The 114,218-nt window shown below is 47.3% G+C and carries 125 protein-coding genes, 3 tRNA genes and 1 pseudogene (1 of these 129 running past the window's edge); 62 read left to right on the top strand and 67 right to left on the bottom strand.

From position 1 onward, the window contains the following. Window positions 1-2,752 carry the 3' portion of a DNA polymerase II large subunit gene (locus M1125_04430; GenBank protein MCL5405050.1) on the top strand. Its footprint begins 695 nt before the window's first position, so only the last 2,752 of its 3,447 coding nucleotides appear in the window; its start codon lies beyond the left edge, outside the window; its stop codon occupies window positions 2,750-2,752. Here M1125_04430 and polX read toward each other — a convergent pair. Next, the gene (polX, locus tag M1125_04425; protein ID MCL5405049.1) at window positions 2,747-4,483 is read right to left on the bottom strand and encodes a DNA polymerase/3'-5' exonuclease PolX; all 1,737 of its coding nucleotides are present in this window, start codon (window positions 4,481-4,483) and stop codon (window positions 2,747-2,749) included. The two genes, M1125_04430 and polX, sit on opposite strands and share 6 nt — an antisense overlap. A gap of 101 nt (window positions 4,484-4,584) precedes the next feature. Between polX and M1125_04420 the strand changes: the two genes are divergently transcribed. The 5 genes from M1125_04420 (at window position 4,585) to M1125_04400 (ending at window position 7,639) form a co-directional block, all read left to right on the top strand. Next, entirely contained in the window at window positions 4,585-5,244 is a 660-nt protein-coding gene (locus M1125_04420; protein ID MCL5405048.1) for an endonuclease III, read from the top strand. Beyond that, window positions 5,241-5,939, top strand: coding sequence for a TIGR00289 family protein (locus M1125_04415; protein MCL5405047.1), 699 nt, complete (start codon window positions 5,241-5,243; stop codon window positions 5,937-5,939). Before M1125_04420 ends, M1125_04415 begins: the two co-directional genes overlap by 4 nt. 54 nt (window positions 5,940-5,993) lie before the next feature. Next, window positions 5,994-7,223, top strand: coding sequence for an aminotransferase class I/II-fold pyridoxal phosphate-dependent enzyme (locus M1125_04410; GenBank protein ID MCL5405046.1), 1,230 nt, complete (start codon window positions 5,994-5,996; stop codon window positions 7,221-7,223). A 4-nt stretch (window positions 7,224-7,227) separates the two neighbouring features. Then, a tRNA-Val gene (locus M1125_04405) sits at window positions 7,228-7,299 on the top strand. Window positions 7,300-7,468: 169 nt separating this feature from the next. Further along, window positions 7,469-7,639, top strand: coding sequence for a hypothetical protein (locus tag M1125_04400; GenBank protein ID MCL5405045.1), 171 nt, complete (start codon window positions 7,469-7,471; stop codon window positions 7,637-7,639). A gap of 151 nt (window positions 7,640-7,790) precedes the next feature. On the opposite strand, the gene M1125_04395 is transcribed toward M1125_04400, so the two are convergent. Continuing rightward, the gene (locus M1125_04395) at window positions 7,791-8,177 is read right to left on the bottom strand and encodes a hypothetical protein (GenBank protein ID MCL5405044.1); all 387 of its coding nucleotides are present in this window, start codon (window positions 8,175-8,177) and stop codon (window positions 7,791-7,793) included. 381 nt (window positions 8,178-8,558) lie between these two features. On the opposite strand from M1125_04395, the gene M1125_04390 reads away from it, so the two are divergent. Next, on the top strand, window positions 8,559-9,086 hold the full coding sequence (locus M1125_04390) for a hypothetical protein (protein MCL5405043.1): 528 nt from the start codon (window positions 8,559-8,561) through the stop codon (window positions 9,084-9,086). Between the two features lie 92 nt (window positions 9,087-9,178). Then, window positions 9,179-10,069, top strand: a complete 891-nt coding sequence (locus M1125_04385) for a hypothetical protein (protein MCL5405042.1) — start codon at window positions 9,179-9,181, stop codon at window positions 10,067-10,069. Between the two features lie 219 nt (window positions 10,070-10,288). On the opposite strand, the gene M1125_04380 is transcribed toward M1125_04385, so the two are convergent. The 5 genes from M1125_04380 to M1125_04360 all read right to left on the bottom strand — a co-directional run bounded on the left by M1125_04380 (window position 10,289) and on the right by M1125_04360 (window position 13,673). Further along, window positions 10,289-10,360, bottom strand: a tRNA-Asn gene (locus M1125_04380). A gap of 8 nt (window positions 10,361-10,368) precedes the next feature. Next, window positions 10,369-11,040 (bottom strand): hypothetical protein, encoded by a 672-nt coding sequence (locus tag M1125_04375; GenBank protein ID MCL5405041.1) that lies wholly within the window; start codon window positions 11,038-11,040, stop codon window positions 10,369-10,371. A 13-nt stretch (window positions 11,041-11,053) separates the two neighbouring features. Next, the gene (locus tag M1125_04370) at window positions 11,054-11,881 is read right to left on the bottom strand and encodes a hypothetical protein (protein ID MCL5405040.1); all 828 of its coding nucleotides are present in this window, start codon (window positions 11,879-11,881) and stop codon (window positions 11,054-11,056) included. 33 nt (window positions 11,882-11,914) lie between these two features. Continuing rightward, window positions 11,915-12,490, bottom strand: a complete 576-nt coding sequence (locus M1125_04365; GenBank protein ID MCL5405039.1) for a hypothetical protein — start codon at window positions 12,488-12,490, stop codon at window positions 11,915-11,917. Further along, complete coding sequence (locus M1125_04360) at window positions 12,465-13,673, bottom strand: response regulator (GenBank protein ID MCL5405038.1); 1,209 nt, start codon at window positions 13,671-13,673, stop codon at window positions 12,465-12,467. The genes M1125_04365 and M1125_04360 overlap by 26 nt, the downstream gene beginning before the upstream one ends. A gap of 105 nt (window positions 13,674-13,778) precedes the next feature. Between M1125_04360 and M1125_04355 the strand changes: the two genes are divergently transcribed. After that, entirely contained in the window at window positions 13,779-14,783 is a 1,005-nt protein-coding gene (locus M1125_04355) for a hypothetical protein (protein MCL5405037.1), read from the top strand. Window positions 14,784-14,787: 4 nt separating this feature from the next. Here the strand turns inward: M1125_04355 and M1125_04350 are convergent, their stop codons facing one another. Next, complete coding sequence (locus tag M1125_04350; GenBank protein MCL5405036.1) at window positions 14,788-17,001, bottom strand: ATP-binding protein; 2,214 nt, start codon at window positions 16,999-17,001, stop codon at window positions 14,788-14,790. An 84-nt stretch (window positions 17,002-17,085) separates the two neighbouring features. On the opposite strand from M1125_04350, the gene M1125_04345 reads away from it, so the two are divergent. From M1125_04345 to M1125_04335, 3 genes are all read left to right on the top strand, one after another. Next, window positions 17,086-17,409 carry a hypothetical protein gene (locus tag M1125_04345; protein MCL5405035.1) on the top strand — a complete coding sequence of 108 codons (324 nt, stop codon included), beginning with the start codon at window positions 17,086-17,088 and terminating at the stop codon, window positions 17,407-17,409. A gap of 174 nt (window positions 17,410-17,583) precedes the next feature. After that, window positions 17,584-18,246, top strand: a complete 663-nt coding sequence (locus M1125_04340; GenBank protein ID MCL5405034.1) for a fibrillarin-like rRNA/tRNA 2'-O-methyltransferase — start codon at window positions 17,584-17,586, stop codon at window positions 18,244-18,246. Window positions 18,247-18,393: 147 nt separating this feature from the next. Beyond that, window positions 18,394-19,209, top strand: coding sequence for a hypothetical protein (locus M1125_04335; protein MCL5405033.1), 816 nt, complete (start codon window positions 18,394-18,396; stop codon window positions 19,207-19,209). A 20-nt stretch (window positions 19,210-19,229) separates the two neighbouring features. On the opposite strand, the gene gltX is transcribed toward M1125_04335, so the two are convergent. Beyond that, complete coding sequence (gene gltX / locus M1125_04330) at window positions 19,230-20,942, bottom strand: glutamate--tRNA ligase (protein ID MCL5405032.1); 1,713 nt, start codon at window positions 20,940-20,942, stop codon at window positions 19,230-19,232. Next, entirely contained in the window at window positions 20,943-21,542 is a 600-nt protein-coding gene (locus M1125_04325) for a hypothetical protein (GenBank protein MCL5405031.1), read from the bottom strand. 122 nt (window positions 21,543-21,664) lie between these two features. Between M1125_04325 and M1125_04320 the strand changes: the two genes are divergently transcribed. Then, window positions 21,665-22,366 carry an FKBP-type peptidyl-prolyl cis-trans isomerase gene (locus M1125_04320; GenBank protein ID MCL5405030.1) on the top strand — a complete coding sequence of 234 codons (702 nt, stop codon included), beginning with the start codon at window positions 21,665-21,667 and terminating at the stop codon, window positions 22,364-22,366. Window positions 22,367-22,400: 34 nt separating this feature from the next. Here M1125_04320 and M1125_04315 read toward each other — a convergent pair whose 3' ends face one another. The 3 genes from M1125_04315 to M1125_04305 are packed head-to-tail and all read right to left on the bottom strand — an operon-like array spanning window position 22,401 to window position 23,520. Further along, on the bottom strand, window positions 22,401-22,592 hold the full coding sequence (locus tag M1125_04315) for a DNA-directed RNA polymerase subunit E'' (GenBank protein ID MCL5405029.1): 192 nt from the start codon (window positions 22,590-22,592) through the stop codon (window positions 22,401-22,403). 2 nt (window positions 22,593-22,594) lie between these two features. After that, complete coding sequence (locus tag M1125_04310) at window positions 22,595-23,179, bottom strand: DNA-directed RNA polymerase (GenBank protein MCL5405028.1); 585 nt, start codon at window positions 23,177-23,179, stop codon at window positions 22,595-22,597. 11 nt (window positions 23,180-23,190) lie between these two features. Next, window positions 23,191-23,520: a hypothetical protein gene (locus tag M1125_04305; protein MCL5405027.1), complete on the bottom strand. Its 330-nt coding sequence runs from the start codon at window positions 23,518-23,520 to the stop codon at window positions 23,191-23,193. 143 nt (window positions 23,521-23,663) lie between these two features. On the opposite strand from M1125_04305, the gene M1125_04300 reads away from it, so the two are divergent. After that, the gene (locus tag M1125_04300; GenBank protein MCL5405026.1) at window positions 23,664-24,872 is read left to right on the top strand and encodes an MFS transporter; all 1,209 of its coding nucleotides are present in this window, start codon (window positions 23,664-23,666) and stop codon (window positions 24,870-24,872) included. A gap of 107 nt (window positions 24,873-24,979) precedes the next feature. Here the strand turns inward: M1125_04300 and M1125_04295 are convergent, their stop codons facing one another. Next, window positions 24,980-26,296: an FAD-dependent oxidoreductase gene (locus M1125_04295; GenBank protein ID MCL5405025.1), complete on the bottom strand. Its 1,317-nt coding sequence runs from the start codon at window positions 26,294-26,296 to the stop codon at window positions 24,980-24,982. 94 nt (window positions 26,297-26,390) lie between these two features. Here M1125_04295 and M1125_04290 point away from each other — a divergent pair, with 94 nt between their 5' ends. Further along, window positions 26,391-26,804: a CoA-binding protein gene (locus tag M1125_04290; protein ID MCL5405024.1), complete on the top strand. Its 414-nt coding sequence runs from the start codon at window positions 26,391-26,393 to the stop codon at window positions 26,802-26,804. An 11-nt stretch (window positions 26,805-26,815) separates the two neighbouring features. Here the strand turns inward: M1125_04290 and M1125_04285 are convergent, their stop codons facing one another. Further along, the gene (locus M1125_04285; GenBank protein MCL5405023.1) at window positions 26,816-27,199 is read right to left on the bottom strand and encodes a DUF488 family protein; all 384 of its coding nucleotides are present in this window, start codon (window positions 27,197-27,199) and stop codon (window positions 26,816-26,818) included. 180 nt (window positions 27,200-27,379) lie between these two features. Between M1125_04285 and sepF the strand changes: the two genes are divergently transcribed. Then, the gene (gene sepF / locus M1125_04280; GenBank protein MCL5405022.1) at window positions 27,380-27,757 is read left to right on the top strand and encodes a cell division protein SepF; all 378 of its coding nucleotides are present in this window, start codon (window positions 27,380-27,382) and stop codon (window positions 27,755-27,757) included. Window positions 27,758-27,781: 24 nt separating this feature from the next. Here the strand turns inward: sepF and M1125_04275 are convergent, their stop codons facing one another. From M1125_04275 to metG, 13 genes are all read right to left on the bottom strand, one after another. Further along, window positions 27,782-28,471, bottom strand: coding sequence for an RNA methyltransferase (locus M1125_04275; protein MCL5405021.1), 690 nt, complete (start codon window positions 28,469-28,471; stop codon window positions 27,782-27,784). A gap of 10 nt (window positions 28,472-28,481) precedes the next feature. Then, window positions 28,482-29,231: a CPBP family intramembrane metalloprotease gene (locus M1125_04270; protein ID MCL5405020.1), complete on the bottom strand. Its 750-nt coding sequence runs from the start codon at window positions 29,229-29,231 to the stop codon at window positions 28,482-28,484. 3 nt (window positions 29,232-29,234) lie between these two features. Beyond that, window positions 29,235-29,411: a 30S ribosomal protein S27ae gene (locus M1125_04265; protein MCL5405019.1), complete on the bottom strand. Its 177-nt coding sequence runs from the start codon at window positions 29,409-29,411 to the stop codon at window positions 29,235-29,237. A gap of 26 nt (window positions 29,412-29,437) precedes the next feature. Further along, window positions 29,438-29,758, bottom strand: a complete 321-nt coding sequence (locus M1125_04260) for a 30S ribosomal protein S24e (protein MCL5405018.1) — start codon at window positions 29,756-29,758, stop codon at window positions 29,438-29,440. Window positions 29,759-29,762: 4 nt separating this feature from the next. Then, window positions 29,763-30,173 carry a translation initiation factor IF-5A gene (locus M1125_04255; protein MCL5405017.1) on the bottom strand — a complete coding sequence of 137 codons (411 nt, stop codon included), beginning with the start codon at window positions 30,171-30,173 and terminating at the stop codon, window positions 29,763-29,765. Window positions 30,174-30,268: 95 nt separating this feature from the next. After that, the gene (ftsZ, locus tag M1125_04250) at window positions 30,269-31,294 is read right to left on the bottom strand and encodes a cell division protein FtsZ (GenBank protein ID MCL5405016.1); all 1,026 of its coding nucleotides are present in this window, start codon (window positions 31,292-31,294) and stop codon (window positions 30,269-30,271) included. 34 nt (window positions 31,295-31,328) lie between these two features. After that, window positions 31,329-32,390, bottom strand: coding sequence for a cell division protein FtsZ (gene ftsZ / locus M1125_04245; protein MCL5405015.1), 1,062 nt, complete (start codon window positions 32,388-32,390; stop codon window positions 31,329-31,331). A 178-nt stretch (window positions 32,391-32,568) separates the two neighbouring features. Next, window positions 32,569-33,255, bottom strand: a complete 687-nt coding sequence (locus tag M1125_04240; GenBank protein MCL5405014.1) for a hypothetical protein — start codon at window positions 33,253-33,255, stop codon at window positions 32,569-32,571. Window positions 33,256-33,278: 23 nt separating this feature from the next. Beyond that, on the bottom strand, window positions 33,279-34,157 hold the full coding sequence (argF, locus tag M1125_04235) for an ornithine carbamoyltransferase (GenBank protein ID MCL5405013.1): 879 nt from the start codon (window positions 34,155-34,157) through the stop codon (window positions 33,279-33,281). Window positions 34,158-34,208: 51 nt separating this feature from the next. Beyond that, the gene (locus M1125_04230; protein MCL5405012.1) at window positions 34,209-34,673 is read right to left on the bottom strand and encodes a hypothetical protein; all 465 of its coding nucleotides are present in this window, start codon (window positions 34,671-34,673) and stop codon (window positions 34,209-34,211) included. A gap of 4 nt (window positions 34,674-34,677) precedes the next feature. Next, window positions 34,678-35,073, bottom strand: coding sequence for a 30S ribosomal protein S8e (locus M1125_04225; GenBank protein MCL5405011.1), 396 nt, complete (start codon window positions 35,071-35,073; stop codon window positions 34,678-34,680). 177 nt (window positions 35,074-35,250) lie between these two features. After that, entirely contained in the window at window positions 35,251-35,886 is a 636-nt protein-coding gene (locus tag M1125_04220; GenBank protein MCL5405010.1) for a hypothetical protein, read from the bottom strand. Between the two features lie 45 nt (window positions 35,887-35,931). Further along, a complete protein-coding gene (metG, locus tag M1125_04215; protein MCL5405009.1) occupies window positions 35,932-37,596 on the bottom strand; it encodes a methionine--tRNA ligase in 1,665 nt (554 codons plus the stop codon). 114 nt (window positions 37,597-37,710) lie between these two features. On the opposite strand from metG, the gene M1125_04210 reads away from it, so the two are divergent. Both M1125_04210 and M1125_04205 read left to right on the top strand, forming a co-directional pair. Continuing rightward, a complete protein-coding gene (locus M1125_04210; protein MCL5405008.1) occupies window positions 37,711-39,777 on the top strand; it encodes a minichromosome maintenance protein MCM in 2,067 nt (688 codons plus the stop codon). An 8-nt stretch (window positions 39,778-39,785) separates the two neighbouring features. Beyond that, complete coding sequence (locus M1125_04205; protein MCL5405007.1) at window positions 39,786-40,754, top strand: presenilin family intramembrane aspartyl protease; 969 nt, start codon at window positions 39,786-39,788, stop codon at window positions 40,752-40,754. An 11-nt stretch (window positions 40,755-40,765) separates the two neighbouring features. On the opposite strand, the gene M1125_04200 is transcribed toward M1125_04205, so the two are convergent. Next, complete coding sequence (locus M1125_04200) at window positions 40,766-42,619, bottom strand: ATP-dependent DNA helicase (GenBank protein ID MCL5405006.1); 1,854 nt, start codon at window positions 42,617-42,619, stop codon at window positions 40,766-40,768. A 133-nt stretch (window positions 42,620-42,752) separates the two neighbouring features. Here M1125_04200 and M1125_04195 point away from each other — a divergent pair, with 133 nt between their 5' ends. From M1125_04195 to M1125_04165, 7 genes are all read left to right on the top strand, one after another. Continuing rightward, a complete protein-coding gene (locus M1125_04195; GenBank protein MCL5405005.1) occupies window positions 42,753-43,709 on the top strand; it encodes a hypothetical protein in 957 nt (318 codons plus the stop codon). A gap of 78 nt (window positions 43,710-43,787) precedes the next feature. Continuing rightward, window positions 43,788-45,647 (top strand): hypothetical protein, encoded by a 1,860-nt coding sequence (locus M1125_04190; protein MCL5405004.1) that lies wholly within the window; start codon window positions 43,788-43,790, stop codon window positions 45,645-45,647. A gap of 16 nt (window positions 45,648-45,663) precedes the next feature. After that, on the top strand, window positions 45,664-45,822 hold the full coding sequence (locus M1125_04185; protein ID MCL5405003.1) for a zinc finger domain-containing protein: 159 nt from the start codon (window positions 45,664-45,666) through the stop codon (window positions 45,820-45,822). Further along, window positions 45,822-46,070 carry a hypothetical protein gene (locus M1125_04180; GenBank protein MCL5405002.1) on the top strand — a complete coding sequence of 83 codons (249 nt, stop codon included), beginning with the start codon at window positions 45,822-45,824 and terminating at the stop codon, window positions 46,068-46,070. Before M1125_04185 ends, M1125_04180 begins: the two co-directional genes overlap by 1 nt. 98 nt (window positions 46,071-46,168) lie before the next feature. Then, window positions 46,169-46,546: a hypothetical protein gene (locus tag M1125_04175; protein ID MCL5405001.1), complete on the top strand. Its 378-nt coding sequence runs from the start codon at window positions 46,169-46,171 to the stop codon at window positions 46,544-46,546. Between the two features lie 111 nt (window positions 46,547-46,657). Beyond that, window positions 46,658-48,961: an SMC family ATPase gene (locus M1125_04170; GenBank protein MCL5405000.1), complete on the top strand. Its 2,304-nt coding sequence runs from the start codon at window positions 46,658-46,660 to the stop codon at window positions 48,959-48,961. 4 nt (window positions 48,962-48,965) lie between these two features. Then, window positions 48,966-50,198 carry an NADP-dependent isocitrate dehydrogenase gene (locus M1125_04165; protein MCL5404999.1) on the top strand — a complete coding sequence of 411 codons (1,233 nt, stop codon included), beginning with the start codon at window positions 48,966-48,968 and terminating at the stop codon, window positions 50,196-50,198. 4 nt (window positions 50,199-50,202) lie between these two features. Here the strand turns inward: M1125_04165 and M1125_04160 are convergent, their stop codons facing one another. Together M1125_04160 and ftsZ (M1125_04155) are read right to left on the bottom strand one after the other, a co-directional pair. Further along, window positions 50,203-50,850 carry a thioredoxin family protein gene (locus tag M1125_04160; protein ID MCL5404998.1) on the bottom strand — a complete coding sequence of 216 codons (648 nt, stop codon included), beginning with the start codon at window positions 50,848-50,850 and terminating at the stop codon, window positions 50,203-50,205. 85 nt (window positions 50,851-50,935) lie between these two features. Then, window positions 50,936-51,970, bottom strand: coding sequence for a cell division protein FtsZ (gene ftsZ / locus M1125_04155; GenBank protein MCL5404997.1), 1,035 nt, complete (start codon window positions 51,968-51,970; stop codon window positions 50,936-50,938). 145 nt (window positions 51,971-52,115) lie between these two features. Here ftsZ (M1125_04155) and M1125_04150 point away from each other — a divergent pair, with 145 nt between their 5' ends. Together M1125_04150 and dph2 are read left to right on the top strand one after the other, a co-directional pair. Then, entirely contained in the window at window positions 52,116-52,679 is a 564-nt protein-coding gene (locus M1125_04150; protein ID MCL5404996.1) for a 50S ribosomal protein L16, read from the top strand. A gap of 57 nt (window positions 52,680-52,736) precedes the next feature. After that, window positions 52,737-53,669, top strand: coding sequence for a diphthamide biosynthesis enzyme Dph2 (gene dph2, locus M1125_04145; protein ID MCL5404995.1), 933 nt, complete (start codon window positions 52,737-52,739; stop codon window positions 53,667-53,669). A gap of 103 nt (window positions 53,670-53,772) precedes the next feature. Here dph2 and M1125_04140 read toward each other — a convergent pair whose 3' ends face one another. Continuing rightward, the gene (locus tag M1125_04140; protein ID MCL5404994.1) at window positions 53,773-54,291 is read right to left on the bottom strand and encodes a hypothetical protein; all 519 of its coding nucleotides are present in this window, start codon (window positions 54,289-54,291) and stop codon (window positions 53,773-53,775) included. A 299-nt stretch (window positions 54,292-54,590) separates the two neighbouring features. Here M1125_04140 and M1125_04135 point away from each other — a divergent pair, with 299 nt between their 5' ends. The 7 genes from M1125_04135 (at window position 54,591) to M1125_04105 (ending at window position 59,902) form a co-directional block, all read left to right on the top strand. Next, a complete protein-coding gene (locus tag M1125_04135; protein ID MCL5404993.1) occupies window positions 54,591-55,856 on the top strand; it encodes a Glu/Leu/Phe/Val dehydrogenase in 1,266 nt (421 codons plus the stop codon). 12 nt (window positions 55,857-55,868) lie between these two features. Next, a complete protein-coding gene (locus M1125_04130; GenBank protein MCL5404992.1) occupies window positions 55,869-56,687 on the top strand; it encodes an S-methyl-5'-thioadenosine phosphorylase in 819 nt (272 codons plus the stop codon). Window positions 56,688-56,769: 82 nt separating this feature from the next. After that, entirely contained in the window at window positions 56,770-56,979 is a 210-nt protein-coding gene (gene rpmC, locus M1125_04125; protein ID MCL5404991.1) for a 50S ribosomal protein L29, read from the top strand. After that, on the top strand, window positions 56,976-57,281 hold the full coding sequence (gene yciH / locus M1125_04120) for a stress response translation initiation inhibitor YciH (protein MCL5404990.1): 306 nt from the start codon (window positions 56,976-56,978) through the stop codon (window positions 57,279-57,281). Before rpmC ends, yciH begins: the two co-directional genes overlap by 4 nt. Window positions 57,282-57,351: 70 nt before the next feature. After that, window positions 57,352-58,332 carry a tRNA (adenosine(37)-N6)-threonylcarbamoyltransferase complex transferase subunit TsaD gene (gene tsaD / locus M1125_04115; GenBank protein ID MCL5404989.1) on the top strand — a complete coding sequence of 327 codons (981 nt, stop codon included), beginning with the start codon at window positions 57,352-57,354 and terminating at the stop codon, window positions 58,330-58,332. After that, the gene (locus tag M1125_04110; protein ID MCL5404988.1) at window positions 58,323-58,922 is read left to right on the top strand and encodes a Kae1-associated serine/threonine protein kinase; all 600 of its coding nucleotides are present in this window, start codon (window positions 58,323-58,325) and stop codon (window positions 58,920-58,922) included. The genes tsaD and M1125_04110 overlap by 10 nt, the downstream gene beginning before the upstream one ends. 50 nt (window positions 58,923-58,972) lie before the next feature. Then, entirely contained in the window at window positions 58,973-59,902 is a 930-nt protein-coding gene (locus tag M1125_04105) for an ImmA/IrrE family metallo-endopeptidase (GenBank protein MCL5404987.1), read from the top strand. Here M1125_04105 and M1125_04100 read toward each other — a convergent pair. Next, a complete protein-coding gene (locus M1125_04100) occupies window positions 59,899-61,101 on the bottom strand; it encodes a hypothetical protein (protein ID MCL5404986.1) in 1,203 nt (400 codons plus the stop codon). The two genes, M1125_04105 and M1125_04100, sit on opposite strands and share 4 nt — an antisense overlap. Before the next feature lie 5 nt (window positions 61,102-61,106). Next, window positions 61,107-61,334, bottom strand: coding sequence for a hypothetical protein (locus tag M1125_04095; protein MCL5404985.1), 228 nt, complete (start codon window positions 61,332-61,334; stop codon window positions 61,107-61,109). A 118-nt stretch (window positions 61,335-61,452) separates the two neighbouring features. Between M1125_04095 and M1125_04090 the strand changes: the two genes are divergently transcribed. Then, complete coding sequence (locus M1125_04090) at window positions 61,453-62,001, top strand: hypothetical protein (GenBank protein ID MCL5404984.1); 549 nt, start codon at window positions 61,453-61,455, stop codon at window positions 61,999-62,001. A 4-nt stretch (window positions 62,002-62,005) separates the two neighbouring features. Then, a complete protein-coding gene (locus tag M1125_04085; GenBank protein ID MCL5404983.1) occupies window positions 62,006-62,341 on the top strand; it encodes a hypothetical protein in 336 nt (111 codons plus the stop codon). Here M1125_04085 and M1125_04080 read toward each other — a convergent pair. Together M1125_04080 and M1125_04075 are read right to left on the bottom strand one after the other, a co-directional pair. Next, window positions 62,327-62,725 (bottom strand): hypothetical protein, encoded by a 399-nt coding sequence (locus tag M1125_04080; protein ID MCL5404982.1) that lies wholly within the window; start codon window positions 62,723-62,725, stop codon window positions 62,327-62,329. The genes M1125_04085 and M1125_04080 overlap by 15 nt on opposite strands. 57 nt (window positions 62,726-62,782) lie before the next feature. After that, window positions 62,783-63,352 (bottom strand): hypothetical protein, encoded by a 570-nt coding sequence (locus M1125_04075; GenBank protein MCL5404981.1) that lies wholly within the window; start codon window positions 63,350-63,352, stop codon window positions 62,783-62,785. 124 nt (window positions 63,353-63,476) lie between these two features. On the opposite strand from M1125_04075, the gene M1125_04070 reads away from it, so the two are divergent. After that, window positions 63,477-64,328 (top strand): hypothetical protein, encoded by an 852-nt coding sequence (locus M1125_04070; GenBank protein ID MCL5404980.1) that lies wholly within the window; start codon window positions 63,477-63,479, stop codon window positions 64,326-64,328. Then, on the top strand, window positions 64,321-64,995 hold the full coding sequence (locus tag M1125_04065; protein ID MCL5404979.1) for a glycosyltransferase family 2 protein: 675 nt from the start codon (window positions 64,321-64,323) through the stop codon (window positions 64,993-64,995). Before M1125_04070 ends, M1125_04065 begins: the two co-directional genes overlap by 8 nt. A 3-nt stretch (window positions 64,996-64,998) precedes the next feature. On the opposite strand, the gene M1125_04060 is transcribed toward M1125_04065, so the two are convergent. From M1125_04060 to M1125_04050, 3 genes are read right to left on the bottom strand one after another with little or no spacing between them, the layout of a single operon-like run. Further along, window positions 64,999-65,460: a hypothetical protein gene (locus M1125_04060; protein ID MCL5404978.1), complete on the bottom strand. Its 462-nt coding sequence runs from the start codon at window positions 65,458-65,460 to the stop codon at window positions 64,999-65,001. Continuing rightward, on the bottom strand, window positions 65,441-66,748 hold the full coding sequence (locus M1125_04055; protein ID MCL5404977.1) for a glycosyltransferase family 39 protein: 1,308 nt from the start codon (window positions 66,746-66,748) through the stop codon (window positions 65,441-65,443). Before M1125_04055 ends, M1125_04060 begins: the two co-directional genes overlap by 20 nt. A 4-nt stretch (window positions 66,749-66,752) precedes the next feature. After that, on the bottom strand, window positions 66,753-68,459 hold the full coding sequence (locus M1125_04050; GenBank protein MCL5404976.1) for a hypothetical protein: 1,707 nt from the start codon (window positions 68,457-68,459) through the stop codon (window positions 66,753-66,755). A gap of 229 nt (window positions 68,460-68,688) precedes the next feature. Here M1125_04050 and M1125_04045 point away from each other — a divergent pair, with 229 nt between their 5' ends. From M1125_04045 to M1125_03970, 16 genes are all read left to right on the top strand, one after another. Then, window positions 68,689-69,078, top strand: a complete 390-nt coding sequence (locus tag M1125_04045) for a hypothetical protein (protein MCL5404975.1) — start codon at window positions 68,689-68,691, stop codon at window positions 69,076-69,078. 187 nt (window positions 69,079-69,265) lie between these two features. Continuing rightward, complete coding sequence (locus tag M1125_04040; protein ID MCL5404974.1) at window positions 69,266-69,655, top strand: hypothetical protein; 390 nt, start codon at window positions 69,266-69,268, stop codon at window positions 69,653-69,655. 130 nt (window positions 69,656-69,785) lie between these two features. Next, complete coding sequence (locus tag M1125_04035) at window positions 69,786-70,517, top strand: hypothetical protein (GenBank protein MCL5404973.1); 732 nt, start codon at window positions 69,786-69,788, stop codon at window positions 70,515-70,517. 92 nt (window positions 70,518-70,609) lie between these two features. Beyond that, window positions 70,610-71,878 carry a hypothetical protein gene (locus tag M1125_04030; GenBank protein ID MCL5404972.1) on the top strand — a complete coding sequence of 423 codons (1,269 nt, stop codon included), beginning with the start codon at window positions 70,610-70,612 and terminating at the stop codon, window positions 71,876-71,878. Between the two features lie 8 nt (window positions 71,879-71,886). Next, window positions 71,887-73,641 (top strand): hypothetical protein, encoded by a 1,755-nt coding sequence (locus M1125_04025; protein MCL5404971.1) that lies wholly within the window; start codon window positions 71,887-71,889, stop codon window positions 73,639-73,641. Then, window positions 73,638-75,107, top strand: coding sequence for a hypothetical protein (locus tag M1125_04020; GenBank protein ID MCL5404970.1), 1,470 nt, complete (start codon window positions 73,638-73,640; stop codon window positions 75,105-75,107). The genes M1125_04025 and M1125_04020 overlap by 4 nt, the downstream gene beginning before the upstream one ends. Next, window positions 75,107-76,195, top strand: coding sequence for a hypothetical protein (locus M1125_04015; protein ID MCL5404969.1), 1,089 nt, complete (start codon window positions 75,107-75,109; stop codon window positions 76,193-76,195). The genes M1125_04020 and M1125_04015 overlap by 1 nt, the downstream gene beginning before the upstream one ends. Beyond that, on the top strand, window positions 76,192-77,238 hold the full coding sequence (locus M1125_04010; protein ID MCL5404968.1) for a hypothetical protein: 1,047 nt from the start codon (window positions 76,192-76,194) through the stop codon (window positions 77,236-77,238). The genes M1125_04015 and M1125_04010 overlap by 4 nt, the downstream gene beginning before the upstream one ends. A 10-nt stretch (window positions 77,239-77,248) precedes the next feature. After that, window positions 77,249-78,901 carry a hypothetical protein gene (locus M1125_04005; GenBank protein MCL5404967.1) on the top strand — a complete coding sequence of 551 codons (1,653 nt, stop codon included), beginning with the start codon at window positions 77,249-77,251 and terminating at the stop codon, window positions 78,899-78,901. Window positions 78,902-78,951: 50 nt separating this feature from the next. Further along, the gene (locus M1125_04000; GenBank protein MCL5404966.1) at window positions 78,952-79,785 is read left to right on the top strand and encodes a hypothetical protein; all 834 of its coding nucleotides are present in this window, start codon (window positions 78,952-78,954) and stop codon (window positions 79,783-79,785) included. Continuing rightward, complete coding sequence (locus M1125_03995) at window positions 79,785-80,615, top strand: hypothetical protein (protein MCL5404965.1); 831 nt, start codon at window positions 79,785-79,787, stop codon at window positions 80,613-80,615. Before M1125_04000 ends, M1125_03995 begins: the two co-directional genes overlap by 1 nt. Before the next feature lie 5 nt (window positions 80,616-80,620). After that, a complete protein-coding gene (locus M1125_03990; GenBank protein ID MCL5404964.1) occupies window positions 80,621-82,138 on the top strand; it encodes an ATP-binding protein in 1,518 nt (505 codons plus the stop codon). Further along, window positions 82,131-82,436: a hypothetical protein gene (locus M1125_03985; protein MCL5404963.1), complete on the top strand. Its 306-nt coding sequence runs from the start codon at window positions 82,131-82,133 to the stop codon at window positions 82,434-82,436. Before M1125_03990 ends, M1125_03985 begins: the two co-directional genes overlap by 8 nt. A 4-nt stretch (window positions 82,437-82,440) precedes the next feature. Beyond that, window positions 82,441-82,821, top strand: coding sequence for a hypothetical protein (locus M1125_03980; protein MCL5404962.1), 381 nt, complete (start codon window positions 82,441-82,443; stop codon window positions 82,819-82,821). Window positions 82,822-82,911: 90 nt separating this feature from the next. Next, window positions 82,912-83,643 (top strand): cell division protein ZapB, encoded by a 732-nt coding sequence (locus M1125_03975; protein ID MCL5404961.1) that lies wholly within the window; start codon window positions 82,912-82,914, stop codon window positions 83,641-83,643. A 151-nt stretch (window positions 83,644-83,794) separates the two neighbouring features. After that, window positions 83,795-86,146 carry a hypothetical protein gene (locus tag M1125_03970; GenBank protein MCL5404960.1) on the top strand — a complete coding sequence of 784 codons (2,352 nt, stop codon included), beginning with the start codon at window positions 83,795-83,797 and terminating at the stop codon, window positions 86,144-86,146. Between the two features lie 13 nt (window positions 86,147-86,159). Here M1125_03970 and top6B read toward each other — a convergent pair whose 3' ends face one another. The 6 genes from top6B to M1125_03940 all read right to left on the bottom strand — a co-directional run bounded on the left by top6B (window position 86,160) and on the right by M1125_03940 (window position 90,232). Beyond that, complete coding sequence (gene top6B, locus M1125_03965) at window positions 86,160-87,788, bottom strand: DNA topoisomerase VI subunit B (GenBank protein MCL5404959.1); 1,629 nt, start codon at window positions 87,786-87,788, stop codon at window positions 86,160-86,162. A gap of 20 nt (window positions 87,789-87,808) precedes the next feature. Then, window positions 87,809-88,324: a hypothetical protein gene (locus M1125_03960; GenBank protein ID MCL5404958.1), complete on the bottom strand. Its 516-nt coding sequence runs from the start codon at window positions 88,322-88,324 to the stop codon at window positions 87,809-87,811. A 249-nt stretch (window positions 88,325-88,573) separates the two neighbouring features. Beyond that, window positions 88,574-88,669: transfer RNA gene (locus M1125_03955), tRNA-Arg, on the bottom strand. 49 nt (window positions 88,670-88,718) lie between these two features. Beyond that, window positions 88,719-89,384, bottom strand: coding sequence for a ribonuclease HII (gene rnhB / locus M1125_03950; GenBank protein ID MCL5404957.1), 666 nt, complete (start codon window positions 89,382-89,384; stop codon window positions 88,719-88,721). Between the two features lie 62 nt (window positions 89,385-89,446). Then, a complete protein-coding gene (locus M1125_03945) occupies window positions 89,447-89,698 on the bottom strand; it encodes a PRC-barrel domain-containing protein (GenBank protein MCL5404956.1) in 252 nt (83 codons plus the stop codon). A gap of 51 nt (window positions 89,699-89,749) precedes the next feature. Further along, entirely contained in the window at window positions 89,750-90,232 is a 483-nt protein-coding gene (locus tag M1125_03940; GenBank protein ID MCL5404955.1) for a winged helix-turn-helix transcriptional regulator, read from the bottom strand. A gap of 133 nt (window positions 90,233-90,365) precedes the next feature. On the opposite strand from M1125_03940, the gene M1125_03935 reads away from it, so the two are divergent. Next, window positions 90,366-90,656 (top strand): hypothetical protein, encoded by a 291-nt coding sequence (locus M1125_03935; protein MCL5404954.1) that lies wholly within the window; start codon window positions 90,366-90,368, stop codon window positions 90,654-90,656. Here M1125_03935 and tadA read toward each other — a convergent pair. The 13 genes from tadA to M1125_03870 form a co-directional block, all read right to left on the bottom strand. Beyond that, window positions 90,635-91,951 carry a Flp pilus assembly complex ATPase component TadA gene (gene tadA, locus M1125_03930; GenBank protein ID MCL5404953.1) on the bottom strand — a complete coding sequence of 439 codons (1,317 nt, stop codon included), beginning with the start codon at window positions 91,949-91,951 and terminating at the stop codon, window positions 90,635-90,637. The genes M1125_03935 and tadA overlap by 22 nt on opposite strands. Window positions 91,952-92,012: 61 nt before the next feature. Beyond that, window positions 92,013-93,146 (bottom strand): signal recognition particle-docking protein FtsY, encoded by a 1,134-nt coding sequence (gene ftsY / locus M1125_03925; protein ID MCL5404952.1) that lies wholly within the window; start codon window positions 93,144-93,146, stop codon window positions 92,013-92,015. 2 nt (window positions 93,147-93,148) lie between these two features. Continuing rightward, window positions 93,149-93,571, bottom strand: a complete 423-nt coding sequence (pfdA, locus tag M1125_03920; GenBank protein MCL5404951.1) for a prefoldin subunit alpha — start codon at window positions 93,569-93,571, stop codon at window positions 93,149-93,151. Window positions 93,572-93,583: 12 nt separating this feature from the next. Further along, entirely contained in the window at window positions 93,584-93,760 is a 177-nt protein-coding gene (locus M1125_03915; GenBank protein ID MCL5404950.1) for a hypothetical protein, read from the bottom strand. 46 nt (window positions 93,761-93,806) lie between these two features. Further along, entirely contained in the window at window positions 93,807-94,478 is a 672-nt protein-coding gene (locus M1125_03910; GenBank protein MCL5404949.1) for a translation initiation factor IF-6, read from the bottom strand. Between the two features lie 52 nt (window positions 94,479-94,530). Further along, window positions 94,531-94,947, bottom strand: a complete 417-nt coding sequence (locus M1125_03905; GenBank protein ID MCL5404948.1) for a hypothetical protein — start codon at window positions 94,945-94,947, stop codon at window positions 94,531-94,533. Between the two features lie 4 nt (window positions 94,948-94,951). Further along, window positions 94,952-95,107 carry a 50S ribosomal protein L39e gene (locus tag M1125_03900; protein ID MCL5404947.1) on the bottom strand — a complete coding sequence of 52 codons (156 nt, stop codon included), beginning with the start codon at window positions 95,105-95,107 and terminating at the stop codon, window positions 94,952-94,954. Between the two features lie 18 nt (window positions 95,108-95,125). Further along, the gene (locus M1125_03895; protein ID MCL5404946.1) at window positions 95,126-95,437 is read right to left on the bottom strand and encodes a DNA-binding protein; all 312 of its coding nucleotides are present in this window, start codon (window positions 95,435-95,437) and stop codon (window positions 95,126-95,128) included. Window positions 95,438-95,451: 14 nt separating this feature from the next. Continuing rightward, window positions 95,452-95,871 carry a 30S ribosomal protein S19e gene (locus M1125_03890; protein MCL5404945.1) on the bottom strand — a complete coding sequence of 140 codons (420 nt, stop codon included), beginning with the start codon at window positions 95,869-95,871 and terminating at the stop codon, window positions 95,452-95,454. 122 nt (window positions 95,872-95,993) lie between these two features. Then, window positions 95,994-97,379 (bottom strand): aminotransferase class III-fold pyridoxal phosphate-dependent enzyme, encoded by a 1,386-nt coding sequence (locus M1125_03885; GenBank protein ID MCL5404944.1) that lies wholly within the window; start codon window positions 97,377-97,379, stop codon window positions 95,994-95,996. Next, window positions 97,333-98,772 carry an acetate--CoA ligase family protein gene (locus M1125_03880; GenBank protein ID MCL5404943.1) on the bottom strand — a complete coding sequence of 480 codons (1,440 nt, stop codon included), beginning with the start codon at window positions 98,770-98,772 and terminating at the stop codon, window positions 97,333-97,335. Before M1125_03880 ends, M1125_03885 begins: the two co-directional genes overlap by 47 nt. Before the next feature lie 12 nt (window positions 98,773-98,784). Continuing rightward, a complete protein-coding gene (locus M1125_03875) occupies window positions 98,785-99,408 on the bottom strand; it encodes an acetate--CoA ligase family protein (protein ID MCL5404942.1) in 624 nt (207 codons plus the stop codon). Window positions 99,409-99,449: 41 nt separating this feature from the next. After that, on the bottom strand, window positions 99,450-100,232 hold the full coding sequence (locus M1125_03870) for a winged helix-turn-helix domain-containing protein (GenBank protein MCL5404941.1): 783 nt from the start codon (window positions 100,230-100,232) through the stop codon (window positions 99,450-99,452). Window positions 100,233-100,347: 115 nt separating this feature from the next. Between M1125_03870 and M1125_03865 the strand changes: the two genes are divergently transcribed. Both M1125_03865 and M1125_03860 read left to right on the top strand, forming a co-directional pair. Further along, window positions 100,348-101,607 (top strand): MBL fold metallo-hydrolase, encoded by a 1,260-nt coding sequence (locus tag M1125_03865; protein ID MCL5404940.1) that lies wholly within the window; start codon window positions 100,348-100,350, stop codon window positions 101,605-101,607. A gap of 5 nt (window positions 101,608-101,612) precedes the next feature. After that, window positions 101,613-102,287 (top strand): hypothetical protein, encoded by a 675-nt coding sequence (locus tag M1125_03860; protein MCL5404939.1) that lies wholly within the window; start codon window positions 101,613-101,615, stop codon window positions 102,285-102,287. Between the two features lie 14 nt (window positions 102,288-102,301). Here the strand turns inward: M1125_03860 and M1125_03855 are convergent, their stop codons facing one another. Then, window positions 102,302-103,261, bottom strand: coding sequence for a deoxyhypusine synthase (locus M1125_03855; protein ID MCL5404938.1), 960 nt, complete (start codon window positions 103,259-103,261; stop codon window positions 102,302-102,304). Window positions 103,262-103,387: 126 nt separating this feature from the next. Here M1125_03855 and ftsZ (M1125_03850) point away from each other — a divergent pair, with 126 nt between their 5' ends. Next, entirely contained in the window at window positions 103,388-104,452 is a 1,065-nt protein-coding gene (gene ftsZ / locus M1125_03850) for a cell division protein FtsZ (protein ID MCL5404937.1), read from the top strand. 54 nt (window positions 104,453-104,506) lie between these two features. Here ftsZ (M1125_03850) and M1125_03845 read toward each other — a convergent pair whose 3' ends face one another. The 7 genes and pseudogenes from M1125_03845 to M1125_03815 form a co-directional block, all read right to left on the bottom strand. Next, complete coding sequence (locus tag M1125_03845; GenBank protein ID MCL5404936.1) at window positions 104,507-104,659, bottom strand: 50S ribosomal protein L24e; 153 nt, start codon at window positions 104,657-104,659, stop codon at window positions 104,507-104,509. Between the two features lie 12 nt (window positions 104,660-104,671). After that, window positions 104,672-104,905 (bottom strand): 30S ribosomal protein S28e, encoded by a 234-nt coding sequence (rps28e, locus tag M1125_03840; GenBank protein MCL5404935.1) that lies wholly within the window; start codon window positions 104,903-104,905, stop codon window positions 104,672-104,674. A gap of 182 nt (window positions 104,906-105,087) precedes the next feature. After that, window positions 105,088-105,426, bottom strand: a pseudogene (gene rpl7ae / locus M1125_03835) (50S ribosomal protein L7Ae). A gap of 201 nt (window positions 105,427-105,627) precedes the next feature. Continuing rightward, window positions 105,628-107,820 carry an elongation factor EF-2 gene (locus M1125_03830; protein ID MCL5404934.1) on the bottom strand — a complete coding sequence of 731 codons (2,193 nt, stop codon included), beginning with the start codon at window positions 107,818-107,820 and terminating at the stop codon, window positions 105,628-105,630. A 13-nt stretch (window positions 107,821-107,833) separates the two neighbouring features. After that, entirely contained in the window at window positions 107,834-108,559 is a 726-nt protein-coding gene (locus M1125_03825) for a 30S ribosomal protein S7 (GenBank protein ID MCL5404933.1), read from the bottom strand. A gap of 7 nt (window positions 108,560-108,566) precedes the next feature. Continuing rightward, complete coding sequence (locus tag M1125_03820) at window positions 108,567-109,010, bottom strand: 30S ribosomal protein S12 (GenBank protein MCL5404932.1); 444 nt, start codon at window positions 109,008-109,010, stop codon at window positions 108,567-108,569. 3 nt (window positions 109,011-109,013) lie between these two features. Then, complete coding sequence (locus tag M1125_03815; protein ID MCL5404931.1) at window positions 109,014-109,322, bottom strand: 50S ribosomal protein L30e; 309 nt, start codon at window positions 109,320-109,322, stop codon at window positions 109,014-109,016. 352 nt (window positions 109,323-109,674) lie between these two features. Here M1125_03815 and M1125_03810 point away from each other — a divergent pair, with 352 nt between their 5' ends. Then, on the top strand, window positions 109,675-111,120 hold the full coding sequence (locus M1125_03810; protein MCL5404930.1) for an FAD-dependent oxidoreductase: 1,446 nt from the start codon (window positions 109,675-109,677) through the stop codon (window positions 111,118-111,120). Between the two features lie 11 nt (window positions 111,121-111,131). Further along, on the top strand, window positions 111,132-111,311 hold the full coding sequence (locus M1125_03805) for a DNA-directed RNA polymerase subunit K (protein MCL5404929.1): 180 nt from the start codon (window positions 111,132-111,134) through the stop codon (window positions 111,309-111,311). Here M1125_03805 and M1125_03800 read toward each other — a convergent pair. Further along, window positions 111,308-112,087, bottom strand: coding sequence for a metallophosphoesterase (locus M1125_03800; protein ID MCL5404928.1), 780 nt, complete (start codon window positions 112,085-112,087; stop codon window positions 111,308-111,310). The two genes, M1125_03805 and M1125_03800, sit on opposite strands and share 4 nt — an antisense overlap. 218 nt (window positions 112,088-112,305) lie before the next feature. Here M1125_03800 and M1125_03795 point away from each other — a divergent pair, with 218 nt between their 5' ends. After that, complete coding sequence (locus M1125_03795) at window positions 112,306-113,403, top strand: M50 family metallopeptidase (protein ID MCL5404927.1); 1,098 nt, start codon at window positions 112,306-112,308, stop codon at window positions 113,401-113,403. Between the two features lie 16 nt (window positions 113,404-113,419). After that, window positions 113,420-114,218 (top strand): AAA family ATPase (locus M1125_03790; protein MCL5404926.1); only part of this gene is annotated, 799 nt, incomplete at its 3' end.

Below are 114,218 nucleotides of genomic sequence, written 5' to 3'. Positions count from 1 at the left end.
AGGCGGCAAGCAGCAGTACATATCCAACAAGATAAGGAGCGGCGTCTGCCTGGTCAGCTGCGAGGGCATAGCCCAGAAAGCAAAGAACGTGCTGAAGTATACCAAAAACGTAGGCCTGGACTGGTCATGGCTTAACCAGATCATAAAGGTGGAAAAGGCGCAGGGCACGCAGCAGAAAACAGAAAAGAAGGATGCAGTATTTTTGCAGGAGCTTGTGGCTGGTAGGCCGATATTCGCTTATCCTGAACATGCTGGCGCGTTCAGGCTCAGATACGGAAGGTCGAGATTTAGCGGCATCGCTGCGAAAGGCTTCAGCCCTGCGACGATGCAGCTTCTTGACAAGTTCATAGCCATAGGCACACAGCTTAAAGTCGAAAAGCCAGGCAAGGGCTGCGTAGCTGTGCCTGTCGACTCGATAGAGGGACCCTTTGTCAAGCTTGCTGATGGCAGGGCATTCAGGATAAACGACGCAAGAGAAGCGGTTGAGCTGGAGCCGATGGTAAAGAAGATACTTTCTGTGGGAGACATACTGATAACATATGGAGATTTCAAGAAGACGAATACGCCGCTGCTTCCGACCAGCTACGTAGAGGAGTACTGGTTCGAGCAGCTCAAGGCAGCAGGCTACACAAAAGAGGAGCCAAAGGAGCTTAGCTTCAAAGATGCTTACGGCCTGTCTGAAAAATTCAATGTGCCTATGCATCCAAAGTTCATTTATGATTATGCAGATCTAAGCGCTCAGGACTTGGTGCATTTGATGGATGCAGTAGTGAATGCAAAGATAGACCATGCAGATGCATCTCTGTTCTCTGTGAAGCGCATAACAATCGACGGCGGCGCTGTACAGAAGTCGCGAGAGCTGCTTGAAAGGGCGTGCATACCCCATTTTGACCACATGGAAAGCATAGACATAGAGGGCGAGACTGCGCAAAGCCTGCTTGCCGCTTTTGGCATGGAGAGGAATGGTTTGCTTAGGGATGCGAGCGCTGTTCGCATGCCTGAAGAGAATGCAGAAATGCAGCCTATTGAGATAATAAACAGCGTATCCAGCTTTAAGGTCATGAAAAGGTCCACTAAAATCGGGAGCAGGATGGGAAGGCCGGAAAAGGCCAAGGAGCGCCTCATGAAGCCTGCGCCAAACATACTCTACCCAATAGGAGAGTACGGCGGCAAGGAGAGAAGCATCTCAAAGGCCTACGCAATACAGAGCAAAAAATTCGGCAACCCTACAATAAAAGTAGAGATGGCAAGGCACCGGTGCTCAAAGGGCGGGGAATACATAAATTCCTTTTATTGCGAGGAGCACAAGGCAAGGGCTGAGGTCGTAAGGAAATGCAAGATTTGCGGCGCTTTCGGCCCATGGACAAAATGCGAAAAGTGCGGCGGAGACATGTCCGGCAGCGAGCTCAAGGACATAGACATCGTAGCTGAGGTCAACAAGGCTGTTGCCAGGCTTGGAATCGCAACACTGCCAAAACTGGTCAAGGGCGTCAAGGGCCTGTCGAATTTCGATAAGCTTTCCGAGCCGCTTGAAAAAGGGATACTCAGGAGCATCAACGGCGTCTACATATTCAAGGACGGCACGTCTAGATTCGATGCAACCGATGTGCCCATAACCCACTTTTACCCAGAAGAGATAGGCACTGACGTCGAAACGCTTCGCTCACTGGGCTATACAGAGGATTATTCTGGCATGAAGCTTGAAGACAAATCGCAGCTCGTAGAGCTCATGCACCAGGACGTGATTCTGAACAGGCGGGGCGGCGAGTATTTCCTGAAGGTGGCGAATTTCATAGACCAGCTGCTGGAAAAATTCTATGGACTTGAACCGTTTTACAATGCCAAGAATATGGGCGACCTGGTTGGGCAGTATGTAATAACTCTTTCACCGCACACTTCGGCAGGGGTGCTGGCAAGGATCATAGGCTTTACAGACGCAAGCGTTGGCTTTGCGCATCCTTACCTGGTATCTGCAAGGAGGCGCAACTGCGACGGGGACGAAGACACCACAATGCTGCTTGTAGATGCGCTGATAAATTTCTCGAAGCGCTATATGCCAACTACTGTGGGAGGAACGATGGATGCGCCGCTCATACTCACTGTCAACGTCAAGCCTGAGGAGGTGGACGACGAAGTGCATTCGATGGAGGTCGTGGAAAGGTACGGCCTTGATTTCTATGACAAGACGTTTTCTTACCCTGCTCCAGGAGAAGTCAAGGTGGAGGTTGTGGCTGACAGGCTGGGAAAAGATTCCGCTTACAAAGGCATAAATTTCACGCACCTTGCAAGCGCAGAGGCGCTGGTGGATGCACCGAAGCGCAGCAGCTATACTACCCTTAAGAGCATGGTTGAAAAGATCGATGTGCAGTTCAGCCTTATGGACAAGCTTTACAGCATAGACAAGAGGGACACCGCCAGAAGGCTCATATTAAGCCATTTTATACCTGACCTTATGGGCAACCTGCATTCATACTCAAGGCAAGGCTTCAGATGCGTTTCCTGCAATGCGAAGTACAGGAGGGTCCCAATCAAGGGCAAGTGCACAAAATGCGGGGGCAAGCTCCTGCTTACCATATCAAAAGGGAGCATAGAGAAATACCTGAGCACTGCAATGGACCTGGCTGACAGGTATGAGCTGGAGCCCTATATCAAGCAAAGAATAATACTGCTCAAGGAAGAAATAGAATCTGTGTTTGGGAATATAGGCGCGGTCCGCGACCAGAAGCAGTTCAACCTCACGCAGTACCTATGACACTGCTTCCAAAGCCTTCTCTATCGCTTTGAGGCTCATGGTGTTGAGAATGTCGCTTTTTCCTAGCCAGCCGCGGCGTGCCATGCCTACGCCATAGCGCAGGTAATCGAAATGCGATATGTTGTGCGCATCGGAGTCTATTGCAAACTTGAGCTTGTATCCTTTTATGGCAAATATGCTGCTGTCGTTCAAATCCAGCCTGCTTGGAAACGAGTTTATCTCTAGGGCAACATTGTTGCGCTCTGCGCTTTCTGCCACGGCGCGAAGATCGACATCGTAAGGCTCGCGCTCGTTTATTATCCTGCCTGTAGGATGCGCCAGTATGTGGACCATGCCGCTGTCAAGGGCCTTTACAATCCTTCCTGTCATCTCCTTCTGGCTCATGTTGAAGTTAGAGTGCACTGCCGCTACCACGCAGTCCATCTTTTTGAGAGTTTCTGGTTTAAGGTCCAGGGCGCCGCTCTTCAATATGTCGACTTCTGCACCCTTGAATATGCGTATCTTCCCGTCAAGGCTGCTGTTCAGGTCATCGATCCGCTTGAAGAGCTGCTCGAAGCCCTTGTCATCAAGCCCGTGCGCAACCCTTAGGCTTTTGGTATGGTTGCTTATATTCACGTATTCGAAACCCTTTGCAATTGCTGCATTGACCATTTCCTCCAGTGTGTTGGTTCCGTCAGTCTCTTTAGTGTGCGCATGCAGGTCCCCATGCAAGTCTGCAAGCGCCACAAGCTTCGGAAGCCTGTGCTCCTTTGCAAGCTCTATTTCGCCACGGTTCTCGCGCATTTCAGGCTCCATCCAGTCCATCCCGAGCCTTGCGTAGATATCGCGCTCGTCTATTGCAGAGATCACGCCGCCCTTTGCGTCATACAGCCCGTACTCGTTAAGCTTGAACCCCTTTGATATCGCTATCTTCCTTACTTCGACGTTGTGCTCCTTGCTGCCGGTAAAGTACTGCACTGCAGCGCCAAAGCTCTCAGGCGCTATTACGCGCAGGTCGCATGTCGTGCCTATGTCAAGCCAGACAGTCGTCTTGGTAGGGCCTTTGACTACTACGCTTTCCACTTCTTTCATTGACGTGAACATGTCCATTACTTGCTGCGGCTTGTCTGATATTGCAAGTACGTCTATGTCGCCTACGGTCTCCTTCATGCGCCTGGTTGATCCGCAAATGACTGCTTTTCCTACAAGCCCAGAGCCCAGAAGCGCGCTTACTATTGCTTCTGCTGCAGGCAGAGCCTCGCCCAAGAGAAGCCTGCCCTTTGATTTTTCAAGCATTTCTATGCCGTTCTTAAGCATCTCTTCGCTCTTCTCGCCGAAGCCTTCGAGCTCAGCCACCTTGTGCGAATTTATGGCTTTCTTAAGGTCATCGATGTTCTTGACGCCAAGCTTCCGGTACAGCGTTATAATGCGTTTTGCTCCAAGGCCCTCGATCTTCGTAAGCCCGGCGAAGTCTATTGGAAACCTTTTTTTAAGTGTTTCATACTTCGACATGCGGCCGGTCTTTATATATTCCTCTATGCTGGATGCGATGCCCTTGCCTATGCCCCTTATGTCCATAAGCCCTTTCAGCCCAGCCCTTTTGTACAGGTCACCGAGGTCCTCCTCAAGCGAACCTATTACCATTGATGCATTTTGGTATGCCCGCACTTCGAACCTTGTTGTAGGCTTTTCCTCTATGCTAAGCATGTCGGCTATTTCAGCAAGCATCGATGCAATTTTCTTGTTTATCATTCACCGCACCAGCGCAGTCTATTTATCCTTCAAAAGCAATAGCTAAAAATCTTAGGCGATTATCAAACTATATGAATGCATTAGATTTTAGGCGTACGCGAATGAAAGAATACAAGGATAAGAAGGAATTCCTGAGAGAGGCGCTGCGCAGGCTGAAGCTCAGGTACAAGGGGGAAATGCACAGTACGCTCTCGTTTGCAAATAGCTGGGAGCTGCTTATAGCCACAATGCTGTCAGCACAATCGCAGGACAAGCAGGTGAATGTGGTGACCTCCAAGCTGTTCAAAGCGTACAAGACGCCTTACGCGTTTGCAAAGCTCAGGCCTGCAGAGCTTTACAGATACACGCGCTCGCTTGGATTGTACAGGAACAAGTCTAAAAACATAATAAAGACTGCGAGGATCATAGCTGAAAGGTTCGGCGGCAGCGTGCCATCAAGCATTGACGGCCTGACATCCTTGCCCGGCGTTGGCAGGAAAACGGCGAACGTTGTGCTGTACAACGGCTTTGGTAAGAATTCTGGAATTGCAATAGACACGCATTGCATTACTGTTGCAAACAGGCTTGGGCTGGTCAATACTAAAAGCGCAGTTAAGATAGAGGATGAGCTTATGCAAATCGCGAAGAGGGACGATTGGGGCGATATCACGCACCTATTCATTGCGCTTGGCAGGGATGTCTGCAGGGCAAGGGACAAGAGATGCGCCGAATGCGTTTTGAATGACATATGCCCGTCAAGCACATTGAAGGCGATGGAATGATTGCAGCATTGTTTAGCGGCGGTAAGGATTCAACGCTCGCACTGCATAAGGCAAGCCGTGAAGGCAGTAAACCAGATTTGCTCATAACAATGCATAGCGGCAACCCAGACAGTTACATGTTCCACAAGCCCAATATAGCATTCACCTCAATGCAAGCAGAAGCCCTCGGAATAAAGCACATTGTATGGTTTACTGAGGGCAAAAAGGAGAAGGAGCTCGAAGACCTTGAAAGAGCACTCGAAGAGAACGGAGTAAAAACACTTGTAACTGGGGCGATAGCGAGCACTTACCAGAAGGCAAGGGTGGATGCACTGTGCAAAAAGCTTGGCATAATACACATAGCGCCTCTCTGGGGCGCAGATCCGGTGGAGGAAATCACCGAGGTAGCGTCAACAATGACTGCAATAATAACCAAGGTAGCGGCCGAAGGGTTCGATCAGTCCTTTCTCGGAAAGGTTATAGATGCAAGGATCATAGACAGGCTGCTGCAGCTAAACAAGAAGTATCGGATAAATGTGGCATTCGAGGGAGGCGAAGCCGAGTCGTTCGTGCTTGACGCACCAATGTTTGCAAAGAGCATTGAGATAACAAAAGCCCACGCAGTCTGGAATGGTATGACAGGCGAGTATGTAATAGAAGACGCGAAACTAGTCGAAAAGAAGGGGCATGAAGCGCACCATGCACACATGCAATAATGAATGCAATATTAGATTTTGCTTTGTATATAATATTTACAGATGGGTGTAAAAATGGACAATATACTGTCGAAAAGGAGTTCATGGGCGCAGAACTCGATACTTGAAGAAGCACCTATTGCTGAAAAGATAGAGGCCGAAGGCCACAAGGTGATAGAGATCAACAGGGGCGATCCTCCAGTATATTTTCCAACGCCTAAATACATGATAGACGCTTATATAAGGGCGCTGAAGGAATCGAAGACAATGTACAGCAGGGCCCAGGGCATAAGGCCGCTTATAGAAGCGATAGTGCGCAGGTATAAGACAAAGTACAATGTAGATTTAAAGGAGAATGATATCATAGTTACGGCCGGCGTGACTGAAGCACTGGCTTTCGTGAATACCGCATTGATAAATCCAGGGGAGAGTGCATTCATATTCAGACCTTATTACAACCAATATGTTACACAGCTAAGGCTGAATGGAGGAATCCCTGTCTTCGATTATTATGACGAGAATAACGGATGGGACCTGAATCTTGACACTGTGAAGGCTGCACTGGATGGGCTGAAAAGAAGGGGAAGGATAGGCAGGCTGAAATACATGCTTATAACAAACCCCAACAACCCTACCGGAACTGTGCTTTCAAAAAAGGTCCTTGAAGGGATCGTAGATATTGCAAACGACTATGGTATATTCCTGATAAGCGATGAGATATACGATGAGATATATTACAATAATGCAAAATTTACCAGCATCTCGCAGCTTGCAAGGGGAGTACCGCACATGATACTTAACGGCGCGTCAAAAGATTTCGACGCCACAGGGTTCAGGCTTGGTTACGCAGTTATTCCAGAAGACGACAAAAAGTCATCCGCCATAAAAGGCAAGATGGCAGATCTTGCAAGCGTAAGGCTTTGCGTGAACACGCCTGCGCAGTACGCATTTGCAGCTGCAATGAACAATTCAAAAATGCACAATCGTGAAATAAAGGCCATGGTAAAAGAAATAGAAAAGCGCGTAAATTCAGCGGTTGACATACTTGAGGAAAACGACTTTGTGCATGTTGTGAGGCCCAAAGGTGCATTCTACATACTGCCAAGGATCGATTTCAAATCATTGAAGATAAAGGACGATAGGGAATTCGTAGGGAAGCTGCTGGAAGAGGAGCATGTAATGCTAAGCAGGGGATCCGGTTTTGGCGCCGACTCGCATGTTCGCGTTGTGGCGCTTCCTCCAAAAAATATATTAGACTATGCAATGAATAAGATAAATCGCTTTTGCAAAAGGTACAGCAAATGACTACGGGCCCGTAGTCCAGCGGTTAAGATGCGAGCCTTACACGCTTGAGACCGGAGTTCGACTCTCCGCGGGCCCAATTTAGGTTTTCGAGGAAGCTTGATAGCATTAACAAAACTGCAGTAACCGACTGGCTTATGGGGCTCAGCCGTGGTTTCATCATCGTTGTAATCTGCCAATGCTGGTTTAACGCTTTAGCATAGGCGTTAGCCTTTTATTTTATTGCTGAAAAGTATGTGCGTGGTAGCATGACCTATCTGGAGAGAATAGATGCATTAATAGAACATCACAGAAAGCTGGCTGAAAAGCTCGACGCAGGAAAGCACAAAGAACTTGCTAAAGACGTAGAAGACAAGTTTGAAACGGCCCAGATGCTGATTAGGGACTACGAGTTCAGACTTGTCAAAAAAGATAGGTAAGCAATTTGGTAGTAGCATACGGAGAAGCAATTAAAGATAAAAGAGATTTCCAGTACCAACCTAACTTATTTCTAACCTGCCATAGGGCAGTTATGCAATAATTCAATGCAGCTGCTGTTGCGCTGTGTAATAAACCAGGGACGTGCCCCAATCAGAGTATGTCTCCCAGTATAGAATTGACACCGCCTTTTAATGAAAAGGCGTCTGTACCGCACTTGCTCTTAATGAATTTTAACACAAATTTTGAGGTGCTGTCGTGGTATCCTGCAAAAACATGATCCTTTAGGCTCTTTAGTTTGTCCTCATCGTAATAAATAAGCTCTTCAGGCGTTATGGCAAGTACCTTGTTTTCGGGTATCTCTATTGCCTTGCTTATTACGTCTACAGGCTCGACGCCAAGCCAAACGAATTTTGTATTCTTGCGCTCTATAACCTCCAAGGCCTCTTTCAGGCTGAGCTCCTTTATGTCTTCGTTTGACAAAGGCTTTGCAATATTTGCTTTAACATGCGCTTTAGTCATATTCTTTTGGGCACCCATAAACACACCTTTTCTGGTCAAGTTCTTTACGACGTTCAGATTTTTAAGCCTATGCCAAAAGCAATATAATATGGCTAGCGTTAAGCATGTAGTAAAGTATAAATTTGGCTTTTTTGAAAGGGCAGGCAGAGGAATTACAAAAGGATTGCGTATTTTGGAACACGTTGCCTGATTGCAACAGCAAACAATAAATTGTTGCACTTCCAAATCAGTCTAAGCTCACGCTATGGCATTGTGCATCTGCTTCAAATTGCAATTGGCAGTAAAGCATTGTGCACCATAACTTCAAGCAATTTTAACTCTGCGAGCGGGAAGTCCCAAACTAATGGGCGTGGCAGAAGCCCCGTCCGTAAGGGCAGGTAGTTCACTGACGGTCTATGCATGACAAGCGAATATGAGTACGTTTATGTAATAATCATAATACTGCTGTTCGTTGTGCTGCGCACGCGCAGCCAGATACATGGCAGGAAAGCCGACACTAGAAGAATATTCACTAGGCCAGTGCTATATGCAGCACTGACGCTGCTTTTGCTTGCCATAACTCCAAACGCATATGTTCTGCTCATTGCATTGCTTTTCGGAATAATTGGTTATTTTGTCGGCACATTTTTCGGTTCTAAATCAAAGGTGTTCGAAAAGGACGGCATTATACGCTCCAAAGGTTCCAATGAGGTGTTCTTCATATGGATTGGCGCCTTCATATTGCGCTTGCTTATAGAGATAGCATTTCCTCTGCCTGCTGCAAATGCCGTTGTAGATTTTTCCATATATGCAAATCCAGCCAGCACATATTTCTGGTACATGATTGTAGACTTTCTTCTAGCATTCAGTGCAGGGATGCTGCTCGGAGAGGCAAGGCACATATACAAGATGTACAGAAGCCTGCAGGCAAAGGCGATTAATAGCTAGGTTCTGATGGAAGCATGTCTACCAAGGCATTGCACTGATGTGTCATCGTTTTTAAATTACTAATATGTTTATGTAACTGTAAGTGTAATTGCATGAAAGCAGCAAGGAACTTGAAGCCTGTAGCGAATGCAAGAGCATCAACCATCATTCTGCTTACAGGCATTGCGGCAATATTAGTCATGCTGCTTGTTGGGGGCAGGCTTGCAGTGGACCACGATTTGCCAAGGTTTGACACGCAGCAGGGCTTGACCCTAGCCGGAAATCTTAGTGCATTGGAATACAATGTTACACCGCTGAACCAGAGCAACATTTATGGAATAGGGCAGGGATATCTTTTGAATGGACTTTCCAATACTGGGTATTGGTACCAGTTTGGCATCAGCTACAATTGGCCCTTGCACGCCAATTCTCACGGCAATGGCTTTAAGATCATGTCAGAAGTATTTTATCCCAATGCAAGCTCGATGAATCCAAACGGAGTAGTACTGAACAGCATAAACATTTCAAGCGGCAATATAGTATTGCTTAAGATGTATTTTTCAGGCGGCAACGTAGTGATGTCGGTGTATGACTGGAATACAAGTTTCGAAAAGAGCATAAGCTACCCAGCTTATAACGCAACCTATTTTGTAGGCGGGCCGTACAGAAACGGCATTAATAACGGAACGTCTGACAAGTCCGGCGAATTCACAGGCCTCATGACAGAGCAGTATTACGATTCCGGCGTTGTGGAAAAGAGCAAACAGGTCTCGTACACTGCTTATAATGGCATTGTTTATAATGCTGCGATTTGGTACCATGCAGGATGGACGGCAGCCGCAAGGCCACCTGCATTCTTTGCAGTTTTTGGATGCACGTTCAATAGCAGATGTAGCTATGACTTCTCAAAATCTGGCAGTTTTGTAGATCCTGCGAATAGGACATACGCGCTGATATTTGGAAACGTCTCCGAATCGCTCTACGGCTCCAGATTTAATACATAAGCGTTTTAACTTTCGTGCTCATGAAGCGAGAATCATTGGATGGCGTTCGGCATTACGCCGGCAAATAAGCCGTATCGACACAGCCCTGAAATATCTCACTACATATTTTTCCAATAGCTGTTATGCTACAGACGCCCGTGGTCACTGCTGCTCCACATCGGTTCTCTTATTTGTTTTTACTTGCCATCAGGGCAATTTAGCAAATTCGTTGAATAAAATCGCCCGAGGCGGGAATCGGACCTGCAACCTACTGGTTAACAGCCAGTCGCTCTACCATTGAGCTACTCGGGCATTTTTATCTATTTGAAAAGTGGGAACCCTTCGGCAAGGTTAATTATGCGCACATATATATAAGAATTCTCCGAAAACGCGTCAGTGGCATTTATGCTTCCGTTCGAGTAATCGTAGCTGAAGAACGCATGCCCGGGCTCTATGTCTGCATATGCGTAAACGAAGACCTTTTTGTCGTCGGCTATTATCTCTAACGAGCCGATGATTACCTTGTCGCCCTTCACGAAAGAATAGACCATTCCTAGCGATTCGGAATTCAGGCTGTTGCTCACCACTATGCGGATTATGTCCCTGTAGTCCTCAGCACGGACGTAGTATATATCGCCAGGTTTCAGTTCTTTTTCAATGAATGCATTATAATCTATCTGCATTATGGGAAACCTGCAAACGCTAGGATGCGCCTGCTCGCTTATGAGCCCTGAAATCCTAAATGACTCTGTGCCTGAGCTTGTGGAATATACTGCGTAGCTGTCCAGCCTTTCTGTTTCGACATAATATGCCAGCCTTGTTTCGGCGATATTCTCCCCTGCTATGAAAAGTATTTTTGCGCCGTTTTTCACAGCTGCGAACATGTATTTTTGCTCTTGGGAAAAGCTGCATCCCAGCCTGCCCAAGTCAAGCTCCGACCTGAGCTTTACAAGCCTTATCCTTATCTTTTTTGGTTTTTTTTCTTTTGCCAAAAAATCGACCTGGTTATATCTTGGACAACAAGCTTATTAGGTACATAAGCACGTATGCCGGCTCATAGAGAACAGGGAATATTGGAGATCCCTGCCCAAGCGCATAATAGTCATTAAGCAGCGATGGCCTGACGGTGTATCGTAAGGTCTTTGAGGATTTTACCAATGCGCTTTCAAGCGAATGCACGCTTACCACTGGTGAGTATATGCCTGGAGTATCCTCTGAAATGCTGTACTTGAATGTGCCAACTGTGTGGTGCAGCGCTATGACTGTTTCCGGGCTGAGCTTCTCTGCAGGCAGCCCGCTGACGTTTATTATGAACGGGCTGTCGGATACGCCGGTATTGTTTATTGTTACGCTTATCTCGGTGGGCTCCCCAGGGCTGCCGGAGATGCTTGACGGCGTGACATTCATTTTGAAAACGCTTGGCGTCACGTTTATGTATCCGATGAAGTTTATGGCGCCAATTTTAGAATAATTGCCGTTGTTTATAGCGCTAAAATGCAGTTCGTATGTACCGTTGCTTGCATTAGGCGCTGCGGACACCTCGACAGACAGGTATGCAGTATAAAGGCCTGAGTTCTGCACAAGCCAGCCCTGCGGATACCCTGTGACCTTCAGTTGGTTCCAACCCCGGGTCAGCACAGCCCCGGAATAGTTTTGCGTTAATGCGGATATTGTCACTACAAAGGTCTGGCCCGGGCCGACCTTGCCAAGGTAAAGGCTGCCGTTCTGCAGTATGGTCGTGTTATAAGGCTCTGTTATGTTGACGTATGGCACGCTGCCAGCGAATACGAGGCCTGAAAGCAACGCAAACAGCATTATGAAGGCAAATTTCATTTTATGCACGTTTTTAATTGGAAAACAAAATTATTATGTATATTTGGTAGTGATAGATGCAAGCTTTATGATTGTATGCTGGCCCGGGAGGCCTATTGTTGAGTAATTTATGAATATATACCCAGTAAAGCCTGATCCCAGCGAACCAGTATCTATGGTGCCTTTCGGGCCGTAGCAATAGGCTTCTATTACCGCATAGCCGTCGCTGTAAATCAGGGTGCCGGAAGGGTTTATGCCGTTTGCCGGGTAACTTGCAGGAAAACCTGAATATCCAAGGACCTTTATGTTGCCGGTGGCAGGCTTGTTCTCGTTTGTGGTGTTGAGCTGCGTGGAGCATGCCAAACCTGTAACGTTTATCTCTCCTCCTGTAGCCTGCGATAGCTTTATGAACAATACGCCGGTTGTGTTTATGCCGTACGAATCGCATACGAAAGATGGCGCTGGAACGCAGTTGTCAGGCAGTATTGCTGGGTTGAATATCCCGCTTGTAAACACTATGTAAAGGGCCGTTGCTATTATGATCAGCGCAACCCCGTAAGAGACCAGAAAGTCAAGCGACATCTGGGCGCGGCCCTGATGCAACCTACTGGATTTTGCTGCCATCCGCATTCTTTCCCACCTGAAGCTTGACCCCGTTAGAATCCCTGGTTATTATAATGTCGAGGTCCTCCCTTCCGAAAAGCTTTTGCAGCTCCTCATACGTGTACGAGCCTATTTCAGAAACTCCTGATGCAGCCTTGTTCTCGAGTATTTCGTTCCTGCGCTCTTTCAGCTTCTCCTTTTCTATTGGAGTGTAAACTAGCGAGAGCTTCGGGACCTCCTTGGATTCAAAAAGGCTTTCCAGGTCAAGGTCTGGTTTCCTGTAGCCTTCGTCTTGGACTATGAAAGGCAAAACCGCATTGAATTCTTGCTGGATGTTCTTGACTGCAGCAGCGACGTCGCTTTCCATTCCTGCTATGACGAACTCGTCGCTGTTCAGGAAGCCTACGAATACGCTTTCTGCCTTCCCTTTTATTATGTCCTGGAGCAGCTGCGATATCAGCCTGAGTATTACCACGCCGGAGTTCCCTCCGAACCTCTTAGCATAAGTGCCGAGGCTATCTATCCTTATGGTGCCTATTACGTAATGCTCGCCCTCCTTTAGCGAATGCTCTATCTCCGCGGATATCCTGTCCTCGTCAGGCAAATCTATTAGCGGATCAAAGCGCTTGCCCTTTTTGCGCAGGAAAAGGGTTACAAGGCTCCTAAGCTCGATCGGGTCGAATGGCTTCTTTATGTAGTAGTCGGCACCATTCTTTATACCTGTGAACCTGTTGCTCGTTGGGTCCATTGCGCTTACCAGTATAACTACTGTATTGCTTACCGATGGGTCGCTCTTTATCGTCTGGCATATGTCCAGGCCGTCCTTGTTCGGGAGCATTATGTCCAATATCACAAGGTCGGGCCTGTTGCGCTTTACGAAGTCTATGGCCTCTCCGCCGTCGTATATCTGGTTTATCTCAAAGCCCTTGCCTATTGAAATTGCCATGAGCTTGTTTATGTTCTTGTCATCCTCAACTATCAGGACCTTACGCAAAGAGTTTGGCTCCTGCAATATGTAATATGTGAGTATGCCGCCTCGGCTTCTCGAAGCTATCGCCTTTGCATTTTCAAGCTGCTCTAATGAGCCCTTTAGGGTGTCGAGCGAAATCCCTCTGCTGAACGCCATGTCCTTGAGCTCGCTGTATGAGACCTGCTGCCTTTCGTTCAATATAACGTATAGCTCGTTAGCAAAACCAGTGAAATCAACCATATGGTCACCTAATTAGATATTCAACAAAAAGTATTATAAGTTGCTGTGCTCCATGAATGCCAGTACCGAGTAAGGCTTATAAGCTTTTTTGGTGAAGGATATATAATGGCGACTAAAGCACCCAAGCACAGGCACGGAACCGGCCACTTAAAAGTGCCGTGGCTTCTGATACTGGTGATAGCAGTTGTAGTTATAATTGCGGCAGCCGTTGCGCTTTCGCTTGCTAATTCAGTCCAGAACATAGGCAACGGGGGAAACCTGACATTAGGCGCATCAGGCACAGCCTTTGTAATGGGCGGCAATGAATATGTCGCGTATGCAGTTCCGAAATCTAACGATTCTGCATACGTTTACATAGCTATGAAACCTGTGCTTGCGAACCCGCTGCTCAACGTAGCAATAAGCAGCGGCGCGCTGACGCATGTGAACTACGACTCTGCGTACTCCAACGTAGGCATGCAGCTTGAAGGCGTGCACAACGGCTCTGCAGAGGTGCATTTTGTAAGCATAGACACAAGCCTGGCCATAGCACCAGATTCGTCATCCATAAGGTATGTTAATGCATTTTCCGGCAACCTGAGCACGCCAAAGGCAACGAACCTAACAAAGGTGCATATCAATACGACTTCCACCATACCTGTAAGCAGCAGCATTACGACCACCACAATAGTGCAGCAGAACAACTACGAAAAGGCGCTGGCTGCGCTGGAAAAGGACGCGTTTTACTCACTGATGGACAATTACTCAAAGCTGTACGCAAATTCGGTGAATTGCACGCCGAACCTTTACAACAGCACATATAGCAGGTATTACGGATATCCTCCGGCAGGTCAGTTTACGTATCAAAACATGAGCGTGCTTGTGCCTTACAACATGTCATTGAAGCTTGAGGACATAAGCGGCGCGCTTTATAGTGCAGTGTACACTACAAAGGGCAAAAGTGCAATAGCGACCGGCACCGCACTTACGGTATACATAAACAGCACTTCGGAATCCATAATAAACTCCACACTTTCAGGTGTTTTTAGCGGGCTGAACCAAAGCATGCTCTATTCAGGCTACATATCTGCGGAGCACGTTGGAGGGGCTTGCGGGATATACGTAGAATAAGCGTTCATTCACGTTTTTTCTGCCTCTGGCTTTGGTTTATTGGCAGGGTGAACCAGAATCTGCTGCCTTTGCCCAGCACGGAATCGAATCTTATTTTGCCCTTGTGCAAATCAACTATCTCTTTTGTTATGGCAAGGCCGAGCCCGGTCCCGCTGCCGTCCTGCTTCACCAGGCCCTTTTTCGAAGCCTGGTAAAATTTTTTGAATATCTTCCTTTTGTCATCGTCGCTTATGCCTATCCCGGTATCAATCACTTCGCACATTACGCTGCGCTTGCTTGATTTGGATATCTTGACAGTAATGCCGCCGTTTTCAGTAAACTTTATCGCGTTGCCTATAAGGTTCACAAATACCTGTATCAGCCTGTTCGGGTCTGCAGTTATCAGCGGCGTATCATATGCGACGTTCCATTCAAACGCAAGCCCCTTGTTCCTTGCAGATTCCTCGAGAGCCTTCACGCTAGGGTTGTTGTAAAGCTCTTTTAGGTCAACTTCCTTAAGGTCGAGCTTTACCTTATTGGCATCGAGTTTCGCAGCGTCAAGCACCTGCGTTATTATGAGCATAAGCCTTTCGCTTTCATCAAGTATCGTCTTCAGATATTCCTTCTGGTCGTCGTTCAGCTGGCCGAATTCCCCATCATACATCAGCTTCGCAAAGCCCTTTATGTTTGTCAGGGGCGTCTTAAGCTCGTGGGCTATGTTGTATATGAACTGGGATTTGAGATCGCTCACAGTCCTGAAGTTCTTGGCCAAGCCCTCCTGGGTCCTTGCAATGGATTCCAGGTCTTCTAGCGCGCGCTTCGTCTGGAGTTCCTTCATCAATATCGCGTAGTTGTACGAATAGCCGTCAGACATCAAGCGCAGCGAATATGAAACCGGCAGCAGGTCGCCGCCCTTTTTTATCAGGTTAACGTAGCTTCCGTCCACCCTGCCGCCACCTTTGACGTATGAGAGGTCCCTGTCGAGAATTTCGTATTCGGAGTAGAGTGTACGTATGGCCTTTCCAAAAAGCTCCTCCTTTTTGTATCCAAGGAACTGCTCTGCCGGAAGATTCGCATCGGTTATTATTCCTGCATCGTCTATGACAAGCATGATGTCTGATGTTGCATTTATGAAATCCTTGATATTTTCTGACAGCCTGCGCACTGATTCCTCAAGCGCTGCACTGGTTATTATGCATATGTAGCCGAGGCCATACTTCGCAATAGACAAATATACAGGGTTGTTTTGGCCATTGTAGGCCAATGTTGCAGGAAGCATTGCCCTGCCATGCGACTTAAGCTCTGAAATGAGCTTTTCTGATATGGCAGGCTGCAGCGCTTCGGCTATGCTCCTGCCTTTCAGCGAATCTATTATCTGGGCGTTTGAAGAGTCGGAGCCTACGCCGTCTACTACAACCATGTTATCGTCAAGGCTCATTGCAGCTACGCTCTTTGACAGGGCTATTGCTGCTCCGATGCCGCTGTTGCGCTCTGAGTCTGTTATTTCCTCAAATGCCAGGTGTATGGAATTCTGGCTTGCTTTTGAAGTGTAAATTTCGAATAGCTTTTGTGAGCCTCCTGCTATGATGCGCTTCCTCAGCGGCTTCGCATCAGGCGCTGCAGAAAGCTCTTCCATCTTCAGGCCGAGGGAGCTTATGTCAGGCTGCCTCGACTGGTTTATCGAAAACATCGCTATCGCGCTTTTGTTTGCTTTTATTATGGCTCCGCTGGAGTTGACAAGAAGCTTAGGCCCAGGGGAGCTGAACGCAGAGTCGAAGTATGATGCCAAACTTTTGCTCATGCGCGCTTCGGCCTTGGCATTCAATGCCAGCCCTATGAATGCCGCGCCTATGGCGATGGTACTGATCATTTCTTCGCTGAACCTGTTTTCCGTTTTGGACAAAAGCTCAAGCACGCCTATGCTTTTTCCCGGAGCCGATATGGGCAGGACTGCACAGCTAGAATAGCCTGCGTTTTTGTAGTCTATAAGCCTTGGAAACTCTGAATATTCGCTAAGCTGGTTGTCCACATAAGCCTTTTTTGTATTTAAGACGTATCCGTCAAGGCTGTCTACCCCCGTCAGCTTTTCTTCTGAACGCCTGATCCTGACTTCATCTATGCCGAATATTTCGGTTATGCTCTTTGAGAAAGCCTTTTCAGCTGCGGGCTCGTCAAGCTGCGACATGGCTATAGGTATAAGGTCGTAAAGAAGCTTGGTTATGACGATGTTTTCAACCATAAGTATCAGTTTTGGTATTCCCTTATTTAATTCGGTAACGAAATTATTTAAACCTGTTTTGAGTCCTATTCTAAGGTGGTGGCAATGGGAATAAAAAGCGTTTTGCGCGGAAGGGTAGGCAATGGTGCATTGCGCAGGCGGCTCGATAGGGCAGTGAGCTATTTCGAAAAGGCAAAAAAATGCTCTGAAATTGGCGATGAGGAAGAGGCAAACGAGCTGTTCGGCATGGCTACGGATGAGCTGAGCTACGTGCTTGCACATTCTGCTAAGCGAAGGGGCCTTTGGCTAAGGCGCATGAATTTGCAAGGCTTGCTGCAGAACCAGAAAAATGCAAGAAACGGGACCGAGGATGAAGAAGAGGAGGTAATACTGCTGATGGAAACCGTGTGGCGCCAGCTTGGGATCTGAAGGATGCTGCAAAACGCGTGCAAGTGGCAAAGGCCATCAGACCGTAATGGATTTTATACCTTTTATACAAACTTATCTGATTGTTCCGGTGCAGTGATGCACGAAGCTCTAACATGAATTGCTGGAATGGCATGCAGCCAACTCATTAAAGCATATGTCAATTGGCTTGATACTATGGAAGTAAAAAAACTGTTTGACGGGGTTTATTCGCTTGATGGCAAGCTTGCTACGATAAATCTTGTTAAGGGATTCAAGTCCTATAGCGAGGAGCTTTATAGCAAGGACGGCGTTGAGTACAGGCTTTGGAACCCGTACAGGAGCAAGCTTTCGGCTGCGCTTATGAATGGCATGAGCAATATGCGCATAAAGCTGGGCGCATCGGTGCTCTACCTTGGGGCTGCAACAGGCACTACGGCAAGCCACGTAAGCGATATCGTGTCTAATGAAGGAGAAGTCTACTGCGTGGAGCTTTCAGATCGCAATATGAGGAAGCTTGTCGCAGTTTGCGAAAAGAGGAAGAATATGCTGCCCATACTTGCAGACGCAAGATTCACAGATGCGTATGCGCGCTTCGTAAAGGACTGCGACGTAGTGTACCAGGACGTATCCTCAAAGGAGCAGGCTGAGATACTGCTTTCAAACTCCAGATTCCTGAAGAGCGGCGGCTTTGCCTATCTTGCTATAAAGTCCCAGAGCATAGACATTTCAAGAAGCCCTGAGCAAATATATCAGGAAGTGCTTGAAAAGCTTTCAGGCACTTTCAAGGTGGTAGAAAAAGTGAAGCTGGAGCCTTATGACCAGTTGCACCTTTTCGTAGTGCTAGAAAAATTGCAATAGCGCATTATGCTGCAGCAGCGGTTTCATGATAGGCATGGCGCAATATAAACAGATTTATAGTTATAGTCGCAATGCAATATGGAAAACAAATATCAGTGCAAAAGGCACGATTAGAAACGCATATGTATACTCACGCATGTGGATTTAATGAACGTATCTGATTACTTGAAGGCCGCCAGCACAGTCGCAGCGCAGGGCAAAATAGCAACATGCAATTACTGCAAGACAAAAACGTTGTATGCTGGCGATTATTGCATTTGCTCTGGATGCGAAGCAATAATATATCCTGCCAAAGGTATTACGGACCAGCAGGTCGATGCGCTTACTTCTGCGATACATGATGCTTACGCTGCACAGGACTACGACAAAGCGCTCCAGGCATGCGATGGCGCCTTCAGCACGACAAAGAGCTACTGGTTTGTTTACCTGAAAGGCATAATACTCATATCAAAATCAAATTATGAAACGGCCCTGATAAGATATGACAAGCCGGGCTTTATGGATGACAACGCTGAGCATAGGAGGCTTGCTTCTGCGATATACGCGGATGCCAGGCTTAACCTCTACAGGTCCATAGAGCTTGCTAAGGCTGCTTCGAAGGACTCTCCGGCCTTGAGCACTGATTATATGGTGGCAATTACAAGCATAAAGCTTGGGGATTATACCCAGGCGAAGCATTACATTGAAGCGCTTGAGGCGCACAAAAGCTCGCTTGCCATAAACTACCTGAAGATGGCGCTTTTCACCGGCCTTGGGCAGTATGACGACGCGCTGAAGAATGCAACAGCACTCATGAACACCGAGAATTTCTCAATCAATGCAATGGCTTATGCAGCGCATGCGCTATTCAAAAAGAAAAGGCTGAAGGAGGCAAGGCTCCTAATAGACAATACAGTGAAATACGTTTCAACCCCGTCTGTTCTTTCACTGCACGAAACCATATATGGCAGAAGCGCACACTGATCCGTAGCTTGCGGTTGTGCCTATTTGGTCAGGAATATGAATTCCGTCGGATCGATCCGGTCAAGCGTGCAAAAGCCGAACCTTTCGAACTGCACGGTTTCGTGCACTTCGAGGCTCCTGACATAGTCTTCTGCAAGTCCATAGGCATACTCCAAGCTATCTTTCCTGAATTCATCCCCATCCATTGGGTCATGCGGTATTAATATCTTGCATTTGACTGCATTGCTTCCAGGTATCCACTGTATTGTGTTGACGTATGCCGATTTCTCGCTTTCGGGCACTGCCCTGTAAGGGTCAGAGCCGCTTATGCGGAACACACCCAGGCCCTTTAGCCTTATGCTAGAACCTTTGTATTTTGATGCGTCTGCCTTTGATATGTATACTGTGCCTTTTACCTCGTAATCCCTGCTTCCGATTTTTGAAGTAGGATGCAGCGGTATGCTCGCCTTGGCCTGGAAAGCCTCTATTTGCAGCGCCACAGGGTCTGGGACAAAGAACAATCTCTTTGCAACCGGATCAATTGCACGCTTGCTTTCATCCAGGAGCATTGAAAGCTTGAATGTGCTGTCAACCTTGCTCATGCCTGTACGCAGGACAAAATTCTTTATGGCTTCTGGGACCACGCCACGCCTGCGCAATGCTGCTATTGTTACGAGCCTGGGATCGTCAAAGCCTGACAGCAGGCCCTCGCGCATGAACTTTACTATCTTTCTTTTCGAAGTCACGTTGCCCTCTATATTTAGCCGTGCTTCAAGGTGCACTCTAGGTAGCCTCAAATGCAGCGCATTTAATACCATGTAGTATAAGTCATTGGCAAGCTCATACTCCTTGCTCCTTATCGCGTCCGTAACGCCGTTTATAGAGTCGTTTATCGGCGTGTTGAATGAGTATGTAGGCCATAGCGAATATTTGTCGCCCTGCCTGTAATGCCTTGCTTTGACCACCCTGAAAATCGTAGGGTCCCGCAAAGTCGTATTGGCCGCTTTCATGTCCCCTTTGAACCTTATGGCGATTTTGTCTTCTTCATAAGATCCTGATACCAGCTTGTCAAATATATCAAGCGATTCCTCTGGAGGCCTGGACCTATGCTCACATTCTATGCCCTTAAAGCGCAGTTCCTTTATCTTGTCTTCGGAGCATGAGCACGCATATGCGCCAGAATCCTTTATGAGCTGCCTGCCAAAACCGTATATCTTCTCTATATTGTCGCTTGCGTAATACTCTTTGTCGAACTTTACGCCAAGCCAGTCAAGATCGAATTTTATCGCATCGACGTATTCTTGGCTTTCGTTCTTTGGGTTCGTGTCATCGAAATAAAGGAATAGTTTCCCTTTGTAAATGGTTCGGAAGGCGTCCTCCAGAAACAGCGGTTTTGCATGGCCTATGTGCAGGTACCCGTTTGGCTCTGGCGGGAACCTTGTGGCAAAATTGCCGATCTCTGCGCCGGGGAGCTCCATCTTAGGCTTGGAGCTTTTTTCATGCTTCTCCGCATCCCTTATGTCGAATTCCGCCTTGTATGCTGCATACTCTGATTCGATTTCGGAAGCGCCCATAGAGTTTATTTCAGCTACAGTGCTTTCTACATATGCCTTGAGCTCGCTTACAGGAATTCCGGCCTCTTTGGCCTGCACCATCACTTTGTTGAGGACGCTGGGAACTGAAGCCTTGCCATAGTCCATAGCATTTTTCAAAGCGTACTTCCTTATGGCAGCCTTCAAGCTGTCATTCATCATTCATTTCACCGCATATATTTGAGTGCTCGAAGGCATCACTGTGCCGTTTGCGGATACAAGGGTGTTTATCTTTACATAAACTGTAGAATTCAGTTTAGGCAGCGGGGTTATATGCAGGGCGTATGTACTGTTTCCCATTAGCGCTTCGTATGTGTAAGTGCCGACAGTGAGTTTTGCATATTTGGGCAGCTGCAGGTATACGCTTGTATTCAGCGTTATGTTGTTTTGGAACCTCGAATAAAGGTCGCTTTGAAGCGCATATGCGTAAGAGCTGGAATTCTGCTCCACCAGAAAGGCGTTGTTCTCAGGCACGTATTGCTCTATGGTACCATTTGCCTCGAGCGCCGAAAGATAATCTGACAGCGCAGGCATTATGCTGTTTGCCGCACTTGGCTTGACGGCTATCAGCACAGTTGGCGAATAATCCGTTACTATCGCATTTGCATAACCCGAAGCAAAATAGCCAGATGTGCTCTTTGGCTTTACTGTAGTGGTTATTGCGTTGTTGTTATTCGAAGAAGCAGCATATGATGTAATGAACATTATGGCAACTAGGAGCGAGCCTATGAAGAGTATGGCGTTTTTTGTCTTCTTTTCCATGATGGCACCAGCTAGATTTGTCAGATAAGCATTAACCCATGTTATATTATTTATTCTTATCTTTTGAAAGCTTTTTATAGTTATGGCGATAAAATAATTTGCTATTCTTTAGAGGTAATGCAATGGCTTTCAAAGATGGAGATTTTCTAGAAATAGAGTATACTGCTTGGGATGCCGTCAACGGCAACGTTCTTGCCACAACTGACGAGAAGGTCGCAAAAGATGCGGACATATACAGCAAGGATGCAAAATACGGCCCTGTGCTTGTAGTTATTGGCTCGAATGCAGTAGTCAAGGGGCTTGAATCCGAGCTCAGGACCATGAATACTGGGGAAAAGAAGGAGTTTACGCTTGAGCCAAAGGATGCGTTTGGCGAAAGGATCGAGGACCTTGTGAAGGTGATGCCAATCGCGCAGTTCAGGGCGCAGAAAATAGACCCGCGCCCAGGCATGAGGCTCAACATAGACAATGTTGCTGCCACAGTAGTGAGCGTCGGGTCTGGAAGGGTGGTAGTGGATGCTAACCACCCGGATGCCGGGAAAAGGATAAAGTACCAGGTCAAAGTGGTAAGCAAGCTGGGCACTGAAACGGAGATGATAGAGGCTCTCGGCAAAACCTACGACGTACTGCCAACGAAGATAGCCGTAAACGGCAATGAAGCTGAAATCTTTTATGACGGGTCGGTAAAGAAAGATGCTGATTACTTCGTGAACAGGGCAAGCCTGATCGCAGCGGTATTCACCTACGTAAAGCAGCTTGGCAAGGTATACGTAAGGGAGGAGTACAACAAAAGCGAAGGCAATGAAAAGCGGCAGGAAGAATAAGCAGCCTTATGCCTGGCAACGAATTGCTACGGGCTCAGTCCCTTATATTTAGCGCAAAGGTGCTGTTTATCTTTATGCCAAGCTCGTTTGCAACTTCTGACATGTCAGCGTTTAGCACTATCAGATAGCCGCTCCATTTCCTTGTAAGATCCGTAGAGCCGCAGATTGGGCATTTGCTGCCGTTGCTTATCAATAGCCTGCATTTCTTGCATACCAAACCTTCCATTGCTATCGCTTATTTTTGCCCCTTGGGGCTGACTTCTTTTTGTTCTTGCTTGAGAGCATTGCAATCCATTCCGGCTTGCCGAGGCCTTCGCTTTTCATCGTGAGGGCTATCTTTGAATCCTTTACCGAGTTCTTCATGCTAACTGTAGATATCCTTGCATATATGATATCGCCCTTCTTCAGCGTAAGCCCGCTCTTCTTCGCAACAAGCGCAGGTATCTTTTTGTCAAGCGATATGAATTCATCTGTTATTTGTGACACATGCACCAGACCTTCCAATGGGCCTATGCGCACGAAAGCGCCGAAATCTATAAGTTCGGTTACCTCGCCCACGACTACCTCATCGACCTTAGGCATGTAGGTAAGCACGTCGAACTCCACCTCATGGTGCGTTGTAGGGTCTCCAGGATATATGATGCCGTCGCTTATGTTCCTGACGTTTGTTATCGCTATTATCACGCCCATGTCCTTGTCTATTGCGCCTTCATACTTCCTTTGCAGCATGTCTTCTGCAACAGTCTCTATATCCTTGTCGAAATATTCTGGAGGCATTTTAAACGTGTCTTTTACTGAATACCTATAGTACATTTGTTCACCGCTTATTTGAGCATACCGCTCCTTGAAAGCTTGAATACCGCTATATGTTTATAACGCAGCCTATTAAAGAGTGCTGTATCGTTCGTGACAACGCAGTAGACGTCTTTCTGGCATGCCCTAGCTAGTATCCATTTGTCAACATTTCCGCTATTATTATCAACTTCAACATTTTTAAGTTTTAGTATTTCAAGGCATGCCCTTGCCCGTGCTGCCCTGGCACCATGGCCGCTGCCTATGCCTGAAAGCTCCCTAATGAGGCCTTTTGATATGAGTATGCGCTTGCCAGGATGCGCCAGCTCTACAGTGTCTATTGCGCTTTTCCTGGATTCCATTGCAAACAGCATTGAGCTCGTGTCTAAGATCACATACATGCCAGATGCCATATATTTGTTGCCTGACAAGCATTTTTAAACATATCCAACCAATTATAAACGTATACGCACGTGCATAAAATACATGTAAGAATGGTGTGGAAATGGGAAATTGGTCTAAACTGGCTCCATATTGGTTTCTATTGTTTACAATAGGATTCGGATGGTTTATACTTTCTCCGTTGGTTCCCGTATTGGGCAAAGTTTTTGGAGTAAACCTGACATCAATAATACTTCTAATATCGGCATATGGATATACTATGGTTGTCCTTGGTCTGCTTGCCGGATACGTATCGGCAAAATTCACAGTTAAAGCAGCACTGTATTCTGCAGCCATAATATCCGTAATAGGACTCATAGGAAGAGCAATATCTCCTAACTATGTCGCATTCCTAATAACTGGAATAATCGCTGCAATAGCATATCCGCTTGCAATGGCACCTGTTGGCACGGTTGCAGATTCTATATTCAAGGACAAGGCGCACACTGTGATAGGAATAAGCGTCGGAATGCTGTTTCTCGGAATGGCATTTGGTGCATTCCTAGGCCCTGGCATATTCGGGGCATTCGGATTGTCCGGTGCGCTGTGGACTACAGTAGTCCTGGCCATAATAGCTGCCATATGGATAGCAGTAGGAATAAAGGGATATCCCACATTCTACAAGGGCAAATCGCTTAAAGGCTCGTTCAAGCCTGGAATGATAAAGAACTGGTACGTAGGCCTCTCCATATCTGCTATATCTGTTATGTTCGGAGGCATAGCCTCTACGGTGCTGCTACTTCACAAGTTCAGCGTTGCAAGCGCACTGTCGTATGGCGGGCTCATGGGAGGTCTCGCATTCCTCGGCTCGGCTCTAGGCGCAATAATACTGCCGCCGCTGTTCGAGAAATACAGGCAGTTTAGGCTTGGCTTGGTATCTACCGGCGTGCTGATGTTCGTGGCAACATTGCTCATGGTGCTAGGGCTTTCGTACACAAGCGCCATAGCCGCAATAGCTGCAGGGTTCTTCCTGTTCGGCTTCTTCGGAAACGCCTATTGGTCAATGGCAATGACATCGACAACAAACTATGTATCAGATCCTGCACAGGCAGGGTTTGCTACATCGATGTACAGCGTCTTTACGAACCTCGGCGTGGCTTTCGTTCCGGTAATACTGGGCGGATACTTCGGCAGCTTTTCCACCATGGCAATTGGTGTGACTGCGGTGCTTGTGCTGGAGTTCATATCTATGATCTTGTCACCTATGCTGCTGGTCCGCAAGGCTGCAACAAAGGCAAGCTCTGCAGCACGAAGATTAAAGAAAAAAGGCTGAGGAGATACAGCTGAGCAAGGTGCGCTTGTCGCACCCTTTCTTTTTATTTTTTGTATATTTGACCTTGCCTCAAGGCCCTTAACGTGCCTATACAAATACATTAAAACTTAAAGTATGGCGCCGTTCTTTTTAAGCAGCTCCTGCAGCTCCTTTATCGGAACATCTTTGGCTTTGAGCTCCTTGTCTATAGCTATCTTCGCAGCAGATGCAGCTGCCTGTCCCATTGCCATTGCTGTGCCTGTGACTCTTGCGCTCGCCTGAGCATAGAATTCCGCGCTAAGGCATCTACCTATGGCAAAAAGATTGTCTATGCCCTTTACTACTATAGAACGATACGGAACATCATAAAAGGAGCCGTCGCCTCCTTTAAGGTGCGTATAGATTACGCCTTTGTTCGGATCATGCACTTCTATCGGGTGCCCACATCTGGCTATTGCGTCTTCAAATCTGGCGTTGTTCAGCACGTCGTCCATCTTAAGGACGTATTCTCCGACTGCCCTTCTGGTTTCCCTCAAACCTATAGATGGTGCAGAATCGATAAGGTAAGCGTCTTCGAATCCGCTGACCTCCTTCGTGAAGAACTCAATCGAAGAGATGATCTGCTCTCGTGCGTCTTCTATGGCTTTCGCCATCTGGTTGCCGTCAGTGAAATCATCTATGTTGACGTGGGTAGCGTTGCATACGAATTCGCCTTTTTTGCTCGTATTGAACATGAATTCGGCATTCGCATAAGGCAAGTAAAGCCAATATTTTTCCTTTGCTAGCTTTACGAAATCTGGAAGAACCCTGAAGCGTTCCAGCCTGCCTTTCTCGTTAACTTTAACAGATATAAAATTTTGATGTTCTATTGCGAACAGGATTATCCTCTCCTCATTTATATTGCCTATCCTAAACGGCAGCGTTGCCTGCTGGTGTATTCCAGAGTTTTCCATTCCAGACATGATTTTTGCCCCAGAATAAAATGCTATGTCTGCATCTCCAGTCGAATCTATAAAAAACTTCCCTTTGACTTCGGTATTGCTCTTTCCAGAAACATATACAGATGATATGCGATTTCCGTCCTTCTTTGTGCTCTTTACCAAGCTGCCATAATAAACGGTTATGCCCTTCTTCTTCGCAAGTGTGTCGAGCGTGAGCTTCATTTCATCAGGCCTGAACGGAACGAAGTTTCCTGCCTGCCCTTCCGTGCCACCATTTTTCTTAAGCTCTGCGACGACCTCGTCGGCAATCCCTCCGACTATCTTGTTTTCGCCGTCATATGTATACATGCCAAGAACGGAAAGGACATAACCGTTCGTCCAGTTGCCGCCGAGCATGAAATGCCTTTCTATTATCGCGGTTTTGAGCCCCATATTTGCAGCGCTAAAGGCAGCACCTATCCCTGCAGGTCCTCCCCCGCACACTACAACATCATAATCCTCCATAATTACACCTATTTATCTTTTGCATGAAAAAAGCTAAATTACAAAATAAAAGGCACCTTTATTTAAGTCCTATGGTGATTAATAACTGGATTAAATGGTATTGCAGGATGAAGCTGACAAGGTAGCTTATGAGATACTTTCGAAATACCATGTCATTGCTGTAGTGGGATGCTCGCGAAACGAGGGAAAGCCAAGCCATGACGTGCCTGCTTATCTCCAGAGCGTTGGTTATAGGATAATACCTGTCAATCCAAGCGCCGATGAGATATTGGGCGAGAAGGCATACAAAAGCCTTTTGGAGATAGGATTCCCTGTTGATGTGGTTGACGTGTTCAGGCCTTCGCCTGAAACTGTAGAAATAGCAAAGCAGGCGGTAGCGATAAAGGCTAAGGCCCTATGGCTCCAAGAGGGCATATTCAACGACGAAGCGAAAAAGATAGCTGAGGACAATGGCATGCTTTTCATAATGAACAGGTGCATGATGAAGGAGCATTATAAGCTATTCTGAAGCGCTTGATTTCAGGCCTTGCTAGTTGCAGATATCTTCTTTATCTTCTCAAGCCTTTGCTGCAGCACTTTGTACAGCACAACTGCATTGTTGTGGCTGCTGTCGCTAGAAGCGTAAAGCAGCGTTATCGGCTCTGTGCTCAGCGCTATGTCTATGAGCTTGTCAAGAGCTTTGTTCGTACGCAGCTCCTCCTTATAGCGCCTCTGGAATTCCGGCCATTTGTCCTTTTCGTGGGCGAACCATTTCCTAAGCTCGTCGCTTGGTGCAACGTCCTTCAGCCACAGGTCTATGTTCGAAGTGCTGCGCCTTACGCCCCTTGGCCACAGCCTATCTATTAGTATTCGTGTGCCGTCTTTTATGTCCACCTTGTCATATACGCGTTTTAAGTATATCATCAATGCTCACTTAACAATAGTATAGCATGTTTTTAAAGCTTTTTTCATTTTTGATATAAGAATCTTCTGCTTCGCATTGCATTTGAGCAAAATGCAATCGGTTTGTTCTGCTATTGTCAGTTATAGAAAGATTTAAAATAACTAATGTCATATAGTAATAGACGACGAAAAGGTGACTAAATGGGTATTTTTGACAGAATGGGCAAGGGCTTAGGCACATCAAAGGAGCTCAATGTTGAGGACTACATGAATTCCGAAGAGATGGAAAACGTTGACGTTTTAAACGAACCTGCTGACTTCTACATAAAGCCGGTTACGCTGAAAAGCGAAGATGACATAGCCTTGATAGAGGCAGAGCTGAGCAAGAAGAATATAATACTGCTTAACGTTTCCGAGATGTCAAGCAGGGTCAATACACTAAACGGCCTTGTCAGCACGCTCAAGGAGTACGTGGGCAAGATTGACGGGGACATAGCACAGATAGACAAGGAGAAAATCATACTTGCTCCATCAAGGGTAAAAATAATAAAGTCAAAGAAGCCTGCTTCGAAGTCTTGAACCTGGCGCTTTTACTTTTTCTTTTCAAGTTTTCTTTGTGAATGCAATAAGCAATGTAGCCACTTCGCGCTTTGTTGGCGCAGATCTTTGCAGCATGTGCTTGAACGCCTGCTTTACTGCCGCCTTTTTACGTATCTTTTTGTTGTGGTCCACGAATGAGGAAAACAGCTTATAAAGCATTTCAATGTCGCCGCTGTCCGCAGCTGAGGCTTTCGCAAACGTGCTGAACCCTGCATCCAGATTGCCAGAAAGCGTGTAAAGCATTATCGCAAGCGCGTGCGAAATGTTCAGCGTAGGATAACTGGGGCTTGCGCCTATGAACACGATCGCGTCGCATTCGGAAAGCTCAGCGCTTGTCAGCCCGGTAGTGTCCCTGCCTATGACTAGCGATACTCTCTTGTTCCCAAGGCCTTTCAGCTTTGCAATGTCTGAAAGCTCATATACCTTGCTTGAGCCAGAAGAGGCCTTGCGCCATATGGCTGTGGTCCCTATGCTCATAGTGCCTTTTGTAGCTTCTGCAAGAGACTTGCATATCCGCGCCCTGGCGATGAGGCCATAGGCGTGCTTTGAATATTTTATGGCAGTCTTGCCGTTATACCTGCATTTCGGATTGACTATCCATAGCCTTTCTATCCCAAAATTCTTTGCTACCCTGGCCATGTAGCCGATGTTCAGCTGGTAATGCGGCTCTACGACAACAAGCCTGATCCTCAATTGAAGCACCTTATAACAGCAGGGCAAGGACCCCCAGCACGTTGACAAGCATGTGTGGCAGGATTGTGGAGTACAATGATTTTGTCTTTCTGAATGCATACCCTGCGAGCAGACCGAAAACGAATGCAGCTACGAATTCTGATATGGATGCATAGCTCAGGAAGTGCAGGAACCCGAATATGAGTGCGCTCAGTATTATGCCTATGCGAGGCACAAGGAAGCCCCTGAATAGCACTTCTTCGTCGAAAGGTGCTACAACAACAGCGAATGCGAAAATGTATGCAGGCAGCCCGGCGAAAACCTGCGCGACATTCGTAGGCAGCTTTATGTTGGTTACTTGCTGGAATGCGCTTATGCCAAACTCCAGGAGCAGAATTGCGACGAAAACAAGCACCCCTATCATCAGTGCGTGCCTGTTTAATGCTTCCCTTGAAAGGCCGAGCTCTTTGACTATCTCTTTCAGGGTACGGCCTTTTGCCAGAAGATAGGAAAAGACTACAAGAGGGAAGAAAAGCGACAGCCCTATCGTGGCGTCAGCATTTGCTGCATTTATGCTTATTATCCCTGCAAGATATAGATAGGGGAATAAGAATATTGAGAGTATTGAGACGAACAGCGCAATATAGAATATGGGCTTGACATAGCTGCCTTCCCATGCATATCTGGGGCGTGCTTCACTTTTTAGGCGTTTTTGCCTTGCCGTGCTGCCTTTTTTCAACCCTTTCTGCCTGTTTTTAGCCTTTGCCGAAACACCTGCCAAGATCTATGCACCGTTTTTCTTCTGCGACTTGAATTCAGTGTAGCCGCATTTCCCGCATGCATACCTGTCCTGGTGCTCACCCATCCTAGAGCCGCATTTAGGGCACATCTTGCCTGGTTTGTAAGGTTTGTGTTTCTCCTTTGCGCTTTTTGCGCCTTTGTCGTTTTTGCCTTCAGCCATAAGAATCAACCGTTATTGCAGCCTGTTCAGGCGCTTGCCTGCTGGCCCTCCTGCGCCTGGGGCTTGGAAGCTGACTTTTCCCTCCTTGACAGTAAGTACTTCTTCTCATTTTGGGCAAGCTCAGCAGGCGTCTCGTAAGAAACTGCATCGCACTCGCATGTCATTGAACCAAAAACCTGCTTTATCTGGCGCACGGTCGTTGCGTCGGGATTCAGGTTCAGCTTTTTGCACAGATCCTTTTTCACTTCCGCTGCAGATGGCGTGCTGCCTTCCCCTACAACAACAAAATTTATTTCCCTTCTGTTGAAAATCTTGTTCTTCTTATCGCTGGTTATTTTTATTTCCATAAAATCACTCGTTGCTGCCAAGTATCCTTGAAATGGCACGCTTTCCCATTGCCTCGATGACCTCTGCGTTCATCCCTGATTCTATCTTGCCCTTAAGCTCTTCTGGCACAGGCAGGTCGAATACCTCATATGTTTCGGGGTCCATGAGCTGCGCCGATGAGTCTGTGACAGATACAACCTGCACCTTCTTCTTTTTTATTACAGGGACCTCTGCGTCGCCATCGCTTGGCTTCAGCAGTGTCTTCTTCTGCCCGTCAAATATGCCTATTGCCGTTATGCGCATCTTTGCAGAGCCGTGCTTGCCTGGCGAGCTGGTCTCTATGTCGACCACCTTGCACGGTATTCCGTCTATAACTATGAACCTTCCGACCTTTATCTCTTTCGCTGATGCGTGAAGTATCTCCTCTTCTGTCATTATAACTACCAAATAGATTTTACATAGGATTAGGTATCAAAAGTTATTTAAATATAAATAAAATGGGCAAGAAAAAAGAAATAGAAATAGCCAGGTCAGTATACCCTGTCTATCCCTGAAAGGAATTCCCCGTTGAATTCAGTGCTTGAAGCTTTGGTGGTCATTGTGCCGAACCTTGGCGTGACTCCTGTGATTATTGACATTACGCGTATCTGGTCGCCCATTTCAGGGGCAAGCCTTGCGCCGAAGATGACATTGGCTTTTGGGTCCAGGCCTTCGGTAACGCCCTCTCCTATCTTTGTCGCTTCGTCTATTGTCATAGAAACTCCGCCGCTTACGTGGATCAGTGCGCTCTTGCCATTGGTCACGTCCACATCCAGCAGAGGATGCGTGAGCGTTGATTTTATGGCTTTTTGCACCTTGTCCGTGCCATTGCCAAAGCCCAGGTTTATCACTGCTGTGCCGCCATCGCGCAGTACTGCGCGTATGTCCGCGTAGTCCAGGTTTATCAGGCTTGGAAGCGTGATTGTATCTGTTATGCCTTTTATCGCGTTGTATGCTATATTGTCTATCAGCTCAAACGACTTCTCAACAGGAAGGTTTGGCGCATAGCTCAGCAGCCTGTCGTTTTCAACAACTATTGTTGTGTCTGCGTTCTTCCTCAGCTGGTCCAGCGACCAGTCTGCCTTGGTTTTCCTGCTTCTTTCTAGCGAGAATGGATAGGTCACAAAGCCTATGACTAGCGAGCCCTGCTCCTTTGCCAGCTTGGCTATTACTGGAGCTGATCCGCCGCCTGTGCCGCCGCCCATGCCTGCGGATATGAACACCATGTCGTATCCCTGTATCGCTTCCGAGATTTCGCTTTGGCTCGATTCAGCGCATTTCATGCCGACTTCCGGAAAGCCGCCTGCGCCAAGGCCGTGCGTAATCTCCTTTCCGATAAGTATCTTCTTGTGGGCCTTGATCATGTTCAGGTGCTTGGCATCAGTATTTATGGCTAGCGTCTTTGCGCTTGACAGGCCGTTGTTTACGAGCCTGTTCACAAGGTTGCTGCCCTGCCCGCCTGCACCTACCACTAATATTTTTGCAGTGTAGTCCTCATCCATTCCTATGTTGCTCATTCTGGTCACCAAATATGAATGATGATAGGCATAATCAGCCTATCATCTCCAAATCCGAATACGAAGACTCGTGCTTCTTTTCCTCCAGCTTCCCTATTATACTAGAGCCTTTCACGCCTGTGACTATTGCCACTATCTCAATCTGGTCGTCATATCCGGGTATGAGCCTTGCTCCCCATTTTATGTTTGCCTTCGGGTCCATGCGGTCAGTTATTATCTCGCCGGCCTTTATTGCGTCGCCTATGGTGAGCGAAGCGCCTCCTGATATGTGTATCAGCGCGCCTTTTGCATTCTCAAAGTCCACGTCAAGAAGCTTGTTTTTTAGAACAGCTTCTGCAGCTATGTTGACCTTGTCAGTGCCCTTGCCACTGCCGACTGCTATGAAGCCGACCTGTCCGTTGCCCATTATGGAACGTACGTCTGCGAAGTCTATGTTTATCAGGCTTGGCTGGGTTATCGTCCAAACGAGCCCTCCGATCGCCTTTGCAAGTACTTCGTCTGCCAAGGCAAACGCATCGTTCATTGGAAGGTTCGGCACAAGCTTTACAAGCCTGTTGTTGTCCAGTATTATCACGCTGTCGCTGTATTTCCTGAGCTCTTGGATGCCCTCCTCCGCCTTGACCTTCCTTATCCTCTCCAGGTCGAACGGGTATGTAACCATTGATACTACAATCGCACCCTGCTCCTTTGCCACTTGCGCTGCCACCCTTATGGATCCAGTGCCTGTGCCGCCGCCCATGCCTGCGCATAGGAATACGAGCTGCGCACCTTCAAATGCTTTCTCTATGAGCGGCCTGTCAACCTCTGCCGCCTTCGCGCCGAGAAGCGGGTCGCCGCCAGCGCCCAAGCCCCTTGTAAGGGATTTCCCTATAAGTATCTTGTTTATCCTTTCGTCTATGATTTTAAAATGCTGGTAGTCCGTGTTGAAAGCAACGAACTCTGTGCCCTTCACGCCGGCCTTTACAAGCCTGTTTATTATGTTGTTTCCGCCGCCACCGAAGCCGGCAGTAACTATCTTTATCTGTGAGGAACCGAAGTCTTCTGTTTCGCTCGTCGAAGCGTTCCCACCCAACATTTCATTTACGAAGTCGCTCATCTGATCGCCTTTTGGTCGCAAAAATTTGTTTGCTAAGCTTTAAAAGGTTTTTGTTGCTGAGTAGATTTATTGTAGTTAAGCTTTTTATGCGGCTTTATGATATGTACAAAAATAAAATTTTTATTTAAAAAGCAAACTTTGTTTACTTGTGTATCCATATATTTATGCAAATACATGCTTATGCTGGATAGCCTGTGCTGTTTTGCGATGCGGTTGCTGAATCGTTTAGCTCAAGAGTGCTTATTATGGTGCCGTTCTGGCTCATCCCGACATACAGCGACTTTGCAGCCTTATTGCCAGTATAAGTAATTATCCATGTGTCGTTCCTGCCAGCAGCAATTGCATCGAGGCTCTTGTTTGATGGTGGCGCAGCATAGAAATGCGCATGCACAGTCGTGCTGTTGAATCCATACGTGCCTATGTAATTGCGCACGGTTTCATTGCCTGATGCATATGCCCTGGTTATTGCTATGTACGGCGACCCCACTATGTATGTCGGCGCATTTGCATAGCCATATACGTTGCATGCAGATGCATAAAGGTTGTATTCGCTCCCTACAAACTCAAAGCTCGGATAGTCATACCCTTCATTAAGCACCTCAGGGCACGGGGTTGTATAATTGTACACGACGTTTACTACCACATCCCAGCTGTCGTTTGTTATATTGGATTTCGATACAGACAGCACGCTGGCGAAAGAATCCGGATAGTTCTGTCGTATGTCATTGAGCACAGCATTAGCGGCCTGCGCCGAGCTGATGTACGGTTTTTGGGAATAGTGCAGCAGCTGCACGGCCAGGAATATGACTGCAGCTATTGCAACAAGTATCAATACTGCGAATGCTGATTTTGCTATAAGGTCCATAATAGACTATTTTAGGCTAAAAGCTATATAATTATCAGCGCTGCTCTATTGAAAGGAATAACAGCACTGCCTTTGCTATTAGCAGCTTGTTTTTTGCCTGCTCCCACACTATGCTCTTTGGCCCCTCCAGGACATCTGCAGTTATCTCTTCTTTCGCCGCGGTGCGCAGGCAGGCAGTGCATTATCAGCGCTTCAGGATCCGCATATTCAAGCATTTTTGAATTGACCTGGTAGTCCTTGAACAGCGCGCGCCTCGATTCTGCGTCGGCCTCCTGGCCCATGCTTACAAATGTGTCTGTGTATACGATATTTGCCCCTTCAAGCCCCTCTTCTACGCTGTTGTACACATAAACAATGCCGTGCTCCCTGGCCTTGTTGAAATAGGTGCTGTTGGGCATGTAGTCCTTAGGGCCTACAAGGGATATCTGCGCGCCCAGCTTTGTTGCTGCAAGCATTAGCGAATTCGCAGTGTTTGTCGCTATATCACCGACAAATGCAATTTTTGCGTTCTTGAGGTTCTTGATGTGCGCGCCTATGGTATACATGTCCACAAGCGCCTGGGTCGGATGCTCTATGTCAGTAAGCGCATTTATCACAGGAACGCTTGAATTGGCCGCCATCTCTAGAAGATCGTCATGCTTGTATAGCCTTGCAGCTATGAAGTCGCAATAGCTGCTGAGCATGCGGGCTATGTCGCCCATTGGCTCGCCGCGGCTGCGCTGCGTGGTAGCTGCATCTATGTATATGCCTTTGCCGCCCAGCTGCGATATTCCAGCCTCGAACGACGTCCTTGTCCTTGTTGACGGCTTTTCGAAAAATAGGGCCAGCACGGAATTTTCCTTTAGCGTTGTCTGCTCTTTGTTCTCCTTAAGGTTGTCCGCAATCTCGAATATGGCAAGCATGTCGTCCTTTGAAAGATCGTTTATGCTTAGTATGTTTATGCGATCACCAAACTAACCGAATATTGAGCCGAAGCCCTCATTCGCGCGCTGCTGCTCCTCGCTTATGAAGCTTATGACCTTCTGGGATGTTTCCGGGTCCGCCTTGGCGAAACTGGCAAACTCCTTTTTCAGCTTTTGCTCCGCCTTTGCAATAAAATCGTCGCTTGCCTTTATGTACAGGTAGCATTTGCTCTGGTCCATTCCAAGGGATGAGCCTTCGCGCAGGCTGTATTCCTGCCTGGCGAATATCGTGTTGAGCATTGGGTCGTTCTTTAGCCTTTCCTTGGCCTTGTTTATCCTTTCGGACAGCTCCTTTGCCTTCTCTTTTGCTTCCGGGTGCTGCTCCAGGTATTTTTTGTCGGAAAGCTCTTCTGGCATGTCAGGCAGGAGCTCCTTGTCCAAATAAGGGTCGTAGGAAAGCACCTTTCCGAGCTTGTCCATGTCTGACCTGTCAAAAACGTACACGACTTCAGACATTTAATCACTCGAGAAGCTTTGCAATTACTGTACCTTCACGGCCTGGCCTATTTATGACTGAAGCCTTGCCTATGTCTGTATTGATTATCGTGCCTTTTGTTATTATATTCTGCCTTGCAAAGTTCCTGTTGTCCTTTGATTCCAGGACTCCGCGTATGACTGCCTTTTTATAGCCGTCTTTTGTGAGAATGCTTGCAGTTGCCGCATGCTTCAGCCTTGCCGCGACTGTGCCGCCCCTCCTTCTTATCCTGTCTTTTAAATCCTTTTCCGCGAGCTTTGTAGAGCTAAAATAATTGCCAATGTAACTCCTCCTTTTGTCCTTTGCACTTATCTTCTTTTTCCCGTTTCCCGAACTCTTTGTCGAGGATGGGCCATGTATCTGTCTGCTAGATTGACTCATAAAACCACTTTGTGTATAAGCTTACCTTATTTTGCTTCGTAAAATAAAGCGGCTCTGCGATGCACATGCATAAATGCCAAATCCGCAAAGTTACTCTTATTATGCCAACAAAGATTTATATATATTAAGGGCATGCCTCGAATGCATTCGCTTCCAGAGCAATGCCATTATGCTGGCTCAGAAATCCGTGAGCTTTGCTATTACCTTTTTGTCCAAAATGTGCTCTATCTCCTTCTTGCCCATTGGCAGGTCTTTCAGTATTATATTGTTGGTTACGGCCCTGCCTGTGGCTTTTTCGATGAACGGTGCCTCGTACAGCAACGTTATCGTGCTTTCAGGATGGCTTTTGAAGTTAAGGTCAGTGCGAAGGGCAGATTTTATGTCGTATCTTGCATATGACTGCTGCTGCTTTTGCATGTTTGAGACCAGCCTTACCTGCTCGCCACGAGACTGGAGGTTTTCTGTTGAAGGCTCTTTATACAGGTACATTATGGCATCGGCATAGCCTGATCGCTCTATAGCAAGGCCCATCATCATGCTTAGTTTTACCGTAAGCTGATAGGCTTCGGTGTTGCATACGCCTATGATTTTTGCGGTCCCCTGGTGCAGCGTCATTGTTGGCGATTCCATTATTATGTTATAATGGCCGTAGCCGGTGTTTATTTTAGGTTTCTCCGTAAGCCTGAATTTCACAAGCCCTGAGGCGTACTTTTCGTTCAGGATAAAGTTGCTTAGGGACCATACGTTTCGCTCTACTGCCTCAACCTCGCTGCCGTTTATTTTGTAGACTGTTGCCCTTGTTACCGTTGCCATGATAGGATAGGCGCTTTCATAATATTTATTTTTTCCTATAGCCCTTTAATCCGATTCGAACTTTTCAAGCTCGCGCAGCTGCTCGTCAGTGACCTTATTGAAAACTGGGTTCAGGCCTTCAAGGCTGCCCAGTTTCACAGGATGCCAGATTGAGCTGAGCTTTGCCTGGCTCGCTGAGAAATACGACAATATGGTTGTGCTTGCTGCAGGGGCGAACGGCCACAGCATTATGCCGACAGCATGCACGATCCATGCAAGCGACCCTATTATTTCTGCGAACTCGCCTTTCGCTTTTGCACTGCCTGACGCGGCTTTGGCAAGGGCCCAAGGCTGCCTATTTGACATTATTTCGTTGCCGGCTTCGGCAAGCCTTATTACATCCTTCAGGGCCTCGCGTATCTTGAAGCTTTCAAAGTTGGCAATATAGCTTTCAACGATAGGCTGCACTGTAGCAATGTGCTCCTTGCTTATTTCCATGCTCTCGCCAAGCAAGGGCCTGTTGGACTTTGATATCGTGAGAACCCTGTGCACGAAGTTCCCTATCTTGTCGTTCATCACCTTATTTATTATCTCCACGAAGCCTGCGATTGTGAATTCGGTGTCTGCAGTTTCAGGCAACAGGTACGATAGGGCAAACCTCCAGTAGTCAGGCTCCAATATCCTTGGGGCATTTTCGATGTTCAGGCTGCCTATGCCTCTGCTTTTGGAAAACTTGAGGCCGTGGGAATTGAGGTACTCATACGCTATTATCGTGCTTGGAAGCACATAGCCGCTGTCGGAGCCAATGAGTATGGCAGGCCACATCATCGTATGGAACTCTATGTTGTCCTTTCCCATGAATTGCACAAGCCTCGTGTCTGGGTCCTTCCAATACCCTTTCCAGTCCTCTGACCATTCCCTGGTTATGCCTATATAGCCTATGACCGCATCGAACCACACGTAAAAAACCTTGTCTTCGAACCCTTTCAGGGGCACAGGGAAGCCCCATTTCATGTCCCTTGTTATCTCCCTGGGCTGAAGGCCCTGCTCCAAGTAGCTTAGCGTCTTGTTTACAGCGTTTTTGGACCAGTTGTTCTTTGCGCGGCTTTTTACAAATCCCTCAATATCTGGCTGCAGCTTTTTAAGGTCTATTGCGAGGTTTTTCGTTTTGCGGAATTCTATTTCTTTTCCATGGCACAGCGTGCAATGGGGCTCTATGAGCTCTTGAGGCGTCAGCAGCCTTCCGCAGTTGTCGCATTGATCGCCGCGGGCGCTTTCGAATCCGCAGTAAGGGCATGTGCCTTCTATGAGCCTGTCGGTAAGGAAGCGCTTGTCGATCCTGCAGAAGGGCATGACCGATTCCTGGGCAAGTATGTAGCCGTTGCGATTAAGCGCTTCGAAGAGCTCGTATACGGTCTCCTTGTTGCTCTCTGAATTGGTCTTGCCGTAGTATGTGAAGGTGCATTCAAATGCCTCCAATGCCATCTTTATGGCGTTGTGCACGCTGTCGGAAAGCTCTTCTGGGGATTTTCCGAGCTTTATTGCCCTGAGCTCTATTGGGGTGCCGTGCTGGTCCGAGCCGCAGATATATATAGAGTCATAGCCTGCTAATTTGGTGTATTTGTAGAATATATCAGCAGGCAGCATTGAGCCCACAAGGTTGCCAAGATGCGGCATTGCCTCTGAATAAGGCAATGCAGATGTCACTATTATCCTTTTTTTGTCCGTCAAAGCACCTTGGGCGCGATTGCAAAAAGATATTAATTATTGCGAAAGGAACATTATAAATAATTTTTATGCGCATATAGGATTGTTTTTCTGATTTATGCCTAAAAAGGTGAATCCTTGGAAGATGCAATTATCGAAGCAATAAAATCGCGCTTTGACGAATTCCTTGAGCGCTACTACAGGGAAGGCATAAATGAGATAATGCTGTATTTTCCGGAGAGGCGCAGCCTTAAGGTTGACATAGGGGACCTTGCAAAATTCGACCCTGACCTTGCAAGCGAGCTCGTAAACAATCCAGATGTTGTCACAAGGGCCGCTAACGAGTCCCTAAGGTATAAGCTAGGCGACCTGGACCTGGGCAACTATGAAGTCCACGTGCGCTTTTTCGGGCTGCAGATAAACAACCCGCTAGTGCAGGACGTCGGCTCCTCCTACATATCCAAGCTCGTTTCGCTTGACAGCCTTATAGTGAAAAGGTCTGAGATAAGCCCCAAGGTAAGGATAGGCGTGTACGAATGCACGTATTGTGGCACAAAGTACACGCTGCAGGTTGGGAAGGACCCTGTGCCTGACATATGCCCGCAGTGCAAAAGGCGGGGCATCAAGCCAGTGCCTGAGGAATCGCAATTCATTAACATGCAGAGGATTGCAGTGCAGGATCCGCTGGAAAAGCTGCGCGGCAATACCCCCACATGGCAGCTCGAGGTTTGGCTCCAGGACGATTTGGTCAACACCGTGATACCTGGAGACAGGATAGAGCTTGTCGGAGTGCTGCGCATACGCCCTAGGAAAAACGCCAAGGGCAAGGTCGAATCTGATTTGTATACCATGTTCCTTGAGGCAGTGTCGATAGTTCCAAAGCAGAAGGAGTTCGCCGACCTGGCCATAAGCGATGAAGAGGTAAGGGAGATATTGGAGCTTTCCAAGGACCCTCAGATATTTGACAAGATAGCCAAGTCCATAGCTCCATCGATATACGGCTTTGAAGAGATAAAAAGGGCTGTCGCGTTGCAGCTGTTTGGCGGCACTTCAGGAAAGACATTGGTAGACGGCGGCATCATAAGGAGCGATATGCACATCATGCTCATAGGCGATCCTGGAAGCGCCAAGACAAGGATACTGCAAGCGGTGTCGAACCTCGTGCCGAAAGGCATATACGTGAGCGGCAAGTCAGTTACCGGCGGCGGCCTTACTGCGGTCGCTGAAAGGGACGACTTCTCGGAAGGTGGATGGACGCTGAAGGCAGGGGCCATGGTGCTTGGAAGCGGCGGCGTAGTGGCTATCGATGAATTCGACAAGATAAGCCCAGAGGACAAGGCTTCTTTGCACGAAGCGCTGGAATCGCAGACAATAAGCGTGGCCAAGGCAGGCATAATAGCAACGTTCAGCGCAAGGGCAGCAGTGCTTGCAGCTGCAAACCCAAAATTCGGAAGGTTTGACCAGCACAGGTATCCGGCCGAGCAGTTCGACATACCGCCAACCTTGCTTTCGAGATTCGACCTGATATTCCCGATAACAGACGTGATGGACGAAGAGCTCGACAAGAACATTGCAAAGCACATACTGGTGCAGCATGAGGCTGCAGGCGCTAAGCTTGCCGACATAAAGGAGTTCGAGCAGGTTGAGGCTCCGCCAATAGACAACGAGCTTCTGCGCAAGTACATTGCTTATGCAAGAAAATACGTCTCGCCAAGGCTTAGCGGCGAGGCCGCCAACCGGATAATGGAGTATTATATAGACTTGAGAAAGACCGGCATGAAGCAGGGCGCGGTTCCGATAACGCCCAGGCAGATAGAAGGGCTTGTGAGGATGAGCGAGGCAAGCGCCAAGTCGAGGCTTGCAGAAGTCGTCGGCGTTGCGGATGCAGACCTGGCAATAGACCTGAGCAAGTTCATGCTTAAGTCCTTGGCTGTCGATACCGGCGGACGCATAGACATAGACACCATATTAACAGGCATGCCGAGGGAGAAGGTTGACAAGATCAACACAATGCTAAATATAATAAAGAAGCTTAGCGAAGAGGGCGACGAGAGCGTAAAGACGCAGCAGGTTATAGAGGAAGCAGAGGCTGCTGGCATAGACTCTGCAACAGCAAGCAAGTACATATCCGAGCTTGAGAGGGCCGGCGACATCTACAGGCCGAGGCAGGGTGTCATAAAGCTGGTGCACCACGAAGCGGAGTAGGTGTTGCATTGGAGCGCAGGGTCATAGAGAACAGGCAGCTTTTTGGCATCCTAACCATGTTCATGATCGTGCAGTTCGCAGGGCTAGCGCTCGCAACGCTATGGTTTAACGGCGCATCGTTCCAGCAGGTCCAGAGCACGCAGGTAATAAACACGCCGGTAAACGCGCTGCTGCTTATCGCGTATATAATATTTCTTGCAATTGGCATGCTGGTGCTGTTCAGGTTCTACAGGGGAGTGAAGATCTATGTAATAATAGAAGCGCTTGTTCTATTCATAGCCTCGTTCTACGTTTTCCTTGTAATACTGGCTTACATAACCCAGAGCTCGCTTGCCGCAGGCATTGGAGCGATAATACTTTCTGTAGCGCTGATAGTTTCGAAAAACAAGTGGCCTAAGCTGAAGAATGTAGCAGCGATAATCGCCAGCATAGGCGTAGGGGCGGTGCTTGGATTCAGCTTCAGCTTCATAGCGGCGCTTATATTCATGGTGCTGCTCGCGGTATACGACTTCATAGCGGTTTTCATAACAAAGCACATGCTGACGCTTGCCAATGTTGTCACTGAGAACAATCTCGCATTCATGGTAGACATGAACGAGGTTGAAGCAGTGCCAAGGTCCTCATTCACCAGCAAGGAGCTGAGGGAATACGAGTCTGCCATTAAGACCAGGAAAAGCAGGCTGAGCAGGCATCCGGCAGTCGAAAAGGCGAAGAACCTCGGCCTTGTGCCGGTTTCAGCCAATGTTGCGCTCGGGACAGGCGACCTTGCCATACCGCTCATGGTTGCAGTGGCAGCCTTCAAAGTTTCGCTCAGCTTTGTGCTCAGCTTTTTTGTAGTGTTCGGGGCAGTAATAGGGCTTGTGATCACGATGTTCATACTCAGGCGCTACAAGCGTGCGCTTCCTGCAATACCACCGCTGCTGCTTGGCGTTGCCATCGGGCTTGGCTTGTACTACGTTTTTTACATGCTGCTATGAGGCTGCTTTTGTCAATGCTTGAGTGCAAGCTCGTTCCCTAGGCTAAATGCGTCAATGTGCCTGCCGCTCCAGAAAAGTCGCATGTCGTTTATGTAGTCACCAGTCTCCTTTATGCTTATGCTGTTTGAGACCACAGACCTGTAAATGCGCCATGAATACCTCCTGTCCATCAGCACTATCGTAGCCCTGTCGCTTTCGCTCCTTATGGCCCTTCCTGAGGCCTGTATGGTCCTTATCAAAGCAGGTATTATGTACGCATAGTCCTGCCCTTTGCCGCTGAATTTCTTATCCAGGTATGCGATCTGCGCCCTGAGCTCCAGGTCCGGAACCGCCAGCGGTATACCTACAATGGCTATGCCCTTTATTGCGTTGTTTGGGTAGTCTACGCCCTCGCTCAGGCTGCCGCCCATCACTGCAAGCAGCAGGCCGTTGCCATCGTCTATGAAGCTTTTTATCAGGTTCTCCGTTGCTATGCTCTTCATTGAGCTGCGCTGCGTGTATTTCCTGCTGAAGCTTATGTGCCGCGCAACCCCGTCCAGCACGGAAAAGCTCGGAAAGAATACAGCCAGGTTTCCTGGAGTAACCTGCTTTATTGACTGGATGCGCTGTGCAATGCGCTTGTACTGCTCAGCTGAACGGTATGAGAACTTTGTAGTGAATTCATCATCTATGTATGCGTTCACGTTGCCCTTGGGAAATGGGGACCGATAGCTCTTTGCCACAGAATTCTTGAGGCCAAAAAGATCTGCATACATTGCCATTGGCTGCAGCGTTGCGCTCATGAACACGTTTGCGTATGCTTCCTGGAAAACTGTGATGGCACGCTCCGGGTAAAGGCAGCTCACCAGCAGCGCTGGCCTTCCAGACTTTTTGGATATGATCCTTGCGGTTGATGCGTCTGCATCCATGAAGCTTTTAAGGAAGCGCGATACGTGGACTATGGCGCTGCGCTTGGCATTCTTTGACTGGATGTATTCCAGCGCCGCCTTGTCAAGCTGATCGATTAGCTTTTCGGCGTTTGCAGTTATCTCTTCCGGAAATTCATCTAATGAGACAAATGATTCCATAGTGCTGCCTGAAAGTTTTTTCTCAGCTAGCCTGCCTAGCTCGAATTTCAGGTAATCTAGGTCTATGCTGCTGCCTATCTGGCCAAGTTCCTTCATTGCGCGCTCTATCCCAACCGATGTTATTGCGCTGCTGAAATACGAGCTCGCTGCGTTCATTAGGTTATGCGCCTCATCCCATATGACTATTGAATTGTCTAGCGTATGGCCTATTTTCTTCAGGAAGGTGCCCTTGTTGTAGGGGTTGAGGAGGTGCGCATACCCCGCAATGACAACCCTGGAGTTCCTGGCGAGCTTTGCTGCGATTTCATAAGCGCACACACCATGCTTGAATGCAAAGTCAAAAAACGAGTTGTGGCCCTTTTCCATGTGCCCGTAGTCCAATGCCGAAGGCTCGAAGTTCTTTGCCGCGGAGAAGAATCCGCACTTTCCGGATTTTACCAAGCTCTCGCATGCGCCGTAGAACGCATCGCTCTCTATCATGTTGACCGAATCGTTTATGCACATGTTCTGCTTTCCAACTATGTCTACAAAGTTGAAGCCCATTCCGGATTTGGCTTTTATGCCTGAAAGGGCTTCCACTGCTATTTTGTGCTGCGATATCTTTGGCGTCAGGAAGAAAACGTCCAAATCGTTCTTCAATGCGAATGTGAGGGCAGCGCTTATGGAAGCGTCTGTCTTGCCTATGCCGGTGGGCGCATTGACCAGTATGTCGGTGCGGCGCTCAAGGGCATCGTATATGTCCTCTACCATTTCTTTTTGGTACTGCCTTGGCTTTTCAAACCTGAACAAGTAGTCCATAGATCATATTCTCATGCAATAGATATAAACCTGCTTGCCATGCTGCTTTTTCCGGCAATGCCGCACTCCTGCAAAGGCTTGGCAAATCGAAACTTTTAGTTAAGCCTTAAATGTTTATAAGCGAATTAACCATATGCAAAATCAGGCACCGGTAAAGTCCAGGCACACTTCGCTAGCGTATGCTGCCTTAATCGCAGGCTTCATAGCCATGCTTTCGGATTTCTACTATATGCAGGTGCTTTCGTATTCTGTAGGGCTTGTTAAGGGCATAACTTCAATGATAACTGCATACAACATAACGCCTTCCAATACCCTGATCGCTTCGCTGTCAGGCTCTTCTGCCCTTGCCATAGCCGTGCATATAACCTACATAATGCTGCCGTTTGCACTCATAATATTTGCAATAGGCGCGGTATGGCTTTTAGGAAGGCAAAGCTATAGGGTGCTCAGCGTTGGCATGCTATTCTCTTCAATCATATTTGGAATGCTGCTTGGAGTATTAAACGCGGATTTCTACCTAGGCCCGTTAATAGGGCTTGGGCCTTTCGCTGGAGTAGCGCTTGGCGTAGCGGCAGGCGCCATAGGGTTCTCAGACTCCAGCAGGAGGCACGGCAGCTACTCGCTTAGGCCAATAAGCATAAACCCTGAGACGCCGTATTCAAACATGCTTGTGCTCTCCAGCAGGTTCTTCAGCAAGCTTTCCGGAGACATAAGCATACTTGACATGCATTTCGACGACAAAGCCATGGAGAACCTGCTGATGCTTATGGAAGGGCATGTGCAGGAGCACAGCTTGCTAAGGATCCTGACAGGCACGAGCAGGCTTGGCAGCCATTTCCACAGGAACTATTTCGATTTCAAGGAAGAGCTGTCCAACAAGGGCATTTCCCTAGAGCTAAGAGTAATGCCAGGCAACGACGCACAGCAGCAGCATGAAAGGCTTATAATAGATTCCAAGAACGCATACAAGATACCGCCAATGAATATCATAAACAGGAAAAGCGAGCACATAGTTTCCATAAACAGGAGCGAAGCCGTATCGAGGTTCGAAGACATATGGCAGAGGTCTACGAAATATGAAAACCTGTGATTTGCATGCGCATTGACTTGCGGTTATATAATTCAACCCATTATTTTTAAGCATTTAACCCAAAATATTGTTGATTTGATGGAGCACGTATATTACAGCTTAGCGTTCATGTTTCTTATTTTTACAGCAGGGTATGCTGGAGCGCAGATTGTCGGCACAGCCAGCATACACGCCCCTGCAGTCATACTCGAAAACAACAGCGGCGTGATAACAGTAATAAACCTGACAGTCACGAAGGGCATAGGCTATGTAAGCATAAGCGGGCCTGCAGTAGTTGGGAACAGCACGTTGAATTCGTCGGTCGCAGCAGCCCATGTTGCATCTGCGCTACTGCATAAAAATTTCAATGATTATAACTTTAGCTACGACATATACGATGCTGGCGCAAACGTCTCTGGGCCGAGCGCTGGCACTGCCATGACCCTTCTTGCCTTGTCTGCACTTTCCGGAAGGCCATTGATGAGCAACTTTACCGTCACAGGCGTGATAAACTATAATGGAAGCATAGGGCTTATCGGAGGCGCTTATGACAAGATAGGTGCAGCAAAGAGCGGCGGAATGGGCTTCATTATGGTGCCGTTTGCCGGGAATGACTCGCTGGAGAGCGAGATATATTACATTGCGGAGAAGTATTTCGGCATAGAAGTTGTCCCAATATCCAACGTATCGCAGGCCTTCGCATACGCTAGCGGCGCTGGCAGCATAGCAGGCAAGGGGATTAGGTTTGACAACTATGTGAATTACAGCGTGTCAAAGATACCGCAAGCAACGATATCGTGCTCGAACTTCTGCAACCAGAGCACGATAATGAGCCTTGCTGATTACACATTCAATTTCACAAATAGCTCGCTGCTGAATGCCTCAAGATACAGCGGCTTTAAGGCGATAACCAGCAACATGTCAGCGCTGCTCGGCGAGGCGCAGGCATTATCCGATAAGGGCTATTACTATGCAGGGGCCGACATTGCTTTCATAGACTATTTGAATTCGTTTATGTTCCAGAACCCGCACTTGACAAAGCAGCAGGGCTTTGACCTGCTAGGGTCGATTGAAGATTACTGCAGTTCGCTTACACCGCCAAACCTTACGGCAGTAAATTACAACTACATAGCAAACGGAGAGCTAAGGCAGCTTTGGGGCAATGTGACTATAACAAGCCTGCTGGACCAGTACAATGCGACAGCGATAGACTCCGATGGCATATTAAGGAATGTATATTCTGGAGCAGAGGCATATGCTTGGTGCAATGCGGCAAGCCACATCTATTCGTCTGGTTATGGCGCAGGCGCGGCAAAGGTGGCGCCCAATAGCGAGCTCGGGGCCATTGCAAGCAGCGAAATTTCAAAGGCATTGAGCGGAGGAGATGCTAACGTGCCTGGTGTATATCTGATAAGCGGCGAGCAGGCATTGAAGAGCGGAAATTACCCAGTGGCACTTCTGGATGCTGCTTACATACGCACGGATGAAGTGACAAACCAGAGCCTTTTGAGCAATGCCCAGCTTGAGGCAGGCATAGAGAGCATGGTCAATGGAACGCGCTACGGCTCATGGGCTACGCAGTTCGATGCGGAGGCACTTTTCTACCTTAACGAATCGATGCTTGCACGCAATTCGAGCAATGCGACAAACTACCTGCTTAACGGGTATAACGCTGCAATGCTTGCCGGCTTCATAAGCAATGCAACTTCGCAGATAAAAAGCAACCTTGTTCCTGTGAGCACCACGCCGGAAAGCACAAACCAGACCGCTGCCAGCTTGCAGGCCCAGTTTGTAGAGGAGCAACTAGCGATAGATATAATAATTGTTCTGCTCATAATCATTATCGCGCTTTTGATTGCAATACTTGTTGTCCTGCTCAAGCTTCTCGGATCGGCAAAAACTAGCGGGCAGAGACGCAGCAAGACTGCAGCCCAGGCAAAGCGCGCGAATAACAGGTGATTCTATAACCAGCAATTTGCCAGGAAAGGTATGTGTTTCATGCGGTAGGCTCACTCACGAGTATACCGAATTCAAATGCCCGAATTGCGGGGAAAGCAACATAGTGCGCTGCATGCACTGCAGAGAGATAACAAACATATACAGGTGCGAGAAGTGCGGATTTGAGGGACCATAATGTCGCGCATAGGTGTCGTATTTAATGTTTACCCTGAAGAGGGCAAGATGGATTCTGTGGTAAGGCAGATAAAGGAGAAGATGAAGCCCGCGAGCATAGAAGCCCAGGACATAGCCTTCGGCATTAAGGTGCTAAAGGTATTCTTTGTATTCGAAGAGTCTGAAACAACCTCTACAAAGCTTGAGGAGGGGCTTAAGAGCATATCCGGGGTAAGCCAGATAGACGTTTCCGAAGAGAGCCTCGTATAGCCTTTCCGCTGCGCTTTTTATTCCTGACGATACTGGACGAAAGCTTATTATATTAATTGCGCACCAGTTCCAATCCATATATTTAATACAGTGGTTGCATGGTTGAAGCTAGAGATGGCATAAAGAAAGCGAAGGGCTACGCCAATTATACAATGGCTCTTGGCAGGGATTTAAGCGACGATGATTTCAACAAGATAAAGGCTGCAATAAACAGCAAGCTGGTATCCGAGTTCGGCAGCATACCGGTAATTGAAATGGCACCTGACATGAATTATTCTAGTTCTTCGCAAAAGGTGCCTGTTGCCAAATACACTATAGCGCATATAAAGAATGATGCCAGCCCGGCTTTGGAATTGCGCGTAAACTTTAACCCGAATGAGAAGGATACTGACAAGATTGCTAGCGATCTGGCATACTTTATGGAGATCTCCAGGCAGATCATTGATAGATTTATGCTGCAGACGCTAATGAGATAAGCCTTTATACAAGACTGCATAAAAATAGGTGTAGCCTATTTATTTTTTGTTTGCCATTTATTCCTGATTCTGCTTATATAAGCAGGACTATGGCCCCTGCGAGTGCATCCTATGATAACGCATATAAGGCTCACCAACTGGAAAACGCATAAAGACACCAGCATAGACTTTCAGAGCGGCACGAATGTAATTGTTGGAATGATGGGCGCAGGGAAAAGCTCAATGATGGATGCCATAGCCTTTGCCCTGTTTGGGACTTTTCCTGCATTGGAGCACAAAAGGTACAAGTTGGAAGACATAATAATGAGCAGGCCAGAGGTAAAGCACTCAGCAAGCGTAGAGCTTACGATGAAGATTGGCGAGGATGTATACAGGATAACAAGGACAATAAACAAGAGCAAAAAGGCTGACGCCAAAATAGAAAAGAACGGGAAGTACCTGCAGACGCAGCCTGAGCGCGTCAACGAAGAGATAGAATCGATATTAAAGATAGATTACGATGTGTTCTCCAGGGCAGTATATTCTGAGCAGAACAGGCTGGACTATTTTTTGGAGCTTAGGAAAGGCGAACGCAAAAAGCAGATTGACAACATGCTTGGGCTTGACAGGTTTGCTGCTGCGGAAGAGAATGCAACTTCGCTGGCCAACTACCTGAAGACCCTGCTGAAGGAGGATGAACGCTTAGTTGAAAGCTCAAACCTGCCGGAACTTGAAAAGAGCAAAGCTGAACTGATGAAGGAGCTTGAAGCAAGCGCTGCGAAAAAATCAGAGTATGAAAAGGCCGCGGCTGCAGCAAAGAAGGATCTTGCATCGTTAAAGTTGCAGTACGAAGAACTGAAGGCTGAGAACGAGCGCAAGAAGAGCATTTCGGAAGACATAGCAAGAATTGAAAGCAGGATAAAGACCCTTGGCGACCAGCTTGCAAAGATTGAGAAGCCGCAAGGCAAAAAGGAGGAGCTGAAAGCAATAGAAGACGGGCTGGCAGCCGAGCTTGAGAAGAGCACGGCAAGGATTGAAGAAATGCAGAAAAAGGAGAAAGAACTGATAAAAAATAGGTCTTATGCAGAATCCGCATTAGGCAGGAGCCAGGAGATGGTTGGCGAAGCAAAAAGGATAGCTGCCGAGCTTGGGGACGAAACAATGGGCTCTATAAAAGGCAGCATCGACAGGGCAAACGAAGAGCTGAAGAAAGCGATATCCGCATTGGAAAGCAGCAAAAGCGCCCTAGTGGAGATAAGGAAAGTGACAGACGAGCTTGAAGAGCACAGCGACAAATGCCCGGTTTGCGAGCAAGTCATAACGCCTGAGCTTCGCGAAAGGCTTTTGAAAGAGCGCAGGGAACTGATGGCTTCCAAATCAAGGAGCATAGCTGGCGCAGAGGAGCTCATCCGCAACAGGGAGCAGGAGATATCCGCATTGAACAAAAGGATGGAGAGGTTCGTGAAGCTTACGGCAAAGATGGAGCAGTACAAGAATGCCGAAGAGGAGAGCAAAAAACTCTCAAAAGAGCTTGAGAGATATGCAGCTGAGTACACAGCAGTTGAAAAGGCGCTTGCAGAATTAAAAGCTGGCAGCGATAAGATATCTAAGGCATTTGAAGAGGCGAAGAGAAAGTCAGAAGCGTTGGACAAGATTTCATCGATCGAATCCGAGATAGCCGCATCAGAATCGGCTCTGAAGACGAGGAGGGCGGATCTCGGATCCATAAAAGTCGATATGAAGCAGATAGAAAGCGTTACAGAGGCGCTGAGCGCAAAGAACTCAGAGTTCGCAAAATTCTCCGCTGAGCTTAAGGCCGAGGAAGAATTGTCCGGCAAGATAAGAAAGCAGCTGGAAGAGAACAAGAGCGCCATAGAAAGGGTAAAAGCCGTAATGGAAAGGGCAGGGCAGCACAGAAGGCACATCTCCAATATTTCTAAGTTTAAGGATGCGCTGGCAGACACGGAGACCAGGCTCAGGTCGAGCTTAGTATCTACAATAAACAGCATGCTTGACGAGCTCTGGCCAGGGCTTTACCCGTACGGCGATTACACCGGAATAATGCTCAATACGTACAACGATGACTATTCCCTCGAGGCTGGCATGGGCATAGAAGGCAACACGGTATGGCTGCCAGTAGATGCAGTAGCCAGCGGCGGAGAGCGCAGCATAGCATGCCTCGCATTGAGGATAGCAATGTCAATGGTCATAGCACCGAACCTGAAATGGCTCATACTGGACGAGCCTACGCACAACCTAGATGTGAACGGCATATCAAAGATGGTCGATGTCTTCGGCAATTTTCTGCCGAATTACGTGGACCAGATTTTCATAATAACGCATGATGACACGCTCAAGCAGATAAGCGGGGCGAAGGTATACGAATTTACAAGGGACAAGGCAGTTGCTGGGCCCACTAATGCTAATGATGGTTGATTCTATGGAAGAGAAAAACAGCGAAATGATAAATTTTGAGAATGAGAAATGGCAGGTTCCTGACAAACCCACCATACCTTTCGCAAAGGGCGATGGCATAGGGCCTGAGATATCCGAAGCTGCGGTTGGAGTGATAAACGAGGCAGTGAAGAAGGCTTACAACGGCTCCAGGAGCATAAACTGGCTTGAGGTTGATGCAGGCGAGGAAGCAGAGAAGAAATCAGGAAGCAGGCTGCCTGAAGCGACTGTAGAGACAATAAAAAAGTATAGGATATTGTTCAAGGGCCCGCTGACGACGCCAGTTGGATCCGGTTTCCGTTCGCTGAACGTAACAATAAGGATGATGCTGGACCTTTACGCCAACATAAGGCCGGTCAAATACATAAAAGGGCTTGACAGCCCGCTGAAATACCCGCAAAATGTCGACATGGTTGTCTTCAGGGAAAACACCGACGACATTTATACAGGCATAGAGTGGCCCTACAATAGCACCGAGGCGGAGAAGGTGAGAGAGTTCATGAAAAGCACGATGAACGTGAGCATAGATTCTGATGCAGGCATTGGCATAAAGCCGATTGGCAAATCCAAGACGCAGAGGATAACAAGGATGGCGATAAGGTACGCGATAGAACACAAAAGGAAATCCATCACTGTGATGCATAAGGGCAACATAATGAAGTACACGGAAGGCGCATTCAAGGACTGGGCATACGAAGTCGCTACAAAGGAGTTCAGCGACAAAATAGTGACAGAGGATGAGTTGGCATCAAAGTACGGAGGCAAAATGCCCGAAGGCAAAATATTGTTCAATGACAGGATAGCGGACAACATGCTGCAGCAGATAATAACAAAGCCAGAGATGTACGACGTGATATTGGCGCCCAACCTGAACGGCGATTACGTTTCTGATGCGTGCGGCGCATTGATAGGCGATATAGGCGTGCTTGGAAGCGCAAATGTAGGATCAAATGGCGGGATGTTCGAGGCAGCGCATGGAAGCGCACCCAAATATGCCGGGAAGAACGTGGCAAACCCAATGGGCATGCTGAAGGCCGGGCAGCTCATGCTGAATTTCATGGGCTGGGACGAGGCGGCTTCGGAAATAGAAAAGGCGATTGCCAAGGCGATGGATGACAGGAAAGTGACGCAGGATATAGCAAGGTTCATGAGCGTAGACCCAATAGGCACTAAGGAATTTGGCGAATACCTTATGAAATGCATACAGGAGAGCGCTTAGCTGCCTACTTCGCAGCCTCTAGGACATAGCTCATGAATACATCCTCTGGCTGCGCTCCCTCAAAAGAGTATTTGTCGTTTATCACTACCTTCGGCACGCCCATCACGCCGTATTTTTCAGCGGTGCTCATGAATTCCCCGGCTTCAATCATGCTGCTGTGCACATACTTGCTTTCTATGGCAAACTTGTGCGCAGTCCTTACTGCCTTGGGGCAATAGGGGCATGTTGGAGTGACAAAGACCTTTATGTCTATGTGCTTTGACAGGCCCTTAAGCGCGTTCTTTATGCTTTCAGGCAGGTCGGTAGAGCCCTTTGAAGCATCCACTATGTCGCCTATAAGGGATGAAAATTCATATCCGGCAGGAATGCCCTGGAATATTACGCCGTATACGCGCTTGCCGCCGATTATTGTAGCTGGCGCTGAATCGACGCCGAGGAATTTGGCTTCGGCAGAGTGGCTTTTTATGTCGTATTCCACCAGCTTGATGCGGCTGTCAAGGGCCTGGACCTCCTTGAGCAGCGCCAATGTTTCGTCACAGTATTCGCAGTTTTCCTTCGAATCAGTGAAATGAATTATCGAAACCTGCCCTTCCATATTGTTCTCGAAAGCCTTCCTGACCGCTTCCCTGTCGCCATCTTTTAAGAATGCCATTATATCAACCTATCTCAGAGCGTTAAAGCTTACGGTATTATTTCTGCCGTTCTATTATTTAGTGCTTGCGTGGCTTGGGCATCGCTCACAGCATTCCGATGCCAAGGTCGCCCTGGCGCTTTTCAGGCTCGCTGCTGCCGAAGATTGACGGGCTTTTCACCCCTGTAAATATTGCAATTATCTCCATTTTGCCGTTGTAGGCAGGGTCTATCCTTGCGCCCCATATGACATTGGCATTCTGCGAAGCCTGCTCTGTGAGCATTCTGCCTGCTTCGTTTGCCTCCCCCAATGTCATGTCCTCGCCGCCTGTTATCTGTATGACTACGCCAGTTGCGCCTTCATAATCCACGTCAAGCAGCTTGTTGCGCATAGTGTCTTCCACTGCGTCCTCTACCTTGTTTGTGCCCTTGCCTTCGCCTACGCTTATCATTGCAAGGCCGCCGCCGTTCATTATGGTGCGGACGTCTGAAAAATCAAGGTTTATGAAGCTTGGCGTGTTTATCGTCTCTGTTATGCCCCTGACAGCGCGCGAAGTGACTTCATCTGCAAGCTTGAACGCCTGCTCTATCGCGAGGTTTGGATAAAGGTCTACGAGGCGCTGGTTGTCTATCGCTATTAGGGTATCGACATTTTTCCTGAGCGCTTCTATGCTCTTGGCCGCGATCTGCAGGCGCACCTTCTCGAGCCTGAATGGGTACGTAACTATGCCGATCACTATGGCGCCGTTCTTTTTAGCTATCTCTGCAGCTACAGGAGCAGCTCCGCCGCCTGTGCCGCCGCCCATGCCAGCGCATACAAACACCATGTTGTAGCCATCTAATGCTTTTTCTATTTCAGGCCTCGAAAGCTCTGCTGCCTTGAGCCCTATTTCCGGAAAGCCGCCAGCGCCAAGGCCTCGCGTCAAAGAGCCACCAAGGAGAACCCTGTGTATCGAAGGCTCTATGCTGTTGAGCTGCTTTGCATCGGTGTTAAGCGCTATAAGGCTTGCTCCTTTTATCCCCTGCTTAAAAATCCTTTGCACAGTATTGCCTCCGCCGCCGCCGACGCCGCAGACAGCAATCTTTGCCTTGAATAGGTATTCATCAAAATTATCGTTTAACGCATTATCCACGAGTTCCATGCTTCCACCGCCAATATATCACAGCCAAATGCTTTAATATTATTGTTTGGGGCATCATTTTCAATAATCTTTTTATAGGTTTTCATTATAAACTATTATCGCAAGTGTTTCTGCTTGTTTTGATTCAGTTTAATGAGTGTTTAATATGGCTAGAATAAGACCGGCGCGCACGTTCAGATACATCTTTTCGCAGTCATGGTCCAGGTACTCCCAGAAAAAGCCGAGGAAGAACTACATAAGGGCAAGGCCGCATACAAGCCTGCTGGTGTTCAACATGGGCAGCGACAAGCCAGAGTTCGACCTGAAGCTTACGCTAAACACAAAGCAGCGCATACAGCTTAGGTCTAACTCCATCGAATCGGCGAGGCAGATAATAAACAAGTACCTTGAAACGAACATGCCTGGCGACTTCTACTTTAAGGTGCTCGTATATCCGCATATGATTATAAGAGAGCACAAGATGGCAACCGGCGCAGGGGCAGACCGTATATCGCAGGGAATGAGCCACGCATTCGGCAAGCCGGTAAGCGTGGCTGCAAGGCTGAAAGAGGGCCAGCCAGTCTTCATGGTAAAGACCAGGGCCAAAAACATACAGCATGTCAAAAAGGCGTTCGTGCGCGGCGCATCGAAGCTGTCAGGGCTCTACAAGGTCAACCTCGAATATGCTACTGCAGACACTGCAAGCCAGGCGCAGCAGCAAACAGAGTGAATCCCTTCTTCCAAAGGGATAAATATTACTTGTCCTAATTAGCAATGAGTGCATTCTATGAAGATACTTCTGCAATTTCCGGAGGGCCTTAAGGCAAAGGCGCTGGAATATGCATCAAAGCTTGAAGGCGAAGGCAATGAGGTATTTGTATCTGCATCCCCGAATTTCGGGGCGTGCGATCTTGCTTTAGACGAAGCAAGAAGCCTGAAGGCAGACAAGCTTGTGCACTTCGGGCATGCTGAATTCAGCAAGGTCGACTTCAACGTTGAATATATCCCATACGAGATAGATGCCCCTTTGGATCTGCTACCAAAATCCCTGGAATACTTGAAGGATTACGGCACCATAGGGCTCGTCACAACTGTGCAGCACCTGCGCCAGCTTGACAGCATAAAGTCGTTCTACGAGAAGAATGGCAAAACCGTATTGATAGGGAGGCCGTACGGCTTTGCAAAGAGCCCTGGGCAGATACTCGGCTGCGACATAGGAAGCGCTGCTTCAATAGATTCCAAGGTTGACGCGCATGTGTATTTCGGCGGAGGCATATTCCATCCATTGGGGGCGCTTCTCAACACGAAAAAGCCTTTCCTTGCAATAGAGCCGTTCGACAACAAAATAGAATTCATAGACAGCCTCAGGGAAACCTACCAAAAAAGGAGCAAGGGCAAGATTCTGGCCTCTTTGGATGCAAAGTCGATAGGCATACTGGTCAGCACAAAGAACGGCCAGCATAATCTCAAGCTTGCAGAGATACTCAAAAAGAAAATAGAATCCGAAGGGATTAAATCCGCAATCCTTGTATCGAACACGTTCGACTTCGAGTCCATAAACAACATGATGGAGTTTGATGCGTTCGTAAACACTGCATGTCCGCGCATAGCTATAGATGATACTGACAGGCTGAGAAAGCCCCTCCTGAGCGCCAACGAGCTCATGCAGGTGCTGTCAATGAAAAAGGAGCTTGTTGAGCTGAGACAAGGAAAGCAATAATCATTTCCTCTTTTTCGCATAGCAAGCAAAAATAAAAGATAGCTGCCGCTATACTAAAAAATCAAATTAAAAAGAAAAAGAAAAGAAAGAAAAGCTGAACTGATCAGCTTTCCTTCAGAGTCGTAGTTGCTATCTGCGAGAGTAATGCTGTAGCACTCGGCACATTATACTTTACCCAAATAGCTCCAGTTGCTGATGTTCCAGGTGCTGTCGAGTAATATATTGGCGTTCCATTCAGGTTAAATGTTGCAGCTGCTGACTGCCCGCTTGATAAGTCATTTGAAGTTATGCCGGCCAGAGTAGCTATAACATAGTTAGCTGTTGTTACCTGACCTGCGGTTGTCGGATCTGCCGTTCCTGTAGGCACAAAGAAGAACGTCACGTTAGACCATGATGTACCTGTGCTCTGTCCTAGTGTTACATGCAATGTTCCGCTAGTCCAAACCGGAGAGCTGCACAAGAATCCAGAGCTTGCTATGCAAGTCGTTCCTGTGAAGGAGCTGCTGCTGAAGATTCCCAGTGAGAACAGTGCCGCCAGCACTATTGCAATAATCAGTATTGCCCACCCGTAGGTCATTAGGTATTCCATAGCGCTTTGCGCTTTTTTGTTTCTTATTCCCATGCAATAACACCTTAAGTGCTATTTTATACATACTTGAATAAGATATTTAAAGCTTTGGTAAATCTTTGTTAGCGGAATTCGCATTTAGATTGACGTTATGCATTTGCCTGATTGAATTGCTGGCATATTACAACTGCCACTGCGCACGTTTTTACCAAGAAAACATGACAAACATTGTGCAAGCTTAAATAGTTTTGTTAATGATAAACTATTATGCAATTTTATGTGCGTGCGTTTGCGCCGCACTGCACTGATTGATGATTAATTTATGTTTAGTTTATAAAATAGAAAGTGGTAAAATGGCGGAAGAATTGAATCCTTTCAAGATAGCACAGGAGCAGCTCGACAAAGCTGCTGAAGTAATGGGATTGGATGAGCAGGCGCACCAGATATTGCGCGAGCCTATGCGAACGCTTGTTGTAAACATACCGGTAAGGATGAGCGATGGCAAGGTCCACGTTTTCCAGGGCTTCAGGGTTCAGTACAACGATGCAAGAGGCCCTACGAAAGGCGGCATCAGGTTCCACCCGAAGGAAAGCCTTGACACAGTGAAGGCGCTGTCAGCATGGATGACATGGAAGGTTGCGCTTGCGAATGTGCCGTTTGGCGGAGCAAAGGGCGGCATAATATGCGATACCAAGAGCATGAACGAGCAGGAGCTTGAGGCGCTTTCAAGGGGCTACATACGCGCGCTGGGCAAGTACATAGGCCCTGATGTCGACATACCTGCGCCAGACGTATATACAACGCCGCAGATAATGGCTTGGATGATGGACGAATATAGCAACATAGTGAGGCACAATTCCTTTGGGGTCATAACAGGCAAGCCGCTTGAGACATGGGGCTCTGAAGGAAGGAACGATTCCACTGCAATGGGCGGCCTCTTTGTAATGCGCGAAGCCGCAAAGGCGCTTGGCATAGACCTTAAGAATGCAAAGATTGCAGTGCAGGGATTCGGAAATGCGGGCAAATACGCTTATACGCTTTCAAAGAAGCTCTACGGCTCAAAGGTAGTAGCAATAAGCGATTCGAACGGCGCAGTATACGACCCGAACGGGCTTGACCTTGAGAAGCTTGAAAAGGCAAAGGCGGAAACAGGAAGCGTTGACGGCTACGAAGGCGGCGAAAAAATGACGAACGAACAGCTGCTCGAAAGCGACGTCGACATACTCATACCTGCAGCCATAGAGAACCAGATAACTGGCTCCAATGCAGACAAGATAAAGGCAAAGTTAGTACTGGAGCTTGCAAACGGGCCGGTAACCCCTGAAGCCGATGCGATACTGCATGACCGGGGCATATTCGATGTGCCTGACTTCCTGGTGAATTCCGGCGGAGTGATAGGCTCGTACTTCGAATGGGTGCAGAACATAGGCGGCTATTACTGGAGCGCTGAAGAAGTGTACGGAAAGCTCGACAAGATAATAACGAAGTCGTATGCCGACATGATGGCAACAAAGAAGAAGTATGACGATGCAGGTAAGAAGATCACGCCAAGGACTGCAGCTTACATAATAGCGGTTGGCAGGGTTGCTGCTGCGATGAAGGCAAGGGGCTGGTACTGAGAGGGCATTGGCATGGCTGAACAGCAGGCATCAGCAGAATTCGGGATCATAGGCGGCTCTGGACTGTATACGCTGCTTGACAATGCCACGGAGCTCGCCATAGATACGGAGTACGGGCAGCCAAGCGACAGCATATCCATAGGGACGATAAACGGAAGAAGCGTGGCGTTCCTGCCAAGGCACGGGAAAAAGCACACTATAGCGCCGCATGCGATAAATTACAGGGCGAACATAGCAGCCCTGAAGTCGCTTGGTGTCGAAAGGGTCATAGCGACTTCTGCCGTGGGCTCGTTGCGCATGGATTTTGTGCCTGGCGACTTTGCCTTTCCGGACCAATTCATGAACATGACAAGCGGCAGGGCTGACACCTTTTTCGACAAAGGGCCAGTAACCCACATAAGCACTGCTTTTCCATACTGCCCGGAATTGCACAGGATTGCGGTAAAGGCGGCGGACTACGACAATATAAAGTATCATGAAAACGCTACAATAATCGCGATAAACGGGCCCAGGTTTTCTACGCTTGCAGAATCCAGGTTTTTCAGGAACAACGGGGCTGACATAGTAAACATGACCCAATATCCGGAGATAACGCTTGCGCGGGAGATGGACATGTGCTATCTTTGTGCAGCGGTTGTTACGGACTATGATGCAGGGCTTGAAGCCGACGAGCATGTGAAGCCTGTGACGCTTGACGAGGTGAACAGCAGGTTCGCAGCAAGCATCGAAAAGGTGAAGAAGGTGGTGGCTGACATAATAAACGATACGCCGAAGGAGCGCACATCATGCACATGCAAGAACTCGACAGACAACGCCACTGTGAAGATGTGATGGCGCTGATGCCCGGAAGGCAGGGAACTGCGGCCTTAGAAAGGTTTTAATATTTTAACAGCCATAATTTGAATGTTTAGAGGTGCTTGTTATAAAAATAAAAGACATAAGGGCGATGCAGGACGCAGCCCTCAGAGCGAAAATAGACGACCTTAACCTAGAGCTAGCTATAGAGCGCAGGAAGGTTGCCGCAACAGGAGTGTCTAGCAAAGTAGTAAAGATAAAGGAAATAAAAAGGGCGATAGCAAGAATAAATACAGTGCTTACAGAGAGAGGTGCAAATAAAAAATGACAGACATATGTCCTAAGTGCGGTTTACCTAAAGAGTTGTGCGTTTGCGATGTTTTGAATAAGGAAGTTGAAAGCAGGATAAAGGTTTATACAAAGAAGGCGAAGTTCGACAAGATAGTCACAGTAGTTGAAGGTGTAAACCTTTCAGAGCTTGACAATACTACCAAGGGCCTTAAGCGTGCGCTTGCATGCGGAGGCACCACCAAGGACAGCCTAATAGAGTTGCAGGGCGACCACAAGACAAAGATCAAGCGCATACTAGTTGGCATGGGCTACAAGGATACTAACATAGACGTGGCATAGTAGTGCATGCCTGGTCTGCATTGTGTCAGCATAGCAATTTATTATTTATAGGGCAAAACTAATTGATTCAATGGCAGTGCTTGGCATCGAAAGCAGCGCGCATACGTTCGGGGTCGGGCTATCAGAGAACGGCAGGATCATAGCAAATGCCAAGGAGATGTACAGGATATCTGACAAGGGCATGGTGCCCTCCAAGGTAGCCGAACACCATTTCAGGAATGCGAAGCGCGTAATAGAAGCAGCAATTGCAGAAGCGGGCATAGGCATAAGCAGCATAGAGGCTGTCGGCTACACCAGAGGCCCTGGCATAGGCACGTGCCTAAGGGTTGGCGAGCTTGCCGCACTCGCGTTTGCCAGAAGGCATAACCTGCCGATATACCCTGTGAACCATGCAATAGCGCACATACAGATAACTACACACCTTTCAGGCATGGATAACCCGCTTGCAGTATACGTGAGCGGCGGCAATTCCCAGATAGTTAAGATTGTTGAAAAGCCAAAGAGGCGGTACCATGTATACGGCGAGACCCTTGACATAGGCGTTGGCAACATGCTCGACGCATTTGCAAGGGCAGCAGGTCTGAAGCCAGCATGGGGCTCTACAGTGGCGAATGTTGCGCTCGGAGGCAGCTACTTCCAAATGCCCTATACAGTAAAGGGCATGGACTTCACATTCACAGGACTTCTTACAAATGCAGAGAAAAGCCTTGGCTCGCACGAAGCGAAAGACGTTGCGTTTTCGCTGCAGGAAACTGCGTTCAGCATGATTGCAGAGGCTGCGGAGAGGGCTCTGCTCCTGACGCACAGCAAGGGCGTGATCCTTTGCGGCGGCGTGGCGCAAAGCAGCAGGCTGCAAGGCATATTGAAGGCTATGGCAAAATCGCACAGGTGCAGCTTCTTTGTTGCGCCTAACGAATTTAACGCAGACAATGGCGCAATGATAGCGTATGTTGCGGAAGGCATGCATAAAAGCGGAAAATGCGAGGGCGCATACCCTTTAGGCATAGACCAGAAATACAGGGCCGACAAGGTTGATCTGCTATGGCTATGAAAAAGATTGCAGAGGGGGCAGAGTCCGACATTTATCTTACGGATTTTATGGGCATTGAGGCAGTGGTAAAGTACCGCAGGGAGAAGCCATACCTCATACCTGAGCTTGACAGGCAGCTTAGGGAATCCCGCACCAGGATGGAGGCCAGGGCGATGCACAAGGCAGCTTCTGCAGTAGATGTGCCCAGGCTGCTGCTACTTGGCAAATATTTTATTGTGATGGAGAAGGTCGACGGCATAGCCGCCTCGGAACTTGGCGGGCTCGATGCAAAGGCCGCGGCGCTTGCAGGAGCATCGCTTGCGGGCCTGCACAATAACGGAATAATCCATGGCGATTTTACTACTGCCAATATAATGGTCGGCAAGGCAGGCGTCTGCATCATAGACTTCGGCCTTTCGTATTTTTCCGAAGCTGATGAGGACAGGGCTTTTGACATGCTCCTGATAAAGCGCTCAATCAGCAGCAAAGCCTATGCATCGTTTGCAAGAGCATATTCAGCAAATTGCGCCTTTTCTAGAAATGTATTCTCAAGGCTCCGCAATATAGAGATGCGCGGCAGGTACCAGAACAGGAGCCTGGAAACTGCATGATTCCCAAAAAGGATAAATATTACACGCATCACATCGATCAGCGTGTCCTTATGAGATCAAGCATTAATGCAAAGCTTGAAGATTATTCTGCCGAATTCAGCGGCCTTATGCGCTACGCTAAGGATTCGATAGATTCATTCAGCCGTGCACCAGAAGGCACGCTAAGGCTGAGGCTTTGGTCAGGCGAGAAGGATTTCAGGGTGATGCACGAGCCCCTCAAGGGGGACGGATATATAGTCAATTTCAGCGGCAGGCCTGTCATCTTTGTTTCGACAAGGCTTGACTCCAGCGATGAGAAGATGGTGCTGGCGCACGAGGCTGCACATCTGCTGAGAATGGACGGCTACACGCGCATGCACCAGAATCACAGGGTTGAAATCGGAGCAGAAATGCTCGCCAGGGAGATAATAATGCCGAAATGCAACATGCCCGGATATGCAGAAATGGAGCATTCAATTGCTTCGGCAAGGAAGATAGCTGCTGAGAACTCAATACCTGTCAGCTCGGTCCTAGCCAGGCTCACATACGATACCAACACATGGAGCGATGTAGGGTTTGGAATCTATACCACTTACTGCAATCAGGACAGCTGCAGGCTCTTCATAACGTCGCCATATCCTGTAGACGATTCATATTACACGCGCAAAAACGAAACAGGCTACATCGGCAGTTCGTTCAGCATGGCAAACGCAGCAGCCTTTAAGTTTCCAAAGTCCATACAGACAGGTGCAGGTGGGGCCGTATACATGCGTCTCTCCAGAAAAGATGCATCATTGAATGAGACTGCAGATTGGCTGATGCATAGTGTGATGCGGAATTTCCAGAGCATAGCGGCAGGGACTGACCGGTCGGCAGTTGCAGCAGGAGTCATGGCAACTGCTGGCTTCGAGAGATCGAAATCGAACGTGAGAAACGTTAGCAGAATGCCAGTGGAACTGCGCCTTGGCAACACCCTTATAATGCTTTCGCGCAGCGTCTAGAATCTGCCGACGTTCGAGAACTGCAGCTCTGGCGCAGGCTCGTTGTATTTCATCTTCTGCGCTATGAATTCCTCGTTTGAAAGCCCGGCATGGGCCGCAGCCAGTGTCACTATCGACACGAATCCGGCAACCGCTATCACCAATGAATAGAGCGTGCTAGATACAATGTAGTTGTATCCGAACAGGGCGGTCACAGCCAATCCGGAAAGCATCCCCAAGCTGTAATAGCCGCGTGAGCGCAATACTACTACGAAGCTGCTTATAAAAGCAAGCAATACAAACAGTGAGCTGAGCAGGAACAGTGCAGTGCCGATGTTCATCTTTCTGAAAAACGTTATAATGCCTATGCTATTTGCATAGCTAAACGTATTTATGAGGTTGTTGCTTTCGAACACCAGGAATACTACGAATGTTGCTATGAAAAATACGCCTGACACTATGCTTATTGCAGAATAATTAATGCCTGCAGACTGCTTTGTTTGACTTTCACCGGAGCCAGCTGCCTTGTCTATATCCTCAAGGCAGTAGAAATAGCCGTTCTGCGAGACAAGGTCCTCAAAGCAGAATGGCCTGTGGCAATAATTGCATATTGCATAGGCTTCGCGCCATGGGTGCCATGTGCATTGCAGGCCCTGGGCTGCTTTCCTGCTGGCAGCTTTTGTCTTCGCATACCTTTTCCTGTTCTTCTCCTGCTTTTTGCCGCCATGGGATTCCTCCTCCTCGAGCTTGGCTTCGAGGTTTGCCATTTCTATCGCAGGCGCTGCCGACACGTATGGCTCGTTGCCTGCCAGGTAGCTTGATGCCGGTTTCCTTGCCTCTGGCGGAGGCACGTTGCCTTTCTGCTTGTATGTCACTGGCGGTGGCGGTGGCGGCGGAGGCAAGTTTACCTCCTGTGGCTGTGGCTTCGCTTCTGGAGCTTTGTACGGCACAGGCTGCTGGGCAGCTTGCTGCTGAGCCTGTGGCTGCGGCGCTTGCGCCTGGGGCTGTGGAGCGTTTGCCTGCATAGGCTGTGCTTGGGCAGGGGTTGCTTGCTGCACCTGCTTGGACTGGGGCTGCGATGATTGCTGCGGCTGGACTGCCTGTTGTTGCTGCATCTGTTTTGCAGGCTTTGCTGGTTGTTGGTTGGATTTCTGCCTAATGGTTTGCTGTACGTTAGGTCGCATCTTGAATATCAGCAGATCATCAGGATTTACAACCATTCATATCATTTCCTTGAATTATTCATAGCCTGGCGCTTTTTCTTCTCGAAAATGCCGCGGTGCTTTGCGCAGCTTATGCAATAGTACACTTTTCTCTTTTCAAAGAATCGCACATCGTTTGCAGTCTTCATGTCAGTGCTAAAGCTTATTGCCTTTTCAAAAGCTACAGCCTTGTTTCTTGGTATTTTCCTTCCGCATGATTCGCAGATTACTAGAGTTTCTTTTCCTCGCAACTAAAACACCTTTACAAATTATTAACCTTTAAGTAATAAATATATTGATTCGAAACATTAATATAATAATAAATGCGATATTGCAAATGTACAATCGCTAAAACCAGAGGCGCATGCGGTGAAATTCTACATAATGTCACAGAACCAGTCACTTTCTATAAAGCTCGCGAACATGGTGAGCAGCGCTGGCAATACTCCAGTAATAGCGGAAAACGAGTTCAGGAGCGTTGAAAGCATGATAGCCGAGCTGCAAAGCAGGAAATGGGATTTTGACGTTGCTGTGATTGCTACAAGCAATCCGATAAAGGCTGCTATTGCCGCCAACCGCATAGATGGCGTAAGCGCTGTTGCGTGCTCAAGCAACTCTGAAATAGGCACTGCAATAAACGAGGGCGCGAACGTTATAATAATCGGCGATGGCTCGTTTAATCCAAAAGCAGCGTATGCTGGCACTGCAGCCGGAAGGCAGCCTGAAGCGGTGCGCGACAGGCTTCAGAGGACGAAGCAGGAAAGGCAGCAGCCCAAGGGCGCAATGTTCGCATTGCCATGGAAGAACGTGCGCAGGCAAGCCCAGAAGGTGCAGGATTTCCCTGAGAGCGGGGAAAGGATGTGGGACAAAAAGAAAGGTCTCAAAAAGAATATCAAGGACATATTTGGGGTCGAATAGGCTTATGGAGATGCTGTGCGAAAAAATAGCCAGGCTTTCGGTCCCTGCTGTAAGGATAGCCGTATCAGAAACGCTTTACAACGAATACAACATGCCGCAGAGCAGGATCGCCGCGGCGCTTGGGATAGCCCAGCCAGCAGTGTACAAATACGTTCATAGGCGCTATTCCAGGTCCATAGGCACAATCAAGGGCTATGTCCTGTCAAAAGGCCTGCATAACGGCATAATAAGGGACATAATAAATGGGAAAGGCAGCGAGCAGGTTTCAAGGCATATAGAGCATGTAGCTACAAACAAGGCTGTGCTTAAGTTTTGCTCCAGGGCCTTAGCGCCTGAGTGATGGAAAAATGCTCTCGTAAAGCTCTTCCAAGTACTGTGAAACATCCTTTGGGAACCAGTATCTTTTTACAGAAAGGAGCGTATGCTTGAAATTCTCGTCCTTGAGGCTCGCATCTGCTAGCATCTTAAATGCGGTCTTTGCGTTAGCTATCACCCTGTAATATTCCTGCGGCGAGCCTGCCCTATACCCTGACAGCCTTACCCCTATGCGAAGAAACGCTGAATCTATTGCAACATATTCCGGCAGGCCCTGAGATCCGGGCCCTGTGCCCAACTCAGCAATGTATTTGCTTATGTAAAAACCAGCTTTGCCTTCGCTCATGCTAAAAACAGCATCCTCAACCGACTTGCCGAAATCCAGGTTGCTTCCCTGCTTTTGCATCATTATTCTTTTTTAGGTATATTACTAAAATCTTGCATACAGTATTGCTTATCAACGAAGTCATTTGGAATGCAGCTTGAAATAGAGCAGCTCTGACATGCAGCTTTCCAGCATGATGCGCGCCGCATCCTGCTTTCTCCTGAATCCTGGCAGTATGGAATCCTGGTAGCGTATCTGCCTGCTAGCGTCATAGGCGTTAGCCATTATTGCCGTGTATTTCTCCGCAAGCTTCAGGTCGCCCCTGTTAAGCGACTCGAATACCTCGCGCTTTAGCTCGCCTATCGCATCCATCAAGCCAAGCAGGTATGCCTGCTCTCCGACCCCCAGCGCGCCCATCGGCGGCACTGAGCCGCTCCTCTTTATCTCTTTGAATATTGCAGCTTCCGAATACTCCTGCAATGCCTGCAGCTTTATGTTGCTGTTCGACAGCTCCATGGACTTTAGCTTTTCCACCATTGCCTTGATCCGGCTTAGGCTTGGGCCTGCAGCACTCGTGTTGTGCATGCGTGCTATCGCAATGCCTGAAGAGCGTACAATGTCGCGTGCAAGCTCGTTTGCCTTGTCGTATGTTTCCTGCCGCGATTTGAGGAGCCTGTCAGCGGCTGCAATCTCGTTTTTTACATCTGCCATTGCAAAACCGTTAGATATATACCAGCAAAAGTTTTAACTATAATAATATAAAATAGTAATGTAATTGGACGTGATTGCTTCTAGTTTATGAATGCCCGTGGCAATCGCTCTATGTAGTGATAAGATGCGCTTGATCAGGTTTGCCTTTTATCTGCTGTTGCTGATTGCGGCTGCTGCATATGTTTCAACAGCCTCTACAGTTGTGCTTAGTGGAACCTGCGCGCAAGGCGCAACAGGCTTCGGAGGAAACGCAAATGTAGAATTCACTCTTTCGAACAGCGGAAACGCACAGGCGAGCAATATTACGCTCGTGCCTAGATTCTACGGGGCTTTTGCACGCAGCCTGCATGCAAATGCAATACAGGCTGGCGCCATAGCTCCTGGCAGCTCCAGGCATTTCAGCCTGAATATAACAGGCCTTACCGTGCCCGGAGAGTACATCTTCGGCATAATGGCAGAATACAGGCAGCAGTCCTCCACGTTCTTCGCGTCATTCCCGTGCACGTTCTATTACGAAAGGTCAAACCTTACGGATTACGTTTCTGTCCAGTCGCTCAACTACAGCAAAGGCAAGCTTATGGTTTCAGTGTATGACATAGCCCCCACGCCAGTTAACCTGAGCCTTTATCTGATTGCACCGCCACAGGTCGATTTCAGGCCGCAGATTTTGAACTTTTCTGCAAACCCTAACGGCTCTTCTACAGCTACGTTCAATTTTTCAACACAGAAGCTGCCAGGAATACAGAATGCAAGCTACAGCATAGGCATAGCTGCGGCATATATGTATGGCGGGGCTTATCGCTCTTCGCTTGTAAATTTCGTGTTCAATCCCTATGCCACACAGGCATCGCATTCGCAGAACCTTATAGGATATGCCTTTATATTCATAGTTGCAGCCCTAATTGCATTAATAGCCGCATCTGCAGTGCGCGGCAGGAAGCTCAAGAAAAAAACAAACGCTGATCAGAATGCATAAGCCTTATGTAAGCATAATCATACCCACATTCAACGAGGCCAAAAACATAGGGCCGCTCCTGGATGGAATCCGCGAGGTTATGGAAGGCTACGCCTACGAGGTAATAGTTGTGGACAAGCATTCGCCGGACGGCACAGCCAGTATAGCTGCAGGAAAGGGGACCAAGGTGTTTTACGACGACAATGGCAAGGGCAGCGCACTGAAGCTCGGCTTTAAGAAGGCGTCAGGCGAGATAATAGTATCCATGGACGCTGACCTGTCGCACAGGCCTCTTGAGCTCAAGCTTCTGATAGCAGGGGTCGAGGCAGGATATGACATCTGCATGGGATCCCGCTTCCTCATAGGCGGAGGCTCGGACGACCTTCCGCTTTATAGGCGTTTCGGCAACAAGGCTTTTGTAATGCTTGTGAATGCGCTTTACGGGGCGCACTATTCCGACCTGTGCTACGGCTACAGGAGCTTCAGGAAAAACACCATAAAATCGCTTGGGCTGAAATCCGACGGGTTCGGAATAGAGACAGAGATAAACATAAAGGCAGTGAAGGCAAACCTGAGGGTCATTGAAGTGCCAAGCTATGAGAAGAAGCGGAGCGCCGGGGAAGGCAAGCTGCGTTCGCTGAGGGACGGCTACGTGATACTCAAGACCATATTGTTAAACCTTAAATAGGCTTCAGCTCTCGTTTTTACCGGTTATCAAGTATAAGCCGTATGTCAGGTCCATTGGCTTGTAGACTGCCGTTACTATCGGCTTGGTCTTGTAGAGCGTGAATGCATTGCTGCAGATGTTGCCAGGCGTAGTGCACCAATAGCCATAGTCTATTATGCTGCAGCTGTAATTCCGCGATACGTTTTCGTAAAACGATGCATTGTACAGGTAGGAATACTGCAGCGCCGGCTTGCCTATGACGTTAAACAGCGTAGGGTCATATGTGTATACCACGCAGTTGCTAGGTATGTAGCTGCTTGAATTGTATATGAAGTTCTCATAAAACCTTGCGCTTCCTGCTTGCATTATGTTGGAAGGATTTATCGAAAGCTCTTTTACCTGCAATGCGAAAGAAACCGCTATAACCGCAAGTATTATCAGCATTGCCGCTGCCAGCACCCTGTTTTTACCTCTTTGCACTTCCATCCTTTTGCCACCTGTACATAAAATTGTCCGCAGACTTTATTATACCATAGACGCCGTAGCCCCCGAATATGCATACTGGCGTTATCACGGAAAGCATAAATCTCCAGTCCACTCCGTAAAGCACGCCGCCGGCATAGAACGACGTATAAAGCAGGAAAAATGCCAGGAACCATATTCCAAGGAAGAGCGCCTGGCGCCAGTAGCCGTATACTGCAAGGAATGCGATGCCAACAATTGCAAATGCTGTGAAGGCGAAAGGCTGGATTATGTCTGTTTTGTTGTAGGCGCCTAGCCAAAAATTTATGTTGCCGCATATATTCGCCTCCAGGTTTTGCAAGTCTATCGGCTTCGAAGGCGTGATAAACGATGGACTTGCCGAGCATGATTTTTGCACTGTTGTGTCGGCATAGCCGTAGCTGCCGTGCTGGAGCTCGTAGTGCGCGAATCCTACCTCTGGGGCTATTGCGATTACGAATATGAGAAGCGCAACCAGCATGGGCGTATTGAATGCGTTGTTCTTGAGCCTGGCTGCATTCTTCCTTATCGAATCTTTTATCCCATTGTCGGATATTATAATGTAAAGCAGAGGTATCAATACCACATATGCTATTGCGTCGATCTTCATGTACGCCAGTAGGGCCAAGGAGGACAGCACCAGCATGAATGTCCAGGCATTCCTTCGCGAAGAAAATACAAGCATGAAGAATATGGCTATGAGCGAATATGCAAGCATGGGCATGTCAGATGTGGTTGGATACGCCCATACGAGCAGTATTGGGGACAGGGCCATGAAAAGCGTGGAGAATACAGCCACGTATGGCTCCTTGGAAAGGACAAGGGCTATAAGGAATGTGAACAGCACAGAGACAGCAGCAAGGAAAAACCCCGTGCCGTAAGCAGAAGACGCATTAACGCCGAATGCAAGGAATGCTATGCCAAGCGTGAATGCTGTCCCTATCGGCTCGTGGAATGTCTGGCCTATGAAGCATTTTGCAGGCGTGCCATAATTGCACATCCACGCCTGGCCGGTGTGTATAAGGTCCTGGGCCATGCCCTGATATATTACGTCGTCGAAAAACAGCTGCTGCGTTGGCTTCACTATTGCAAGCTCCAGGCCTGCAAAAACCAGCACCATTACAATGGCAAGAAGCAGCAGCCTTTTGTTCATGCCAGATTCGCGGAGCACTTCATAGATGCTGTGCCTTGATCCATAAACCGCAATGATCGTGCCTATAAATGCTATGAGGATCCCGACAGTGAATGTGTACTCCTCTATGGCATAGTTCATCCTTTCAGACACCTTTTTTATTGACTACTGTTACCCCATTTATGAACATGTATTTCGTTTTTGTAGCCTTCATTGTTGCGATGGCATCGGCAGGGTCCATGACTATGGGCATTCCGTGCAGGTTGAAGCTCGTGTTCAGCACTATGCCGTACCCAGTTAGCCTGCGCACTGAAGCCAGGAGCTGCTTGTAGGCAGGGTTCTCTTCGCCAACCATCTGCGGCCTGGCCGAATGGTCCACGTTTACAACAGACTTCGTTATATCGCGCGCGTCTTCCCTTACCATGTATCCCATTGTCATGTATTTGTCATAGCCTTTGCCATCGAAATACAGGATTCTGTTGGCCTCCTCCTCCAGAAGCGACGGCGCGAATGGCTGGAACCATTCCCGCCTTTTGACATGCAGGTTTAATCTGTCCTTAACCTCTTCGGATTCCGGAGACGCAAGTATGCTCCTGTCCCCTAGCGCCCTCGGGCCGTACTCCATCCTTCCTTGGAACCAGAACAGGTAGTTGCCATTGCTTATTAGCTCTGCTGCGTGCCTTGCCTGGTCTTGAATAGGCTCTGCTGTGAATTCAAATTGCCTGTCCTTCTTTATGTGCTCAATGGTCTCATCCTGCGAGTACTGATTGCCAAGGTAGGCGCTGAAGCTGTGTGTCGTTGTGCCGGTCAGCATGTAATTAGTATAGAGGGCGCTGCCGAGCGCTATGCCGCCATCGCCCATATGCGGGAATACGTACCAGTGCTTTATGTGCTCAAGGCCCCTTATGCGCATGTTAGCCTTTATGTTTGAGAAGAGGCCTCCGGCAAACACAACGTTTTCTATGCCGAACCTGTCGCAGACATTGCTTACGAACTTGAGTACTGTGTTCTCCAGCAGCTGCTGCGCCATGTATGCGAATTGCTCCCTTGGGAGCTGCCATGCGATTTTTTGAAGCATTGAAAACTCCTTTCTGAAATTGTATTTTGCGCTTAGCACCGTACCTTCGACCTTGAAAAAGTCCTTGAGCTTGTTGCTCTCATAGTCAAACGGGTACGAGTAGTCTGCCATTGCCATAACCTTGCCTTCGTCCTCCAGCTCACGCATGCCGACTATGTTTGTGACCTGCTCGTAGAATACGCCTAGCGAATCCCTTGCACGTATTGCCATGTGCCTTTCCATCTTCCCGTTTTCATACACGCTTACAGAGCCTGAAAGCCCGTCCCCAAGCCCGTCAAGCGTTATGACAAGGGCCTTCTGAAATCCGGAAGTAAACGCGGCCGTCGCAGCATGTGCGGTATGGTGCTCCACCACATGCAGCTTGAAGTCCCTAAAGCCGAGGTGGGACAAATGCCTTGATATTATGCTTTTGCTTATAGGGGTGCAAAGGGGCAGTATGCCTGCGCCCGTCAGAGTGTATTTTATGTTGTGCCTGAAGTTTTCCAGCATGGGTTTCGGTATTTTGCGCCTCCTGAACTGGTAATAGATCTCGGCCATCCGTGGGTATATGCGCTCAAGGGTCTTTGTAAGTTCCGTAGTAGTGAATGATATGTGCTCTATGTCGGTTGGCTTCAGATTTGCATATGCCAGGGCGGCACGCACAGAATGGTACGGAAACTTTATCTCCAGCTTCCTCTTTGTAAAGCGCTCCTCATTAGCAGCATATATTACCTCCTTGTCTTCTATCAGCGCTGCGCCGGCATCGTGGCCGTCCCAAATGCCAAGTATATACATAAAATCACAATCAGCAGTTTCTAGTCTTATAGTAAAGCAGATTTTATCTTAAAGAAGTTAATGCCTGCCCATACTTAATACTTTTATGCAAATTCTTTTATAGCTTCACGCAATGCACTAAACATTCGTTCCATTTTATTGAAATATTCCATAATTTGTGGCTGTACGAAAGGTATTTAATTTATGATTGCTGAATGATTCAATTCAAGAAATGTCAAGGTGTACAAAAATGTTGGAAACAAAACTACTGTCAATAGTGAACCTATTGCACTCGAAAGTCTTCCGAGTAGTACTGATGGTACTGCCAATGCTTGCATTCGCATCGACCGTATCATACGCAGCGCCTAACGCATTTGCAACAATAACCAGCGTTATATGCCCAATATACAGTGCTATAAGCATCGGTATATTCATATTGGGACTGGCACTGATAGTGCTTGGAGGAGCGCTATATGCAGCTGCACACATAATGCCAGGACAAAGCAAGGGTTCCATACAAGGATATGGTATGGGAATGGTAGTAGGAGGCGTAATAGGAGTAATAATAGCAGAACTCGCGCCGTTCATACTGGCAATCCTGACAGGAAACTCAGAGTCCGCAATAAAGTCATATTGCTGATTCGCGAGGTTGAAGCGCCTGCATGAAAATGCAGGCTGCATTTTTATTTTTGTTCCTATTTTTTTATGTTCCACAGCTATACAAAGCAGGTTTGCTGCACGTGCGCAGTATTGCAAGACTTATTGCGAAACTTATTTAAATTGTGCTATTTAAGAAATTAAATTAAAGATGTATAAAGGTGTACGAAATGTTAGAGACCAAACTACTGTCAATAGTGAACCTATTGCACTCGAAAGTCTTCCGAATAGTACTGATGGTACTGCCAATGCTTGCATTCGCATCGACCGTATCATACGCAGCGCCTAACGCATTTGCAACGATAACCAGCGTTATATGCCCAATATACAGTGCTATAAGCATCGGTATATTCATATTGGGACTGGCACTGATAGTGCTTGGAGGAGCGCTATATGCAGCTGCACACATAATGCCAGGACAAAGCAAGGGTTCCATACAAGGATATGGTATGGGAATGGTAGTAGGAGGCGTAATAGGAGTAATAATAGCAGAACTCGCGCCGTTCATACTGGCAATCCTGACAGGAAACTCAGAGTCCGCAATAAAGTCATATTGCTGATTCGCGAGGTTGAAGCGCCTGCATGAAAATGCAGGCTGCATTTTTTCTTTGATGGCACTTAGCTGTTGCTTTTTGGCAAAAAGACCTATTTTTAATATTTCTGTTGCTAATATAATGGAAGGTAGTGTTAATGCTTGAGGTTTTAGGGGATTCCGCAGGAATCTACAAGAAGCACATAAAGCTCATATGGTTTTTCTCCATATCTTTTCTCATAGCGGTGCTTATACCGTTGCTTGCGCCGTTTCCTACTTATAACGATCTTGGCAGCATACTGCTTAGGACTGGCAGCATATACCTTAACCTGAACCTTTTTGATGCCGCAGTGATAATTGCTGCAACGATATTCTCCCTGATATTTCTAAGCTTTGCCATAGTTGCAATCAATACGATAGTAAAGCATAGCAGGACAGTCACAAGGATAAAGGGTGAGGTCATACGCTCACTTGAGAAGAATACGAGCAATGTTTTTATAGTGCTTCTAGCATTCACTGCGATACCTGTATTCATAAATTTCATAACATACTACACTGGCTATTCTGGCATAATAACGGCTATCGTTGTGATAATACTGATACCGTTCTTGTTTTATGCGCCAACTTCAATAGTCATAGACGAAAACAGGCCCGTGAGGGCGATACAGGCTAGCCTGCACTTCATGAGGAAGAAATTCGCCTACTTCGTTTTGTGGCTGCTTGCTGCATTTATAATACTCAGCGTTGTGGACCTTGTACCGATTGCGTTCGGGGGTGCCAGCGCTGCTGCCTATGCCGCGCTCATTATAGATTCGTTCTTCGCATTGCCATTTCTTGTAGTGCTGCAGAGCGAAACTTATATAAGGCGCTTTGCAATGCTGAAGAGGTAAAAGGCAATATATGACGCCTTGCACAAGCGTATTAAATATATTAGTTGCAATATTGAAATATGCGACTAAAACCTGCGTATATCGCGGCGTTCATGGCCTTTGTATTATTGGCATCGATTAGCAGTGCACAGAGCACAACATCGGTGACATGCCCGTTTACAGGCATTTCGACTACTTCGTCTAACGTAGGACTTTGCATTGCCGGGGCAATACCGCTTGCGCTTATAGGCCTTCTTCTTTCTTTCCTGCTGATAGGCATAGCCTTCATGGTGGGAAACGTCCTGCAGATAGGGTCGCTGAGGAACTGGTACCAAGGAGAGCTTTATGAAGCGGCGAAAAGCGCTCTTCTGATTGTTTTGATCTTTGCAATACTTATTATCGTTGGCGCAATAGCGCTTGCTCTTGCTGGTAGCAGTGTGCCTGTCGTCTCGTTGCCGCTGAATAGTAGTGCTTACAGCAGCGTTTCCGATAATTTGAACCAGCTTTATGCGGTTGATTACAGCGCATACATTGATCCGACAATGCTGATGCTCAATGAGAGCTTCTACGCGTTCGAAGGCCTTTCTTCCTCTGTAGGAGAGCTTAAGAGCACTGCAGTATTGACATGGATACCCATACCGATACCTTTCGTTGGGGCACTGCAGTTCGGGTCGTCTTCTGGATTTCTGAGCAGCTCTGTAATAGAGTCAAATTTAGAGCTGCCGAACTACTCTTTTATAAAGGACTTCATAGAAGTAGTGTTTATACCTGTTTACTTTGTGCTTGAAACCCTCAGCAGCCTCCTTTATTACATAGTGCTCATAGGCCTGGCGCTATTCCTGCCAATAGGCATAGTGTTCCGCGCCATACCGTTCCTTCGTGGGCTCGGAGGCAGCTTCATAGCAATCGGCATGGCAATAGGGCTCATCTTTCCAGCAATGCTGGTTGTATTCAATGTACCTATGACAAATTACATACAGCCAATACTGTATCAGCAGAACACTGCACCGACAGTAACCTGTTTTGGAAGCGGTATTTCTGCGGAATCGTTATTCACAGATGCGCTTTGCGTTATAGCATATCCGACTTACGGCACTGCCTCAGATATACTTGTAGATGCACAAACTGCCGGTGACCCAAACGCGAACTTGTATGCAAATTCCTTTGAAAACGGCTGGGGTGGGGGCATGGCCATTATGCTCTCAGGGCATGGCGCAATATATCCGGCATTCAATATCATAGGGTTTTATGGAACGCCTGTGCTCTTTCAATTCATATTGATAATATTGGATCTTGTGATAACGCTGGTGATTGCAGGCGCGATAGCAAGCATGCTTGGCGGAAAGCTGAGCTTGGGCGTCGGTAAATTCAAGATTGCATAGGTGTGAGTTTGCATAATAAAGCATTGACTGCAGTTATTTACATGATTATAATAGCTGTAGCAGTAGCTTCGTTCTTATATGCCGGAAGCCATATTGCAAGCAGCTTAACGGCAAAAAGCTCGCCTGTAATGGTGCCGGCCCACCAAGATAGCATTGTGCCTAATACTGCATATTCCAAAACTGCAGATGTTCAAAACAGCACTTTGATAAGCCAGCCAGTGTTTGGCGGTGCAGGAAGCAGCTGCCTAATAAATGCGCCTAATGGATATTGCGGCTATTCTTCATGCGATACAGGCTACAGCTGCGTGGCAAACTCCAAGGCGCAATATATTACAAAAACAAGCAGTGGAGAATGCGTCCTCTCCAACAGTGGATATAGGCTTGGCACCTGCGAATCGAGCAAAACCACCACAAGCTCCACCACCAGCACGGTAAAAACAACTTCCTCTACAATAATATCGACAACATCTACGACTTCTACGACTTCTACGACGTCTACAACAACATCGACAACATCGTCCACTACTAGCTCTACTACGACAACATCGACAAGCTCCACGACAAGCACAACTTTCACAACAGTAGTGCCTGCAGTAAACTACTGCAGCATTTACGGCGGGCCTGGCTCTCCTTACATAGCAGGGTGGCTTCCGATAAATTACATAATTATCCTTTTTGGTTTCCTTGTAGTGGCATTTATTTTCATGATAAGCAGGTTCATGCCAACATCCTTGCGCGTAAGGCTTACACAGATAACAAGGGTTGAGATAACGCAGCTTGTTATAAGCATAGTAATACTGCTCGTGCTGCTTTCGCTTACTACATCAGCATGCAATCTTTCCGCTTCTCTCGGCTCGAAGGTGCTTTCCGCAGCAGGAGTCACTGGAGTTACAGGGCTTACGCCATTCGAATATGCGGATTATTACATAGGCACACTGGCATTGAATCGAGGCATAAACCTGATAGGCTACGTTTACCAGACCTCTATAAGGTATGCGATAGTCGGCAGGATATTTACAGTGCTTTCTCAAGACCTTAGCATATCTCCGACCATTGGAGGGGTATTCAGCGTAACCATATCGTATGCGCATGACTTTGGAACATTATACGGCTCTCTTTCTGATGTGTATTTCGACGCGCTCTCTCCAATACTGATAATAACTATAGGCATGCTGTTCCTTCAGTACCTGGCGCTGCCCATATTTGAGTATACTGCTTTTACAGTGCTGCTGCCTGTTGCGCTAGTACTAAGGTTTATACCATACGGCGGCACAGGCCTTCGAACGATTTCTAACGCGGTGCTGGCAATAGCGATAGCGATATACATAATTTACCCGCTGATGATAGCTTTCGACAGCTACATAATTTATTGGATATACACGCCATCGCTGAATCCGCTGTACGGCTGCACCAACTGCCTGAGCACTGCATACGTGCTTCCAGCTCTTCCGAGCTCTTCTTTCTTGGAAAGCAATACGCTTATCACCTCAAGCAAAAACAGCCTATTCTCCATTTTCGGCTCTGGCCTGGGCGTATCCACTCCGGTCACGAACAACCTTCTTAGCTCGTCGCTGTATGCTACGCTGAGGGTTCCTATAGTGTCTGTAGCTTCGTACATAATCCAGAACATGTCTGAATTTATATTTCTTGCTGTATTCCTATTTGGCTTAAACCTTGCAGTTGCAATAGGATTTGCCATGGGCCTTGCGCGGTCTCTTGATGCCGGCATAGAGGGTGTTGCGTCATTTTGGGCGAGCTTATGATGTTGCTTATACCGATATTGCTGCAGATTTCTGCATTCCACGGGGTATACTCATCTCTGTTCCCGCTCATAGCAATAGCCATAGTGCTTGATGGAGCCATAGTTGGAGCATGGTATATGGCAGGCGCAATACTTGGCAACGCCAGGGTGAAGTCGTCGGCCATGACAGAATTTTACCAGCTCATAGGCACTGCGGTGCTTGTAGTGCTGCTGGTAAGCGTGCTGGTGATATTCGGGGATGCGTTCTATTCCGTAACTTCCTCAACGGCGCTCATGAACCCGGCGAATGTCCTAAGCTTGTGCAATGGCATAAACGAAAGTTCGCAGCTTTCGGTGCTGAATGCCTCAAAGTCGCTTACAGGAAGCTCGCTGCTGTTCTCCAAGAATCCAACTGGCTTTCCTGGGCTTTGCAACATAGTGGCAAAGCAGAATACATTTACTGAGAAGGCGGACTACCCGCTTGCTGCATCAGGAGTAGTGATAGCAAACCTTACGAACCAGACTGCGCTCAACCTAAACTCGTATTTTATATTCGACGCTTTCATTGGTTACCTGGAGCACCTGAGCCCGCAGATAAACATATGCATATCGCCTGAGCCACCTTCTCCAATATCTGTGCAGTGCATGCTTCCAGCGCCTACAGAGGCTGACCTGTTCATACACTATCAAAATTCCCCATATGCTGGGCTTAGGCTGGTGTACAAATCCCTCGACAGCATAGGCGTGCTGATGACGCTTGCGCTTGAGAGCTTTATAGCGCAGCTCACCTTAACTTCTATCTTCCTATATATATGGCCGTACCTTATATTTGGCGGCGTCATACTCAGGGTACTGCCCTTTACAAGAAAGATAGGCGGGCTGCTGATAGCCATAGGCATAGGCGCAATATTGTTCTTCCCGCTGGTATTCTCCATAGAATACCTGTACCTAGGCCATGGCCTTGGTGCACTCATGGGCTATACGCCGCCAACCAGCACAACCCCATTCACATACAATTCGAATGACCTTGGCGCTTATTACGGGTTCGGCAACCTTTTCACGAATTCGACTTATTACATACCAAATAGCACAGGCAGGCCTTATGTGACAAACTTCTACGTCATGCCGAGCGTAGCGAACGCTACGAAAAGCACTGGATGCTGGCCGGCAGACGGAAACCTGCTTAATGCGGAGGTTGAAGACACGAGCTATTTGCTGATACCTTTTACCGGGCTTGCAACGCAGCTGCTTGCCCTTATAAATCATTCTGTGCCTGTTGCGCCTGACATTTCCGGGCTGCCGCAGGGGTGCACTGAAACGCAGGCACTGAACGGATATTACATGCTGGTGAGGACTTATGGAGTGCTTGGAATATCGGCATATTTCATACCTATAATAAATCTCATAATAGTGCTGAGCGGGATAATAGGCATATCCGGCCTCATGGGAGGCGATACGGCCCTTGCAGGCCTGTCAAAATTGGTCTGATGCAGATGTACGGCAGCATGTCATTAAGGAAGCACGCAGGGATTGCAGCCCTAGCGCTAATGGCCTTGCTTATGCTTGCCAATTTCAGCTTCGGCTCGTCCGCGACAAACCTTTGCAGCAGCCTTATTCCTACTACTGCTTCGAGCAATAGCGTAATAGGGAACACTTCCATTGCAGGCGGCGTAATCGTGCTGTCTGGATTGATCATTATGATAATGCTCACGATAGCTGGCATGGCATTTGCAATAGGGTATGCATTTAACATAGATAAACTTACAAGCTTTGCAAAATCCGAGATAGGCGAGGCAGTAATAACCGTACTCATAATCCTGATATTTCTTGGCGTGCTTTCCGCAACAGGAAGCACGATAGGCAAAAGCGGGGTGCTGGCCAAATATGACTGGACAGGCATCTTTACAAACGACTGTGTCAGTGTGGCTAGCACTGCATTCAATACGCTCGGTGCTTTCAGGGCTTTGGCAGTAGAATCCGATTTCTATTCGCTTCTGGCATCTACGTCCATAGGCCTGCACCCCAATTATTGGGGAATTGGCTTCTCGCCGTATTACGGCGCTTATTTCATTACGCAGATATTGAAGCTGCTGATAAGCTTTACAGGAGTTATAATAGCCTTGCTTTTCGGAGTGGCCGTGCTTTTGTCGCTGATATACAGCCTTTTCCCGATATTCCTCTATGTCGGGATAGTTCTGCGCACCATACCATGGACTCGCGCGGCTGGCGGGGCTTTCCTTGGGTTATTTATAGGATTCTACATTTTCCTTCCGCTGATCATAGCGTTTGTAGCAACGATGCCGCCCATAACTGCCGTTACAGTAACGGCTTTGACTTCTGATCCGTTCACCATAACAACGATTTTCAACCCTGTTAGCGACTTGAGCGCACTTATATCCTTCATACACGGGAATGTTGTGACAGAATTCATAGAATCTGTTGTCACGCCTGTAATGTACCTGCTGCTCGGCACGATCTTAGCAATAATGTTTTCGCTTGATTTCGCTGAAACTGTAGGTGATTTCCTAGGCGCGCCGAGCCTGAGCACGTCGAAGGCATTGAGAGGAGTCATATGAGCAAGATCAGAGATGTAACAGCAGTTGCGGTGCTTTTAGCAGTAGCACTCGCGCTTATTCCGAATATAGCTGGCGCAAGCACTACCACCACTTCGATATACTACGGGGTGTTCCCGCCTGCAGGCGGAATGTCAATCGCAATAATCGCGGTGCTCATAGTCATATTCGTTGCCGCATTTGTATACATGCTCGGCAGCACGATATACAGCCAGAATGCGAAGAACTGGGCAAAGGTGCAGATATACGAGGCATTAATATCGCTTATGCTGCTTGCAATATTCCTTGGGCTGTTCTACGTTTTCCTGATTAATCCAGTGAATGCGTACAACAGCGTAGGGCTGCTCCCTAAAGAATGCAATACTGCAAGCATAAACACGCTTTTCTCGCTTTCAGCATGTGATATAGGCACTTTTACCAACAACGCGTTCTCGTATTTCGAATTCGTTGACGTCTTGGCGCTTGTTGCAGGGCAATCGCCGGGCTTTTCCCTTGGGCTGCAGCCCATTTTGGGCCTTAAGATAAGCACCACCCTAAACAGCGTTTATCCTGCAGGCCTGGAGGGCTATATCGGCCTTGCCCTTTCCGGGCTCGTCTTCATGCTTGTGCTGAATAACCTGCAGCTGCTGCTAATATCCGGCTCGATACTGTTCCTTACGTTCTTCCTTACAATAGGGCTAATCGCCAGGGTATTCGGCTTTACCAGGACGTTTGGCGGAGCCATGATTGCGTTTGGCCTGGGCCTTGGGATTGTATACCCGCTGCTCATAAGCATCACATACGGCTTCATAAACGTGAACATGCTTTCAGGAGCCGGTCTGATATCAATACTACCTGCTGGAATAGCTGATTTCTTAGAATTCGTGGCTACAGGCACGGTATCGCTTATACCTACGAGCATAATAAGCGGCTTCGGATATGCGATAGTCGGCCTTACCTTTATTCCTTTCATAAACTTTGTCATACTTGATGCATTTATAATTGACTTTTCAAAAGCTGTTGGAGAAAGGGTGAGCTTCATGGAGCTGCTGTCAAACTTCATATAGGTGTAATGGATTGAACTACGACAAGAGATTGGTAAGCTATGCAGTATACATTGCAATTCTAGCGGTAATCATTGGTTATGCGCTGGGCTATGCTAATGTTGGATTGAGCCAAGGCTCTGGAATCCAGAAAATATCTGGCGGCTTATCTTTCGCGCAGTCGTCACAGACCCAGGGCGAGCCGGCCTATGCAATTTTTACAATGTCTACGGAAAAGCTGCTTTCCGATCCAATAATGACGACATATTGCGACTTTTGCGGCGAACTTTATCCATGCAATGGGTACTGCAAAGTGCTTCCGAATAGGTGCCCGCATGGCGGTGTTGAAGAAGAGTGCATTGCTTTCCATACCACGACCACTTCTACAATCAGGACCACTACATCCACAATATTTACAACAACCTCTACTACTTCAACATCCAGTTCTACTACTTCTACAACCAGCACTTCAACTACGTCTACGACAAGCAGCACGACCACTTCCACCACAAGCACATCCACCGCATATTACAGCTGCGACACCTGCGTAAATCCAACAACAGGGTTTAGCTGCCCTACCGACTGCAGCTATCAGACTACAGGCCCGTCGAACGGCTGCCCGAGCAATATGATTGCGTGCACCCCGACGCCTACGCCGCCGCCGCTCAGGTGCGGGCTGCTCCCTCCAAGCTTGGAACAGACAATTCAGAGCACTGAGCCATGGTACTGCCCGATAAACGAATCTATATACTTCTCGTGGCAGGGCTACATACCAATAGCCATAATAGTGGTGCTTATAGCTTTCCTCATTGCAGGAGGCATATTTATGGTTGGGGCAGCTACCAAAAACAGCAGGATAAGGAATTTCGGAGTAGGGGAGCTTTATGAGGCGATTGCGAGCGCCATTATTGTGGTGCTATTCCTTTACATAAGCGCAGTTGTATTCGGCCTGGTGCCTGGCGTTTTCGTTGGGGCGATAAACCCCTACGCAACTGCTTTGCACCTTATAACCACGACAATAAACTCAGCAGAAAACGTTTATAACGAATTGTTCCGCACATATTTCTATGATATGTATTTATCGTCAATCAAGGCGACAATATCGACGCCAGCGTATCCTGCAGCCAACATAACCAACGAGATAGTGCCGCTTGCGTTCTTGGGATTGGATATATTCTACATAGAGCCGACGGCAGTCATAACTTCGTTCATAGCAGACGGCATACTTGCGTTGTACGCGGAATATTACCTTATAGTATTCTTTGCCGTGGCCGCAATACCTGTATTCCTGGTGCCTGGCGTGATATTGAGGGCAATACTTCCAACCAGATCGCTTGGTGGCATACTCATAGCGACTGCGGCAGGCTTTTACTTTGTAATGCCGCTGTTGTTTGCAGTCGCTTTCTACTTTACGGCACCGCACCTGATTACGCAGCTCAATGCCGAATCGGCATTGCTTGCAAGGTATGGCGCTGGACGAGGAGCTGAGCTTAATGCCCTCACATCCACAAGCCCATTGGTCACAAACCTAAGCAGCATAGAGTCTACGATAAATTCGTTCTGGCTTTTGATACTCTTCTACCCTGCCCTGATAAGCGCAGTGACATATGCATTCATAGTGCAGCTCGCCAACTTTATAGGAGGCACTGCAAGGATGAGCGGAAGGCTTCGCGCCGGATTCATATGATCCCGTTTAGATAAATTTATTAAACTTTAAAACAAACTAAGAATGATATAATGGCAAGTCAATCGATGGTTTTTGTAGGGCTGTTGTTTATATCGGCAATATTTCTTGGCGTTGTGATCCTGGCGCCGGACCTGCTCATCCCAGCCTACATAAAAATCATATTCCTACTGCTTTCGATGATTTTTGACGCACTGGCATTTTCATCGAAGTACTATTCGTACCTTATAATACCGCTTATAAAGCAGCACAAAAGGCATATAGTGCTTAGCAAGGAGAATGCTTACTGGATGTCGCAAACCGAGGACACAATACTTAAAAGGGTCGGAGACAATTTCATAGCCACTGTGTACATATCAATACCTGTCTACAGGTCTGCTACAGAGATGGAAGATGAAGAAAAGCTGGATTTTGCAATGCAGATAAGCAAGCTCGTTGGCCTTTCTAAGGATCCGGCAAGGTACACTACGGAGCTCTATGTGATGAACAAGGATGATTACATACAGAAGCTCAGGGAAACGATCAGCATGACCGAAAACGAGGAGGCTGAGCTGCAGGACAAGAATGCCCCGAAAAAGGACCTTGAGAGGGTTAGGGGCAAGCTTGCAATGTGGAGGAACATGCTTGACAGCATAAGCAAAAGCCTGTCATTCGAGCTCCTTTCCTATGTGACAGTGTCAGCAACAGGCAGCAAGGAGTACGAAGCCATAAGCATAGCCCAGCAAAAGGCCAGGGAGCTCATGTCCGGGATAGGGTCGCTGTTCGGCGTCCCGCCAAGCATAATAACAGGAGCTGACCTGCTCAAGTTCGTCGAGCCGGAATACCTGATACCATTTTCAACGGTAACCGAGCAGATAAACAAGAATATACAAGAACAAGTGATCTAATGGATGAAGTCAAGCTCATGTATCTGCTTTTCTGCCTTATAATAATACTGTTTGCTTTCGTAGGCCTGTCGGCTTTCGGAAAAGGCATACTGCATGCGATTGCGATACTGCTACTCGTATTGACAGCCATTTTCATACTTGCAATGAATTGGGCTGATGACAGGATCTTCTCAACAATAACCTCGATTCTGGGTGTTAGCTTCCAGCCTTCTAAGGACTACCTTATAAACAAGGCGCAGAACACAGTGATAAAGAACGTGAACGGCATATTCTATGCAACAGGGTATATAGCCGTGAACCTATTCAGCTACACTTTCAGGGAGGAGAATGCGCCTGAGGATGACGAGGACAAAATGACCAATGCCCCAGACACATGGGAAAAGATGGTAATGAACGTAAACTTTCCATTCAAATTCCACGTGCTTTCGGCAGGGCAGGACGTGCAGCGAATAAGGGACGAGCTTGAAGGCAAACGTTCGTACCAGGAATTCCAGCTCTCAAGAGCCATGCAGAACAATGCCAACGAAGTCACAATATCAGATATCCAAAGAAAGCTCAATACAATACAGGCAAAGATAAACAGAATCTCGCAGGGAGAAAAGCCGATAGCTACGGTCATGTATATAGAGACTACTGCAATTGGAGTGTCGGAGAAGGCAGCTCTTGACGCGCTGGAAGGCCAGATAGAGCAGCTTAAGCTGAATTTCAGCGCCTTCGATGTGGCAACGCAGAGGATCATTGGCAGGGAGCTTTATGCAACATTCAACTTCAATTTTTCACTGCCGACAACGTTCAGCGAATTGACAAACATGTTTGACCAGGAGAGTTGATTATAATGTCCATATTAAAATTGCAGCATATAATGAGCAATGAAATAGGGAAGAGGGCTTTCATGTCAAGGCCCCCTGAGCCGCCTGCAAACGTATTGATAAACGACCCATTCAAGGCAATATACATAGGAAGCACGAAGCTGTTCAAGGTCCCGTTCAGCTGGTCTTTCACGAACCTCACGAACCCGCATATAGCAGTTGTAGGAATAACAGGCGCGGGAAAAAGCTATTTCGTGAAAACTTTCCTAATAAGGGCCAGCTATATATGGGATACAAATGCAGTGATAATAGACTGGGCTGCCGAGTACAAAGCATGGGTAAAACAGAGCGGCGGCGTAATAGTATCGCTAGGCAAAGGAGACTATATAAACATCATGGACCTCTCAGGAATGAAACCCCTGGACAGGACAAAGCAGATACTGACATCTTTTGAGATACTGACGGATATAGCAGCATATCCGGAGCAGAGGCGGCTCACAGAAGAAGCTATAGAGCAGGCGTATGTCAACGCAGGGTTCAACATAGCAGAGCCTGCGCCGGAAGGAAAAGACGCGCCTACCCTGAAGGATGCGATATCGATACTCGAGGAGCAGCTGCAGGAAGGCACCTATGAATATCCTGCAGAGCTTGAAAATGCAATATACAGGCTAAGGCAATTTGCAAGGGAGGGCGAGGATTATTTTTCAAGGAAAAGCACAATAAACCTGCAGAAGCTCGCAAGCTCAGGGCTGGTTGATATAGACCTGTCCGGCCTGCCTGATGAACGATTCAGGGCCCTTGCTGCCTTGTTCATACTGCAGACGTTAAAGGAGCGCATGCGATTCGAGGGCTGGAGCGAAAATAAGGGCATACGCACATTGGTGGTGCTTGATGAAGCGTGGAAAATTGCAGGCGATGAAAAAAGCGATGCCGTTATGATCGTAAGGGAGGGCAGGAAGTACCAGTTCGGCCTTATAGTGGCGTCACAAAACCCAACAGACATAAACGAAGCAATATTCTCAAACGTGGGAACATCCTTCATACTAAGGATAAAGTTCGAAAAGTTCCTTGACTACGTGCAGGGATCCCTTAATTTTTCAGACTTCATAAGGTCTGAGATAAGCAAATTTGGAGTTGGGCAGGCCGCGGTTAACATGGCTTTCCAGACATCGCTGCAGTTCCCAGAAATATTCGTATTGGACAGGGTCAAGGGCGAGGAGCCGCTGTACGTGTACACAATAGACCTGTCAGATGTGCTGACGCAAAGCGAGCTCAGTGCAGGCATTATACAGCGCGATTACCAGTTTGAGGAAGAGGAGCTTAAGAACAAGTTCATAGAGTATAATGTGAACGTTGATTCTATAAACAAGATATTCAGCACCATTGACACCGAAGGCAGGTCATTGAAGATACTTGACTTTGTAAGGCTCATGGCAACGAACGGGGTCACGAATGCAGACATAGTGTCGTTCCTGAAGAGCCTCAGCATAGATGATATGCTTATAACTAGGATTATTTCATCGACAGGTGTTATGAATGCCTAAGGATACGTTTGTGATAAGCAGGCAGGAGCTGAGAAGGGTGCTCACCATATACAAGGTAGATGAGAGCAGCATAGAGAAGCTCTTTTCAGACATGGAGAAGATGCACAGGCACGTAAACGCCATAGCCTTTGCCGGAATGCTTGAAAAGATAAACCTGAAGCGCGATGCCATAATAAACATATTTAGAAGGCTTGGCATGGACGATGTAACCATTAACGATGCAATAAACAGCATGGAGGAGCAGAGACTGCTTGCTGAATCGGGAAGGATATTCGATGCAACCATAAGCTTAAGTTGATTTGATGAAGAAGGAATCGCGCTGCATAATATGCGGCTTGGAGAAGGACGGCCTTGAAGTAAAAAACGACAGGATTATAGACGCGATGCGCTGGTTTAAGAAGAACGTGACTAAGAACGAAAAGGGCTACAGGCTTGTCGTTTGCAAGGACTGCTATGTAAAATATAAAAAGGCTAGGGATTCGTATAACACCAAGACAATATCCTATTTGGTGATAGGTGTGCTTTTTGCCGCTGTGCTTATAGCTACAGGCAGGAGCATCGGGGCGGTTGTCGCTGGCATTGTTGTCATTGCGCTTATGTATGCATTGTCCCTTCTGAGCTATACGCCAGGGTTGAAGGCGCAGCCGGAAGCCAAAAAGGGCACTGCCCGTATAAAGAGTTGATGCGCTTTTGAATATAAGAAGTGCGGCTAAAACATTATAAAAGTGTGCATATAAAAATTATAATGCACAAATTGGCTAAGGTTTGTTTGAATGGCTAATGAAACGGGGCTTGTTGAGCCCAAAATTGCGGAGTTCACGCTTAAGGGTACGCTGACCGGCGACTTCCAGACCATATCCAAAAGGCTTTCCACGCTGCAGATGTTCTCCATAAAAATAAATCCGGACAACAGCCTTGTGATGCTGAACATAGAAAGCAGGGATATACAGAAAAACCCATTCCTGTTCTTCATAATAACATTGAAGCCTGACACGATATCTGTGCAATATTCGATAGCGCAGGACACAAGCGAAAAGATGCGAAGGCTGTATGTTATAAAGAACCTTCTTGGCATATTGTCATTGATAACTGACCTCTATTATGCAGACCCCGCAGGCACATACCAGTATGTGGATTCTGCCATAGACGACATGCTTAACTCGCTGTCGCAAAATTACAGCGCGCTTTTCAACAACTACGATTCGCTGTTCAATGAATACAGGGAATTGAAGAGGCTCAACATAGAGCTTACCGCTTCGAATAAAAACCTGACTGTCCAGGCAGCGCAGCTTTCAGCCGAAAACAGGGATCTGAAAAACAGGCTGTCATCGCTTGAGACATTTTCGGACGAGTCGCTCATGGTAATGATAGAGGACTGGATCGATGCGCATAACAATACGATAGACCTTATGGAGTTTTCAAAAACCTACAAGATATCCCCTCCGCGCGTCGAGCAGATGCTAAACAAGATGGTTTCAACAGGCTATATAGAGCTCAAGGGTTAAAGCATGAAATATGACGTCAGGATAAACAGGAGGATCAAGTACATAAGGATCTATGGGATCATTAAACGCGTAGGAAGCCACGAGAATGCGCTTACAAGACTTTTTTCAAAGGCCTTTGCAAAAAAGAAGGAGTATTAATGGTGTATAGGGATTGGCAAAGCTGAAAGTCATAATAGCAGTTATTGTCGTAATATTTTTAGTTGCAATGCTTGGGAGCGGCTTATACCTTACTGTAGTCTTAAGCCATATAAAAGCGCCCCCGAGTACGACGGTTACGCACGTGCGCCTCAATACGTCGCTAAGCGCGTATGTCAGCTATCAGAACGCGCTTGATTATAACAGCAGCACGCTGATACTCCCATATTCTCTCGTGTCATATTCTGCCTCGAACATATCTAAGGTGTACTTCAACGCAACGCTGCTCAAAAGCCCGTTTCCTGTCAAAGTGTACATCCTTAATGCAACTTCGGATTGCGTGAACTGCGCAGGCATTTCGCTGTTTTACGGAGACGTGAACAGCTCTTTAAAGGAATACGGACTTGGCTCCATGTACCCGAATGTGACAATAATAAACATGTCCTCTGTAGCCTCCATCGAAAATGACTCGATATTGATTATACCTACTGGCCTGCTGCCTAGCGTAATGCTAGGAAACTACAGCAACACCACCCTAATAGGCTACCTGCTTGGAAAAGGAACAAGCATAATATACATAGGCCAGTCCTTTTCCAGGGTCATACTCCCAGATGGAATAATCGTGCCAAATAGCAATGTGCCATATTACATGGTCACTGGTGGCTCTTCTGTGACCCATAGACCGGATTTCTATTTCAATAGCTCAACATTCTCCTTTACAATAGGCAATAATTTCGGCAGCGCCACATACGTGAATGCTTTAAACGGCAGCATAGTTGCCTTCTCGAACTACCTTGATTCATGGAACAACGTTTCCGATGCGGCTGATGATATGGCAAAGGCTATATCGCTAGGCTTTTGGCTGCCGCGCTACTCTTATGGGATCAGCAACATATCTATAAACCCGTCAAAGCATGATTTTGGTGCTGAAGGCATAATAATGAATCAGCCGAAGCCGATAAATTATACTCCGCAGAACATGCGCGGGCTTCTCTCCGGCAACTTGCGCGTTGTGCTATATACCAATTCCAGTTATTTACCAGGTAAAACGTATTACTATCTGAGTTCGTTCCCGTCATATGGCTATAACGGCAGCATATCAATGCCAGGGCTTATAATTCCGAATGTCGCTGAATACATAACAATGGAGGTGTTCACGCATTCGGCAACGCCAATAGGCATTCAGCCGCATTTGACCATATACAATATCAACATGTCCACAGTTTCGTCAATACCTTTGCCTTACATATCTGCTTCTGGAAATTTTACTTTCGTTAAATACATGAAGCTGCTTGAAGGGCCCGGCAGGTATATAATAACCCTGGACAGCTTTTCTAATCAGCAGTACGCTGCGGCATTATTCGACATACCGAATGTTAGCATACGCGAGATTGCAGCGAACTATACGCACAACATATACAGGTTTTACATCACTGCCGCAGGGGTGCCGCTCTCAGGAATAAGTTATAACGTGACGTTAAACGGAAACTATAGATCCAACGGAACAATAAATAACGGCACATTGCTTTATGCACTGCCAAGTACAGTTGGGATACAGTACGGCAAGCTAAAATATAATTTTAGCATGCTTTCGACCCATCTCATATATTCGACTTCCAACCCTGCGCCAGTGATACACATAGGTGTTAGGGACATTTCGCTTATTGTGGTCATAATAGTAGTATTGCTGATGGTAACGATGGTAAGGGCGCCCAACAGGGATGAATTCTACATTGATGTCCCGAGACTGCCAAAGCAGCAGAAGACTGCAATATCGCTCAAGGCACAGGACGTAGTAAACACCTTTACAAAGCTCAACATCTTCTACCACTGGCGCTACATGCCACTTTCAAAAGCGGAGATAAAAGTAGCGATAGCGAATAACATAAGGTATAATGGCATACCAGTAACCCTTACAGAGGCAAATATAGAGGTTGTATTGGACCAGTTGGTTGGAGCCGGGTTGCTTGTGACTGCAGGAGACCTCTATGCGCCAAAGGAGTGGATAGCGCAAAGCGGCCATGACATAGAGTACCTGGCAATTTTCAAGAAGCTAAGGCTCTACTGCGTTACGCATGCATACGTATTTACTGACTTGGACTCTGCTGAAAACGCTGATACGAGCATACTAGTGCACGGTGAGAAGCGGAACATAATCATTTATGCTCCAACGAGCAAATTCAAGAGCGTAACAATAACGGCAAACTCAAAGACATATCTGGTCTTCCTTGATGAGAATAAGATGCAGGATTTCAAAGACTTGCTTTATTCAAAATCAGATCCTGCGGCTGAGGAGCTCAAGCTTTACATTTCAGCAGGATATATAAAACTAGTGTCTGTGGATGACATAGATTACGCATTCGAATGACCGTCGTCATGATTCACGAATCTTCACCAGGGTCTTTTTCTATTACTTTGAATTCCGTATCATCTTCGTCGTTGCTTTCGGTTTTATCATTGATTTTAGGGTAGTGCTCAGACACCAAATCCGAAAGTTTGTGCTCTATAATTTGCTTATCCTCACCAGTCAGATTGCTGAGATCCTTAGAAAGCTGGCTCACGTAACGTATTATCGTCTTGTACTTGTTAGTTTCCAAGTTGATCTGCTGCTTGCCGTGCATGTAGCGCTGTATGTTCCTTGCAGCATCCTGAAGAGCAAGCTTTACCTCCTCTATTATTTCGTCTTCCTGCGCTATGGCTTCCTTGCCGACTCCTGAATATGGTATATACACTGACGATATGTTTACAAACACGCTCACGGCCTGATTGTCTATATCTATATTGTAACGCTTCCACTGTATTGACCGCACAGCTTGTGTTATTGCACAGCTACCGGTATCGAATAACAATGGGACCCTGTTCGCAAATCTCAGTATGCTTCCGGCATATTCGCCACCTTCAAGCTTCTTTCCTGCAAGCCCGCCATAAGCTATTGCCGCTTCCACAATGAACGGTATGCCGCCTTTGAACACTGCCGGCTTTCTTTCTATCACGTGCATGTATTCTGGGTTAAGTATGCTTTTTATCGCAAGCTTTATGCGCTCTTGGCCTATCGGGCTTATTACGCTTGCGTCAGGCGCTAGCCATTTCATGGACCTGAACGCCTTTATGAGCTTTTCAGCGTCGTCCCATGTTATGCTTTTTGGCGGCTTTTCCATATCGACGCCGCATATTTGCTTGAGCTCGTTGATTTTAGAGCTGCTGACGCGTGAAAATGACTCAAGCAAAAACTGCGATATCTTGCCCTGCGTGCTTCTTTTTGCAAAGTCTATTATGTCGTTTACCTCCAGCCCTAGCGGATGCGGCTTTGTCTCCTTTGGTACGCCTGGCGTTGCATCAGTAGACCTTACAAAAGTGTATTCCTTGCCTTCCGGATCCTTAAACCTTATTTGGGCATGGGGGTTCGCAAGAGCTGTCCTCTTTAGATATTCGTACACGCCATGGTCGCTATTCTCGTATTTTACGCCTGAAAATTCCCCATATACTTCAGTGCCTGTAGCGCCAGTTTCGTTTGGAATATCCTTCATTGCTGCTATTATGGGCTTATTGTTGACCGTGTCTATGGCCACTGTGCAAGAATAGCATTCGCTTACGCCAGTATACGATTTGACTGCTATCGGCTTGCCTGTCGTGACCTGTGCGAAAAGCGTGCACCCAGAAGCGCCTATTCCTTGCTGACCCCTCTGCTGTACATATCTGTGGAACTTCGTTCCGGCAAGTATGGTTGCCAGCGCCTTACCGACAAACTTTTTCGGTATGCCAGGGCCGTTGTCGCGGACCATGACGCTGTACCTGTTTTCGCCTATTTGGGCAACTTCAACGTCTATCGATGGCAGTATGCCTGCATCCTCGCATGCGTCTAAGGAGTTAGTTACATACTCATGGACTATTGTGACCATAGACCGCACCATGCCGGCATAGCCGAGCATTTGCTTGTTCTTTTTGAAAAACTCCGCTATTGAATGCTCCCTGAATTCCTTGAATATCTCATTCGCCTTCCTCTCCGCCATGTTATACACTTGCAGCCAGTTTATGCGCTGTTCTTATTTTTTCTATGTGCAGCCTCCATCCTTTTGTAAGCCAGCCTGTGCGATCCGCCATTTATTATTGTTTTCGCCGCGGTCTCTGCTTCGCTTATTGCGGCAACCGAGCCTATAAAGCATATGGTATCCCCGTATACTGCTATATGCGCGCTGCTGACCCCTTCTATGTACTTCTTGGCCCTGCCGTCAGTGCCTATAAGCCTTGATTTTATGTTCAGGACTCGCTTTTTGCTTCCCTGCAGGCCTTTTATGTCTATAGATGAAAAATAATAATCGTCTTTTAGCAGCAGCTCTGCGGTCCTTAGGCCAAAGCCGCGCCCAAATGCAAATACAACCTCTTTTGTCACATAGGCATCGTAGCCTTCGCCTTCTATCTGTATTAGGTTGCCTTCGGCGAAGCTTATCTTGCATCTGCACATCTCTTCCAGCCTTTGCAGCTGCTCATGCTTTTGCTTGAGCAGCATAGCCCTTTCGTACGGCAGATAGACTTCTTCAATGGTCATGGCTGATCGCTTGCAATGTATATAGGCTTTTCCGCATACGCACTGGCATGCGTTTGCCTTTGATACCCATCATGCTGCTCCCTTTTGTGGATAATACTATGAATTTTTCCAGCAATGGAAGCTGCTGGGCCAGGTCCATACAACTTTTATGGCTATTCATGTTTATATACCTTTTCCATCGTTTACCTTCGTCACCGATAAATGGCGCATGCTCGCCAGCAATAGTCCTAAATGCTACAATGCTTATTGCGGATCTGGCGGGAGTTTCATAAGCATTGGCTTATTTTGAACCCGCGACCGCCCGGTCCGAAGCCGGGTGCGCTATCCAAACTGCGCTACAGATCCACATTTAGTTCTTATACTTTTCTTTATATAGGCTTTTGCTTGGAGAGCCTCAATAGAAGTCGGATATTTTTGCCTGCTTTATGTTTTCCAGGGTTTTCCAGCGCATCCTCAGGTGCTCTGTGAGCTTGCTATTGTAAAGGTGGCTGCGCACTGCCTCTATGGTCTTGTAATCCGATGGATAGCCAGAGCCTATCCTGAACTTCAGCTTCTTTTCCAGCTTGCTTATCTCAGCGTCTCTAGTCACTTTCGCTATTATGCTGGCTGCGGATACAACAGGATATTTTGTATCTGCTTTGTGCTCGGCTATCAGCCTGACTGGATTCTTGGCAGCATTTGTGCTGCGCTTGCCTTTTACGCCTATGACCCTTGTGGGCTTGGACGAGAGCATCTTCAGCCTTATGCCAAATCTCTCAGCTATCACATCAGGAGAGTCTATGTAAAACGAATGGATATTAGATTCCATCGTGTCAAAAAGCCGTGCAAACCTTATGGCTTCGAGCTCGTTTAGAGATATGCCCTTCTTCATAGCCTCGTTTATGTCTGCCGGCATGATTATGTCGGTTTTGACCTCGCTTGCTATGGAGCGGATGGCATCGAAAAGGATAGAACGCCTGTGGGGGGTCAGCAGCTTTGAGTCGCGCACGCCTATCTCTGAAAATTTGTGCTGTGCGCCCTTGCTCACAGCCACTATGGAAACAACTAATGGGCCTAGCAATGCGCCTCTTCCAGCTTCATCTCCTCCGCAGACTATGATAAGATCACCGCTTTATGGCGCTCTCACATAGTTTTCCTATCTATGACTATATAATCGTTGACCGCTTGGACGGCATTGTAGGGTATCCTTATCTGACCGCTGTCCATCTTGAACCTGTTTGCTATGCTGCTGTCCATGTTGGGCTCTATTATAAAAGCGCTGATCTTCCCAGTTATGGGGCTAATGTCAGCATCCACGAACCTTCCGACGTCATACCCATCGTTCGTTATGACTTTCTTGCCTACCAGCTGTCTTCCTATTATGAACTTCACCATTTTTATACACCTTGGCGCCTAAATATATATCATCAGATTAATTTAATAGCCTTATGCTTTTCTCTGAAAATCGGAAGTCCTATCGTTGATAAGCATTATCCTATTCGTTATCCCAAATCTGCTGCTTCTTATGATGTCCATTATTTCAAGCTTCCTGAGTATCCTGTGCACCTTGACCTTCGAGAAGCCGCTCATCGACACGATGTCTGATTGCAGCATCGTTTTGTTTTTCCTTAGCATTTCTATTATCATAAGGTCGTTTTTATTCAGCATTTTGCTTATTATTTTGTCGTTTTTGGCCTTAGACCTCTTCTCGTATATTCTCGTCGCTGCATGGACGCTTACCTCGGCCTGCACTCTCTGAATCATCACGCCGGCAAAGAAAAGCAGCACTCCCCCGACAAAAGGTATTATGAAATCAAACGTAACATTTATCACATTTACGCTTATGTCCCTTATGGTGTGTATTGGGATGCCGTGAACAAACGCAATCAGCATTATCGCGCCGCGTATTGCAGATATTAGTATAAGCACGCTGCCAGTTGCAATAAACAAAAAGGGCAATGATTTGTTGTTGCTGATTCCTCCTTTCGTTATTACACCTTGTTTATAATTTTATATAGAATAAATAAAAAAAGTTATATAGTAGTTCTTTTATTATTCTTTTATGCCTTTAAATATTTTATTAAAGGGTAAGCAGACATCCATAATACTGCTGCTGAAAGACAGGAGCAAGGATTGGGACATAGGCGAGCTGGCAAAGGCATCTTCTTCGACGTATGTGCATTCCTGCAATTTTATAAAGCTGTGCGAGGATGCAGGCATAGTTTCAAGCGAAAGGCACGGAAAGGGCAAGCTCATAAGGCTCACCGACAAAGGGATGGCCATAGCGCAGCATATAGAGAACATATATTCGCTTTTGAACCAGCAGGAAGATCAGGTGCGCACTACCGGATGAAGATTGCTTAGCCCTAAGTTAGCGAGCGTGCTTTCCGGATCGATATAATAGTCCCTGACGATTTCGCTTATGCTTTTTATGTCGCGGCGGCCTAGCTTGTTAAGCTGTGCCAGTATCATCGCCCTTACGTTCTCTTCTGCAAGTATGTCTGGCGGGGCCACACCTATTAGCGAGGCAAGCGTATCCCTGTAAGTAACGCTTGGCAGTATCGGTGACGCTTTGTGGGTCTTGTAATCTATCTTGTACAAGTCTGACAGCAGTATCTGCGTTTCTATCCCTGCCAGCTCGGATATCTGCACGATCCTCCTGTGCGGCTGCCCATGCTCGTAGACCTGCGAAAGCACTATGAGTGCATCGATCACAGGTATTATGTCCATAGGCACGTTCATAGGAGAATGCTGGAGCCTGTTTATGATATCACGCGAAGAGGCTGCGTGTATGGTGCCTATGCATATCTTTCCTATGTTCATAGCTGTTATCATGTCGTTCGCTTCATCGCCCCTGACCTCTCCTATTATTATCATGTCAGGCCTCATCCTCAATGCGTTTTTCACCAGCTCGACAAGCGGCATGTCCTCGTTTGTTTCAAGCCTCACGCAATTCTCCTGCGTTGCAGTATTGAGTTCGTATGTTTCTTCTATTGTTACCACACGCTGCTCCGGCCTTATGAATGAGAAAAGTGCATTGAGCAGCGTTGTCTTTCCTGCTGCAGGCATGCCGCCTATGAGAAGGTTCGCAGGCCTCACCTTGAAGCCGTCCATGTATAGCCATAGCCTTGCTGCTATGCTGTAATCAAGCGTGCCTGAGTTAATTATGTCGATTATGCTAAGGGGCTTGCGCTTAAAATTCCTTATGGTTATGTCATATCCAAGAGGGGATGATACTATATTGGCCCTGCTTCCGAAAGGCGTGTGTACATCAAGGATGTTGCCCTTCGCTATCTCGTTGGTGGAATAAAGCTTTAGCTTGTTTACGAATCTCGTAAGCTTCTCCCTGTTATCAAATTTCGTGTCAAGCTTTTTTGAGCCTTCGTTGGAATCGTATACGAATATGCTGCTTGTGTTGTTTACCATTATATCCTCTATCGTTTCCTGGCGCGATAATTCGTCTATTGGTGAAAGGCTGTTGATATCCTTTATCATCTCTGCCAGGTCATCTTCCTTTAAGTCTGGACGCATCTCCTTTGCAGTGTTCCTTATCAGGTCGTCCCTTTTTTTAGGGTCGTCTATATTGGCAAACCTGCCAACAAGCTTCGTGAGTAGGACATCTTCCAGGTCATAAAGCTTATCGTTCATTCAACCATCGTTTTTATTTGTCATGCAGGTTTTAAAATTGTTGTTGATTGAGGCTATGTGGTCAGTTTGGGAATATGGCGTTTACTATGAAATACGGATCGTAGCTTATAAGGTCTTCGTATGACTCGCCGGTGCCGAAGAATAATGTAGGGAGCCCTGTAACATCGGATATGGATATCGCATTTCCGCCCTTTGCATCGCAGTCCAGCTTTGTAAGTATTATTCCGTCAATCTTTACAAATTTTAAAAATTCGGATATCTGCTCTGCGGCCCTGTTGCCTGTGGTGCTTTCGCCGACATATATTGTGAAATCCGGCTTTGCGACGCGCTCCATCTTTGCTATCTCGTTTAGCAGGTTCTTGTTTGTCTCCTGGCGGCCTGCGGTATCTACTAATACCACATCCTTGGCATGCGACTTGGCGTATTCTATCGCGTCGAAAGCTATGCTTGCCGGATCTGCGCCGTATTTGCCGCGTATGGCAGGGGAGGCAAGTTTTTCAGCATGGAACATTGTCTGCTCTATGGCTGCGGCCCTGAAAGTGTCGCTTGCGGAAAACACTGTGCTGACGCCGTTCTTGTTCAGCAAGTAGGCGATCTTTGCTATCGTGGTCGTTTTTCCAGTCCCGTTTGGGCCCAAGAACATTATAACAACAGGCCTTTTGCCTTCCCTGATGCTTGCCTTAACTTTCTCTAGGAATGACTCCTTTGGTTTCCCCTTTTCAAGGAGCTCTAGCAGAGATTTCCTAACAGTCTCTGTTACCTCGGCATGTATGGATTTTGAGCTGAAGCCGGTTTCGGATAACCTGGTCTTTATGTCGCCAAGCAGGCGTTCAGTGGTAACGTAAGATACGTCTGACTGCAGCAAAGACATGCGCAGATTCTCCAAGAACCTGTCTATTTCAGGCTCGCTGAGCTTCACTTCCTTTACGAATATGCTTTTTATTTTCGTGCCTGCTGAAAGCTTTATAGCCTGCGGGCCTTTTTGCTCTGCTGCCTCTTCCTTTTCGCCTTTTTCCTGGATGTTTGACGGAACGGCCGCTGCGCTTTCGTAAGTGCTTGCCTCTTCCGGATTCTCTTCGCGTGCTTCGACCGGAGCAGATATATCTTCCTTTTCTGAAGAAATAGATTCCTGAGCTTCCCTCTTTGCTATTGTTTTTATCGCGTTTGAAAGCCTCTTTTTAAGCTCATCGAACATTTCTATTCCTGCTTTAGTATATTTTCAAGCTTTGCGGCTATGTCATAAAGGGCATTCTCTACCTCGCTTCGCGCTTTGATGAGGGATTGAAACTGCTCGGTATAGCCCTCTATCTTTCTGTTTATTGTCTGGAGCGCTTCTTCGGCTGTCTGCTCCGCGAAATAATTCGCCCCGACATTTATTATGAACTTCGTGTTTTCTGATATTGTAGCATTTATGAACGCCTTTGAGCCTATCGGGGAAAGCAGCCCTGCAGATTTGAGCTTTTCCCTATGCTCTATAGTGGACTTTGTCATGTTGAGGTCGTTTATGTATTCAACGAGAAGGCTTGTTTCGTTGGTTATTGCCTCATACTGGCTCTGGTACACCTGCTGCATGTATTGCAGGCCCTGTATCGTTTTTTCAGCATCGTTTTGCTCAGCCATTCAATCAGACCACTATTGCTTGGCCTTTGTGACCTCGTTTATCTGTATGTGGCCCTTTTTAATGCCCTGCTTGCCGCCCAATGCCACGATTGCAAGCGTTCGTGCGTGCGATTCGCTTTCGGCGTTGGTTTTTAGCTCGAATTTGACAGGGTTCTTTCCAGTGATTTTACCCTTTATTACATATTCCATTAAATTCACCTTTGCAGTTTATCATTATGCAGCTAACTAATTTAGCCTATTCTATGTTCAAGGCTTCTGCAATCCTCGCCAATTCAAAGCCAGTTGTATCAGAGCCTGCCACAATGCCATACGAATTGGCAATCACAGAAAGCCCTATGCTCAATGCTCCCGTATTTGCGGTGCTGCGCATTGAAGACATTCCGGTCGCCTTGTCCAAAAACTCCTGGTCGGCATCGGTAGACTTGTTATTTATCAAGATCCCTTTATTTGTAAGTACGTTGCTGGCTCCCACAGTCTTGAACGAATCGCTGTCATACCTTATTGCTTCAACGCCGAGGGCATCCGATATTTCGTAAATCGAAGCCGAATCGTAGCCGGGATGCACTATTGCAATCTTGTCATTTGCCAGTATGTTGTTGCCTATTGCATTTAGGCCGCTTTTTATGATGCCAATATTCATGCCTTTTGCATTCTTCTTTATGTTGGCTAGCTCCATGTCTGTTGCCACGTTTGACAGTACCATTCCGTTAGAATTGGCCCTTGAAAAGACACCTATCAGGTCAGACATGCCTATAGTTATCGGTATGCAATCTGCGTTTAAAGCGCCGGATATGGCGCGCTGCGCAGCTTTATTCAATGAGCTTCCGACGAATATTCTTGAATCTGTGGCTGTTGCATATGCGCCCACATAGCCGCTGTCATGTATGGAGTATTTTATTATGGGCATTGGTTACCTGCCTTGGTGCTTTTTATTGAAGGCCGTAGAAGCAGCGTAATTGTCATTTGGCACTTTTGGTGCTATTCTGCGCTTCGGCAGATGGCTCGTTTCCTGCCTGGCTTTTCGCCTCTGCAGCTGCTTTGCTGGCTGCAGGCTTGGCTTTGCTTTCTGCAGTGTTCTGCGCCTTTTCAGCTTTTGGCTGTGGAGCCGCAGGCTGGGCTGGCTTTGGGTTGTATAACGTTGCAGTTGCTATGCCTTTGTCAACATTTACGCTTGCCTTCAGCGGAAGCATCCTTTTGGAGTAGTATTTTGTTATGGCGCTGTTGAGCTCACGATCCAGCCTTACGTTTGAAGGCGATACCTTTACATAGTGCGCTATGCGCTCCCTCACGTAGCTGCTTGCCTTTTTTTGCCTCTTGTTCCTGGGTTGCCTTACCAGATATTGCCTTATGTTTATTGTGACGAGCTTGGTTGCCACTTCTTCACCTCAGTTTGAGTTTTGTCCTTCGCCAGTTCCTTTGGAAGAGGTTCTGCTGTATGCGCCTGTGCGTGCGCAGCATTGCAAGCACTGGTATCCTTCTAGAGCGCTTGAGCATCTTGCCAAGGCGCTTTTTCTTTAATTCGCTTTTTTTAGACATAATATAGACACCTGATCCTTATTTGTGCTTAAACTCTATTTTAGGCTCCTTCTTGTACGTAAGCCTGTTCAGCAACGACACGAACTGCTGGTCGGTTATCCTGCCGCTTACCTGGTTTGACTGTATAAGCGAAACTATGAGGTTCGCTATCTGCATGTACAGGTCTGAGTTTGAAACGCTTATGTTCATGGCCCTTTCATACGCTTCAGGCTCAAGGTATTGCCTTAGGATTGCGCGTATCTGCTGCTCCTTCTGGGCTTCCTTATACATCTTAAGTAAGGCCTTCTTGTACTCTTTTTCATCGTTTTCTGCGTTGACGGATTCAGCCACTAAACCACCGCATGCTACTGCTTGACCTGCTTGCTGATCTCGTTGCTCAGCTTGTCAAGAAATGATTTCCCTTCAGGGGTTATGACCCTGCCGCTTTTCGTCTTTTTGACATATTTTAGCGTTTCTAGCTCCTTTATCGCATCGCTTATTATACTGCCGCTTGCAGGCATGTGATGATGCCTGTGGACCACATGGTCCTTCCTTGAGCCGTATCTGGTCCTAAGCGTAGAAACGCCAACAGGGCCATTGAGGTATATCTGCCTTAGTATTGAAGCTGTGCGAATATACCAGAAATCAGGGTCCGAAGGCTGGCGCTCTTTTCCAGAGCCGCTTTTGACGTAGTCAATGTATTCTGGCTTTTTGATCTTGCCTTTGAGCCTTGACGCTACAAGTTGCACCAATTCGGTTGCCTCAACATCATACACATTTGCCATTGAAATCACATTTTCCTTCAGCCTTAGCAGGCTGCCTTAAATATTAGCTCTATACAGAGAATACAGCAAATACTATTTGAGGGCAAAAATATATATATTGTATCATACTTCCGCAAAACCTGCTATTTGCGCGTTTTTTGCCCTTGCTTAGCCGTTCGCGAAGGCATCGTGGCTACAGGCAGCTTTGCTTGCTGCTTGCTTACCTCCCTTATGGCATCCTCCAGTATGTCAAGGCCTGCACTTATGTGGGGCAGGCTTATTGTGATTGGGGGTATTATCCTTATTGAAGACGCGCCTGCCGGAAGCAGCAGCAGACCGTTATAAAAGCATTTTTCCAGTATCTGCTCGCGCTCCTTTATGCCCTCTTCCTTGCTCTTCTTGTTTTTTACGATCTCGATCGCGTTCATCATGCCGACTCCGCGCACATCTCCTACAATTTCATAGTCTTCTTTCATTTTTGCCAGGCGCTTCCTTATCATTGCCCCCTTCTTTTCTGCCTGGGACTCTATGCTTCTGCGGTTGCGCTTTATGTGCTTTAGAAGCGCGTGCGCGCCTGCAATTACGGCCAAGTTGCCGCCGAATGTAGTCGCATGCGACCCTGAAGGTATGTCGCCGAGGCTCTTCTTGAGCATTGTTATGCCAAGCGGCAGGCCTGCGCCTACCGACTTTGCAAACGTATAGATGTCTGCATGCACGCCAAAGTGATCCATGGCAACTGCCTTTCCGGTCCTGAAATAGCCAGACTGCACTTCGTCTGATACCAGCAGGATGCCGTTTTCCTCAGTCAGCTTTCTTATCTCCTTGAAATAATCCTTTGGAGGCACAACATAGCCACCTTCACCCTGCACAGGCTCGACTACAAAGGCTGCCACTTCCTCGCCTGCGACTTCTTTGCTCATCGGGTATTTTTTAATATAGTCGACGCATGCGAAGCCGCATTCCGGATATGTCTGGTGCAGGGGGCACCTGTAGCAATACGGATATGGGACATGCACGGTGTTTGTGAACGGTCCCATGTGCTCCCTTTGCACTATTTTTGACGATGTCAGGGCAAGCGCGCCGGATGTTCTCCCGTGAAAGGAGTTATAATAAGCCATTATGTATGACCTTTTTGTAATAAGCTTTGAGAATTTTATTGCAGCTTCATTGGCCTCTGTTCCTGAATTGGAGAGGAAAAGCTTTCCGTATTCTTTTGGGAACAGGCTTATAAAATCCTCAGCAAATTTGACAGGCAGTTCGGAATAATAATCAGTGAATGCGCTGTGCATAAGCATGTCCACCTGCGCTTTTATTGCATTCCGCACAGGGGCGATGCCGTTTATGCCAAAATTATAAACAGATATAAAGCTTGCAAAGTCTATAAAGCGATTTCCAGCAATGTCGTATGCAAAATCGCCTTCTCCTTTGGCTGCGACAAAGGGATAGCTTTCGCGCGTTGTTGTAAGAAATACCTTGCTATCCCTACTTATTATGTTGTTGATCTTTTTTGTTATTTTTATCTTTGGCATCACTATGCACCCATCTGGATCTATACTCAGAATATTTTATAAGCGCAGCCAAGGCCTTCGCAGCGTCTTCAGGAGACGGGTATACTGGCACGCCAGAGCTTTCCATCATGTTGTTGTGCGCTTCGGCATAATTGCCTCCGGGGCTCACTACAACTAGAGGTTTCTTGTTTTGCGTCCCGTATTTTATTATCGTGGCTGCCACCCTTGAGTCCGCCCCAGGGGTTTGAAACAGTGCTATGACCATTAATGCGTCTATGCTCGGGTCGTTGGATAGCGTGTCTATTGCGGCAGCGTATCTCTGGTCGTCGGCATCGCCGGCCATGTCCATTGGCATGGTCATGTTTACTATTGGCGGCATAACTTTCCTAAGTATGGACTTCGATTGGTCTGACAACGGCGCAAGCTGGAGCCCGTTGGCATACAAAGAATCCGCAGCAAGCACCCCGACACCGCCGCCGTTTGTTATGACACCTATGCGGTTTTTCGTCATGAGAGGTTGCGTCACGAATATCTTTGCAAAATATAGCATTTCGTCAAGGCTCTGCGCTTTTATGAAGCCAAACTGCTCAAAGACCGCCTCGTATGCTTGATGGCTGCCTGCCAGCGATGCCGTATGGGAATGCGCTGCCTGAGAGCCTGCAGGCGTTGTGCCTCCCTTGATTATTATCACTGGCTTGAGCTTTGTTGCCTCCTTGGCCACTTTTATGAACTCCTTGCCCCTTTTAACGCCTTCTATATAAAATATTATGACCTTTGTGGTCGGGTCATGCGCCAGATAATTCAGTATGTCTGCCTCGTCTATCACGGCCGCATTGCCGTAGGATATGAATTTTGAAAGCCCGAAATTTTCATGGGATATCAGGTCAAGCACTGTGCTGCCTACGGCACCGCTTTGCGATGCGAAGCTGACGCCCCCTATGCTTGGCCTATCTATCTTGAATGACGGCAGGAACATAGTATCTACTCTCGAATACATGTCCATTACGCCAAGGCAGTTCGGGCCCAGGACCGGCAATGAGTATTTTTTTGCTATGCTCACTATCGCGTCCTGGAGGTCGGCATTGCCCGTTTCTGCAAAGCCGCTGCTTACTATTATCACGCTTTTCACTTTTGCCTTTCCGCACTCTTCTAGCGATTGCGGGACAAATTTGGCAGGTATCGCTATTACTGCAAGGTCTACGCTGTCTTTTATGTCGAGTACGCTTTTGAAAGCCTTGTGCCCTAGTATTGTATCTTCGGCGTTTACATTCACAGGGTATATCTTCCCGCCGTAGCCCATGCTTATGTAGTTCTGCATTATTATATGGCCGATCTTGTTTGTATTCTGAGATGCGCCGATTATTGCTACGCTCTTTGGATTCATCATTTTATTCAAATCGTAATATTTCGCCATTGCAATCATCAATTACTTTTTTATTATTCTTAGGTCAACCGCGTCGTATGTGCCGTCATGCAGTATTATCGGATTTAAATCAAGCTCGGATATGGATTCATTTTTTACCAGCATTTCCGAAACCTTCAATAGCAGGCCTATGACCATATTTTTAGATTTCTCGTCTCCTGCTATTATGCTCTTGGCTTTCAGCCCTTCAAGCATTGATTCGGCATCGTATCTGCTTATTGGGCATACCCTCACTGAAACGTCTTTGAAAACCTCCACATATATTCCGCCGAGGCCCAGAAGTATCAGTTTCCCAAATTGGTCATCAGTATTTCCGCCTATTATTATTTCTGTTCCGCCGCTTACCTGCCTCTGCACAAGTATTTTGTATGGCCTGAGCTCCGCGCCCTTTGCCTTCAGCTCTGTGAAAGCTTTTGCAATATCCTCCTTGGAGTTAAGGCCTAGTTTCACAAGGCCGCTCTTTGACTTGTGTATTGCCTTGTCAGAAATAAGCTTCATCACTATCGGCTTTCCAAGAGAGAACTTGACCGCTTCGTCAGCGCTGCTTACGTATTTTGCTTCAAGTGCCTTTATCCCGAATTTCTTGAGTAATTCATGCGCTTCCATATAATCCATTACCAAGCTCATTTATACACCACGTATTTTTGTGCGCGCCGAAGGCAATAGAATCATATCACGCCTTTGGCTGCGAGCACCAGTATTATAACTACGATTATCACTATTATTGCAACAAGGTACATTGCCTTGTTGGATTTTTTGACGTTTGCGGAAGAAAGCTGGCTTTGCATTTCTTTTATCTCTTTGTCTTCTGCAGCATTTTGCTTCTGCTGAGGCTGCTGCATGCCGGCATTTGTTATTCCAGGATGTGCGGCGCTGGGCGAAGCAGTTGTGGTCTGCTGCTGCGTTGCTGGAGCCTGCGCAAGCTGCATCGGCGGCGGCGGCGGCTGCTGAATTGCAGGCTGTGATGCATTTACAACTGGTTGCTTTTGCTCGACTACGCCTTTGTTTGCCTGCATGAACCCTGCTTCGGTCATTGCTATGTCTATGATACCGTTCCTGAACTCGGCAGTAATGTACTGGTGATTCTCCAGCTTGTATAAATGCATTGCAAGGTCCTTCGGCCTTATATTTACTGCAGTACCTAAATCGGCAAAGCTTCTTTTACCGGTGGAAAGCTGCTTTAATATTGCAAGGTCCAGCTCATCGAACGGCATCGCATTTTTTTGGTCGGCCTCTTCAATAAGCTTTTTGCCTAAATCTGTTACGGTTATCGCGTTTTGGCCTGGCACGTATGTGGTAAAATCTACAAGACCTTTAAGCTTCAAAGTGCCCAAGATGTTGGAGGCATCAAAAAACGAAGAATTTATCAGGCTGCCAAACTTTTCTACGATTGTGTCGGGCTTTATGCGTCTTACAGCCATGAGGTCCATGAAGTTAATTTCGTCTGGCATTAGATCATGCTCTTTAATACATATTAAAAAGCAATCTTTTTATAGTTTATTAGAAAGAACAGTTATGGCTTGTTCGTATATTGTGCATGCCGTCATCATGGAAAAGGTTTTGTAGATGAAAATAAGTTTTTTTGGCGGCGCGCACGAGGTTGGGCGCTCTGCGATATTGCTAGAAGACAGAAGGAAGCTTATGCTTGATTATGGCGCCAAAGTCGAGGACGAAATAGCGTACCCTGTTGCGATGCCAAACATAGACGCTTGCATACTTAGCCACGCGCATTTGGACCACAGCGGTGCAGTCGCTGCTTTATACAATGATATGTCAATACCAACAATAGGCACGGAGCCGACGCTAAAGCTTACGGAGCTTCTGCTTAACGACTCATTGAAGATAGCAAGGAAGGAACACAAAAGGATAAACTTCCACAAAAAGCAGCTGAACAAGTTTACGAAGCATTACATGAGCACTGGCTATTCAAAGCAGCTGCACATTGGCGACTTCGACATAGAATTATTCGATGCAGGGCATATTGCAGGCAGCTCGCTTATCAGGATAGAGAGGTCAAATGCAAAATACAACAAGCGCATAGTTTATACTGGCGATTTTAAAATGGCGCCGCAATACATGCATGAAGGCGCGAAGCCGGTAAAAAGCGATGTGCTTATAATAGAGTCAACTTACGCCACAAGGGAGCATCCTGACAGACAGAAGCTTGTCAAGGAGTTTGTTGAAAAAGTAAAGGAGGTAATTGATAATGGTGGCACGGCACTGGTACCTGCGTTTGCTGTTGGAAGGAGCCAGGAGCTGCTTGTTATACTGTACAAGAACGGGCTTGCGGACAAAGTTTACATGGACGGCATGGCAAGGGAAGCGACTTCAATAGTCATGTCAAACCCGAAATTCATAAGGGATCCAAGCGCCCTTTCAAAGGCCGTGAACCAGTGCAATATGGTGGAGGGAATTGCTGACAGGAAGGAGGCGCTCGAAGGCGGATCGATAATACTTACCACAGCAGGCATGCTAAACGGCGGGCCTGTAATGAACTATATAACAAAACTCAACAAGGAATCCATGGTATTCCTAACAGGTTACCAAGTAGAAGGCACGAATGGAAGAAAACTGATTGACACGGGCAAGATTTATATAGAGGAATCAGATAAGGAGATAAAGCCGAATTTCGGATTCTATGACTTTTCAGCGCATGCAGGCATGAACGATTTGTATAAGTTCGTACGGGAAAGCGCACCGAATATAGTCATATGTGTTCACGGGAGCCCAGAGAATACCGAATCGTTTGCAGAAAACTTAAAAGGGGAGGGATTCGAGGCGTACGCGCCGAAAGTTGGCGATAAATTAGAGATAAAGGATGTGTGATCGTTATGGACACCATTGTCATATCATTAGGCGGAAGCACATTGATGACTGATGACGGCGCACTTGATACGAAATTCATGTCTGAATTTGCCGATATGATAAAAAAGCATGCAGGCACTGGCACAAAATTCGTAATAGTCGTCGGTGGAGGCTATACCAGCCGCAAGTATATAGACGCCGCTGCGCATTTCACCGAATCAAATTATATAAAAGACAACATAGGCATAGAATCGACTTACCTGAACTCCTGGCTATTGCGCGCAGTTTTCGGAGAATCGGCTGAGGTATTCAGAGGGGATTTCAACAGCGTAAGGCAATTTCTCTCGAGCAAAAGCATTGTAATAACTGGCGGGATAATCCCTGGCATTAGCACCGACACGGTTGCCATGCTTATTGCAGAAGCCACTGAAGCCACGCACCTGATAAACGTAAGCACCCCTAAGGGCATTTACGATGAAAACGGCAGCTTCATGAGCGAGCTCAAGATTGATGACCTTATAAAGATAGCAATGGAAAAGGATGAACGGACTGCCAGGTCAAACTTCATCTTTGATGTAATAGCGTGCAAAATAGCAAAGAGGTCCAAAACAGAGCTGCATTTCATAGACAAGGGAATATCCTCAATAGAAGCAGCAGTGCTTAGGCAGGCGCACCATGGGACCGTGGTAAAAAGCCAGTAGGCTGCCATATTTGCTTATTTAACGCCCAGGGCGGCAAGCATGAATGGCAATATTATAGTAGCATCTCCATCTATTGTCACGTATTTTGCCTTCTCCTTTATTTTGCCCCATGAAACCGCTTCTGTAAGCCTTGCGCCTGAGAGGCTGCCGTCGAATTGTGATGCAGTAGTTATATACACTGCATAGTCCAAGCCTCCTTTGAACTGGTTCCACCATATGACGTGGTGCTTGCTTATTCCGCCGCCTATCATAAGAGCGCCTGTAACCTTGTGGTCAAAGGCTATGTTGCTCAGCTCAAGCTCGTCGCGTATCAGGTTAAGCTTGAAGTCATGATCCTGCGAGTATATCGTAAGCTGTGTTCCGAACGCACCGTCCAAGATGCCAGGGTTGAATATTTTTACGTCATGAAGGTATGCCTGCCTTAGTATCGAACCCTCGTCTTTGATCCTCTTTCCGAACTCATAAAGCAGTTCGCTTGCGCTATACTCCTTTTTGTAATCCTTTGAGGAATAGATATCATCCATTATCTTGTTGAAGGTCTGCTCGACCTTAAGCCCGTATTCGTCGTTTTCTATGAAGACATTGCCAAGCCTGTATACCTTTAATGAGTGCAGATACGCATCGTCTGCGTTGAATGTGCCCAGTGAGTATTTGCCTCCGAAAGCCCTTGCCAAATCATGGTCCACCGTTCCGCCAGTAGTTATTATGGCATTGAAATATTTTGTAGCGCTTGCCAGCACGCCACGAAGGCCGGTAGAAACTATGTCGGCAGGGAAGGACAGGAAGTTGAACGAATTTTTGTCTGCAAACATTTTTTCCAGTATAGATGTGCCTTGAATCATGTGCTGCGCCGAGAAGCCGCCGATTCTCTCCATTTCCTTGAAAAGTTCTGACACTTTCATCCCTGGCTTGAGCTTTATATCATGCACAGGTATTGCGGTTAACTTTTTTGCCTCTTTGCTATTTCCCTTCATAATATCACATTATATGTTGAAACGCCATTGCTGCGCTGAAGGCGTGGCACATTCTTATATTCAAACTTTAACTCTGGATAGGTTTTTAACCTTTTCACTAAAATAATAATTAGCGACAGTGATTTTATGACCGACTTTGCAAGCGTCGATGACGAGGAGATACTTAGGTTTATAGAGGGAGCCAAGCCTAAGATTTATGTTGTTGGTACTGGGGGCAGCGGCAGCAATACAATAACCAGGCTGACTGCGCTCGGAATCGACGGAGCAACGCTGCTTGCGATGAATACAGACGCACCGCACCTTATAAAGACCAGGGCGGATAGAAAGCTGCTATTGGGAAAGAAGGTGACAAAAGGCCTTGGCGCAGGCAGCGACATAAAAGTCGGCGAAGAAGCCGCACTAGAGAGCAAGGAGGAGATAAAGCATCTGCTCGGCGACGCAAACTTGGTCTTTGTAACATGCGGCCTTGGCGGCGGCACAGGCACTGGGTCCATAAGCACAATTGCGCATGAGGCCAAGGAAAATGGAGCGCTTACCGTAGCTATCGTAACGCTGCCGTTTTCCAGCGAGGGAAAGGTTAGAATGCATAATGCTTTGGAAGGCTTGGCAAAATTAAAGAAAGTGTGCGACACAGTCATAATCATACACAACGATAAGCTGCTCTCAGTTGCGCCTGACCTGCCATTAAACATGGCATTTAGGGTATCTGACGAAGTTCTGGCAAGCGCTACAAAGGGCATAGTCGAGATGGTTACAAAACCTGGGATGGTAAATATCGATTTTGCAGACCTGCGGATGGTGCTCAAGGATTCTGGCTATGCAGTCATAGGCTCTGGCGAAGGCATGGCGACTACTGCTCAGAGCAACAGGGCGATTGTTGCGCTTGAAAACGCAATTAAAAGTCCGATGCTTGACGCGGACCTTGGGACCTCTAAGAAGGCATTGATAAACATAATCGGCGGAGAAAGCCTAACTCTTAGGGAAGCCGAGACCATATTCCAGGAGGTTGCAAGCAGGATAAGCGGAGAAGCGCTCATAAAATGGGGGGCTAGGATAGACCCGGACATGCAGAAGGACGCGCTGCGCATAATGCTTGTGCTCAGCGGGGTAGAGTTTCCGGAGTATTCAGAGACAAGCATAAAGAAGAATCTGAAAACCCTTGAAACAGTAAACCTCGATGAATTATTCTAATGCCTGCACATATATGAACTAGGCAGTGCGCGCCGCAGCATTGCAAAAAAAGAGTTACTGCAGTTCCTTCTTGCTTATCTTTCTATGCAGCACTATGTCATATTTATAGCATCGGCTGCTGCAGTAATAATTAATCTTGCCTGTCCTGAATACGTACATCGTGCCCCTTCCCTTAGGTATCTCTTTTGAGCAATAGGAACACTTCATCTTTCACACCGATTACTTGACGCGTATTTCCCTCGCTTCCCTGCTTGTATCAGGAAGCCTTATCACGTCATTTACTTTTACTGGCCCGATTTCATTCCTCCTTATGATCCTGCCTTTGTCCTTGCCTTCCAATATCTTGCACATTATTGAGTATACTTCGCCGTACATTCCGGTCTTTACCTTTGAATTGACTTCGACTACTTCTGCCAAGAATCCTGCAAATTGCGGCGTATTCTCCTGCTCCATATGCATCAATTTTCGCTATTTGACTCTTGGGCTTCTGCTTTTTCCTCCTTATGCTCCTGCTTCTCAGCTTCTGCCTTTGCACTTTTCTGGGCCTGTGCGGATTCGTGCTCTTCGTGGTGGTGCTGCTCAGCGTGCTGCTCCTTTGAAGCCGGCTTTTGCGAGGTTCCAGTTGCCCTTGAAACTATGTCTTTTATTGCCTGCTGGGCATTGCCCTGCGATTCTACGGCTATTGCCGCGCACTGCACGTTTAAGCCTATGGATTTCCCAAGCTCAAGCTTGCTTGGCACGTATGTATAAGCAATCTTTTTCTGGTCGCACAGGGATGGTATGTGCATTGCTATCTCTTCCGGCTCTATGTCTTCAGCAAGCACCACAAGCGTGGCCGCGCCTCTTTCGATGCTCTTAGTGACTTCATTTATGCCCTTGCGTATCTTGCCAGATTGCCTTGCCATCTGCAGCGCTTCATAGGTCTTGGCTGCAAGCTCTTTAGAAACTTCGAATTTCACATAGGATTTTGCCATAATAACACCGTCAGTTTACAACTTCATCCAGTAAGAAGAATTTGTATTGATATTGTGCATAAAACTTTATTTAAATCTTTCGGTATTTGCGGCATCTGCAGCGCCATTGTTCAATTCTAGCGTGATTCGTTAGATGCGTTTCAATGCTCGCTGGAAAAGGATTCATGCCATCGGATATGCCGCTATTTCGTCTCGCAAGGCTTACGATAAGAACTGAGCTGGCGTAGGCGGTTCTGGATTCTGGCCCTTGCGCTGCCTTATCTCCCTTACTATCCTGTTCTGCAATTCGGAAGGCAGCGACTCATAGCCTGCAAACTCCGTATACCAGATGGCCCTGCCCTGCGTAAGGCTCCTCAGGTCGTTTGAAAAGCCCTTGAGCGTTTCTGCTACCGGCATCTTTGCCACTATGGAAACCTGCTCGCGATCCTGGGTTACCTCGCCGACCTGGCCGCGCTTGCTCTGCACGAAAGTTATTACCGAAGACATGTATTCCTGCGGTATGTTAATCGTAAAATTCTGCTTAGGCTCCAGCAGCGTTACCCCTGCAGTGAGCATTGCTGCATAGATTGCATTTCTTATTGCAGGTATTATCTGCGCAGGGCCCCTATGCACCGGGTCCTCGTGTATTGTTGCGTCTTCAATCTTTACTAGTACGCCTGAGCAGCGCTCCCTTGCAAGCGGGCCGTCTTTGGTGGCCTCCTCAAAGCCGTCTATCAGCAGCTCCATCACTTCGTTCATGTACTGCACTCCGTGGGTCACGTCTGCGAGTATGCACTTGTTTGATATGTCTTCCACATTCTTGGCCACAGCCCTGTCAAGGCCTGCGCTGACCATGGCTTCTATTGCAGCCTGGCCCTTTGGCTTGCCCTCCCTGACTGTTCCCTCGTCTATGGCATTTTGCAGCGTGTCTGGAATTGGCTCCACGGTCACGTAGAACTTGGAATGCTTGTTTGGCGTTTTGCCTTCTATGGGTCCTGCCTTTCCGTTTATCGTTTCGCGGTATATGACTATTGGCGGGCTTGTTATGACCGGGATCTTGAACTCGTCACGCAGCTTTGTCTCTATTATCTCAAGGTGCAGCTCTCCCATGCCGCTAACAAGATGCTCGCCAGTCTGCTGGTTTATCTCTGTGACTATTGTCGGGTCCTGCCTTGAAAGTTCGCGTAGGGCCTCTATCAGCCTTGTTGTGTCTCTTGTATCCTTGGCCTCAACCGCCTTTGTGACTACTGGCTTTGAATAGTGCGTTATTTGCTCGAAAGGCTCTATTACGCCCATGCTTAAAGTATCGCCTATGCTGACGTCCTTTAGGCCTATCAGCGCTGCTATGTTGCCTGCAGGTATCTCCTCCACAGTAACCTTGTCCGGACCCATGTAAACGCCTACCTGCTGCAGCTTTTGCGTGTTTGCAAGCCCTGATATATGCAATTCTATGCCTTTCTTCGCAACGCCGGAGAACACCCTGCCTACAGGCACTTCGCCGCTGTGCGGATCGTATATCATGTTGAACACGACAATGTTCGTGTTGGCGCTTGCATCGGTATTAAGCATCGCCTGGCCGTCAGGGCTCTGCAGGTCGCCGTGCCATATCTGGGGTATCCTGTACCTCTGTGCCACCTTAGGGCTTGGAAGATGATCTATCATCATTATAAGCGTTGATTCGTCTATGGGTGCAATTTCCTGCAGCTTGGCTTCATTGCCTGCTGCAGTATACGCGAAGATGTCCTTGAACGTGACCTTGTATTTTTCCATTATGGGCTTTGATATGGCCCATTTTTTGTATGCCGAGCCGAAAGCCACGCTGCCTTTGTCTACGCTAACCTGCCATTCGTTTGCGAATTCCTCAGGCGCGTATTGGCTTATCATCTTGTTTATGTCTGTTATCAGCTTTAGGAGCCTCTCGTACGTCTGTTCCGGGGTGAGCCTCAGCTCGTTCAGGAGCCTGTCCACCTTATTCACGAACAGCACTGGCTTTGCTTTCTCCTTAAGCGCCTGCCTAAGCACAGTTTCGGTCTGCGGCATTACGCCCTCCACAGGATCCACGACAAGTACAACGCCGTCTACGGCGCGCATGGACCTTGTTACATGGCCTCCGAAATCTACGTGGCCAGGGGTGTCTATCAGGTTTATTATGTAATCCTTTTCCATGTAATTGAAACCAAGGGATATGTCCGCAGACTTTATCGTCATCCTTCTGTCCTTTTCTATGGCCTCATAGTTGGTGTAAAGGGCGTCGCCTGCGACAGCCTTCGATATGAGCCCTGCCCTAGCAAGCAATGAGTCGGTGAGTGTCGTCTTGCCATGGTGCACGTGCGCAATTATGGCAACATTCCTTATCCTGTCTATATCGCGCATTATCTTTGATATTTCTTCCACTACGTATTCTTTCCTTACCATAATCTGACACCGCTTATTTGGCGCTCCTTGCCATGCGCTCTATTTCGTTCTTCCTCTTTATCGCGTAGCTGTTTATGTCGTTGTTGGAAGCCAGAATCAGCTCGTTGGCCAGGGTTTCCGCTATGGTCTGCTTCTTGTTGAACGCACCTATTATTGAAGCGGTGGCTATGTTCCTAAGCGCTATGTCAAGCCTGCGGCTTGCGCTTATATCTACAGGTATGTTTGAAACTGTGCCGCCCTGCCTTATCCTGGTCGTATCCTCTATCGGAGCGCTGTTTTCCAGCGCCCTTATAAACACAGCGAATGGATTCTGCTTGGTCTGCTCGTTGACAGAATCAAAAGCCTTTTCTATTATATGCATTACTTTCAGTTTTTTGCCTTGCAGCCTGCCTTTTGTCCTTATTACTTTGCCGCCGATCTTCTTGCCTGTGCCGCCACGCATCATAGCGTTCTCCAGTCTCTCCACTATGTTTATGTTGGCCTTTGAGAACATCTTGGAGCTCGTGCGCCTGTACGAATTTGGGTATGCCACAGGCGTTAGGTTTATGTAATTCTTCAGGCTAAGATCCAGCACCTCAACGTTGTAGTCATACTTGTTGAACAGCTTGTGTTCCGTGCTTCTGGCAGATTCTGGTTCTGCCTTCCTCCTTTGCTGCGCCTGCCTGCGCCTTGGCTTCTGCTGCTTTGATGCTTCTTTTGGCTTTGGCACTTCGCTTTGGTTTGCTATCTCTTCTGGCATGCTGTCATCATCTCTTTGGCTTCTCCTTCTTGCCTTTTATTATCTGCACGAGGTTCGCGCCATTGATTTCAACAACCTTGTACTTCATGCCTGGTATGCAGCCCATCTGGCCTCTCTGTGAACCGCCAAGGCCTTCTATTGTTACCTCGTCGTGCTCGTCTATGTAGTTTATTGCGCCGTCACCTGGCACGAATGCTGGCACCACCCTTCCGTTTTTTATGAGCTGGAGCCTTATGCATTTTATCTGCCCCGAATGCGGCTGCTTTTGCTCGACAGCAAACTTCTGGAGCACAAGGCCCTTTGCCCTTGGCACCGTGCCCATTGGGTCATACTTCTGCTTGAGCTTGAGCTTTTTCCTCTTTAGCCATTTTTTCAGCATCCTCTGATGCTTCCTTTGCTTTACCAGTTTTCTTGCTGCGAATTCTCCATTTGGCAAAATAAACACCTTCATTCTTTATTCTTCTATTTTCTGCATCTCCAGTATGTGCGAATTGCCCTGGTCGATCACCGAGAGCATCGATATCGAAAACGGCTTTCCGCATACTGCCCCTAGCTCTGTAGGGTTTCCTTTAAACGCTATTAGCGGGATTCCAGCGACCTTTGAAATGTGCGCTACGTCCTGTATCGCGTCTCCCTTGCTCGTTGAAGCAACGATTATCAGCTTGGCCTTGTTGTCCCTTATTGACTTGAGCGTGCTGTTCGTGCCTAGGGCTGTCACGCCGCTGTCGATTGCGAGTCTTATTTCGCTTGATAAATCTGCCATTGAAATCAGCTTTTACACGAATGCTTAAAGCGATGCCGCACCAGGGCTTAGATACCGCTGGCGCTTACATACAGCAGTATATTTAAAATAGGAAAATATATATAAACTATCCTTACTGCTGTGCATTAATGCCATTATGCAGTATACGCAGATTCCTGAATGGCATACGCTTTCAAAAGCCCATTTTGCTTGCAAAACTGCGTTGGTTACAATGCATTAGTGGAATTTCCCATAGGCAATGCTGCATGCCTCGTCGTTTTGCGCTCCACCCTGCAAAAGATTTTTACAATGACAAACTTTAAATAGATTGCAGAAACAACTAAATACGCTTAATTTTACATGTGTGTTTGATATGGAAGCTAAGGAATCCTACGATATAATAGTAGCAGGAGCAGGCATGTCCGGTAATCTGGCAGCTGCGGTTGCCGCGAAGGCAGGACATGATGTTCTTCTGCTTGACAGGAATGATCCAGAAAATGTAGGCAAGAAGAATAACTGGGGCTGGACGTGCGGAGACGCGGTCGCTGGCTCCCACCTGGATTTCATAACTTCAAAGACAGGCTTATCTTTCTCCAAGCCAGAGCTTGATGTGAAGGTAGATGGCGTTTACGCACTTTCCCCGGACCTTGAGTCAAAATTCCTGTTCGATGGAGTGGGATATGTGCTGGATAGGCCAGAATTCGAACGGAAGCTTAGGGATTTTGCGATAAAAAACGGCGCGCATTATGTGAGTCAGTTCGAGGTTGAAGGGCCTGTAGTGGAAAACAACAAGGTAGTGGGAGTATTTGGTAAGGACAAAGAAAAAAAGCATACAATATTCAAGGCAAAGGTCGTAATAGATGCGCTCGGAATCTCGACCGTACTGAGGAGGAGGCTGCCTGACAACCGTTATGTAGAAAAGAATATCGACATAGATGACATAGAATCCACAGGCAGGTATATAATAGAATTCGACCTTGATCATGAAGACAGCAGGTATTACGACCCAAAGAATGCTTTGATACACTTGAACCAGGACCTTGCACCAGGCGGTTATGGCTGGGTCTTTCCAAAGAGCGGCAATAAAGTCAACATCGGCCTTGGGGTGCAAAAGAGGAGCCTTGACATTAGGAACAAGGTGCTTAAGAGGAACGATACGCTGCAGACACTGATAGACAACTACATATCATGGAATCCCACAATAAAGAATATGCGATTGTTCAACAAAGACAACAACGGCAAGGGCATATGGTCTGTTGCTGTCAGAAGGCAGCTGGAAAGCTTGGTGTACGACGGTTATATGGGAGCAGGAGACAGCATGGTCATGCCAAATCCGATAAGTGCAGGAGGCATTGGTCCTGCGCTTGTTGCCGGGGTATTGTCTGGTGAGAATGCTGCGCGAGCAGTAGAGGCTAACGACACTAGCGTGAAGGGGCTGTGGAAATATAATCTTGATTTCAATGAAGAATACGGGCATAAGACCGCAGGCTTGGAGGTATTCAGAATTTACCTGCAGTCACTGAACAACGAGGTAATAAACTACGGAATAAAAAATTTCTTAACGACGAAAGAAGCGAACGACCTTGCTCTTGGAAAGGTGCCTGAGCTGGGGCTTGCCGGTAAGTTCAAGATGGTACTTCGCGGCGCAAAAAACATAAGTGCATTTAGCGATTTGCTTTACGCCGTCAAAAAAATGAAGGAGCTTGATGCGCTTTATAATGATTATCCAAAGAGCCCTGAGGAATTTGAGCAATGGAAAGCAAAAGTCGACAAGAGCATGCACGAAGCGAAGGCTCGCTTCGTGCCGAATCCTGTATGAGAGGTATTTGAATGGAAAAACAGGAATATACTAAATTTGAGAAAGCGAGGGTCATTGGCGCAAGAGCATTGCAGCTTGCGCATGGAGCACCGCCTTTGATAAAGGTGCCTGCAGGAGTTACAGAGCCGCTAGACCTGGCAGAGCTTGAATTCGAAAAAGGTATAATACCTATAACGATAATAAAAGGCTAAACTGTGCGGCCATTGGCTCCTTTGAAGGAGCTCGTCTTTCCGGCATAATCCCCTTTTATCGTGTAAATATCCGAATTCCAATAGTCAAATACGCCGCTTCTGAACAACGGATTTATGTTTTCCTTGTCGGAGCGCTCAGTCCCGGCAGGGAATCCGAATATCAGAGGGTTGAAGGACGGGAGCACTATCAGCACCTTTGCTTTGGGGTTTTCGTAAAGCTTCTTGCTTATCTGCATATTGGCTTTTGAAACGATCCATGCCTTTTCAGGGTAAACTGCGCCATTGGAATCCTGGATTTTTACCGCTGCGTGATTATGCGCAGTTATCAATATCCTGCGCTGCATTGCGTCGCTAGAAGGCCATTTGTTTCCGTGCAGGAATGCATACTCTGGCGTGCAAAATTCGTCCTGCACCTTCACGTCCAGCAGCTCGCTAATATGGCCGTCGTGATTGCCTCTGAGCACTATAAGCTTCATTGCTGATATAGCACTCATAAACGCCTTGAGCTGCTTAAGCTCCCACGATTCAGGATACATTATGCTGTCCTTAAGGTCTCCAAGCAAGATTACCCCGTGTGCATCAAATTCCTTTGCCAAGGCAATGATTTTATCCGCCATGGTGCTTCCGACGTCGTATACATTTATGCCCCTTTCCGAAAGCCTGCGCTCTGCGCCTATGTGTATGTCTCCTACAGCAAGCCAGTCCTTGCCCCTTACTCTTACAAGCATCGCCGGCTCGTTATATATGAATTTTATGTATCTATCAATTCCGTCCATTTTATGTGGCATCCTCAAGTAAACAAATATTGCTTTCAAGAGCGGCAATGATCGGTAATCGTTATGCTGCAGCTGTATTAGCAACTTCTCGGCAATCGCCTCCCTACTAAACGCCTTATATCGCCTATGTGGGATTCTTTGCAGCCCACTCCTATAAATTATTATTAAACAAAACATAATAAATAATCTAAACAAGATAAATAGTGCGTAGTGTTTGAATGGCAGGTGCATCGCCATATATAGGCAAGGTATACGGTATACCCGTAGAGCTTCATTGGACATTTATAATAATGATGCTCATAGCCTTGGCACTGAGTTTTTACCTATTCCTGATATTTGTGCTTCTCTTTGCCTGCGTATTCCTTCATGAGCTTGCACATTCTGTTACTGCGAAGAGAAACAATATAGAGGTTAAAAAGATCATATTATACCCGCTTGGTGGCGGGTCGATGATAGATCTTGACAATATACCATCAAAGCTTGAATTTAGGATATCGCTTGCTGGCCCGGTGTCAAGCTTTTTGCTGGGCTTTGCATTCGGGGCTTTGGTTGTCTTTACGCCTGCAGGCATTGTGAAAAGCCTTATACAGCTTCTCTTTCTCCTAAACATATTGCTTGCAGTGTTCAATATACTGCCGTGGTTCCCTCTTGACGGAGGCCGCGTGTTAAGAAGCTACCTGCAGAAAAAACACGATTTCCTTAGGGCTACGCAGATTACAGTAAACGCAAGTAACGCCATAATAGCGCTTTTTATAATAGGCACACTTGTTTTCGTTGCAGTGGAAAACGGCTATTCGCTTCTTTACAAGGAATTCATAGTTTTATGGGACGTCTTTATAGCTGTATTCCTGTACGGAGGAGCCAAGGCAGAATTGCAGAATGCATATATCAAGGAGTATACGAAGGGCATCAAGGCATCGGCAGCCTTGAGCAGGAATTTCGTATTCCTGAATCACAGGCCAAAATTGATTGACGTTTACAAGACCATGCTGAAAAGCCACAAGCACATAATATTGTTCATGGAAAATGGCAAGGTATATGTGGTTTCTAGGCTGCCGCAGGGAATTATCCCAATTGCACAGATTAGGGGAAATGAAAGGGACATTGCAAGCATCGAGGTCCCTACGATAGAGTCGACTGCTCCGCTTTTCAGCGCCTTGAGCAGGATGCAGGACGACAACATAGGCCTGGTTGCTGTGCTAAAAGGCAAAAAAATCCTTGGCGTATTGCTGAAGCAGCACGTGGAATCGTTAATTTCATTGCATGTGTCGCATGTCATGGCAAATTCTAAAAACATTAAACAAGAAAATAAATAGGCGACGGTGTTGACCGATGTTGTACATTGACAAGCTTACATTGCATAATTTTAAGTCGTTCAAGGATGTAACGCTTAAATTCAACAACGGTTTCAACTGCATTGTAGGCCCAAATGGCTCAGGAAAGTCAAACATCTGCGACTCGCTGCTTTTTGCACTTGGAGAAAACTCGCTAAAGAGAATAAGGGCAGGATCGACAGCACAGCTTGTTAGCAACATCAAAGGAACGAAGGCAGGGCCAAAAAAGGCGTACGTGAAGGTGCATTTCTCTGGCGAAAGCGATATCGTATTGACAAGGGTAATAAAAGAGAATGGAAAGGTAAGCTATAGGCTGAATGGCACGCGCATGAAAAAGCAGGAGGTGGTGGACTTCCTTTCTGCGCAGAACTGCATGATAAGCGAAGCTAATACCATAACTCAGGGAGAAATAATAAAGATACTTAATTTTACTGCAAAAGAGAGGCGCGGACTGATAGACATAGCTTCAGGCATAAAGGAATTCGACGACAAGAAAAGCGCTTCGCTAAAGGAGCTTGCCAAAGTCGAAGAAAAGATAACTAGCGCAAAGGTGGCCCTTAATGAGCGCAAAGGTTTTCTTGAAGAATTGAAAAAGGAGAAAGAAGCCGCTGAAAGATACATAGAGTTAAGCAACATGATTAAGCGCATTTCTTATACTGTGCTTAAGTTGCGCTACGACAATTTGGAAAAGAAATTAATGGAAGACATATCCAGGCGTAACGATTTGACAGCTTCAAGCAAGTCTTACAGGTCAGAGCTAAACAGCCTTGACCTTGAAAATGAGAAGCTAATGAATG

It is taken from the genome of Candidatus Marsarchaeota archaeon (assembly GCA_023485295.1).
In the GTDB taxonomy this organism is placed as follows: domain Archaea; phylum Micrarchaeota; class Micrarchaeia; order Micrarchaeales; family Micrarchaeaceae; genus Micrarchaeum_A.
This window is presented reverse-complemented; position numbering and strand designations above follow the sequence as displayed.

Bases quoted from the DNA above. Each gene is read 5' to 3' on its own strand.
- polX (MCL5405049.1), bottom strand. From the start codon at position 4,483: ATGATAAACAAGAAAATTGCATCGATGCTTGCTGAAATAGCCGACATG.
- M1125_04420 (MCL5405048.1), top strand. From the start codon at position 4,585: ATGAAAGAATACAAGGATAAGAAGGAATTCCTGAGAGAGGCGCTGCGC.
- M1125_04415 (MCL5405047.1), top strand. From the start codon at position 5,241: ATGATTGCAGCATTGTTTAGCGGCGGTAAGGATTCAACGCTCGCACTG.
- M1125_04410 (MCL5405046.1), top strand. From the start codon at position 5,994: ATGGACAATATACTGTCGAAAAGGAGTTCATGGGCGCAGAACTCGATA.
- M1125_04400 (MCL5405045.1), top strand. From the start codon at position 7,469: ATGACCTATCTGGAGAGAATAGATGCATTAATAGAACATCACAGAAAG.
- M1125_04395 (MCL5405044.1), bottom strand. From the start codon at position 8,177: ATGGGTGCCCAAAAGAATATGACTAAAGCGCATGTTAAAGCAAATATT.
- M1125_04390 (MCL5405043.1), top strand. From the start codon at position 8,559: ATGACAAGCGAATATGAGTACGTTTATGTAATAATCATAATACTGCTG.
- M1125_04385 (MCL5405042.1), top strand. From the start codon at position 9,179: ATGAAAGCAGCAAGGAACTTGAAGCCTGTAGCGAATGCAAGAGCATCA.
- M1125_04370 (MCL5405040.1), bottom strand. From the start codon at position 11,881: ATGAAATTTGCCTTCATAATGCTGTTTGCGTTGCTTTCAGGCCTCGTA.
- M1125_04365 (MCL5405039.1), bottom strand. From the start codon at position 12,490: ATGCGGATGGCAGCAAAATCCAGTAGGTTGCATCAGGGCCGCGCCCAG.
- M1125_04360 (MCL5405038.1), bottom strand. From the start codon at position 13,673: ATGGTTGATTTCACTGGTTTTGCTAACGAGCTATACGTTATATTGAAC.
- M1125_04355 (MCL5405037.1), top strand. From the start codon at position 13,779: ATGGCGACTAAAGCACCCAAGCACAGGCACGGAACCGGCCACTTAAAA.
- M1125_04350 (MCL5405036.1), bottom strand. From the start codon at position 17,001: ATGGTTGAAAACATCGTCATAACCAAGCTTCTTTACGACCTTATACCT.
- M1125_04345 (MCL5405035.1), top strand. From the start codon at position 17,086: ATGGGAATAAAAAGCGTTTTGCGCGGAAGGGTAGGCAATGGTGCATTG.
- M1125_04340 (MCL5405034.1), top strand. From the start codon at position 17,584: ATGGAAGTAAAAAAACTGTTTGACGGGGTTTATTCGCTTGATGGCAAG.
- M1125_04335 (MCL5405033.1), top strand. From the start codon at position 18,394: ATGAACGTATCTGATTACTTGAAGGCCGCCAGCACAGTCGCAGCGCAG.
- gltX (MCL5405032.1), bottom strand. From the start codon at position 20,942: ATGATGAATGACAGCTTGAAGGCTGCCATAAGGAAGTACGCTTTGAAA.
- M1125_04325 (MCL5405031.1), bottom strand. From the start codon at position 21,542: ATGGAAAAGAAGACAAAAAACGCCATACTCTTCATAGGCTCGCTCCTA.
- M1125_04320 (MCL5405030.1), top strand. From the start codon at position 21,665: ATGGCTTTCAAAGATGGAGATTTTCTAGAAATAGAGTATACTGCTTGG.
- M1125_04315 (MCL5405029.1), bottom strand. From the start codon at position 22,592: ATGGAAGGTTTGGTATGCAAGAAATGCAGGCTATTGATAAGCAACGGC.
- M1125_04310 (MCL5405028.1), bottom strand. From the start codon at position 23,179: ATGTACTATAGGTATTCAGTAAAAGACACGTTTAAAATGCCTCCAGAA.
- M1125_04305 (MCL5405027.1), bottom strand. From the start codon at position 23,520: ATGGAATCCAGGAAAAGCGCAATAGACACTGTAGAGCTGGCGCATCCT.
- M1125_04300 (MCL5405026.1), top strand. From the start codon at position 23,664: ATGGGAAATTGGTCTAAACTGGCTCCATATTGGTTTCTATTGTTTACA.
- M1125_04295 (MCL5405025.1), bottom strand. From the start codon at position 26,296: ATGGAGGATTATGATGTTGTAGTGTGCGGGGGAGGACCTGCAGGGATA.
- M1125_04290 (MCL5405024.1), top strand. From the start codon at position 26,391: ATGGTATTGCAGGATGAAGCTGACAAGGTAGCTTATGAGATACTTTCG.
- M1125_04285 (MCL5405023.1), bottom strand. From the start codon at position 27,199: ATGATATACTTAAAACGCGTATATGACAAGGTGGACATAAAAGACGGC.
- sepF (MCL5405022.1), top strand. From the start codon at position 27,380: ATGGGTATTTTTGACAGAATGGGCAAGGGCTTAGGCACATCAAAGGAG.
- M1125_04265 (MCL5405019.1), bottom strand. From the start codon at position 29,411: ATGGCTGAAGGCAAAAACGACAAAGGCGCAAAAAGCGCAAAGGAGAAA.
- M1125_04260 (MCL5405018.1), bottom strand. From the start codon at position 29,758: ATGGAAATAAAAATAACCAGCGATAAGAAGAACAAGATTTTCAACAGA.
- M1125_04255 (MCL5405017.1), bottom strand. From the start codon at position 30,173: ATGACAGAAGAGGAGATACTTCACGCATCAGCGAAAGAGATAAAGGTC.
- ftsZ (MCL5405016.1), bottom strand. From the start codon at position 31,294: ATGAGCAACATAGGAATGGATGAGGACTACACTGCAAAAATATTAGTG.
- ftsZ (MCL5405015.1), bottom strand. From the start codon at position 32,390: ATGAGCGACTTCGTAAATGAAATGTTGGGTGGGAACGCTTCGACGAGC.
- M1125_04240 (MCL5405014.1), bottom strand. From the start codon at position 33,255: ATGGACCTTATAGCAAAATCAGCATTCGCAGTATTGATACTTGTTGCA.
- argF (MCL5405013.1), bottom strand. From the start codon at position 34,157: ATGCTTGCCATATTCGAGATTGCGGACAACCTTAAGGAGAACAAAGAG.
- M1125_04230 (MCL5405012.1), bottom strand. From the start codon at position 34,673: ATGTCTGAAGTCGTGTACGTTTTTGACAGGTCAGACATGGACAAGCTC.
- M1125_04225 (MCL5405011.1), bottom strand. From the start codon at position 35,073: ATGAGTCAATCTAGCAGACAGATACATGGCCCATCCTCGACAAAGAGT.
- M1125_04220 (MCL5405010.1), bottom strand. From the start codon at position 35,886: ATGGCAACGGTAACAAGGGCAACAGTCTACAAAATAAACGGCAGCGAG.
- M1125_04200 (MCL5405006.1), bottom strand. From the start codon at position 42,619: ATGGACTACTTGTTCAGGTTTGAAAAGCCAAGGCAGTACCAAAAAGAA.
- M1125_04195 (MCL5405005.1), top strand. From the start codon at position 42,753: ATGCAAAATCAGGCACCGGTAAAGTCCAGGCACACTTCGCTAGCGTAT.
- M1125_04190 (MCL5405004.1), top strand. From the start codon at position 43,788: ATGGAGCACGTATATTACAGCTTAGCGTTCATGTTTCTTATTTTTACA.
- M1125_04180 (MCL5405002.1), top strand. From the start codon at position 45,822: ATGTCGCGCATAGGTGTCGTATTTAATGTTTACCCTGAAGAGGGCAAG.
- M1125_04175 (MCL5405001.1), top strand. From the start codon at position 46,169: ATGGTTGAAGCTAGAGATGGCATAAAGAAAGCGAAGGGCTACGCCAAT.
- M1125_04170 (MCL5405000.1), top strand. From the start codon at position 46,658: ATGATAACGCATATAAGGCTCACCAACTGGAAAACGCATAAAGACACC.
- M1125_04165 (MCL5404999.1), top strand. From the start codon at position 48,966: ATGGAAGAGAAAAACAGCGAAATGATAAATTTTGAGAATGAGAAATGG.
- M1125_04160 (MCL5404998.1), bottom strand. From the start codon at position 50,850: ATGGCATTCTTAAAAGATGGCGACAGGGAAGCGGTCAGGAAGGCTTTC.
- ftsZ (MCL5404997.1), bottom strand. From the start codon at position 51,970: ATGGAACTCGTGGATAATGCGTTAAACGATAATTTTGATGAATACCTA.
- M1125_04150 (MCL5404996.1), top strand. From the start codon at position 52,116: ATGGCTAGAATAAGACCGGCGCGCACGTTCAGATACATCTTTTCGCAG.
- dph2 (MCL5404995.1), top strand. From the start codon at position 52,737: ATGAAGATACTTCTGCAATTTCCGGAGGGCCTTAAGGCAAAGGCGCTG.
- M1125_04140 (MCL5404994.1), bottom strand. From the start codon at position 54,291: ATGGGAATAAGAAACAAAAAAGCGCAAAGCGCTATGGAATACCTAATG.
- M1125_04135 (MCL5404993.1), top strand. From the start codon at position 54,591: ATGGCGGAAGAATTGAATCCTTTCAAGATAGCACAGGAGCAGCTCGAC.
- M1125_04130 (MCL5404992.1), top strand. From the start codon at position 55,869: ATGGCTGAACAGCAGGCATCAGCAGAATTCGGGATCATAGGCGGCTCT.
- yciH (MCL5404990.1), top strand. From the start codon at position 56,976: ATGACAGACATATGTCCTAAGTGCGGTTTACCTAAAGAGTTGTGCGTT.
- tsaD (MCL5404989.1), top strand. From the start codon at position 57,352: ATGGCAGTGCTTGGCATCGAAAGCAGCGCGCATACGTTCGGGGTCGGG.
- M1125_04110 (MCL5404988.1), top strand. From the start codon at position 58,323: ATGGCTATGAAAAAGATTGCAGAGGGGGCAGAGTCCGACATTTATCTT.
- M1125_04105 (MCL5404987.1), top strand. From the start codon at position 58,973: ATGAGATCAAGCATTAATGCAAAGCTTGAAGATTATTCTGCCGAATTC.
- M1125_04100 (MCL5404986.1), bottom strand. From the start codon at position 61,101: ATGGTTGTAAATCCTGATGATCTGCTGATATTCAAGATGCGACCTAAC.
- M1125_04085 (MCL5404983.1), top strand. From the start codon at position 62,006: ATGGAGATGCTGTGCGAAAAAATAGCCAGGCTTTCGGTCCCTGCTGTA.
- M1125_04080 (MCL5404982.1), bottom strand. From the start codon at position 62,725: ATGATGCAAAAGCAGGGAAGCAACCTGGATTTCGGCAAGTCGGTTGAG.
- M1125_04075 (MCL5404981.1), bottom strand. From the start codon at position 63,352: ATGGCAGATGTAAAAAACGAGATTGCAGCCGCTGACAGGCTCCTCAAA.
- M1125_04070 (MCL5404980.1), top strand. From the start codon at position 63,477: ATGCGCTTGATCAGGTTTGCCTTTTATCTGCTGTTGCTGATTGCGGCT.
- M1125_04065 (MCL5404979.1), top strand. From the start codon at position 64,321: ATGCATAAGCCTTATGTAAGCATAATCATACCCACATTCAACGAGGCC.
- M1125_04060 (MCL5404978.1), bottom strand. From the start codon at position 65,460: ATGGAAGTGCAAAGAGGTAAAAACAGGGTGCTGGCAGCGGCAATGCTG.
- M1125_04055 (MCL5404977.1), bottom strand. From the start codon at position 66,748: ATGAACTATGCCATAGAGGAGTACACATTCACTGTCGGGATCCTCATA.
- M1125_04050 (MCL5404976.1), bottom strand. From the start codon at position 68,459: ATGTATATACTTGGCATTTGGGACGGCCACGATGCCGGCGCAGCGCTG.
- M1125_04045 (MCL5404975.1), top strand. From the start codon at position 68,689: ATGTTGGAAACAAAACTACTGTCAATAGTGAACCTATTGCACTCGAAA.
- M1125_04040 (MCL5404974.1), top strand. From the start codon at position 69,266: ATGTTAGAGACCAAACTACTGTCAATAGTGAACCTATTGCACTCGAAA.
- M1125_04035 (MCL5404973.1), top strand. From the start codon at position 69,786: ATGCTTGAGGTTTTAGGGGATTCCGCAGGAATCTACAAGAAGCACATA.
- M1125_04030 (MCL5404972.1), top strand. From the start codon at position 70,610: ATGGCCTTTGTATTATTGGCATCGATTAGCAGTGCACAGAGCACAACA.
- M1125_04020 (MCL5404970.1), top strand. From the start codon at position 73,638: ATGATGTTGCTTATACCGATATTGCTGCAGATTTCTGCATTCCACGGG.
- M1125_04015 (MCL5404969.1), top strand. From the start codon at position 75,107: ATGCAGATGTACGGCAGCATGTCATTAAGGAAGCACGCAGGGATTGCA.
- M1125_04010 (MCL5404968.1), top strand. From the start codon at position 76,192: ATGAGCAAGATCAGAGATGTAACAGCAGTTGCGGTGCTTTTAGCAGTA.
- M1125_04000 (MCL5404966.1), top strand. From the start codon at position 78,952: ATGGCAAGTCAATCGATGGTTTTTGTAGGGCTGTTGTTTATATCGGCA.
- M1125_03995 (MCL5404965.1), top strand. From the start codon at position 79,785: ATGGATGAAGTCAAGCTCATGTATCTGCTTTTCTGCCTTATAATAATA.
- M1125_03990 (MCL5404964.1), top strand. From the start codon at position 80,621: ATGTCCATATTAAAATTGCAGCATATAATGAGCAATGAAATAGGGAAG.
- M1125_03985 (MCL5404963.1), top strand. From the start codon at position 82,131: ATGCCTAAGGATACGTTTGTGATAAGCAGGCAGGAGCTGAGAAGGGTG.
- M1125_03980 (MCL5404962.1), top strand. From the start codon at position 82,441: ATGAAGAAGGAATCGCGCTGCATAATATGCGGCTTGGAGAAGGACGGC.
- M1125_03975 (MCL5404961.1), top strand. From the start codon at position 82,912: ATGGCTAATGAAACGGGGCTTGTTGAGCCCAAAATTGCGGAGTTCACG.
- top6B (MCL5404959.1), bottom strand. From the start codon at position 87,788: ATGGCGGAGAGGAAGGCGAATGAGATATTCAAGGAATTCAGGGAGCAT.
- M1125_03960 (MCL5404958.1), bottom strand. From the start codon at position 88,324: ATGACCATTGAAGAAGTCTATCTGCCGTACGAAAGGGCTATGCTGCTC.
- M1125_03945 (MCL5404956.1), bottom strand. From the start codon at position 89,698: ATGGTGAAGTTCATAATAGGAAGACAGCTGGTAGGCAAGAAAGTCATA.
- M1125_03935 (MCL5404954.1), top strand. From the start codon at position 90,366: ATGCCTTTAAATATTTTATTAAAGGGTAAGCAGACATCCATAATACTG.
- tadA (MCL5404953.1), bottom strand. From the start codon at position 91,951: ATGAACGATAAGCTTTATGACCTGGAAGATGTCCTACTCACGAAGCTT.
- ftsY (MCL5404952.1), bottom strand. From the start codon at position 93,146: ATGTTCGATGAGCTTAAAAAGAGGCTTTCAAACGCGATAAAAACAATA.
- pfdA (MCL5404951.1), bottom strand. From the start codon at position 93,571: ATGGCTGAGCAAAACGATGCTGAAAAAACGATACAGGGCCTGCAATAC.
- M1125_03915 (MCL5404950.1), bottom strand. From the start codon at position 93,760: ATGGAATATGTAATAAAGGGTAAAATCACTGGAAAGAACCCTGTCAAA.
- M1125_03910 (MCL5404949.1), bottom strand. From the start codon at position 94,478: ATGCCCATAATAAAATACTCCATACATGACAGCGGCTATGTGGGCGCA.
- M1125_03900 (MCL5404947.1), bottom strand. From the start codon at position 95,107: ATGTCTAAAAAAAGCGAATTAAAGAAAAAGCGCCTTGGCAAGATGCTC.
- M1125_03890 (MCL5404945.1), bottom strand. From the start codon at position 95,871: ATGGCAAATGTGTATGATGTTGAGGCAACCGAATTGGTGCAACTTGTA.
- M1125_03885 (MCL5404944.1), bottom strand. From the start codon at position 97,379: ATGCCAAAGATAAAAATAACAAAAAAGATCAACAACATAATAAGTAGG.
- M1125_03880 (MCL5404943.1), bottom strand. From the start codon at position 98,772: ATGGCGAAATATTACGATTTGAATAAAATGATGAATCCAAAGAGCGTA.
- M1125_03875 (MCL5404942.1), bottom strand. From the start codon at position 99,408: ATGAGCTTGGTAATGGATTATATGGAAGCGCATGAATTACTCAAGAAA.
- M1125_03870 (MCL5404941.1), bottom strand. From the start codon at position 100,232: ATGCCAGACGAAATTAACTTCATGGACCTCATGGCTGTAAGACGCATA.
- M1125_03865 (MCL5404940.1), top strand. From the start codon at position 100,348: ATGAAAATAAGTTTTTTTGGCGGCGCGCACGAGGTTGGGCGCTCTGCG.
- M1125_03860 (MCL5404939.1), top strand. From the start codon at position 101,613: ATGGACACCATTGTCATATCATTAGGCGGAAGCACATTGATGACTGAT.
- M1125_03855 (MCL5404938.1), bottom strand. From the start codon at position 103,261: ATGAAGGGAAATAGCAAAGAGGCAAAAAAGTTAACCGCAATACCTGTG.
- ftsZ (MCL5404937.1), top strand. From the start codon at position 103,388: ATGACCGACTTTGCAAGCGTCGATGACGAGGAGATACTTAGGTTTATA.
- M1125_03845 (MCL5404936.1), bottom strand. From the start codon at position 104,659: ATGAAGTGTTCCTATTGCTCAAAAGAGATACCTAAGGGAAGGGGCACG.
- rps28e (MCL5404935.1), bottom strand. From the start codon at position 104,905: ATGGAGCAGGAGAATACGCCGCAATTTGCAGGATTCTTGGCAGAAGTA.
- M1125_03830 (MCL5404934.1), bottom strand. From the start codon at position 107,820: ATGGTAAGGAAAGAATACGTAGTGGAAGAAATATCAAAGATAATGCGC.
- M1125_03825 (MCL5404933.1), bottom strand. From the start codon at position 108,559: ATGCCAGAAGAGATAGCAAACCAAAGCGAAGTGCCAAAGCCAAAAGAA.
- M1125_03820 (MCL5404932.1), bottom strand. From the start codon at position 109,010: ATGAAGGTGTTTATTTTGCCAAATGGAGAATTCGCAGCAAGAAAACTG.
- M1125_03815 (MCL5404931.1), bottom strand. From the start codon at position 109,322: ATGGCAGATTTATCAAGCGAAATAAGACTCGCAATCGACAGCGGCGTG.
- M1125_03810 (MCL5404930.1), top strand. From the start codon at position 109,675: ATGGAAGCTAAGGAATCCTACGATATAATAGTAGCAGGAGCAGGCATG.
- M1125_03805 (MCL5404929.1), top strand. From the start codon at position 111,132: ATGGAAAAACAGGAATATACTAAATTTGAGAAAGCGAGGGTCATTGGC.
- M1125_03800 (MCL5404928.1), bottom strand. From the start codon at position 112,087: ATGGACGGAATTGATAGATACATAAAATTCATATATAACGAGCCGGCG.
- M1125_03795 (MCL5404927.1), top strand. From the start codon at position 112,306: ATGGCAGGTGCATCGCCATATATAGGCAAGGTATACGGTATACCCGTA.